Annotated in this window: 94 protein-coding genes, 1 tRNA gene, 1 pseudogene and 1 CRISPR repeat array (1 of these 97 running past the window's edge); of the genes and pseudogenes, 65 read left to right on the forward strand and 31 right to left on the reverse strand. The window is 59.0% G+C overall.

Translation table 11 applies throughout. The features are described 5' to 3' along the window. Nucleotides 1–63: 63 nt before the first annotated feature. On the reverse strand, nucleotides 64–1635 hold the full coding sequence (locus tag NE562_RS02810; protein ID WP_280960878.1) for a hypothetical protein: 1572 nt from the start codon (nucleotides 1633–1635) through the stop codon (nucleotides 64–66). Nucleotides 1636–1815: 180 nt separating this feature from the next. On the opposite strand from NE562_RS02810, the gene csaB reads away from it, so the two are divergent. The 15 genes from csaB to NE562_RS02885 all read left to right on the forward strand — a co-directional run bounded on the left by csaB (nucleotide 1816) and on the right by NE562_RS02885 (nucleotide 17332). Then, the gene (gene csaB / locus NE562_RS02815) at nucleotides 1816–4062 is read left to right on the forward strand and encodes a polysaccharide pyruvyl transferase CsaB (RefSeq protein WP_280961043.1); all 2247 of its coding nucleotides are present in this window, start codon (nucleotides 1816–1818) and stop codon (nucleotides 4060–4062) included. Between the two features lie 17 nt (nucleotides 4063–4079). Then, nucleotides 4080–5252, forward strand: coding sequence for a glycosyltransferase (locus NE562_RS02820; protein WP_280960879.1), 1173 nt, complete (start codon nucleotides 4080–4082; stop codon nucleotides 5250–5252). A gap of 310 nt (nucleotides 5253–5562) precedes the next feature. Further along, nucleotides 5563–6051: a 5-(carboxyamino)imidazole ribonucleotide mutase gene (gene purE, locus NE562_RS02825; protein WP_280960880.1), complete on the forward strand. Its 489-nt coding sequence runs from the start codon at nucleotides 5563–5565 to the stop codon at nucleotides 6049–6051. 64 nt (nucleotides 6052–6115) lie between these two features. Continuing rightward, nucleotides 6116–6826 carry a phosphoribosylaminoimidazolesuccinocarboxamide synthase gene (gene purC / locus NE562_RS02830; protein ID WP_280960881.1) on the forward strand — a complete coding sequence of 237 codons (711 nt, stop codon included), beginning with the start codon at nucleotides 6116–6118 and terminating at the stop codon, nucleotides 6824–6826. A gap of 8 nt (nucleotides 6827–6834) precedes the next feature. Beyond that, nucleotides 6835–8298, forward strand: coding sequence for an amidophosphoribosyltransferase (purF, locus tag NE562_RS02835; RefSeq protein WP_280960882.1), 1464 nt, complete (start codon nucleotides 6835–6837; stop codon nucleotides 8296–8298). Nucleotides 8299–8334: 36 nt separating this feature from the next. Next, nucleotides 8335–9756, forward strand: coding sequence for an amidophosphoribosyltransferase (locus NE562_RS02840; protein ID WP_280960883.1), 1422 nt, complete (start codon nucleotides 8335–8337; stop codon nucleotides 9754–9756). A gap of 58 nt (nucleotides 9757–9814) precedes the next feature. Further along, nucleotides 9815–10855, forward strand: coding sequence for a phosphoribosylformylglycinamidine cyclo-ligase (gene purM / locus NE562_RS02845; RefSeq protein WP_280960884.1), 1041 nt, complete (start codon nucleotides 9815–9817; stop codon nucleotides 10853–10855). Nucleotides 10856–10978: 123 nt separating this feature from the next. Next, a complete protein-coding gene (gene purN / locus NE562_RS02850; RefSeq protein ID WP_280960885.1) occupies nucleotides 10979–11599 on the forward strand; it encodes a phosphoribosylglycinamide formyltransferase in 621 nt (206 codons plus the stop codon). A gap of 13 nt (nucleotides 11600–11612) precedes the next feature. Then, on the forward strand, nucleotides 11613–12326 hold the full coding sequence (locus NE562_RS02855) for an IMP cyclohydrolase (RefSeq protein ID WP_280960886.1): 714 nt from the start codon (nucleotides 11613–11615) through the stop codon (nucleotides 12324–12326). A 22-nt stretch (nucleotides 12327–12348) separates the two neighbouring features. After that, the gene (locus tag NE562_RS02860) at nucleotides 12349–12711 is read left to right on the forward strand and encodes a four helix bundle protein (RefSeq protein WP_305147353.1); all 363 of its coding nucleotides are present in this window, start codon (nucleotides 12349–12351) and stop codon (nucleotides 12709–12711) included. Nucleotides 12712–12760: 49 nt separating this feature from the next. Continuing rightward, nucleotides 12761–13936 (forward strand): phosphoribosylaminoimidazolecarboxamide formyltransferase, encoded by a 1176-nt coding sequence (locus NE562_RS02865; protein WP_280960887.1) that lies wholly within the window; start codon nucleotides 12761–12763, stop codon nucleotides 13934–13936. A 38-nt stretch (nucleotides 13937–13974) separates the two neighbouring features. Next, on the forward strand, nucleotides 13975–14514 hold the full coding sequence (locus NE562_RS02870) for a hypothetical protein (protein ID WP_280960888.1): 540 nt from the start codon (nucleotides 13975–13977) through the stop codon (nucleotides 14512–14514). Nucleotides 14515–14531: 17 nt separating this feature from the next. Then, nucleotides 14532–15050 (forward strand): hypothetical protein, encoded by a 519-nt coding sequence (locus tag NE562_RS02875; RefSeq protein ID WP_280960889.1) that lies wholly within the window; start codon nucleotides 14532–14534, stop codon nucleotides 15048–15050. A gap of 509 nt (nucleotides 15051–15559) precedes the next feature. Continuing rightward, nucleotides 15560–16810 carry a phosphoribosylamine--glycine ligase gene (gene purD, locus NE562_RS02880; protein WP_280961045.1) on the forward strand — a complete coding sequence of 417 codons (1251 nt, stop codon included), beginning with the start codon at nucleotides 15560–15562 and terminating at the stop codon, nucleotides 16808–16810. Continuing rightward, nucleotides 16811–17332: a hypothetical protein gene (locus NE562_RS02885; protein WP_280960890.1), complete on the forward strand. Its 522-nt coding sequence runs from the start codon at nucleotides 16811–16813 to the stop codon at nucleotides 17330–17332. It abuts the gene before it with no gap. A 672-nt stretch (nucleotides 17333–18004) separates the two neighbouring features. Here NE562_RS02885 and NE562_RS02890 read toward each other — a convergent pair. From NE562_RS02890 to glgB, 9 genes are all read right to left on the reverse strand, one after another. Beyond that, nucleotides 18005–18814, reverse strand: coding sequence for a hypothetical protein (locus NE562_RS02890; RefSeq protein ID WP_280960891.1), 810 nt, complete (start codon nucleotides 18812–18814; stop codon nucleotides 18005–18007). A gap of 238 nt (nucleotides 18815–19052) precedes the next feature. Then, nucleotides 19053–19499: a hypothetical protein gene (locus NE562_RS02895; protein ID WP_280960892.1), complete on the reverse strand. Its 447-nt coding sequence runs from the start codon at nucleotides 19497–19499 to the stop codon at nucleotides 19053–19055. A gap of 540 nt (nucleotides 19500–20039) precedes the next feature. Beyond that, complete coding sequence (locus NE562_RS02900; RefSeq protein WP_280960893.1) at nucleotides 20040–20636, reverse strand: hypothetical protein; 597 nt, start codon at nucleotides 20634–20636, stop codon at nucleotides 20040–20042. Nucleotides 20637–20743: 107 nt separating this feature from the next. Next, entirely contained in the window at nucleotides 20744–20875 is a 132-nt protein-coding gene (locus NE562_RS02905; RefSeq protein WP_280960894.1) for a cyclic lactone autoinducer peptide, read from the reverse strand. After that, nucleotides 20872–21453 carry an accessory gene regulator ArgB-like protein gene (locus NE562_RS02910; RefSeq protein ID WP_280960895.1) on the reverse strand — a complete coding sequence of 194 codons (582 nt, stop codon included), beginning with the start codon at nucleotides 21451–21453 and terminating at the stop codon, nucleotides 20872–20874. The genes NE562_RS02905 and NE562_RS02910 overlap by 4 nt, the downstream gene beginning before the upstream one ends. A gap of 514 nt (nucleotides 21454–21967) precedes the next feature. Beyond that, entirely contained in the window at nucleotides 21968–23263 is a 1296-nt protein-coding gene (locus tag NE562_RS02915; RefSeq protein ID WP_280960896.1) for an ATP-binding protein, read from the reverse strand. Then, a complete protein-coding gene (locus tag NE562_RS02920; RefSeq protein ID WP_280960897.1) occupies nucleotides 23260–23982 on the reverse strand; it encodes a LytR/AlgR family response regulator transcription factor in 723 nt (240 codons plus the stop codon). The genes NE562_RS02915 and NE562_RS02920 overlap by 4 nt, the downstream gene beginning before the upstream one ends. Before the next feature lie 309 nt (nucleotides 23983–24291). Continuing rightward, nucleotides 24292–25182 carry a hypothetical protein gene (locus NE562_RS02925; protein ID WP_280960898.1) on the reverse strand — a complete coding sequence of 297 codons (891 nt, stop codon included), beginning with the start codon at nucleotides 25180–25182 and terminating at the stop codon, nucleotides 24292–24294. Between the two features lie 11 nt (nucleotides 25183–25193). Next, nucleotides 25194–26957 (reverse strand): 1,4-alpha-glucan branching protein GlgB, encoded by a 1764-nt coding sequence (gene glgB, locus NE562_RS02930; protein WP_280960899.1) that lies wholly within the window; start codon nucleotides 26955–26957, stop codon nucleotides 25194–25196. Nucleotides 26958–27146: 189 nt separating this feature from the next. Between glgB and NE562_RS02935 the strand changes: the two genes are divergently transcribed. The 7 genes from NE562_RS02935 to NE562_RS02965 all read left to right on the forward strand — a co-directional run bounded on the left by NE562_RS02935 (nucleotide 27147) and on the right by NE562_RS02965 (nucleotide 35310). Then, entirely contained in the window at nucleotides 27147–27704 is a 558-nt protein-coding gene (locus NE562_RS02935; protein ID WP_280960900.1) for an RNA polymerase sigma factor, read from the forward strand. Continuing rightward, nucleotides 27697–28485, forward strand: a complete 789-nt coding sequence (locus NE562_RS02940; RefSeq protein ID WP_280960901.1) for a hypothetical protein — start codon at nucleotides 27697–27699, stop codon at nucleotides 28483–28485. Before NE562_RS02935 ends, NE562_RS02940 begins: the two co-directional genes overlap by 8 nt. Nucleotides 28486–28558: 73 nt before the next feature. Continuing rightward, the gene (locus NE562_RS02945; protein WP_280960902.1) at nucleotides 28559–31858 is read left to right on the forward strand and encodes an S-layer homology domain-containing protein; all 3300 of its coding nucleotides are present in this window, start codon (nucleotides 28559–28561) and stop codon (nucleotides 31856–31858) included. A gap of 349 nt (nucleotides 31859–32207) precedes the next feature. Further along, nucleotides 32208–34133, forward strand: coding sequence for a methionine--tRNA ligase (gene metG / locus NE562_RS02950; RefSeq protein ID WP_280960903.1), 1926 nt, complete (start codon nucleotides 32208–32210; stop codon nucleotides 34131–34133). 51 nt (nucleotides 34134–34184) lie between these two features. Beyond that, a complete protein-coding gene (locus NE562_RS02955) occupies nucleotides 34185–34379 on the forward strand; it encodes a DUF4177 domain-containing protein (RefSeq protein WP_280960904.1) in 195 nt (64 codons plus the stop codon). Then, nucleotides 34379–35149 (forward strand): TatD family hydrolase, encoded by a 771-nt coding sequence (locus tag NE562_RS02960; RefSeq protein ID WP_280960905.1) that lies wholly within the window; start codon nucleotides 34379–34381, stop codon nucleotides 35147–35149. Before NE562_RS02955 ends, NE562_RS02960 begins: the two co-directional genes overlap by 1 nt. Before the next feature lie 85 nt (nucleotides 35150–35234). Beyond that, nucleotides 35235–35310, forward strand: a tRNA-Ala gene (locus NE562_RS02965). A gap of 160 nt (nucleotides 35311–35470) precedes the next feature. Here NE562_RS02965 and NE562_RS02970 read toward each other — a convergent pair. Together NE562_RS02970 and NE562_RS02975 are read right to left on the reverse strand one after the other, a co-directional pair. Further along, on the reverse strand, nucleotides 35471–36766 hold the full coding sequence (locus tag NE562_RS02970; RefSeq protein WP_280960906.1) for a sensor histidine kinase: 1296 nt from the start codon (nucleotides 36764–36766) through the stop codon (nucleotides 35471–35473). Further along, nucleotides 36763–37500, reverse strand: coding sequence for a LytR/AlgR family response regulator transcription factor (locus NE562_RS02975; RefSeq protein ID WP_280960907.1), 738 nt, complete (start codon nucleotides 37498–37500; stop codon nucleotides 36763–36765). Before NE562_RS02975 ends, NE562_RS02970 begins: the two co-directional genes overlap by 4 nt. Nucleotides 37501–37720: 220 nt before the next feature. On the opposite strand from NE562_RS02975, the gene NE562_RS02980 reads away from it, so the two are divergent. From NE562_RS02980 to NE562_RS02995, 4 genes are all read left to right on the forward strand, one after another. Then, entirely contained in the window at nucleotides 37721–38869 is a 1149-nt protein-coding gene (locus NE562_RS02980) for a GGDEF domain-containing protein (RefSeq protein ID WP_280961046.1), read from the forward strand. 38 nt (nucleotides 38870–38907) lie between these two features. Further along, complete coding sequence (locus NE562_RS02985; protein WP_280960908.1) at nucleotides 38908–40323, forward strand: carbon starvation protein A; 1416 nt, start codon at nucleotides 38908–38910, stop codon at nucleotides 40321–40323. Nucleotides 40324–40410: 87 nt separating this feature from the next. Continuing rightward, nucleotides 40411–47466: an S-layer homology domain-containing protein gene (locus tag NE562_RS02990; protein ID WP_280960909.1), complete on the forward strand. Its 7056-nt coding sequence runs from the start codon at nucleotides 40411–40413 to the stop codon at nucleotides 47464–47466. Between the two features lie 270 nt (nucleotides 47467–47736). After that, the gene (locus tag NE562_RS02995; protein ID WP_280961047.1) at nucleotides 47737–48618 is read left to right on the forward strand and encodes a helix-turn-helix domain-containing protein; all 882 of its coding nucleotides are present in this window, start codon (nucleotides 47737–47739) and stop codon (nucleotides 48616–48618) included. 65 nt (nucleotides 48619–48683) lie between these two features. On the opposite strand, the gene NE562_RS03000 is transcribed toward NE562_RS02995, so the two are convergent. Both NE562_RS03000 and NE562_RS03005 read right to left on the reverse strand, forming a co-directional pair. After that, complete coding sequence (locus NE562_RS03000; RefSeq protein ID WP_280960910.1) at nucleotides 48684–49655, reverse strand: ABC transporter permease subunit; 972 nt, start codon at nucleotides 49653–49655, stop codon at nucleotides 48684–48686. A gap of 53 nt (nucleotides 49656–49708) precedes the next feature. Continuing rightward, nucleotides 49709–51199, reverse strand: a complete 1491-nt coding sequence (locus NE562_RS03005) for a sugar ABC transporter ATP-binding protein (protein WP_280960911.1) — start codon at nucleotides 51197–51199, stop codon at nucleotides 49709–49711. Nucleotides 51200–51815: 616 nt separating this feature from the next. On the opposite strand from NE562_RS03005, the gene NE562_RS03010 reads away from it, so the two are divergent. The 7 genes from NE562_RS03010 to NE562_RS03040 all read left to right on the forward strand — a co-directional run bounded on the left by NE562_RS03010 (nucleotide 51816) and on the right by NE562_RS03040 (nucleotide 58935). Further along, nucleotides 51816–52826 carry a sugar ABC transporter substrate-binding protein gene (locus NE562_RS03010; protein ID WP_280960912.1) on the forward strand — a complete coding sequence of 337 codons (1011 nt, stop codon included), beginning with the start codon at nucleotides 51816–51818 and terminating at the stop codon, nucleotides 52824–52826. Nucleotides 52827–53174: 348 nt separating this feature from the next. Continuing rightward, nucleotides 53175–53939 carry an IclR family transcriptional regulator gene (locus NE562_RS03015; protein ID WP_280960913.1) on the forward strand — a complete coding sequence of 255 codons (765 nt, stop codon included), beginning with the start codon at nucleotides 53175–53177 and terminating at the stop codon, nucleotides 53937–53939. Between the two features lie 112 nt (nucleotides 53940–54051). Continuing rightward, nucleotides 54052–55878 carry a diguanylate cyclase gene (locus NE562_RS03020; protein WP_280960914.1) on the forward strand — a complete coding sequence of 609 codons (1827 nt, stop codon included), beginning with the start codon at nucleotides 54052–54054 and terminating at the stop codon, nucleotides 55876–55878. Between the two features lie 77 nt (nucleotides 55879–55955). Then, entirely contained in the window at nucleotides 55956–56978 is a 1023-nt protein-coding gene (locus NE562_RS03025; protein ID WP_280960915.1) for a LacI family DNA-binding transcriptional regulator, read from the forward strand. A 62-nt stretch (nucleotides 56979–57040) separates the two neighbouring features. Next, nucleotides 57041–57811, forward strand: a complete 771-nt coding sequence (locus NE562_RS03030; RefSeq protein WP_280960916.1) for an alpha/beta hydrolase — start codon at nucleotides 57041–57043, stop codon at nucleotides 57809–57811. Further along, the gene (locus NE562_RS03035; protein WP_280960917.1) at nucleotides 57811–58308 is read left to right on the forward strand and encodes a GNAT family N-acetyltransferase; all 498 of its coding nucleotides are present in this window, start codon (nucleotides 57811–57813) and stop codon (nucleotides 58306–58308) included. Before NE562_RS03030 ends, NE562_RS03035 begins: the two co-directional genes overlap by 1 nt. A 333-nt stretch (nucleotides 58309–58641) precedes the next feature. Further along, nucleotides 58642–58935, forward strand: a complete 294-nt coding sequence (locus NE562_RS03040) for a DUF6809 family protein (protein ID WP_280960918.1) — start codon at nucleotides 58642–58644, stop codon at nucleotides 58933–58935. 184 nt (nucleotides 58936–59119) lie between these two features. Here NE562_RS03040 and NE562_RS03045 read toward each other — a convergent pair whose 3' ends face one another. Genes NE562_RS03045 through NE562_RS03055 form a run of 3 tightly spaced genes read right to left on the reverse strand, consistent with a single transcriptional unit; the run spans nucleotide 59120 to nucleotide 62925 of the window. Further along, nucleotides 59120–60625 carry an ATP-binding protein gene (locus NE562_RS03045; protein ID WP_280960919.1) on the reverse strand — a complete coding sequence of 502 codons (1506 nt, stop codon included), beginning with the start codon at nucleotides 60623–60625 and terminating at the stop codon, nucleotides 59120–59122. Next, a complete protein-coding gene (locus tag NE562_RS03050; protein WP_280960920.1) occupies nucleotides 60622–61935 on the reverse strand; it encodes a DUF2201 family putative metallopeptidase in 1314 nt (437 codons plus the stop codon). Before NE562_RS03050 ends, NE562_RS03045 begins: the two co-directional genes overlap by 4 nt. 15 nt (nucleotides 61936–61950) lie before the next feature. After that, nucleotides 61951–62925 carry a leucine-rich repeat domain-containing protein gene (locus NE562_RS03055; RefSeq protein ID WP_280960921.1) on the reverse strand — a complete coding sequence of 325 codons (975 nt, stop codon included), beginning with the start codon at nucleotides 62923–62925 and terminating at the stop codon, nucleotides 61951–61953. A 277-nt stretch (nucleotides 62926–63202) separates the two neighbouring features. Here NE562_RS03055 and NE562_RS03060 point away from each other — a divergent pair, with 277 nt between their 5' ends. Next, nucleotides 63203–63583: a desulfoferrodoxin family protein gene (locus NE562_RS03060; RefSeq protein ID WP_280960922.1), complete on the forward strand. Its 381-nt coding sequence runs from the start codon at nucleotides 63203–63205 to the stop codon at nucleotides 63581–63583. A gap of 563 nt (nucleotides 63584–64146) precedes the next feature. Here NE562_RS03060 and NE562_RS03065 read toward each other — a convergent pair. After that, nucleotides 64147–66528 carry a phosphoketolase gene (locus NE562_RS03065; protein ID WP_280960923.1) on the reverse strand — a complete coding sequence of 794 codons (2382 nt, stop codon included), beginning with the start codon at nucleotides 66526–66528 and terminating at the stop codon, nucleotides 64147–64149. Nucleotides 66529–67065: 537 nt separating this feature from the next. Between NE562_RS03065 and NE562_RS03070 the strand changes: the two genes are divergently transcribed. The 8 genes from NE562_RS03070 (at nucleotide 67066) to iolG (ending at nucleotide 76949) form a co-directional block, all read left to right on the forward strand. Further along, the gene (locus NE562_RS03070) at nucleotides 67066–68196 is read left to right on the forward strand and encodes a sugar ABC transporter substrate-binding protein (protein WP_280960924.1); all 1131 of its coding nucleotides are present in this window, start codon (nucleotides 67066–67068) and stop codon (nucleotides 68194–68196) included. A 143-nt stretch (nucleotides 68197–68339) separates the two neighbouring features. Beyond that, complete coding sequence (locus tag NE562_RS03075) at nucleotides 68340–69857, forward strand: sugar ABC transporter ATP-binding protein (protein WP_280960925.1); 1518 nt, start codon at nucleotides 68340–68342, stop codon at nucleotides 69855–69857. Nucleotides 69858–69860: 3 nt separating this feature from the next. Continuing rightward, nucleotides 69861–71018, forward strand: coding sequence for a sugar ABC transporter permease (locus tag NE562_RS03080; RefSeq protein ID WP_280960926.1), 1158 nt, complete (start codon nucleotides 69861–69863; stop codon nucleotides 71016–71018). 118 nt (nucleotides 71019–71136) lie between these two features. Further along, nucleotides 71137–72660, forward strand: coding sequence for a xylulokinase (xylB, locus tag NE562_RS03085; protein ID WP_280960927.1), 1524 nt, complete (start codon nucleotides 71137–71139; stop codon nucleotides 72658–72660). Between the two features lie 11 nt (nucleotides 72661–72671). Further along, nucleotides 72672–73313, forward strand: a complete 642-nt coding sequence (locus NE562_RS03090; RefSeq protein WP_280960928.1) for a DUF4867 family protein — start codon at nucleotides 72672–72674, stop codon at nucleotides 73311–73313. Between the two features lie 17 nt (nucleotides 73314–73330). Next, on the forward strand, nucleotides 73331–74806 hold the full coding sequence (locus NE562_RS03095; protein WP_280960929.1) for an L-fucose/L-arabinose isomerase family protein: 1476 nt from the start codon (nucleotides 73331–73333) through the stop codon (nucleotides 74804–74806). A gap of 261 nt (nucleotides 74807–75067) precedes the next feature. Continuing rightward, nucleotides 75068–75904 (forward strand): sugar phosphate isomerase/epimerase family protein, encoded by an 837-nt coding sequence (locus NE562_RS03100; RefSeq protein WP_280960930.1) that lies wholly within the window; start codon nucleotides 75068–75070, stop codon nucleotides 75902–75904. 28 nt (nucleotides 75905–75932) lie between these two features. Then, nucleotides 75933–76949, forward strand: coding sequence for an inositol 2-dehydrogenase (iolG, locus tag NE562_RS03105; protein WP_280960931.1), 1017 nt, complete (start codon nucleotides 75933–75935; stop codon nucleotides 76947–76949). 148 nt (nucleotides 76950–77097) lie between these two features. Here the strand turns inward: iolG and NE562_RS03110 are convergent, their stop codons facing one another. The 5 genes from NE562_RS03110 to NE562_RS03130 form a co-directional block, all read right to left on the reverse strand. Beyond that, on the reverse strand, nucleotides 77098–78138 hold the full coding sequence (locus NE562_RS03110; RefSeq protein WP_280960932.1) for an alcohol dehydrogenase catalytic domain-containing protein: 1041 nt from the start codon (nucleotides 78136–78138) through the stop codon (nucleotides 77098–77100). A gap of 37 nt (nucleotides 78139–78175) precedes the next feature. After that, nucleotides 78176–79126 (reverse strand): ABC transporter permease, encoded by a 951-nt coding sequence (locus NE562_RS03115; RefSeq protein WP_280960933.1) that lies wholly within the window; start codon nucleotides 79124–79126, stop codon nucleotides 78176–78178. Continuing rightward, nucleotides 79127–80614, reverse strand: a complete 1488-nt coding sequence (locus NE562_RS03120; protein ID WP_280960934.1) for a sugar ABC transporter ATP-binding protein — start codon at nucleotides 80612–80614, stop codon at nucleotides 79127–79129. Nucleotides 80615–80701: 87 nt separating this feature from the next. Further along, a complete protein-coding gene (locus tag NE562_RS03125; RefSeq protein ID WP_280960935.1) occupies nucleotides 80702–81733 on the reverse strand; it encodes a sugar ABC transporter substrate-binding protein in 1032 nt (343 codons plus the stop codon). A gap of 41 nt (nucleotides 81734–81774) precedes the next feature. Beyond that, complete coding sequence (locus NE562_RS03130) at nucleotides 81775–82593, reverse strand: sugar phosphate isomerase/epimerase family protein (RefSeq protein ID WP_280960936.1); 819 nt, start codon at nucleotides 82591–82593, stop codon at nucleotides 81775–81777. A gap of 386 nt (nucleotides 82594–82979) precedes the next feature. Between NE562_RS03130 and NE562_RS03135 the strand changes: the two genes are divergently transcribed. The 21 genes from NE562_RS03135 to NE562_RS03235 all read left to right on the forward strand — a co-directional run bounded on the left by NE562_RS03135 (nucleotide 82980) and on the right by NE562_RS03235 (nucleotide 103860). Next, nucleotides 82980–84005 carry a LacI family DNA-binding transcriptional regulator gene (locus tag NE562_RS03135; protein ID WP_280960937.1) on the forward strand — a complete coding sequence of 342 codons (1026 nt, stop codon included), beginning with the start codon at nucleotides 82980–82982 and terminating at the stop codon, nucleotides 84003–84005. Nucleotides 84006–84085: 80 nt separating this feature from the next. Then, on the forward strand, nucleotides 84086–85234 hold the full coding sequence (locus tag NE562_RS03140; RefSeq protein ID WP_280960938.1) for a Gfo/Idh/MocA family protein: 1149 nt from the start codon (nucleotides 84086–84088) through the stop codon (nucleotides 85232–85234). A gap of 247 nt (nucleotides 85235–85481) precedes the next feature. Then, nucleotides 85482–87116 (forward strand): hypothetical protein, encoded by a 1635-nt coding sequence (locus NE562_RS03145; protein ID WP_280960939.1) that lies wholly within the window; start codon nucleotides 85482–85484, stop codon nucleotides 87114–87116. Beyond that, nucleotides 87113–87877 carry a hypothetical protein gene (locus NE562_RS03150; RefSeq protein ID WP_280960940.1) on the forward strand — a complete coding sequence of 255 codons (765 nt, stop codon included), beginning with the start codon at nucleotides 87113–87115 and terminating at the stop codon, nucleotides 87875–87877. The genes NE562_RS03145 and NE562_RS03150 overlap by 4 nt, the downstream gene beginning before the upstream one ends. Beyond that, nucleotides 87832–89175: a hypothetical protein gene (locus NE562_RS03155; protein ID WP_280960941.1), complete on the forward strand. Its 1344-nt coding sequence runs from the start codon at nucleotides 87832–87834 to the stop codon at nucleotides 89173–89175. Before NE562_RS03150 ends, NE562_RS03155 begins: the two co-directional genes overlap by 46 nt. A 10-nt stretch (nucleotides 89176–89185) precedes the next feature. Then, the gene (locus NE562_RS03160; protein WP_280960942.1) at nucleotides 89186–89752 is read left to right on the forward strand and encodes a DUF4255 domain-containing protein; all 567 of its coding nucleotides are present in this window, start codon (nucleotides 89186–89188) and stop codon (nucleotides 89750–89752) included. Next, nucleotides 89749–90135, forward strand: a complete 387-nt coding sequence (locus NE562_RS03165) for a DUF4280 domain-containing protein (protein ID WP_280960943.1) — start codon at nucleotides 89749–89751, stop codon at nucleotides 90133–90135. The genes NE562_RS03160 and NE562_RS03165 overlap by 4 nt, the downstream gene beginning before the upstream one ends. Before the next feature lie 56 nt (nucleotides 90136–90191). After that, complete coding sequence (locus NE562_RS03170; RefSeq protein WP_280960944.1) at nucleotides 90192–92036, forward strand: phage tail sheath family protein; 1845 nt, start codon at nucleotides 90192–90194, stop codon at nucleotides 92034–92036. A 15-nt stretch (nucleotides 92037–92051) separates the two neighbouring features. Then, entirely contained in the window at nucleotides 92052–92483 is a 432-nt protein-coding gene (locus NE562_RS03175) for a phage tail protein (RefSeq protein WP_280960945.1), read from the forward strand. A 12-nt stretch (nucleotides 92484–92495) separates the two neighbouring features. Continuing rightward, nucleotides 92496–92864 carry a hypothetical protein gene (locus NE562_RS03180; protein WP_280960946.1) on the forward strand — a complete coding sequence of 123 codons (369 nt, stop codon included), beginning with the start codon at nucleotides 92496–92498 and terminating at the stop codon, nucleotides 92862–92864. Nucleotides 92865–92866: 2 nt separating this feature from the next. Further along, nucleotides 92867–93040, forward strand: a complete 174-nt coding sequence (locus NE562_RS03185; protein WP_317865696.1) for a DUF6760 family protein — start codon at nucleotides 92867–92869, stop codon at nucleotides 93038–93040. Nucleotides 93041–93055: 15 nt separating this feature from the next. After that, nucleotides 93056–93463, forward strand: coding sequence for a phage tail protein (locus NE562_RS03190; protein ID WP_280960948.1), 408 nt, complete (start codon nucleotides 93056–93058; stop codon nucleotides 93461–93463). 5 nt (nucleotides 93464–93468) lie between these two features. Then, entirely contained in the window at nucleotides 93469–94317 is an 849-nt protein-coding gene (locus NE562_RS03195) for a hypothetical protein (RefSeq protein WP_280960949.1), read from the forward strand. Between the two features lie 3 nt (nucleotides 94318–94320). Further along, on the forward strand, nucleotides 94321–94983 hold the full coding sequence (locus NE562_RS03200) for a hypothetical protein (RefSeq protein ID WP_280960950.1): 663 nt from the start codon (nucleotides 94321–94323) through the stop codon (nucleotides 94981–94983). 21 nt (nucleotides 94984–95004) lie between these two features. After that, complete coding sequence (locus tag NE562_RS03205; RefSeq protein ID WP_280960951.1) at nucleotides 95005–96075, forward strand: phage late control D family protein; 1071 nt, start codon at nucleotides 95005–95007, stop codon at nucleotides 96073–96075. A 19-nt stretch (nucleotides 96076–96094) separates the two neighbouring features. Next, nucleotides 96095–96853: a phage baseplate assembly protein V gene (locus NE562_RS03210; RefSeq protein ID WP_280960952.1), complete on the forward strand. Its 759-nt coding sequence runs from the start codon at nucleotides 96095–96097 to the stop codon at nucleotides 96851–96853. A 13-nt stretch (nucleotides 96854–96866) separates the two neighbouring features. Next, on the forward strand, nucleotides 96867–97241 hold the full coding sequence (locus NE562_RS03215; protein WP_280960953.1) for a GPW/gp25 family protein: 375 nt from the start codon (nucleotides 96867–96869) through the stop codon (nucleotides 97239–97241). Between the two features lie 2 nt (nucleotides 97242–97243). Then, nucleotides 97244–99589 (forward strand): hypothetical protein, encoded by a 2346-nt coding sequence (locus NE562_RS03220; RefSeq protein WP_280960954.1) that lies wholly within the window; start codon nucleotides 97244–97246, stop codon nucleotides 99587–99589. After that, a complete protein-coding gene (locus NE562_RS03225; protein ID WP_280960955.1) occupies nucleotides 99590–100990 on the forward strand; it encodes a baseplate J/gp47 family protein in 1401 nt (466 codons plus the stop codon). It begins immediately after the preceding gene. Nucleotides 100991–100992: 2 nt separating this feature from the next. After that, a complete protein-coding gene (locus NE562_RS17770) occupies nucleotides 100993–101967 on the forward strand; it encodes a phage tail protein (RefSeq protein ID WP_280960956.1) in 975 nt (324 codons plus the stop codon). A gap of 12 nt (nucleotides 101968–101979) precedes the next feature. Further along, nucleotides 101980–103860 (forward strand): AAA family ATPase, encoded by a 1881-nt coding sequence (locus NE562_RS03235; protein WP_280960957.1) that lies wholly within the window; start codon nucleotides 101980–101982, stop codon nucleotides 103858–103860. A 190-nt stretch (nucleotides 103861–104050) separates the two neighbouring features. After that, nucleotides 104051–105885: a CRISPR direct-repeat array (repeat unit 33 nt; unit sequence ATTTCAATTCACGCCTCTCGCACGAGAGGCGAC). 586 nt (nucleotides 105886–106471) lie between these two features. On the opposite strand, the gene cas4 is transcribed toward NE562_RS03235, so the two are convergent. The 8 genes and pseudogenes from cas4 to NE562_RS03275 form a co-directional block, all read right to left on the reverse strand. Continuing rightward, on the reverse strand, nucleotides 106472–107146 hold the full coding sequence (gene cas4 / locus NE562_RS03240) for a CRISPR-associated protein Cas4 (protein WP_280960958.1): 675 nt from the start codon (nucleotides 107144–107146) through the stop codon (nucleotides 106472–106474). Then, nucleotides 107143–108033: a type I-C CRISPR-associated protein Cas7/Csd2 gene (gene cas7c, locus NE562_RS03245; RefSeq protein ID WP_280960959.1), complete on the reverse strand. Its 891-nt coding sequence runs from the start codon at nucleotides 108031–108033 to the stop codon at nucleotides 107143–107145. The genes cas4 and cas7c overlap by 4 nt, the downstream gene beginning before the upstream one ends. A gap of 1 nt (nucleotide 108034) precedes the next feature. Next, nucleotides 108035–109786, reverse strand: coding sequence for a type I-C CRISPR-associated protein Cas8c/Csd1 (cas8c, locus tag NE562_RS03250; protein WP_280960960.1), 1752 nt, complete (start codon nucleotides 109784–109786; stop codon nucleotides 108035–108037). Further along, nucleotides 109783–110436, reverse strand: coding sequence for a type I-C CRISPR-associated protein Cas5c (gene cas5c / locus NE562_RS03255; protein ID WP_280960961.1), 654 nt, complete (start codon nucleotides 110434–110436; stop codon nucleotides 109783–109785). The genes cas8c and cas5c overlap by 4 nt, the downstream gene beginning before the upstream one ends. A 15-nt stretch (nucleotides 110437–110451) precedes the next feature. Further along, on the reverse strand, nucleotides 110452–112593 hold the full coding sequence (cas3, locus tag NE562_RS03260) for a CRISPR-associated helicase Cas3' (RefSeq protein ID WP_280960962.1): 2142 nt from the start codon (nucleotides 112591–112593) through the stop codon (nucleotides 110452–110454). Between the two features lie 319 nt (nucleotides 112594–112912). Next, nucleotides 112913–113503 (reverse strand): annotated as a pseudogene (locus NE562_RS03265) (manganese catalase family protein); the annotation flags it as partial. Continuing rightward, complete coding sequence (locus NE562_RS03270) at nucleotides 113503–113760, reverse strand: spore coat protein CotJB (RefSeq protein WP_280960964.1); 258 nt, start codon at nucleotides 113758–113760, stop codon at nucleotides 113503–113505. The pseudogene NE562_RS03265 and the gene NE562_RS03270, both read right to left, overlap by 1 nt. Then, entirely contained in the window at nucleotides 113757–113954 is a 198-nt protein-coding gene (locus tag NE562_RS03275) for a spore coat associated protein CotJA (protein WP_280960965.1), read from the reverse strand. Before NE562_RS03275 ends, NE562_RS03270 begins: the two co-directional genes overlap by 4 nt. Nucleotides 113955–114094: 140 nt before the next feature. On the opposite strand from NE562_RS03275, the gene NE562_RS03280 reads away from it, so the two are divergent. Continuing rightward, on the forward strand, nucleotides 114095–114655 hold the full coding sequence (locus NE562_RS03280) for a TIGR01440 family protein (RefSeq protein WP_280960966.1): 561 nt from the start codon (nucleotides 114095–114097) through the stop codon (nucleotides 114653–114655). Between the two features lie 7 nt (nucleotides 114656–114662). After that, a protein-coding gene (locus NE562_RS03285) for an HAD family hydrolase (protein ID WP_280960967.1) crosses the window boundary here: on the forward strand, nucleotides 114663–115343 show its 5' portion. The gene runs 24 nt beyond the window's last position; the window shows 681 of its 705 coding nt (coding positions 1–681); its start codon is at nucleotides 114663–114665; its stop codon lies off the right edge, out of view.

The following is a 115343-nucleotide window of genomic DNA, read 5'->3' on the forward strand; positions in this document are numbered from 1 at the left end:
AAACGGATTTTACGTCGCTTCGCTCCATTTTCCTTTCTATGCGCGCTGCGGCGAGCGACCTTATTATTCGATGCGAAACGCGGGATGGCGGCGCAGCGCGTGTTCAAAACCGTTTTGCGCAAGATAGCGCTCCTTGCTTTGCAGCAGCGCTTGCAGGCCTGCGTACTGCGACCAAACGCCGGTCTCGTCCAAATAGCGGGCGGCGGAGATCAGATCGTTATAGGTGACGGTGACATAATCATCCTTTTCCATCTGTCCGTCCGGACGGATGGCGTACCACAGGTCGCCGTTTTCCCGTATCCATCGCGGAGCGGAACGGTCGATCGCGCGCAGGATGGCGTGACCGCGCGCGATAAAGGCTTGGTTTTCATAGACTTCGCCCGCCTGCAGCAGCGTCAGTCCCTCGGTGAGATAATGGTTTAGCGAGCAGGCCGCGCCCGTGCGCCGCGTCAGGTCGCTGTCGCCGTAGTCGGGTGTGAAGGGGATGCCGTCAACGGTAAATGCTGCGCTGTCCGCAAAACGCAGGTAGGTCCCAAGCATGCTTTGCACGGTCTCGCCGCACAGCGGCTCGCGCCAAAGCTCGCCCACGCGCATCAGCCGGCTGATCGTATCGAAGTTGAATCGCGTATCGTAAAAGCTCGGACCGATGCCGTAGTCGTCGCGCAGCCATATGGAGGCAGGCTCGGTCGGAATGAAGCCCGTATTTGCCGCCGCGTCAAGATAACTGTATAGAATGGAGCGGCCCAGCGCTGAGAACAGCGGGCCGTTGCTTTCATAAGAGCAGGGGCCAAGCAGCCACGCCGCGGTCGAACGGTACACATGCGGCCCGCCGCCCTTTCGCTGGGGCAGGTAGGTGTCGGGCAGGGGCTGGTAAACGCCGGAGGAAAGCAAGCGGTAATCGGTCTTGTCCGCATCGAGAAACGATACGTTTTGGCGGGCTTGCTCGTCCGCCCAGTTGATCGGATCGCCATCGGTCACAGCGCCGGCGGCCGCCGCTATGGAGCCGGGCACGGCGTGCAGCGGGATGGATACCGTTGCGCCGCACGCGCCGCGCGCGAGCACTGCGCCGCTCTCCGGCGTATCACGCGCGTATACCGTTTGCCCGAGCGGGGTCAGCAGCGCCAGACGGGAAAGATAAAGGTTGGTGCCGCCCGATAAATACAGCGCGGTATTCGCGCCATAACGAATCGCGCGCCGCCGCACGGGCGCGGGCGCGAACGCGGTATTGCTGCCGCCGTAGGGGCAGTACCGGACAAGCGTCGCCTTTCGCGGCCCGCCGCTGATGCGGCAGTCGATTGTGCCGGGCGCGTCGCTCTCCAGATAAAATACGGTACCGGCGCCGCTTTCGTCAAGGGTAAGCGTGACCGTGCCGCCGGGCGTTTCCGCGCCGCTGTAAACGGGCAAGGTGTATACGGTGCGCGTGCGGAGCCGGCGGATATCGGGCGCGCTTCTTTGGGGCGCGCCGACGGATTGCCCGGGAAGTCCGGGCGAAAAGGTAAAGGTATAGCAAGCTTCGCCGCAACGCAACGACACCGCCTGACGCGCGGCGGTTTGCCGCGAGGCGGCGCAGGTAAGCAGTGCGAGCGTGAGCAATATCAGCGCAAGCAGCGGCCGTGCGCGCCGGATGAAAAACATAGGAAAACACCTTCTTTGACAGCCAACAGAGAAAATACCGGTCTGCTGAGGCGAGCGAGACGGCGGTCTTTTAAAGCACGGCACTATTATATGTCATTTTCGCGGGCTTTGCAATCGCGCGCGGGGTGTGGTATACTGCATTCATATGTAAAACGATGGAGGTTTACGCTTTTGCGAGTCATGCATGTGATGGGCGGCGGCGACGTGGGCGGCGCCAAGACCCACATTATGAATATGGTGACCGGCCTTGCCGAGCGCAACGCGGTGATGCTCTTAAGCTTCCACGCCGGTCCGTTCGCGGATGAGGCGGCTGAACGCGGCATCGATGTGCGCGTGATCGAGCGGCACAATCCCTTTCGCGCCGCGCGCGCGATGCGCGGGCTGATCGACGAGTTTCAGCCCGATATCATCCACTGCCACGGCGGCCGCGCCAACCTGATGGGCGCGATGGTGCGCCGCAGCCGTTCGGTGCCCGTGATCACCACGGTGCATTCGGATTATAAGCTTGATTATTTGGGCAATCCGCTCAAACAGCATACCTTCGGCGCGGCCAACGCGGTCGCCCTGCGCTTTTTGGATTTTTATCAGCCCGTGGCCGACCGGATGGCCCGCACGCTGATCGAGCGCGGCTTTGACCCGGAGCGCATTGTGAAGATCTACAACGGCATGGATTTTCAAAAGCCGGAGGGTCCGTTCGACCGCGCGGCTTATTTAAAGGAAACGTTCGGCGCTTCGATCGAAGAGGGCGACGTGACCTGCGGCATCGCCGCGCGCCTGACCGCGGTAAAGGACATCGCCACGACCGTGCGCGGCTTTGCCGAGGCCTTAAAAGAAGCGCCCCGGCTGCGCCTGTTTATCGCGGGCGACGGCGAGGATTTGCCCATGCTGAAAAAGCTTTGCGCGGAGCTGCGCGTATCCGAGCGCGTCACCTTTTGCGGCTGGGTCTCGCCGGTGGAGCCGTTTTTCCGCGCCATGGATATCAATCTGCTATCCTCGGTATCGGAAACCTTTCCGTATTCGATCTTGGAAGGCGTTTGCGCCGGGTGCGCGACGATCTGCTCCGATGTGGGCGGCATGCCGGAATTGATCGACACCGGCGAAAACGGCTATATTTTCAGCGTCGGCGATCACGAGCAGCTGGCGCGCTATATGGCAAAGCTCGCAAACGATCCGGCGCTAAGGCAAAGCTTTGCCGACGCGCTGTATGAAAAGGCGGCGCGCGACTTTTCGCGCGCGCGTATGTGCGAGCGGCAGGAGGAAAACTACCGCCACGTGCTGCACCGCTTCCGCCGCCCGAAGGACGCGCGCGAGGGCATCGTAATCTGCGGCGCGTACGGACGCGGCAACGCGGGCGACGACGCGATCCTCAAGGCCATCGTTCAGGAAATGCGCGAGCTCGACCCCGACCGGGCGATCTGCGTCATGTCGCGCAGGCCGCGCGAAACGCGCCTTGTCTACCGGACAAGCTCGATCTATACGTTTCATGTGTTCAAGGTGCTGGCGCGCTTTCGGCGGGCCGCCCTGTATATCAACGGCGGCGGCAGCCTGATGCAGGACGTCACCTCCAACCGTTCGCTGTGGTATTACCTTTATACGCTGCGCGCGGCGAAAAAGCACGGCTGCAAGGTGATGATGTATGGCTGCGGCATCGGGCCGATCAACCGCCCGCACAACCGGCGCATGGCGGCCCGGACGATCGACGCGTATGTGGACCGCATCACGCTGCGCGATGAAAACTCGCGCAGGGAACTGGATACCATGGGCGTGACGCGGCCGAACATTTTGGTTTCGGCCGATCCGACCATCATCCTCGATCCCGCGCCGCGCGAGGTGGTCAATATCGCGCTGGAACAGTCCGGAATCGACCCGCAGGGCAAGTATATCGGCTTTGGCCTGCGTTCGTGGAAGGGGCTGGAGGCCGCGCTGCCCGAGATCGCCGCCGCGGCGAACTACGCCTATGAGAAGCATGGGCTGACCCCTGTGTTCGTGCCCATTGAATTTCCGAGCGACCTGATCCCCGCCGACCGGGTGGGCGCGCTGTTAAAGTGCCCGTTTTACGCCGTGCGGACCCGTTTGCCGATCGAAACGACCATTGGCATCCTCGCGCGGATGAAGGTGGTCGCGGGCATCCGCCTGCACGCGCTGATGTTTTCGGCGGGGCAGGGCGTGCCGGTCGTCGGCATGAGCTACGACGTGAAGGTGGACGGCTTTTTAAAGTATATCGGCAGCCGCACCTGCCTGCAGCTTTCCTCGGTGCGAGCGGACGCGCTCTGCGCGCTGATTGACGAATGCGTATCCGGCGAGCTTTCTGGACAGGTGCGTTCCTCCGCCGCCCTGCTGCGCGAACGCGAGCAGGAAAATTCGCGCGGCGCGGCGCTGCTGCTCGGCATTGACCGGGACGGCGGGAAAAATGTGCAATCTGAATAAAAGGATGTTGTAGCTCCATGAAAAACCATATCGTCTGTCTGTCCACCACCAATTATCACCCGCTGCCGACGCGCAAGCAGAACGTGATGAACCGCTTGCGGAACAGCGAAATCCTATATTTCGATCCGCCGGTGTCGGTCATCGCGCCCCTGAAGGATAAAAAGTGCCGCGAGCGCTTGTCCAAGCACAAGCAGGCGGGCGAAAAGGTACAGGAGAATATCACGGTGTACGCGCTGCCGCCCGTTTTGCCGTTTTTCAATAAGTTCCGTTGGGTAAACCGGCTCAATCAGAAGCGGCAGGCCAAGTTCGTGCGGGAAAAAATGCGCGCGCACGGCTTTGGCGGGGAAACGGTTTTGTGGTGCTACTCGCCCTCCTCGTGCGATATCGTGCCGCATGTGCCGCACAGCCGTCTGGTGTATGACTGCGTCGACCGGCACTCGGCCTATCAGGGCCATATCACGCCCGCCGTGGTCGATCGGATGGAGCGCGATCTGGCTTCGCCCGCCGATCAGGTGTTCGCCACAGCCGTCGGCCTGACGGAAACGCTGGAAAAGATCAACCCGACCACGAAAACGATACCGAACGGCGCGGCGTACGAGATCTTTTCCCGCGTGCAGACCGAAAAGGACGACCTGCCCTGCCCGGAGGAAATGAAAACGCTGGCGCATCCGGTATACGGCTTTGTCGGCATGCTGCAGGAGTGCATCGATTACGCGCTGATCGAAACGCTGGCGAAGCAACGGCCGGATGCGACGATCTTTATGATCGGCCGCACGCTGCCGGGCGTCGATCTGTCGCATTTGCAGCAGTATCCGAACATCGTGTTCCATGGTCTGGTGCCGCAGCCCGAGCTGCCAAAGTATCTGGCGCAAATGGACGTTTGCCTGAACGTGTTCCGCGCGGGCGCGCTTTCCAAGGACGTGTCGCCGCTCAAATTTTACGAGTATCTCGCCACCGGCAAGCCGGTCGTTTCCACGCGGGAGCCCTTGCAGGTGGAGGACTTCGCGGACGTCGTCTATATCGCGGACGGCGAAGCGGATTTCGTTAGCCTCTGCGAGAAAGCGGCGGCGGAACGCGACCCGGAAAAGACCGCAAAACGCCTTGCTTACGGCAAGGCCTGCTCCTGGACCGAGCGCGTGCGCCAGATTGAAGAAACACTGTATGCAAAGGGCGTTCTGCACGAAAGCTGACGCGCCCGGAACGTTTCTTTGGTCATTTGCACGAAACGCGAAAAAACCGCGTAAAATGCTTGCAATAAACGCTTTTTTTCGATAAAATATTAACGTATTGTCACCGATGGTTTGAAAGAGAACGAAAGAGGTGTTGGGCATGACCGGCTGCGTGTTTTTGGAGAAGGCATCCCAGTCTATCCATATGCAGTTTTGGGGCTGTTTCGCCGGGCATTGCTGCATGCTTTCGGGCATCGGTGCAGCTCATTTAAGCGCACGCTAGGACACGGGTATACCCGTGTCCTCATTTATTTTTGAGGAGGAAGCGTAAATGAAAAAAGTTCTCGTCGTCATGGGGTCGGACAGCGATCTCAAGGTCATGGAAAAGTGCATCGATCGCCTGAAATCGTTCGGTATCCCGGCGGAGGTTCGCATTTGCTCGGCCCACCGTACGCCCGCCGTGGCGGAGGATCTGGCGAAAAACGCGGTGCAGAACGGCTTTGGCGCGATCATTGCCGCCGCGGGCAAGGCCGCGCATCTGGGCGGCGTGCTGGCCGCTTACACCACGCTGCCGGTCATCGGCGTGCCGATGGGCACCTCGGTCATGGGCGGCATGGACAGCCTGCTTTCCATCGTACAGATGCCCAAGGGCATCCCGGTCGCTTCTGTCGCGATCGACGGGGCGGATAACGCCGCGATCCTCGCCGCGCAGATGCTCGCCATTTCGGACGAAGCGCTCGCGGAAAAGCTCGTTTCCTTTAAGGCCGATATGGCGAAGGAAGTCATGGCCAAGGACGAAGCGGTAAAGGCGCAGTATTAAACCGCGTATCCCGTTATTTTGCGTATGTATCAAAAATAAAGAAACATAAATGGAGGAACCCACCATGGAAAAGAAAGAACAGCTTTACGAAGGCAAGGCCAAGAAGGTATTCGCGACCGACGATGCAAACCTTGTCATCGTAGACTACAAGGACGACGCGACCGCTTTTAACGGCGAAAAGAAGGGAACCATCGCGGGCAAGGGCGTGATCAACAACGTGATGAGCAACCACATGTTCCAGATCCTTGAGAAGCAGGGCGTGCCGACGCACTTTGTCGAGCAGCTGTCCGAGCGCGAGACCGTGGTCAAGAAGGTCTCCATCGTGCCGCTCGAGGTCATCATCCGCAATATTTCCGCCGGTTCCTTCGCCAAGCGCTACGGCGTGGACGAGGGCATCGTGTTCGACCAGCCGACCGTTGAGTTTTCCTACAAGGACGATTCGCTGGGCGATCCGCTCATCAACGATTACCACGCGCTGGCGCTGAAGCTCGCCACCAAGGAAGAGCTGGAGCTGATCAAGGAGATGGCGTTCAAGGTAAACGAAGTGATGAAGGCCTACTTCGACACGCTCAACGTCATTCTGGTAGACTTCAAGCTTGAGTTCGGCAAGACCGCGGACGGCGCCATCGTGCTGGCCGACGAAATCAGCCCGGACACCTGCCGCCTGTGGGACAAAACCACCAAGGAAAAGCTGGACAAGGACCGTTTCCGCCGCGACCTCGGCGGTGTGGAAGAAGCCTATAACGAAATCATGAACCGCCTGATGGGCAAGTAAAGGAATCCATGAAATATCGCATAAGCAAAAAACAGCATACCCTACCCCTTGATAAGGTGCGTGAGGAATGCGGCGTGTTCGGCATCGCCGCACCGGACGGACAGGAGATCTCGGCGGCGCATGAAGCGTATGTCGCCCTGTTCGCCCTGCAGCACCGCGGTCAGGAGGCCGCCGGCATCGCGGTGAACAAAAACGGCGTCATCCGCTGCCATAAGGACGTCGGCCTCGTCAGCAAGGTGTTCAGCCAGCAAACGCTGGATTCCATGCCGGGCCAAATGGCGATCGGCCATGTGCGTTACTCGACGACGGGGGACACCCGCCGCGAGAACGCGCAGCCGATCTCTATCACCCATGTCAAGGGCAACCTTGCCGTTGCGCACAACGGCAATCTGGTGAACGCCGGTCAGCTCCGGCGGGAGATCGAACTGAACGGCGGCATTTTCCGTTCGTCGAGCGATACCGAGGTGCTGGTGTACACGATTGTGCGCGAGCGCCTGAAATGCGGCTCGATCGAAGAAGCCGTGCAGCGCACGATGAGCGTGATCGAGGGGGCTTACTGTCTGGTCGTCATGTCCCCGCGCAAGCTGATTGCCGCGCGGGACCCGCGCGGCTTCCGGCCCCTTTGCATCGGCATGTTGGAGGGAAGCTACGTCTTTGCCTCCGAGACCTGCGCGCTCGACGCGCTCGGCGCGGCGTTTATCCGCGACGTGGCGCCGGGCGAGATCTGCGTGGTCGAAAACGGCGTGCTGCGTTCGCTTTACAGCGAAAAGCAGTGTCCCACCTCGGCCTGTGTGTTTGAGTATATCTATTTTGCGCGCCCTGATTCCGTGATCGACGGCGCGTCCGTCGAACTGGCCCGGCAGGAAGCCGGCAAATATCTTTCGATCGAGCACCCGGTCGGCGCGGACGTCGTGATCGGCGTGCCGGATTCGGGTATTCCGGCGGCGATCGGCTACGCCAAGTATTCGGGCATCCCGTACGGCGTCGGCCTGATCAAAAACCGCTATATCGCGCGCACCTTCATCCAGCCCGGGCAGGACAAACGCGAGCGCTCCGTGCGTCTCAAGCTGAACGCCCTGCGCACCGCGGTGGAAGGCAAGCGCGTCATCATGGTGGACGATTCGATCGTCCGCGGCACGACCTGCGCGCGGCTGGTAAAGCTGCTGCGCGACGCGGGCGCGGCCGAGGTGCACATGCGTATCTCCGCGCCGCCGTTCCGCCACCCCTGCTTTTTCGGCACGGATATCCCGGAGCGCAGCCAGCTTTTGGCGCACGGCCGCACGGTGGAGGAAATGCGCGAGATCATCGGCGTGGACAGCCTCGGCTTTCTGTCGATCGAGGCGGCGCGCAAGATCGCGGCCGGCTGCAAGCTCGGCTTTTGCGACGCTTGCTTTTCGGGCGAATACCCGATGGCGGTGCCGGAGCAGGCCGAAAAGAATATGTTTGAAAGCGAACTGCCGGATCCCAAGTGACCGGCAAACTGACAATATAAAATGTAAGGAGAGCTTATGGGAGGATTCTTCGGCGCGATCTCGAAGCGGGATTGCGTGCTGGATATTTTCTTCGGTGTGGATTACCATTCCCATCTGGGCACACGCCGCGGCGGCATGCTCGTATACGGGGAGGAAAACGGCTTTCAGCGCCAGATCCACAACATTGAAAACACCCCGTTCCGCACCAAGTTTGAAAAGGATATACAGGAATTTGCCGGGTGCAGCGGCATTGGCTGCATCAGCGATACCGATCCGCAGCCGCTTCTGGTGCGTTCGCATCTGGGGCTGTACGCGCTGACCACGGTCGGCATTGTCAACAACGCGGAGGATCTGGTGACCCGCTATTTTTCCGACCATGGCCATCAGTTCATGGCCATGGGCTCGGGCAAGGTCAACCAGACCGAGCTTGTCGCGGCGCTGATCAACCAAAAGGACGATCTGGTATCCGGCATCCGGCACGCGCAGGAGATGATCGACGGGTCGATGACCCTGCTGGTGCTGACGAAGGACTGCATCCTCGCCGCGCGCGACCGTTTGGGCCGCCTGCCGGTGCTGATCGGCAAGAGCGAGGACGGCCACTGCGTTTCGTTCGAGTCCTTTGCCTACCATAAGCTTGGCTATGAGGACGCGTACGAGCTTGGCCCGCGCGAGATCGTCAAGGTCACGGCGGACGGATTTGAAACGCTGTCCGCCGCGGGCAAGGAAATGAAAATTTGCGCCTTCCTTTGGACGTATTACGGCTACCCGAACTCGAATTACGAGGGCGTCAACGTCGAGCTGATGCGTTACCGCAACGGCCAGATCATGGCGCGTTACGACAGGGAGCACGGCTTCGACGCCGGGCTGGATTATGTGGCGGGCGTGCCCGATTCGGGCGTGCCGCACGCGATCGGCTACGCCAACGCGGGCACCGCGCCCTTCGCGCGCCCGTTCATCAAATACACGCCCACTTGGCCGCGCTCGTTCATGCCCTCCAATCAGAAGATCCGCAATCAGGTCGCCAAGATGAAGCAGATCCCCGTGCCCGAGCTGATCGAGGGCAAAAAGCTGCTCTTCGTGGATGATTCTATCGTGCGCGGCACCCAGCTGCGCGAGACGATCGATTTTCTGTATGCGTCGGGCGCGAAGGAAGTGCACATGCGCTCGGCCTGCCCGCCGATCATGTACGCCTGCAAGTTTCTGAACTTCTCGTCGAGCAACTCGGATATGGAGCTGCTCGCGCGGCGCACCGTGCAGGAGATCGAGGGCGACGAAGGCCAGAAGCATCTCGAAGAGTACGCCGATGCGGATACCGAGCGCGGCCAGTGCATGCTGAAAACGATCTGCGACAAGTTCGGCTTCCACTCGCTGGGCTATCAGTCGCTCGACGGCCTGCTCGAAGCGATCGGCATCGACCGTGACAAGGTATGTACATACTGCTGGAACGGTAAGGGATAAACGCCGGCTGGCGTTCCGAATCCCCATCATCCTGTATTTATGAAAGTGAGAGAATAACATGAATAATGAAAGCCGTTCTGAAAGCTACAAGGCGGCGGGCGTAGACGTCGTCGCCGGCTATGAAGCCGTCAAGCTGATGAAGCCGATGGTGGAAAGCACCTTCACAAAGGGCGTTTTAGGAACGCTCGGCGGCTTCGGCGGTATGTTCCAGCCCGATTTCAAGGGCATGGCCGAGCCGATTTTGGTTTCCGGCACAGATGGCGTCGGCACCAAGCTCAAGCTGGCCTTTTTGATGGATAAGCACGATACGGTAGGTATCGACTGTGTCGCGATGTGCGTAAACGATATTGCGTGCTGCGGCGCGCAGCCGCTCTTCTTCCTAGACTACATCGCGGTCGGCAAAAACCACCCGGACAAGATCGCGGCCATGGTTTCCGGCATCGCGGAGGGCTGCCGTCAGGCGGGCTGCGCGCTGATCGGCGGCGAGACCGCCGAAATGCCCGGCTTCTATCCGGAGGACGAGTACGATATGGCGGGCTTCTCGGTCGGCATGGTCGACCGGCAGAAGATGATCGACGGCTCGGCCCTCAAGGCGGGCGACGCGCTGATCGGCGTGGCGTCCTCGGGCGTGCACTCCAACGGGTATTCGCTCGTGCGCAAAACGCTCGGCATCAATGAAAAGGCGGTTCGCCGTTATATTGACGAGTTCGGAAAGACCCTTGGCGAGGAGCTGCTCACGCCCACCAAGATCTACGTGAAAACGATCCATTCGCTGATGGGCACGGTGGATGTCAAGGCCATCAGCCATATCACCGGCGGCGGCTTTTACGAGAATATCCCGCGCATGCTGTCCGACGGCCTGTGCGCCAAGATCGAAAAAGCGGCCATGCCCGTGCCGCCCGTGTTCGAGCTGATCCAAAAGACCGGCAAGATCCCGGAGCGCGATATGTACAATACCTTCAACATGGGCGCGGGCCTTGTGCTGGCCGTCGCGCCGGAGGACGCCGACCGCGCGGTAGCCGCCATTTCGGCGGCCGGGGAAAAGGCGTACATCATCGGCGAGTGCGTCGCCGGGGACAAGGGCGTAGAGCTCGCTTAAAACAATTTAGAAAAAAAGGAGCCATCCCAAGCGGGAGTTGGACAAGGGGACGGTTCTTCCTGTCGGAAAGGACAGAAGAACCGTCCCCTTGTTCAGCGGCGCTCCGGTAAGGATAAAAGATCTATGATAAACATCGCAGTGCTCGTCTCCGGCGGCGGGACGAATCTTCAGGCGCTTCTGGACGCCGAAGCGCGGGGCGGGATCGAAAACGGGCGCATCACGCTCGTCGTTTCCTCGAACCCGAAGGCGTATGCGCTGGAGCGCGCTGAAAAAGCTGGCGTATCCACCGCCGTGCTGCGCCGCCGCGATTTTGCTTCGGCCGAGGACTATGGCGAGGCGCTGGACCGGCTGCTGCAAGAGCGGCGGATCGGCCTGATCGTGCTGGCGGGCTTTATGACCGTGCTGTCGCCTTCCTTTTGCCGGCAGTATGAAAACCGTATTTTGAATGTCCATCCGTCGCTCATCCCCTCGTTTTGCGGGGAAGGGTTTTACGGCCTGCGCGTGCACGAAGCCGCGCTCGCCAAAGGGGTGAAGGTGACCGGCGCTACCGTTCATTTCGTATCCGAAGTGGTGGATGGCGGCGCGATCGTATCCCAAAAAGCCGTTGAAGTGGAGCCGGGCGATACGCCGGAAACGTTGCAGCGGCGCGTGATGGAGCAGGCGGAATGGGTGCTGCTGCCGCAGGCGGTCTCCGATTTCTGCGCCGGGCGCCTTGGCGTAACAGACAGAGCCAAAAACGTGTAAGGAGTGTTTTTCCATGAGCAAGAATGTGTTCAATATCAGCACCGAGCTGATCTCTAACGCTTATCCGGGCCGCGGCATCGTGCTTGGCCGCACGCCGGATAATAAGAAGGACGTAATCGCTTATTTCATCATGGGCCGTTCGGAGAACAGCCGCAACCGTGTCTTTGTCGAGACCGAGGACGGCATCCGCACCGAAGCGTTCGATCCCTCCAAGATGACCGATCCTTCGCTCATCATCTACCATCCGGTCCGCGTGTGCGGCGGCAAGACCATCGTCACCAACGGCGACCAGACCGACACCATCTGCGAGTACCTGCGCGCGGGCAAGAGCTATATCGACGCGCTGCGCACCCGCCAGTTCGAGCCCGATCCGCCGAACTACACCTCGCGTATTTCGGGCGTGGTCAACGAGGATGGCTCGTACAGCCTTTCGATTCTGAAAAACTTTACGTCCGACCGTACCTCGAACAAGCGATTTTTCTATGAGTATGACAAGCCGGTGCCCGGACTGGGCCATTTTATCCACACCTACCTGTGCGACGGCGACCCGCTGCCGCCCTTCCGCGGCGAGCCCAAGTGCATCCGCATCGAGTGGCCGATCGGGGAAATGGCCGACCTGATGTGGGATTCCATGGACGCGCAAAACAAGGTGGCCCTTTTCGTCCGCTACATCGACCTAGAAACCGGCACGTATGAAACCGTTATAAAGAACAAAAACGCGAAATAAGGTAGGAATTAGGAGGTAGGAGTTGATCGGAAAAAACGGCGTGATGCATCAGAAGAGTTTATCGTTTGCTAAAAGCATCGTTAGTGCGTATCGATATTTGACAGATGAAAGAAAAGAATTTGTTTTGTCTAAACAAATATTACGCAGCGGAACAAGCATCGGAGCCAATATAGCGGAATCGCAATACGCTGTTAGCCGAAAGGATTTCTTAAACAAGCTGTATATCGCACTGAAAGAGTGTGCGGAAACTCTGTATTGGCTCGAGCTTTTAAGAGATTGCGCCTACATTACGCAAACGCAGTACAAGGAATTGCAAGAAAATTGTGAGGAACTGCGCAAAATATTATCTGCTGCCACAAAGACCCTTCGCGAAAATAACTCCTAATTCCTACTTCCTACTTCCTAACTCCTAACTTGATGAAAGGATTGATAAAATGAAGGACTTATCCTTAAAGTACGGCTGTAACCCGAACCAGAAGCCGGCGCGCATTTTTATGGGCGAGGGCGAACTGCCGATCGAGGTGCTGAACGGCCGCCCGGGTTATATCAATTTCTGCGATGCGTTCAATGCGTGGCAGCTGGTGAAGGCGCTGAAACAGGCTACCGGCCTGCCCGCGGCGGCATCCTTCAAGCATGTTTCGCCCGCGGGCGCGGCGCTCGGTACCGCGCTTTCGGATATTGAAAAGAAGATTTACTTTGTCGAGGACGATCACGAGCTTTCGCCCATCGCGTGCGCGTATGTCCGCGCGCGCGGCGCGGATCGCCTGTGCTCCTACGGCGATTGGGCCGCGTTAAGCGACGTGTGCGACGCGGACACGGCAAACTATTTGAAGGGCGAGGTTTCGGACGGCATCATCGCCCCCGGTTACACCGAGGAAGCGCTAGAAATCCTGCGTTCCAAGCGGAAGGGCGGCTATAACGTCGTTAAGATCGATCCTAATTATGTGCCCAAGCCGATCGAACAGCGCGATATTTTCGGCGTGACCTTTGAGCAGGGCTACAACGATCTGGCGATCACGAAGGATATGCTGCAAAACATCGTGACCGAAAATAAAAACCTGCCTGAAAGCGCGCAGCTTGATATGCTGGTCGCGCTGATCACGCTCAAATACACGCAGTCCAACTCGGTCTGCTACGTCAAGAACGGACAGGCCATCGGCGTGGGCGCGGGCCAGCAGAGCCGCATCCACTGCACGCGGCTGGCGGGCAATAAGGCGGATAACTGGTTCCTGCGTCAGCATCCCAAGGTGCTCGCGCTTGACTTTGTGGACGGCATCCGCCGCCCCGACCGCGACAACGCGATCGACGTTTACCTTTCCGACGAATACGAGGACGTGCTGGCCGACGGCGTTTGGCAGCAGACGTTCAAAACCCGCCCCGAGCCGCTCACGCTCGAAGAAAAGAAGGTCTGGTTACAGGGCAACACCGGCGTAACCGTCGGTTCGGACGCGTTCTTCCCCTTTGGCGATAATGTGGAGCGCGCGCATAAGTCCGGCGCGGCCTATATCGTGCAGCCCGGCGGCTCTATCCGGGATGACCACGTGATCGACACCTGCAATAAATACGGCATCGCCATGGCCTTTACGGGCATGCGGTTGTTCCACCATTGAAAACCGCGGGTACAAAAGCGCGGCAAGCGGCAAGCCTGTTGCTGATTGCGCTTGCCGTGCAGCTCGGCGGTTCGCTGCTTGCCGAGATGGCGAATTTGGATACGGCGTGGCTAATCGGCATTTTGTTTTATGTGCTGAGCGGCTGGGCGGCCGTGCTGCTCGGCAGTAGGTTGTCGCTCGCGGCGGCAATTTGCGGGGCGGGCGTCTGTCTGGCGCTGCCTTTTTCGCTGCTGCCGCAGGCGGCCAGCTTGATACTGACCAATGTGATCTATATCGCGCTGTATCTGCCGGTACAGCGCGTGTTCGACCAGCGGCTAAAAATAGCCGAGGTATCGCGCGCAACGCTTACCATCGGGCGCGGCTGGTCGCTGTTTACGCTGATCGGCCGTGCGCTGTCCATCGCCGACCGGCTGCCCTATTTCGCGGGACAGGATAAGCTTTCCGCGGCGCAGGGCCATTTTACCGCGCTGTTTCAGGCCCAGCTCGCGATCGAGGTCGCCGGGCTGCTGGCCGTTGTGATTTCCTATGTGTTTATGGTGCGCTATCTATGGCGCGCTAAAAATCTGCTGACCGATTAAAGAGGGGAGGTATCCGCTTGTTCGGGACGTATTACGCCTATTTAGCGATCGCGGGCGGCTACCTGCTGAACCTTGCGGGCGGTCAAATCGGCCATGCGGCGGTTTATATCGTCGCCTATGGGCTGATCGCGCTCGGCGGCATTGCGCTGCGCCGGTTTTCGCCGTGGTATTTCCGCGCCGCGGGCGCGGCCCTTGCTTGCAGCGTGCTGCGCCTTTTGCAGCTCGCTTTGCCGGTGGCGGCGCTGCCGTTTTTGCTGGCTTGCGGTGTGCTGCATGTGCTGGTCTGCCTCGGTCTGGCGGGGCAGCGGAAGCGGTGCGGCCTTAGCCCCGCCTTGGAATACGTGCTGCTGGCGCTGGCGGCCGCGCAGTCGCTTGGCGGCGCGGTGCTGCTGACCGGGCTGGCGGATGGCAACATATTTGTCTTTCAAAACCTGCTGCTGGCCGCCAATGCCGGCGGCGTCATATTCCTAATCGGCATGGTTTTCGACGTATTCCGCACCCAAAAGCTGGCGCTGAGAAGCGAGGCGGAGCAATGAAGGAGCTTCGCCAGTTGTTTCTGCCGTGCGCGCTGGGTATCGCCATGCTGATCGTCGCGCTGTGGGCGGGTTCGTTTGCTTGGCTCGCGCAGTTGCTGGGCTTTATGGGGGTGGCCAACGGCGCGCAGCTTTTGGCCGAATACCGGCCGAAGCTCCAGCGTACGGTGCGTTTCGCGGTCGGCGCGGTCGCGGCTGCCGTTTTGCTAAAGCTGCTTGGGATGGTGCCCGCCGCAAGCGCCTATCGGGGCTGGGAGACGCCGATCGTCCTAATGATGGACGCGGTGGTGCTCACTTGCCTGTGCGCGCAGTTGGCGGCGCTTCTCGGCGGCGGCTGGCGGTTTACTTGCTGGGTCGGCGCGCTGCCCGGCGCGGTGGGCGTTTTGGCCGCGCTTGTGCAGTGGCATGGCTACAAGCTCGCTTGTGAACCGGCCGTGTCCGTGCTGCTGCTCGCGGCGCTTATTTGGATTCTCGCGGCATACCGCCGCTTTCATCAACAAGGAGGACTGAAAATGAAGGTTCTGGTCATCGGCGGCGGCGGGCGGGAGCACGCCATCGTTCATACCTTAAAGAAAAGCCCGAAGGTGGATCATATTTGGTGCGCGCCGGGTAACGGCGGCATTGCGGAAGAGGCGGAATGCGTCGACCTGAAGGCTACCGATATCGACGGCGTGGTCGCCTTTGCCAAAGCAAACCAGCCCGATCTTGTCATGGTCGCGCCGGACGATCCGCTTGCCCTCGGCATGGTGGACGCGCTGGAAGCCGCCGGATTCCGCGCTTTTGGCCCGCGTAAAAACGCGGCCGTGATCGAAGGCTCCAAGTCCTTTGCCAAGGAGCTGATGGAGAAATACAACATCCCCACGGCGGGCTATGCTGTGTTTGAAAATTCGGCGGAGGCGATCGAATACATCCGCAAAAACGGCGCGCCGATCGTCATCAAGGCGGACGGCCTTGCGCTTGGCAAGGGCGTTACCGTTGCCATGACGGAGGAAGAAGCGATCGAAGCCGTGAAGGACGCGATCGACGGCGGCAGCTTTGGCGCGGCTGGCGCGCGCGTTGTGATCGAGGAATTTCTCACCGGGCCGGAGGTTTCGGTTCTGGCGTTTGTCGATGGCAAAACGCTCAAAACCATGCCCTCCGCGCAGGATCACAAGCGCGCTTATGACCACGACGAAGGGCCGAACACCGGCGGCATGGGCGCATTTTCGCCCTCCCGCTTCTATACGGACGAAATCGCGGCCACCTGCATGGAAACGATTTTTAAGCCCACCGTCGCCGCCATGGCGCAGGAGGGCCGCCCGTTCAAGGGCGTGCTGTACTTCGGACTGATGCTCACGCCGAAGGGCCCCAAGGTGATCGAGTACAACGCCCGCTTCGGCGATCCCGAAACGCAGGCCGTGCTCTCGCGCTTGGACAGCGACCTTTATGATATTTTTAACGCCGTGATCGATGAAAAGCTGGATCAGATCGACATCAAGTGGGCGGATAACGCCGCGTGCTGCGTCTGCATGGCTTCCGGCGGCTATCCGGGCGCTTATGAAAAGGGCAAGGAAATCGCCGGTCTGGATCAGGTAACGGATGCCATCGTGTTCCATGCGGGCACGGCGGTGAAGGACGGTAAGCTTGTTACCGCCGGCGGCCGCGTTCTGGGCGTAACCGCGGTAGCGGATACGCTGGACGAAGCCATCCGCAAGGCCTATGCGGATGTTGAAAAGATCCATTTTGATCAGGCACATTACCGCACGGATATTGGAGTGAAATAAATGAAAACCGAACAGCAGAACCGTATTTTGACCTGTATGGCCGATGTGCTGAACCAGAACGGCTTCCGCGCCGAGGTCATGCAGAGCGAGAACGCGCCCACGCTGCTGCGCTGCGAAGCCATGCGGCAGGGCAAGGTAGCCAAGGATGTGGTGATAGAGTGCTGCTTTATCCCCATGCAGCTGCCGGAAGAGGACATGGGCCTTTTGCAGTTTTTCGTTACCCTGTTCCAGAACGCGCCGGAAACAAACGCGGCGCAGACCCGCAAGGCCTGCGCCTACTGCAACGATTTCTGCGCGCTTGGCTCGTTTGGCTATTTTGAAGGAGCGGGGCAAATCTACCTGAAGCATAACACCCTGCTGGACGGCTCGCTGGAGCTGGAAAAGATCATCACTTTTGTGGCGGATAATATTTCCGTTTTGCTCGCCGCAGTTACTCGTTTTATCGACGGCCTAGCCGCGGTATCGTTCTCCGGCATGCCGCTGGATTCCGTGATCGATCAGGAAATGTTTCCTAAGCTGTAAAGCGGGATAATAGAAGAATGCAAAACGCTCCTCTAAAAAGAGGAGCGTTTTGCATAGATATAGAAATGAAAAAGTGATGTGGGCGGTAAGGAATAGGGGGACACAAGAGAACCGTCCCCCCCTGTGCACAGGAGAACCGTCCCCGTGTGCATTGACTTAATTGAAAATGTAGTAGCTTAGCAACCATCCGAGAACAAAAAATATTAAAACAATGAAAATACGTCGCGTCAACGATGCTTTTGCATGAAATTTTTTTTTAATCATTGGTTCCTTTTTCATGTTGCGGCCCCTTAACTCTGCACAATGGATTGAAGACGAGGGGACGGTTCTTCCGTCTCAATGCTGCTTCTTGGGAGAACAAAGGAACCACCGCCTTGTTTTTAACTCTTCTTATGTCATGTATGGTATTTTAATTATAACTCTAAATGATTAGTTTGAAAATGGTTTTGACGTAAAACACTCTTAAAATGACGTGAAAAGACACTTTGAGAGTAAGGGAAGACAAGCGGACAGAAGAACCGTCCTCTTGTCTTGAAGAATGCAAAACGCTCCTGAAAAGAGGAGCGTTTTGCATAGATATAGAAATGAAAAAGTGATGTGGACGGTAAGAAAAAGGGGGGACACAAAAGAACCGTCCCTGTGTGCATGTGTGCAAAAAAGTGATGTGCGCAGTTATTCAAGGTTGTTGCTATCTTCATTCTGCATGAGAGATTCCACTTCGTCAAGCATATTAAACGGATTGATAGAAGCTTCATCAATAGAATTTGCGGCAATCATAGCATCGTCAAAAGATACAAAAGATGTTGAACAAATTTCTTCAGCGGAATTAACATTTTGATTTAACGTGTCTTCTCCGATTGGAGCAACTGTGTTTAGCTGATTAATTTTTGCCATAGCATCATCAGCAAATTCTTTATTCATGCTTAAAGTTTCAAGTAGTTTCCAATTACCGCCTTCTTTAACCATAGTGGCGGTAACGGTATTACGCGCTACAGGAACTGCAACTTCAAAATTTCCAGCTTCATTGCTTTCAATACGCTTATCCCAGCTTATATATTGTGCTTCTACAGTGGCTGACTGTGCATCAGCAGCAAGGTGAACACCATTAAATTCACATTGCAAAACACCATTGCTCAGTGAATATAGAATTTCATCACTGTTTTCATTCATATAGAATTCGTGTAAGGATATATATTTTGCACGACAAGGATTATCAGATGCATAGTATTGTTCAATTAAAGAAGTATAGGCGTTAATATTATCGTTACGAGCTTGCTCGCTTAGAGCGGAGGGGGAACCGGTTTCTGAAACAAAGGTTCCCATGTTTAGCCGAGTTTCAATGGCGCCAACAAAAGCCTCTTTAATTAGTTCAACTTCTTCTGTTTGTTCAGTAGCCATATCTGCGTCAGAAAATGCTGTTAGACCAATACAAGAAACAGTAGCCACCATTAGCATAAAAATAGATACAAGTCGTTTTTTCATTTTATTCACCTATAAGACAAGGGGGCGACGCTTTCGTTTTGTTGGTATTGATGCTGGGGAGAAAAATAGCACCACCGACTTGCTTTCAATCTATGTCAGATAGGATTTTCATTATTATAATCCAATACGATCGGTTTGGAAATGTTTTTATCGTGAAACATGCCTGAAATGACGTAAAAAGGCAATGAGAGAATAAGAGGAAGACAATGGGACGGAAGAAACGTCCCCATGTGCAAAACTATATTGGACGATCAGGAATATGCGTTGCAGGATTCAAATTAGAAAGAAACTCATGTAACTGCTTATAGATATCTGAATAATTGTCGCTAGTTGAGAAGATTGAAGTACCCACTTGAAAATATGTGGGGTAAAATATCATAAATGGCACTTGCACGTTCTTCATTCGGATACAATATTGTGATGCTTTTGAGTCTGGCTTTTTTATGATATGCGGCTTCTCTATTTTTGCAATAATTGAATTCACTGTATTACTTTCATACTCTGAAAGTTTCAGTCTCACATCGGACTCAATTTGCAATGAGTGATTTATCCAATGCTCTAAAGCTACATAACTGTCTCCTTGCTGTATACTATTTGAATTGTTGCGATGCTCAATGATTAAAGTGTAATACTGGTAGTCCCTTACCCATGGTTGCCAATATGGCGTTGCCGCCAGTAGTAACACGATCGTGATTAAAAGACTAAATCTTACTTTTTTTCCATGAAGACGAGGGGTACGGTTCTTCCGTCTCAATGCTGCTTCTTGGGAGAACAAAGGAACCACCGCCTTGTTTTTAACTCTTCTTATGTCATGTATGGTATTTTAATTATAACTCTAAATGATTAGTTTGAAAATGGTTTTGACGTAAAACACTCTTAAAATGACGTGAAAAGACACTTTGAGAGTAAGGGAAGACAAGCGGACAGAAGAACCGTCCTCTTGTCTTGAAGAATGCAAAACGCTCCTGAAAAGAGGAGCGTTTTGCATAGATATAGAAATGAAAAAGTGATGCGTGCGGTAAGCAATAGGGGGACACAAGAGAACCGTCCCCGTGTGCACCCGTGTGCATGTACACTGTGCACTTCCATCATTTTGAAAGAACAATTATGCCTTTTATAATTAAAATGCCTAATCCTATTCGCAAAAAAAAGTCTAAAAAAACGGATAGGAGACTAATTAATGAAAGTACGTTTTCCAAAAGACTATCATCTCCATGCTTATACGTTAGTTGTTGTAGTCGTTAATGTGGATGTAAGCTTGTGAACTATTTGCAGGATCAGCCCAAAGTTCAAAGTCGTAATTAACAGTACCATTTAGATCGCCGGTTCCAAGATTATGACGTGTCAGTAAACCAGTTGCACGGACTTTGGCATAATTATTATTAGATGCAGATTTTACAGTAATATTTTCAGAATGCTCGGTGAGCTCGCACATCCAGGTACTAACTGAAAGCCCTTTATCTAAGATCGTTACTTGACGATTACCCCATGTGCAGTCTGCCCATAATACTAAATCAGCGTCCCAAGTAAGCCTGTTGATACTACGCGTTACGTTAATGCGATTCTTTCCTGCGCGAGTCATCACATTTTGATTCTCGTTCAAGGTAAAAGTTTCGCTGCTACCATCAGGATAAGTTATTGTAACCGGTTTATCCATTTTCAATAAAATAGTTTTGCTAGACTTTTCAAATTCCGACGAAGAAATATTGCTTGCTGTGAGGACTTTTTTAGAGTCGCTTTCAGATTGAACATCTACAGCACCTGCAGATACAAATGTAAACATCATCACACATGCGCAAAACATACTTATTAATTTTTTCATTTTAAACCTCCATATAAATCATTGCTACAAAACTTATAAACATACTTTAGGTATATAGATAATAATTAATGCATTGGAAGCACCTCTTTCATAAGAATCGTAAAAACTCATCTTTTTAATTGTTGTGGCACTTCTGGCTGATAGAGTCCGTTGCACGAAGCGGTACCTACAGATACCATGGCTGCAAGAAACGCGCACGCAGCAAGTTTGGTACAGAGTTGGAAAATGACGTTTTTCATGATGTTTTCCTCCCTTTTTGTGAGTAAATATATATCGCCGGGATCATGCACAGTGATATGATCCAGAGCGTCAGGGAAATGGCGGCGCCTTCCTGCCGGTTATGCAGGCAGAGGACGAAGGCCAGCAGCGTTAGGCAGAAATATAGCACAATGGAGCGTATGCGGTTTTTCTTCCGCACCGCCTCGGTGAGCGGCTTGTTCGCGTGGGGGATGGGGGCGAAGAGCACGACCGGCACGGAAGCGAGCAAATTTTCGCCAAGCAGCAAAAGCGCGTTTTGTGGGGATAGACACATATTACACACAATGAACACCAAATACGCGCCAATGGTGCAGATATGACAGCGCAAATGCGTTTTAGCATGATAACCGCCGCAGAAGCTGCGCAGGCCTACGAAAATAAGCAGGTACAGGATGCTATACCAAAGCTGACCCGCAAGGCCGCCAATCAGCAGAATAGCGGAAAAATTGATCAGATCAGCGATCAGCAATTCAAATCCATATTCGTATATTTCGCGGTCAGTCGAAGGGATGATAGAGCGGGCTATAAAAAAAGCAGTTATTTTAGCAGATATACTCATTCGGGAACCCTCCGTGAAAAAGTCTATCTGTAAAATAGCTGCTTTTATCAAAGTTTGCAAGGGGTTAGGCAAAATTTGTACGTATACTGGCAAAATTGGTAACGAGCATCATAAATTATGAAAGAATATGAAAGAAAATACAGTTAAAATTACAATGCGAACGCTAGTAGGAAATCGGATTTGTGGCCGGGTGAGTCAGCAATGCCAGTAAGTTAAAGATAACGCATACAAAAAAACATAGGAATTACCGAGGTAGTAGGGCGCGACGCCCTCGGCGCGCCATCTCGAAGGGACGTAAAACTTACTGGGAAACAATGTTACTTCGCTCGGCTGTACCCAGTCTGGTTGGTACTCCCGCATATTCCGGTGCTTCGCTCTCGGCGCGCCGAGGGCGTCGCGCCCTACTACCTCGGTGATTCACATGTAATTTGTATGCGTTACGTTTATCTTAATGGCATTGGGTGCGTCGCCCGGCGGCTACTACTGCGCATTTTTTGCGAGCGGGGCGAGCCTCCTATGATCGGGCAAGTAAAATCTCAGTGATGAAGCGGTCGTTTTCTTCGTAGTTGCGAAGGTGGCCGCTGTATTTTTGCACGACTTTTTTAATATTTTTTACGCCGTAGCCGTGCCCCTCTTTTACTGTCTTGGTGGTGCTTAGCAAGGGGTTATCGCTAAGGACGGATTGGGCAATGCTGTTGCGGATGGTAATCATAGCGTATTCGTCCGAGCTGGCAATGGTAAGGGAAATCTCTTTTACCGGCGCTTTGCTGGCCGCTTCGATCGCGTTATCCAGCAGGTTTCCGAAAAGAACGCAGATATCCTCTGCCGCCATAAAACGCAGCGTTTCGGTAATGACGGGGCTGAACGAGATACCGGCATGAAAAGCGGCGGATTGCTTGACGTTCAAAATAGCGTCCAAAGCGTCGTTCCCGGTAAAGACGAAGGTGCGGTTTAAATCCTCCTGCTGGCGCAGCAGGTTTTGGATATATTGCCTGACATCGGCTTGCTTACAGTCCGCTGCTTCCAGCATACGGGACAAGGAAAGAAGATGATTCTGCATATCGTGCCGAATAGAGCGAACCTCTTCATACAGGTTTTGAATATCCGCCGCGTTTTGCTGGTCGCTGGCATGCTTGAGCGCAAGCAGTTGGTAATCGCTCTTGAGCTGGCTGCTGCGTGCCAGACTGATGAACAGCCAATAAGTCAGAAGATATAATACCATTAGTAGACAAACTGCAAGGGAAATAAATGTTTGAACTTCGGGCGCATGCATGGCGGCATATGTTAAAATGACAATAATGATTATAGATATGATAGGACTAATCAGTAAAGGGAAAGCATCTTGTTTATCAATATGAGCTTTTTTTTTGAGACGCAGAATAATTCGCGAAATTTGAAAAAAAAGAATTTTGGCAGTCAAAATTGCAATTAATCGAATAGAGTCAAACTGTGTATATATTTCAGCTATATCAGAACCGGACAAGGTACCAATTAAAAAGGCGGTAAAACCGGCGATTAGAGCAATTCCACCCATAGTAAATGCCGATAAAAAGGCTTTTACTCCAATACTCCCCCGTAAAAGAAATAGACAAAATACAAAATTTATTGCAATTTGTGTTAAACTGGAGGTGGTTTCAAACGCGGCATTCCATGAAAAAAAAGTAATAGAGGCTGTTGAAATGATCCAAAACAGAGCACAGCCCCACCATCGTTTAGCACTTTTTACGCGAAAACCTAAATATGACCAGAGAAAATCCAGTATTAAAAAGGCTTCCAGCGCGTTGATCGCTGTTTCAAAAGCAAATCTCATTTTTTCAGGCTCCCTTTGCTGCGGAAAAAGGCGTCTTGGGTATCCTTCCACCTGCTGCGGCTGACGGGGATAATGATTTCTTTTTTTGCGCGCAGCGTTACATTTTGTTTATCCAGCCTTTTCATATAGTGGCAGTTGACATAGTAGCTGTTATGGCAGCGGACAAAGGCCGGGCTGTCAAGCTGCGCCGCAATTTCGTCCAGCTTGGCCCGGAAGCAGGGCGGCTCGCCTTCGTCGTTTACCGCCGTATGGATTAAAATATAGTGCCCCTTGCTTTCAAAATAAAGGATATCTTTCAGTAGAAAATGCCGTATGATACCGTCGATCGTGATTGCAAATTCTGGCGTTCGCTGTAAGGCGGCGATCAGCTTATCGATCACCACGGGCAGCTCCTCCAAATGGTTTTTCCGCAGAAACCAGAAGGGCTGGAATTGGAATGAATCAAAAACCAAATCCTCCATGCTGGTCGTAAAGATCAATAGCGGCTTTTGGGGGCGGCCTGATAATTGCGCCGCGATGGTGAACCCATTCGCTTCCGGCATATCGATATCCAGAAAGACCACATCCGCCGGACTTCGCTCGATCTCCTCGAGCAGCCGCGCCCCGCCATCGCAGCGCCGCAGGTCTACCGTTATCTCCCGCTGTGCAAATTCAGTCATAATTGCCCGGCCAAAGTGGTATAAGAAGGCTTCGTTATCGTCGCAAAGTAGAATACGCATAGACGCTCCTCTCTTCAATACCAAAATTATATATCATTCACCCAAATAATACAATAAAATCATGGAAATGTATTTTAGAAAAAGAAAAGGGGCTGTCAAAAAACTATTGCGAAATAAAAGAATGCCTAACTGTCATTCTGAACGAAGTGAAGAATCTCGCGCGAACGCGCGGAATTGACGTAAGAAGCGCGCGTTCGCGCGAGATTCTTCGTCGCTTCACTCCTCAGAATGACAAAGCTAGGCACTCTTTTTCTTTTGCAATGGTTTCGCCCTTCTAAGGCGGACTTTTTTGACAGCCTCTGGCTTTGATCAAACAGAATCACGCAGGTTTTGGTAAAACAATGCCGCCTGCTGGTTGCCGCTGGAAAAGGAAAAAGGCAATCGATTGTTTTCCAACTTTAGCGTGCAAGTGGTAACATCTTGGTATCGCTCATCGTCCTCTAAATAAACGCTTTGCAGCTTGTGCAGGGGAATATAGGTAAAATCATATCCATATTCGCTTTCCTGCGCGTCCTTTTCCGCGTTTTCCTGTACAATGAGCAGCAATTCGTCGTCATTGAACAGGTGCAGCGCGCTGGGCAAAAGCTGGGGCTTGAGCAGCCGAAACAGCCGCTGCGTCAAGCTGGGCTGCCGTGGCAAAAGATGCGCCGCGGGCTGAAACGCGCCGGTTTGAAAGCACTCGCCCGCGTCGCGCAGGTCGTTTTGCAGGTTGATAAACAGCGCGTCCGGAATTTCTTGCTCAAACGCCGGGCCGACGCGCACCTTCGATTTGGCGCGCGCCTGCTCCCGCGCCTGATAATTCGAGCGGATCAGCCGCACAAAACGCTGCATGAGCTGCATCGAGGTGGTGTTGAACGTAACGGTAAGCGCGCGGCCGCTCAAGTAAAGCGTGCACAGGCCGAGCAGGAATTTTCGGAACAGCCGTATCCCTTCGATCGCCTCATAAGCAACCGTAGTGGAGGAGACCGCCTTGCCCTCGCGCTTTAAAATAAGGATATGGTGTTCGTACGCGGCGATCACATAGTCGTACAGCTCCATGTCCGGCGTGGCCCGTCGGCGCTCGATATCCCGGGGAATTTTAAAGCTCATAATGGGTTCGGGCGACTGGGGATAATAGGGCGCGAACAAGGCGGGCAGCGGGTGTTCCTCGCTGATCTCGTATATCCAAGGGCCAAACGCGTCGTATTCGGATACAATCATCCCATCACTTCTCATTTCACATATTGCAGCAGTACGCCGCTGAATTTTGGCAAATGCAAGAATAATTTGTCCTCATCTGCCGAAAATGAACGATCGTTCTCTTTTGATGCGCCGCCGAAAGCCGTCCAATCCGTGTGCAGCAGCAGGGTGGCCGGTGCGTCGATCGGGAAGTCGCAAGGCTCGTCCGAAAAGTTCAGAACAGCAAGCAGGCGTTCGCCGTCTACACTTCGGGTAAAGGCAAAAACGCTTTCCGTTTGCTCGTCCTGAGGCAGCCAGACAAAGTTATCCGCGCGGTAGTCCGCGTGCAGCGCGGGGTGCGCGCGGTACACTTGGCACAGCGCCGCGAAAAATGTGTGGAACGGGCCGTGCTCATACGACCAATCCAGTTCGGCGGCTTCGTCCCATTCCGTGCGCAGGCCCAATTCGCCGCCCATAAAATTCAGCTTTTTGCCGGGGTGGGCAAACATATAAAGGTAAAAGGCGCGGGCTTCGGCGTATTTGTCCTCTAAATCGCTGCCATACATCTTCTGCACGATAGCGGCCTTGCCGTGCACCACCTCGTCGTGCGAAAGGGGAAGCAAATACCGCTCATTCGGGAAGTATTCCATGGAAAACAGCAGCTTGCCGCGGTCACGCGGCCGCTCTTCCGGCGGGGTTTGCATATATTCCAGTGTGTCGTGCATCCAACCGAGGTCCCATTTGTAGTCAAACCCAAGGCCGCCCTCCTGAATGGGCTTGGTAATGCCCGGATAGGCGGTCGAATCCTCGGCGATTAGAAGGGCGGTGGGGTGGCGCTGCTTCAATCCTTCGTTCATATTGCGCAAAAACTGTAGCGTATCGCCGTTCACGCCGCGCGCGGGGTCGCCCTGCCAGTAGATCAGGCGGGATACCGCGTCCATGCGCAGGCCGTCAAAATGGAACTCGGTCAGCCAATAATCGGCGGCGGATTGCAAAAAGCAGCGCACCTCGCGGCGGGAATGGATAAAGTTGTAGCTGCCCCATTCGCTTTCGCCCACGGCGGGGTGGGGGTATTCGTACAATGTCGTGCCGTCGTACCGGGCAAGGCCGTAGCCGTCCACCGCGAAATGTACGGGCACAAAGTCCATGATTGCGCCGATCCCGGCGTGATGCAGCTTGTCGATCAGCATTTTCAGCTGCGCCGGGGTACCGTAGCGCGAAGTCGGCGCGAAAAAGCCGGTGTTTTGATAGCCCCATGAGCCGTCAAACGGATGCTCGGATAGGGGCAGGAACTCCACGTGGGTGAAGCCGTGCTCGCGCAGGTAGGGGATCAGGAGATCCGCCAGCTCGTCGTAGGTGTACCAGCCGTTTTCATCCTTGGGGTTTCGTTTCCAGGAGCCGGGGTGCATTTCGTAAATGTTCACGGGGCCGTCATGGCTCGCGGTGCGCGCGGCCATCCATGCGTCGTCGGTAAAGGTATATTCCGAAAGGTCGGTCACGATGGAGCAGCAGCCGGGGCGAAGCTCCATGGCGAAGCCGTAGGGGTCGCAGTGGTCCTGCACCGTGCCGTCCCCAGCGTAAACGCGGTACTTGTAGAGCTGGCCCGGCTTGGCCTCGGCGCTTTTCAGCTCCCAAAAACCGCTTCTGCCGTCCGGGATCATCGCGTCCTCTTGCCAGTCGTTAAATGCGCCGGTTACGGTTATTTTGGCGGAATTTGGCGCAAAAGTGCGAAAAATGACCGACCGGTCGCTAACGTGAGCGCCGAACCAGCGGTAGGCGTTGAAGATTTTACCATCAAAAAAAGCCTGTTTATCCATGAGAGGGGGTTCCCTCCTTTACTATTCTTAGTTATAGTATAAGGGAAGGCGCGGACAAACACAAGGAACAAACCACCCATAATATGTAGATTAAGTTTTGGCGCTATATCGTAAAAAAATTTTTGAACCAAATGCACCCTTCGGTGCTCTTATATACAGGTGCACCAAATACATGGAAGGAGGGAGCACATGACCGACGAAGAACTTGTTCGCCGCTGGAAGCAAGGCGACATGCAGGCGTTCGACGAATTGTACACCCGCTATAAAGATGATGCGTATCGCGTCGCCTGCCTTGTCACCGGAAACTGTTCGGATGGTGAGGATTTAACGCAGGAAGCGTTCGTTACCTGCGCGCAGTCCATCTCATCGCTGCGGGACGGATCGAAATTCCGCCCGTGGCTGCTCAAGACGCTTACCCGGCTCGCGTGGAAATACTGCCGAAAAAAGCGCCGCGAGACCCCGGAAGCCGAATTGATAGGAACGGGGCAGGAAGAAAGCGCGCTGAACGCCGTATTGCGTACCGATGAGCAGAAGCGCCTATACAACGCGCTTTACACGCTGGATGAAAAACGTCGCACGGCAGTGATCCTCTATTACTACAATGAACTTTCTGTTCACGAGATCGCCGAGGCGACCGGCGTGATCGAGGGTACGGTCAAATCCCGTTTATTTTCCGCCCGCCGCCATCTGCGGCAGGCGCTGACAGACAATACGGAAGAGGCCAAGGAGGCTGTCAACCATGGATGAAATGAATTTGAACCGAGCGGTAAGCGAGACCCTGCATGCTTGCGGAGACGGGCTGAAAGCGCCCGATAAGCTAAAGACCCGCGTCGATTTTGCGATCAGAAGCGGCGCGCCCCTGCCCAAAAGCAGGATGAAAACTTGGAAAAGAAACGCGATCGCGCTTTGCGCGGTGCTGGCCGTGGCCGTTGGCGGCGCGTTTGCGGGCGGCAAGGTGGTCAGTTGGTCAACCCACAGCTATATTGCCAACGGCTGGACTGATTTTGACAAGACTGCGTCGGAAGCGGAAGCGATTTCGCCCGATCTGAAGGTCGTGGACAGCTTTTTAAGCGAGTTTACCTTTGTACGGGGCAATCGCGACTCGATCGATAAAGTTGACGAATCGGGCAACAAGGTAGAATCCTTCCCGCTGCTGACGCTGCGTTATAAAAATGATAAGGACGTTAGCCTCGATGTTTCCGTCGAGCCGGTCCAGCCGGAAGGCATATATGACGATCCGTTTGACGAGACCCGCCAGATCGGCGACGTGACCGTGGGTTACCGCGCAATCCCGCAGATTTTCCTGCCGGGCGACGAATCTGAAAAGCCGACCGCGGAAGAGCAGGCGAAAATGGACGCGGGCGAGATCAACATCGCCTACGGCACCGAGACGCGCGAAGAGCGAAATTATTATCGTGTCCACTGGGTGGAAAACGGCCTGACGTACAGCATCGCAACCTTTGACGAGAGCGATCTGACGGCGGACGACTTTTTCCAGATGGCGGAAGACTTGATCACGGCGAAGTAAAACAAAAGGCAGCGAAAAAGCCCTGTAATTTATGGTTACAGGGCTTTTTTGCCCATGACCGAAAGGGTTTTGCATGATGAAAAAAAGACTGCTCGCAGTGCTGCTCTGCGCTGTGATGATCGTATCGTTTTTGCCGGTCGGCGCGGGGGCGGCGGATCGCTTCGGCGCATACGGCTTTACCGAAGAAAAGGTACAAAAACGGGAGGAAGGCGCCTACCACCTGCTGCGGCACACGGCTTCGGGCGCGCAAGTCCTATGGCTGGAAAACGACGGGGAGGAACGCTCCTTTGCCGCCGGGTTCCGCACCCCGCCCAAAGATTCGATGGGCGAAAACCACGTTTTGGAACACGCGCTGCTTTGCGGCAGCGAGAAATATCCGGTGCGCGAACTCATGCACGTACTGGCGAATACCTCGGTCGCCGATGAGCTGAACGCCTACACCTCGGATGATTTCACCTGCTATGTGGTGCGTACCAAAAACGAAACGGATTTTTACAACCTGTCCGATGTGTATATGTCGTCCGTGCTGTTTCCGCTGCTGCGGACAGAGCCGAATATTTTCAAGCAGCAGGGCATCCGTCTGGAATATGTTGACGGCAAGGCGCAGTACAACGGCATCGTATTCAGCGAACTGAAGCTGCGCAGTCTGGATACGAACGAAAATTCAATCGATTTTGTCAGCGAGCAGATGTACCGTAACCTTTATGGCGACGGCACGCCCACGCTTGCGTCCGGCGGCGCCATTCCGGACATTTTAAACCTGACCTATGACGATGTGATGCGCGTTTATAACACCTATTATAAGCCTTCCAACATGCTGATCTATGTGGCGGGCGAGCAGGATATCAGCAAAACGCTTAAAATGCTGAACGGTTATTTGTCTAAAGCAGACAAAGGCAGCGCGCCGGAGATCGAATTTGACAGCGCGCCCATCGAACAGACCAAGAGCGTGCAGGAATACAACCTGACCGCATCGACCAAAACCGTGGATATCGGCTTTATGATGCACGGGCCGGACGTGCTGGACCTTAAAAATGTCGAGGCATGGAACGCGCTGGTTACTTACTTAGAGATGAAATTGCAGGAGCAGTTCCCGGATACGATGGATTATACGGTCGGCGGCATGGGCGGCGGCATCTATAATTTGGGTATCATCCTTGCGGGCGTGCCCATGGAACAGAAGGATCAAGCGGTGCAGGCCTTTCAAAAACTGCTGGACGAAGTGGCCCAAAACGGTATTCCGTCCGACCGCCTCAACAAGCTGCTCGATCAGCAGAAGGCATGGCAGCAATTTGGCCGCGAGGAGATCTTCAACGGCTTTGCCTACGGCGGCGATCCGCTGGCCTGCATTGACCGTGTGGATGTGATCGACAAGCTAAAAACCGATACGCAGATTTATAAGACCCTTGCCGCCGATTGGCGCGCAAGCAAGTACCAGACGACCGTCATTTCCGGTAACGGCGGCGCAAAGCCGGGCATTCCGGAGCCTAAGCTGACGGAAGCGGAGCTGCAGCAGGTAAAGCGGGATACCGAGGCGTTTAACGCATGGATTGGCACGCCGGATTCTCCGGAGAACATTGCCAAGCTGCCACAGCTCTCGCTCGCAGACTTTTCGGAAAACACCTTTGCGTTAGAACAAAAAAGTGAAACAACGCCCGAAGCGGCGTGGTACCACACCGTGGATACGGATGCGGAGCAGGCATCCTTCTCGCTCTATTTTCCGATCGAAGCCAAGGCGGACGATCTTGCCGCTTGGTGCCTGCTGGCCGAATTTTTGAACGATCAGATGGAAAAGGGAAATATTGGCGCTTATTTTGGGGTCGATGGAAATGCGCTGTACGGCGATGCGGAAACTTTGGCCCCGGCGCTTGTCGCCGGCGGTTCGGTCGCGCCGGCCGAGCTGAAAACGCAGGTCGATCGTCTGATTAAGCTGCTGGATGCGCCGCCCTTACAGGATACGGCCGCGCTGCGTGCCTTTTTGACCGAGCGGAAAAAGCAACTGAAAGCAAATTTCTCCAATCCATTCCAGACGGAGTACGGCCTCAGACTCTTGGCGAGCACGCAGAGCAACCGCTTTTTAAGCGGGGCGCCCGCCGGGTTCTACGGCTCGTCGCGCTCCTATCAGGCGTTTGTGGAAAAAGCGGTGGATGCGCCTGAAAAGGATGAAGCGCTGCTCGCACGGCTGCGCGGCCTGCTGGGCGATGCTTTAAAACGCGGCGGCGTAGTGACGAACTTTCAGGGGAGCGAAACGGATTACAGCACCTTCCAAGCGGCGGCTAAGTCCTTTTTGGCGGGACTGCCCGAAGGCGGCGGCGCTTCCTCCTGCGCGTTTTTGCCCGGCGGGTGGCCGTCCGCGCTCGTTGTTTCCAACGGTACGCAGGACGACAACCACGTGATGATAGACGGCGTTTACGATGGGCCCGTGGATGACGCGGCGCTGCGCGTGCTGGGCTCGGTGCTGGGGGCCAAATACCTGATGCCCGAGCTGCGCGACAAGCGCGGGGCCTACGGTACGAACATCAGCTTTGACGCGCACGGCATGACCATGGCGTGCGCGGGCGGCGTGCCCGTGGACGAGGTGATCGCGGTCTATAAAGGCGTGGGCGCGTATGTGCGGGGTCTGACGCTGTCGGACAGCGAGCTGAACGGCTACATTATCGGCGCGATCAAGGAATACGACGAGGAGGCGTCATGGTCGCGCGGCAACGCCGCGGCGCTCGCGCGTTCGGGCAAAACGCAGGCCGATTTTGAGCGCGAGCGTGCGGGGCTGATGAACGTAACATTGGACGATCTGAGAGCGTGCGCCGATCTGCTGGACCGCATGACCGCGCAAAACCGCGTGTTTGCGCGGGTAAACAACGCGGAAGCGAAGGGCGTTCAATTCCCGTTCGCCTGCCGCGCGGACGCGGATACCGGACGGGTGCGGCCGATGCTGCGCGCCGATCTGCCGCAGGAAGGCGCGAAAACGCCGCTGACGCGGGCGGAAGCCGCAGCGCTGATTGCGGAAAGCTTGATCGACCAGTCCGCTGTCGAGCGGCCCGAACTGCCGCGCTTTACCGACGCGTCGTCGGACGCGCTTTCGCGCTTGCACGACCGCGGCCTGCTGCGCGGCTATGAGGACGGTTCGTTCCACCCGGACGCGGCCATCACCCGCGCGGAGTTTTGCTCGCTCGTGGATGCGCTCGCTCCGGCGGGCACGGCCGCTGGCCCGTCGTTCAGCGATGTCGGCGGCGGGTACTGGGCGCATAAGGTCATCAGCCGCATGTCGGGATTGGGCTATTTGAAGGGCGACCCGGAAGGCACCTTCCGCCCGGAGGACACCATCACCGGCGCGGAGGCGCTGACCATCCTGCGGAGACTGTCAAAAAAATAATTTTGACAGTCTATCGATCGAAACAAAGCCCCATTTCGATCGAGTGTTCCGGCTCTGGCGCGCGCCTTTCAGGCAGAAGGTGAATTGCCCCTTCGGGGCAAGAGAGGCCGGCCTGGGCCGCACTTCGCCGCTGGTTTGTTCAAAAAGCGAGATACATGCTCCCGCTTTTTGGTCAAATTGAAGCTTAGCTTCAATTTTCAATTTTATTGCGCGCTGTGGCGCGAAGGCTTTTTGACAAGCTGTGCAGCCGGTCGAAACGATGTTTCGGCCGGCTGTGTTTTTCTCTTGTGTTTTATGTCCTTTTTGGCTATAATAAAGGGTAACGGGAAATAAAAGGAGCGGAAAAGCAATGGAGAAAAAACCGTATTATATATCGACGGCGATCGCCTATACCTCGGCCAAGCCGCATATCGGCAATACGTATGAAATCGTGTTGGCGGATGCGATCGCGCGTTATAAGCGCATGACGGGGTACGAAGTCTATTTCCAGACCGGCACCGATGAGCATGGCCAGAAAATTCAGGAAAGGGCCGAGGCCGCCGGTATTTCGCCCCAGCAGCATGTGGACAATGTGGCGGGGGAAGTGCGCCGCATCTGGGACCTCATGAACACCACCTACGATAAGTTTGTCCGCACGACCGATCCGATGCACGAAAAAAAGGTGCAGCGCATCTTCAAAAAGCTGTACGATCAGGGCGATATCTACAAGGGCAGCTATAAGGGCAAGTACTGCAAGCCCTGCGAATCCTTCTGGACGGACAGCCAGCTCAAGGACGGCTGCTGCCCGGATTGCGGACGCCCCGTGGTGGACGCGGAGGAAGAAGCCTACTTCTTTAAAATGAGCAAATACGCCGACCGGCTGATGAAGCATATCGAGGAGCATCCCGAGTTCATCCAGCCCGAGAGCCGCAAAAACGAGATGGTCAACAACTTCCTAAAGCCCGGCTTGCAGGATTTGTGCGTGTCGCGCACCTCGTTCTCATGGGGCATTCCGGTGGATTTTGACCCCGGCCACGTCGTTTACGTTTGGCTGGACGCGCTGACCAACTATATCACCTTCTGCGGCTACGACCCGGACGGCAACCACGATGAGCATTATAAAAAGTTCTGGCCGGCGGATGTGCACCTGATCGGTAAGGACATTATCCGGTTCCATACCATCTATTGGCCGATCTTCCTGATGGCGCTGGGCGAAGAGCTGCCGAAGCAGGTGTTCGGCCACCCGTGGCTGTTGGTGGGCGATGGGAAAATGTCCAAATCGCTCGGCAACGTGATCTACGCGGACGATCTGGTGCGCCTGTTCGGCGTGGATGCGGTGCGCTACTATGTGCTGCATGAAATGCCCTTTGGCAACGACGGCGTCATTTCGTACGAGCTGATCTGCGAGCGCATCAATTCCGAGCTGGCCAACGTGCTGGGCAATTTGGTGAACCGCACGATCGCCATGACGAAAAAGTATTTCGGCGGCGTTATCCCCGCGCCCGAAGCCGCCGAACCGGTGGATGAGGAACTGAAAAGCCTTGCGCTCGCCCTGCCCGCGGCTGTGGAAAAGCGCATGTCGGGCCTGCACGTGGCGGATGCGATCGACGAAATTTTCACCCTGCTGCGCCGTTCCAACAAATATATCGATGAGACCATGCCTTGGGCCCTTGCCAAGGATGAGGCAAAGAAGGCCCGTTTGGGCACGGTGCTTTACAACCTGCTGGAATCCATCCGCTTCGCGGCGGTTGAGCTTGCGCCCTACCTGCCCGAAACGGCGGATAAGATCTTCGCGCAGTTAAATGTGGAGAATAAGGGCGTGGAGAGCCTTAACTCGTTTAACGGCATGCCGGTAGGCGGCAGCGTGGGCGAAGCGTCCATTTTGTTTGAGCGCATCGATATCCCGAAAAAGCTGACGGAGATCGAGGAAGAAAACGCCGCGAAGAACCCGCCCGCGGTCACCTTCCTGCCCGATATTGCGTTTGACGATTTCTGTAAGGTCGATATGACGGTGTGCAAGGTGCTTGCGTGCGAAAATGTCAAGAAGAGCGAAAAGCTGTTGAAGTTCCAGCTGGACGACGGCTCCGGCAAGCCGCGGCAGATCCTTTCCGGCATTGCGAAGTACTATAAGGCCGAGGAACTCGTTGGCAAGACCGTGGTAGCCGTTACCAACCTGCCGCCCCGTAAGATGATGGGGCAGGAGAGCTGCGGCATGCTGCTTTCCGCTGAAAAGGATGAGAAGCTGAACCTGCTGATGCTGGACGACGGCATCCCGGCGGGCGCCAAGCTTTGCTAAACCAAAAGGCCGCCGTTCGGCGGCCTTTTTCGCTAGATAAGGAGAATGGATATGTACCAGTACGAATATGTGTCGCTGCATACGGGCGGCGGCTTTTGGGTCGATAATTCCGCCGGCGAGCATCGAGATCTGATCGCGCAATACGCGGCGCAGGGCTGGCGATACGCCGGCTTTGTGCCCACGCGCTTTTCCAGCTACGGCGGTATCAAAGAGCTTGATCTGGTGTTTGAGAAAGAGGTTCCGTAATGCTGTTTGACACCCATGCCCATTACGACGACGAGCGCTTTGACAGCGACCGCGACGAGCTGCTCCGGTCTATGCCGGCGCAAAATGTCGGCCTGATCCTCAATCCGGCGGTCGATTTGGCGTCCAGCCGCAAGGCGATTGGCTATGCACAAAAATACCCCCATATGTACGCTGCGGTTGGTATTCACCCAGAAGATATCAACGAAAACTGGGAAAATGACCTATCGGTCATTTTTGAATTGGCGCAAAACGAACCCAAGGTGCGCGCCGTCGGCGAGATCGGTCTGGATTATTATTGGGAAAAAGAGGAACGCGCCCGCGCCCGCCAGCAGGTCGTGTTTCGCCGCCAGATGGAGTTGGCGGAACGGCTGTCTCTTCCCGTGATCGTGCACGACCGGGACGCCCACGGCGACTGCATGGAGATCACGCGCGCATTTCCGGGTGTGCGCGGCGTGTACCACTGCTATGCGGGCAGCGTGGAGATGGCGCGCGAGCTGCTCCGGCTGGGCTATTACCTTTCATTCACCGGGGTGATCACCTTTAAGAACGCGCGCAAGGCGATCGAAGTGATCCGCGAAACGCCGATCGACCGCCTGATGATCGAGACCGACGCGCCCTATATGGCGCCCGAGCCGTACCGCGGCCGCCGCAATTCCTCCTTGTATGTGCACCGCATGGCGGAGACCATTGCCGAGGTAAAGGAAATGGACGTACAGGAGGTCGAGCGCATCACGACGGAAAACGGCAAGCGTCTGTTTGCGATCGACTGAAAAAATAGAAAAAAACTGCTTGACATTTCCCCTTGTTTTCCGTATAATATATTTTGTCGTCAGGACAAGTTCTGCGGCAAAACTTGGGGGCGTAGCTCAGCTGGGAGAGCGCCACACTGGCAGTGTGGAGGTCATGAGTTCGATCCTCACCGTCTCCACCAAGGGTACTAGAAAAAGGCTTGTTTTCGTATGAAAACAAGCCTTTTTACTGTTTTATGCGCGCTGCGGCGTTCCGAAAGGAACGCCCTTTTTTTATTTCCGCTTTTTTCCGAATGCCTAACCGGATGGTATGACTCACCGCGAGACTGTTTTTGAAAACCCCTATTCCGTTGGCTTTTTCGGCCAGTTGATCAAAAACTGAAAGCGGAACATCTCGTCCGCCAGCTGATAGCTGTACACCGCGTTGTATTTCTTCATAAAGGCGGCGATACTCCGGGTGCCCAAACCGTGGCCCGGCTCCTTGGTGACGGGAAAGCCCTCGCCGTCAAAGGCTACTTCGCCGGTATAGGTGTTGGCGATCTCGATACAGAAGTGGGGCGAGGACACCGCCGTCAGCTCGATGCGGCGCTTCACGTCCTCCGGCAGCTTGCCGCAGGCGTGAATGGCGTTTTCCATGGCGTTGGCGAACACCGTGGACAGCTCCAATTCGTCGGCGGGGAGTTCCACGCCCAAATCCATGTGGGCTGTGACCGTGATGTTCTGCTCCTGCGCTTTCTCCGCATAGTAGGCAATCAGCGCGTCCAGCACCGCGTTGTCACAGTAGTGGACCAGACTGGTGTCGTTTAATTTAGCGTCGGATTCGCCCAGATACTTCAAAGCGCCCGCCACATCTCCCCGTTCCAGCATGGAAGCGGTCACCTGCATGGTAAAGCGCATATCGTGCCGGTATACCCGGATCTTTTCGTCGTTGCGGCTCACGGCGTCCGCCTGCCGCTGAAGCGCCTCCACCTGACTTTTCAGCGCGTCGTTCTCACTGGTGGCTTTCAGCAGATTGTAAGTATTGTGGAACACCTGATAAATAACGAAATACACCACACAGAGGATGACGTAGAGAAACACCACCCCCATGAGATTGTCCTCCCGCTTGTGGGGATACAGTCCCAAAAACATCACCAAGGCGAAGAACAACAGCGGCAACACGGCCATGACGCGCCAGTCCCGCCGCATATTGGCGGCGATAAAGCGGTAGGCTTCCCGCAGCCAGCGCACGAACACAAAGACGATCAGCCCGAAGAACGCCAAGCGGAACAGTACGCCCGCCCAGATCGGCTCCTCGTCCGCGCCCAAAAGGAAATGGGAGAGAATGGCGGTCAGATAAAAGGCGTTGACAGCCGTAAAGAAATTGAACAGCACTTGGGAAGGGCGGTCCGTGGTGGCAAAGAGCAAAAACAGCAGACTGGGTACGAGCAGGACGATAAAGTAGACCCGCCACATCTGTTCCAAGCCCACGGTCAGAATCAGGGTGAAGCACACCGCCGTGCCGAGCAGCGCGATCACCCAGAAAGCTGCCCACGCCGTTTTCCGCGTGCATCGGAAGCCGGACATGGCAAACAGCAGCGCCAGCGGGCAGGCACAGGTCACCAGTGTGCGGAATAAAACCTGAATTGTCTCGCTCATACGCCTCGCCCCCTTTTAAGCATAAAATCAAGAAACGCCTGCCGTACCTCGCCGCGGCGCAGCCGGGGGATGGGAATTTTCAGTCCTCCGTGCATGAAAAATTGCTCCTTTGTCATGCTGTCCACATAGAGCATATTCACTACAAAGGAAGCCCCCACCCGCAGAAAACGCGGTTCGGCCAGCAGAGTCGCCGCCACCTCGTCAAAGGAGCGGACGGTCCCCGTGGTCAGCGTCCGCCCGCCCGATAGCGTGTAGCGGGCGGCATGGTCGCCGTTCTCCACCGTGACGATCTCCGCGAGGGGAACCACCACAACGCCGTCCCTTGTCCGCACCGTCACGGAGGGCATGTCGTCTAGCGACCGCTCCGCCGCCCGATCCAGCAGGGAAAAGAGGGCGTCCCGCTCCACGGGCTTTAAGAGATAATCCATCGCCCGCACCCGGTAGGAAGCCACGGCGTAGTCCGGGGAGCTGGTGAGATAGACAAGCATGGCGTCCTTATCCCGCTCCCGAATGGCCGCGCCCACGGCCAGACCGTCCGGCTCGGGCATCATCACATCCAGCAGATACAGGTCGAACCCGCCCCGGCTTTTGACGCACTCCAGCAGGTCGTAGCTGGACTGAAAGGGCCGCACCGTGCTGTCCAGCTCCGGGTGCAGCCGGATATACGCTTCCACCAGCCCCGTCACCCGCTCCAATTCCTCGACCCGGTCGTCGCACAAAGCGATTTGCAGCACGTCTGTCACCCCCTCCGCTATGACCAATTTCGTATTTTCAGGTACCAATTTCGTAAAACGCCGCCGCGCCGCCCATAAAAATTTTATAATTGGGGCAGTCAAAGCTTGGCGGCCGTAGTTCCATTTTAACCAGCTCGAACCGATTCGTCAAGGCTGGACGGGTATGCAAAAAGCAGAGACACGGAAACGCACAGCGGATGGAGGAGATTATTTGCCGGATATGTTTGCCGTCCTAACGGATGTGACGGTTATCTTTTTTGATCTGCTCATTTATTCTATGATCTTTAAGCTGAAAAGGGATACGCCGTTATACCGCGCCTTCATGTACGGCGGCTGTGGGATCATTCTGCTTTTCTACTTTGTTGGGGTTTATCTCTGGGACATCCCGGCCTCGCTGGCGGCGGCCGTTTTTATGACGGTGCCGAGCTTTCTGCTGTTTTGGGCATTGTCGAGGCACAAGGGAAGCCGCTTCCTGCTAACGTTCTGCTTTGTGGATACCGTATCGCTGATCGTTGCGTTCATCGGCCGCTATGCGGGCATCCTGTTTCGCGGCGGGGCGGTCGGGGCGTTTTTTGTGGTACTTACACTGTTTTCGATCCTTTTGGCCGCGGGCTATAGGCGTTTGCGGGCCTATCACGTTTTGCTGGACACAGTGGATTCTGGGTGGGGGACGATGGCGTTTTCCGCCGTGCTCATCTATTTTGCCCTTATCTTTTTCGCCGTCTATCCCAAGCCGATGATCCAGCGCCCCGAATACGCGCCCTGCTGGCTCACGTTTGCCGCCGTGGTGCTGGCCTGCTATGCGGTGTTTCTGCAATCCATCCGCAAGACCCTGCATATCCAGAAGCAGAACGAGCGACTGGAACGGGAAAAGCACCTGTACCAGCTCGTGTATCTGGACGCCTTGACCGGCCTGTATAACCGGGCAGCCTATGTGGAGCGCGTGAACATGCTGGAGCGGGAGCGCGGGACGGATGCGGTCTGCTGCGTCATGCTGGACTGTAACCACTTTAAGCAGATTAACGACCGTTTTGGACACCATGCCGGGGATATGGTGCTGCGCCGCTCCGCGGACGCGCTTCGCGCCGTCTTTTCCGAAACGACAGAGCATTTATTCCGCATCGGCGGGGACGAATTTTCCGTAATCCTGCCGGGGTGCCCGCCAGAGCGGGCGGAAGCCCTGCTGGCAGCCTTGGCGGCGGAACTGGAATGTGCGTCCGCGGAGCAGGGGATGCCGATCTCCATCGCCGCCGGCCATGCCTGTACCCGGCCGGGGGAAAGCATCGAGGACGCATTCATACGCGCCGACGCAAATATGTATCAAAATAAGGCGGCTTTGAACTGCCAGTCCGTGCGTGCACTTTCATAGGGGTACGTCACTTTGAAATTGGGGGGACTAAAAATATCATGCTTACTTTTTTTGCAGCGCTCGCCCTGCTGATTGCCGGCTATCTGACCTATGGCGGGCTGGTCGAGCGGGTGTTCGGCCCTGACGACCGCGAGACGCCTGCCGTCGTTCGCGCGGACGGGGTGGACTACGTCGCCATGCCGCTGTGGAAGGTGTTTCTCATCCAACTGCTCAATATCGCGGGCACCGGCCCCATCTTCGGCGCGCTCATGGGCGCGGTGTTCGGCCCCGTGGTATTCTTGTGGATCGTTTTCGGCAGCATTTTGGGCGGCGCCGTGCACGATTACTGCACCGGCATGATCTCCGTTCGCATGGGCGGCGCGTCGGCTTCCGAAATCGTGGGCAAGTATCTGGGCCGCGGCATGAAGCAGGTCGTGCGCGTATTCTCGGTGGTGCTGCTGGTTCTGGTGGGCGCGGTTTTCACAACCAGCCCCGCCGCCCTCATCGCGCGGCTCACACCGCCCGCGCTCGGCGCGCCCTTTTGGGTTTTCGTCATTCTTTTGTATTATCTTCTCGCTACCCTGCTGCCGATCGATAAACTCATCGGCAAAATTTATCCCGTGTTCGGCGTCGTCCTCATCGTCATGGTGCTGGGCATCGGCGGCGGCATCCTGCTTGGCGGCTACCATATTCCCGAGCTGACGCTGCAAAACCTCCATCCGGACGGCAGACCCGTCTGGCCCTATCTGTTCATCACCGTGGCTTGCGGCGCGGTAAGCGGCTTCCACGCCACCCAGTCGCCCATGATGGCGCGCTGTCTTGCCCGCGAGCGGGACGGCCGCCGCGTGTTCTACGGGGCCATGATAACCGAGGGCGTGATCGCCCTCTGCTGGGCTGCGGCGGGCGTCGCGTTTTACGGCGGCACCGGCGGCCTGCAAGCCGCCCTGTCCTCGCTCGGCCAGTCCGGCGTGGTGTATGATATTTCGACCGCCTTGCTCGGCGTTTTCGGCGGCGCGTTGGCCGTTGTCGGCGTGGTCGCCTGCCCCATCACTTCGGGGGATACGGCGTTTCGCTCCGCCCGTCTCACCCTATCGGACTGGTTCCGGCTCGATCAGTCGAAAATCCGCAACCGCCTGCTGCTCACCCTTCCGCTTTTGGCGGCGGGCGCGCTGCTCACCCAACTGAATTTCGATGTCGTCTGGCGTTACTTCTCTTGGGCCAATCAAACGCTCGCCATGATCGCCCTCTGGGCGGCGGCGGTCTATCTCCGCCGGCACTGCGGGCGCGTGCAAAGCCTTATGGCGGCGCTGCCCGCCGCGTTCATGTCGGCGGTCTGCTCCACCTACATCCTCATGGCGGAGGAAGGCCTGCGCCTTTCCGCCGGTATCGCCTGTCCCGCCGGCGTTCTGTTCGCCCTTGCCCTGTCCGCCCGTTTCGCTTACAGCGGCCGGACGGGTAACGCACTGAAAAAATAAAGAGAGGGGTATACCCCTCTTGGCGATAAATGTCCCATTTATCGCCAAGGCTTCTTTTACTTACAAAACACAAAGGGAGGAAGAAATATGAGAGAAATAAAGAAACTGCGGCGGCCGCTTGCATCCCTGCTGGCAGCGTGTATGCTAATGACCCTGCTGCCGGTCTCGGCGCAGGCCGGGGGGACGGAGAACGGTCGGGACGTGATAGTCGCGGCCTTTGAGCCGTTGGACGCGGCGGTGGCGGAGCAGACCGTCTCGGTTGGCACGGTGCGGGAGGCTTTAAACCTGCCCGACACCCTCCGGGCCACCGTGTACGCCACGGCCCCGGACACCGAGCCAGTTGTGATTGACGGCGTGAGCTGGGAAGCGGATTACCCCTTTGAAGGAGCGGCGGGCCGCTATACCTTTACCGCGTCCGCGTCAGGGTACGCCTGCGCCGAGGGCGTGGACTGGCCCGCGATCACCGTCACCGTGGCGGAACAGACCGCGCCGGAGCCGGACGAGGTGGACGCCCTCTGCGCCGCCATCGACGCCCTGCCCACGGTGGACGAACTCTATGAAAGCGCCCCCGGCGACGCCGACCCGGCATTCCCTGTTTGGGTTACCGAGACCCGCGCCAAGCTGGCGGCGGTCCCCGCCCTGCAAACGCAGCTTTCCGCGCTGTCCGGGGACGCGGCGGCTCTGGAGCGGATCACCGAGGCGCGCGCCGACAAGCTGGCGGAACTGAACGATTTTGCGAAGCAGCTGGGAGGGATGGCAACGCTGGACATTACCACCGTGGACGGGCTGAACAATGCCATTGCAAGCAGCAGCGGCACGGCGGCTACCCCCACACTGATTACCATTGACGCGTCGGGCATATCCGTTGGCGCGGCCATTACCGTCGACAATAAGCACGTCAAGATCACCGGCGGCACGCTGACCCGCGACGCAGCCTACAGGGGCAATCTCATTGAAGTAAAGAAAGGCGGCAGCCTGACGCTGGAAAGTATCACCATGGACGGAAATAAGGCTAATGCCAGTGGCGGCTGTCTCATCAATCTGAATAATGCCGCATTGGTTCTGGAGGACGGCGCGACGCTGACAAATAACAATGGCAGCGCCATTAACATAGGCTATCATTTTAATGGTTTCAGCAGCGTTACAATGAACGGGGGCGTCATCGGTAACAATGTCGCAGAAAACGGCGGCGCAATTAAGGATACTGATGGTAACACAGTTATCACCATAAAAGGCGGCAAAATCACAGACAATATCGCCAACGGTACGGACACGAACAGCACCTACGGTGGCGGCATTTACAGCAACGGCAAGCTGATTATCGAGGGCGGGGAGATCACCGGCAACTCCGTCCCCAACGGCCGGGGCGGCGGCATCTTCAAGACCGGCGGCAAGGAAAAGGTGTTCACCGTCACCGGCGGCACCATCAGCGGCAACACTGCCCGGACGGACGCCGAAAAGGGCGACGACGTCTACGTCAACCAGTGCGCCTTCACTCTGGGCGGCTCGGCCAATATCCCGGACGGGCTGTATTTGAAGCTGGGGGAAAACTATTCCACCTTCACCATCGCTTCCGCGTTGGAACACCCGGTGGAGATCGAGGCGATCTATAACCATCCCACTGCCGGGACAATGGTAGCCTCGGGCGCGTCAGACTATACGATCACGGCAGAGGACTTGGCCAAATTCTCCTACAAGGGCGGCGCGTTTGGCTTCGCGCTGGAGAATAACCAGATCAAGCTGGCGGAAAAGCCCGCCCCCGTCTGGGCGGCCAGCGGCAAGGGCACGGAGGCAAGCCCCTACATCATCGAAACCTACGACCAACTGGCGGGCTTCGCCGCTAACGTCAGCGGCACCGGCGATTATGTCAGCACGGCTAATACATTTGAGGGCCAATACATCAAGCTCTCCGACAGCTTCCCGGCCACCAGCGGCACGGCCACGGCGCTCACCGCCGCTATCGGCACGAGCAGCAGCAATTCGTTCAAGGGCCACTTCGACGGCAACGGCAAAACGGTGGCGCTGAATATCAATAGCGAAAACGACAATCAGGGCCTGTTCGGCTACGTGGCCACGGGCGGCGTGGTGGAGAACGTGACCGTCACCGGCACGGTTACCGGCCAAAACTATGCCGGCGGCATCGTAGGCGCGAACGCCGGTACGGTGCAAAACTGTGTCAACGGGGCCACGGTCTCCGGTGTGGGACGGCTCGGCGGCGTGACGGGCGGGAACAACGGCACGGTGCAAAACTGCGTTAATAAAGCAGCAGTCAGCGGCACAGGCGATCGAGTCGGCGGCGTGTCGGCCTCAAGCAGCGGCACGGTGCAAAGCTGCGTCAATGAGGCCGCAGTCTCCGGCAAGGACAAGGTCGGCGGCGTGGCGGGCCATAGCATCGGCATGGTGCAAAACTGTATCAACAAGGCGGCGGTCACCGGCACAGGTTCTTCCATCGGCGGCGTGGTGGGAGATAACTATAACAGCGTGCGGTTCTGTTATAACACCGGCGCGGTCACCGGCGGCAGCAAGGTCGGCGGCGTGGTAGGTGGGAACGATAAAAGCATCTCGACTGTTGTGACGGCCACAGTGCAAAACTGCCTCTCTCTGGGGCTGACCGTCATTACCACCGACAGCAGCAAAACAACCGTGGGCCGCGTGGTGGGTTTTAAAGACGACGCCCCCCTCTCGGACAATCTCGCTCGGGCGGATATGAAGGTCTACCAGAAATCCACCGAGGCGGTTACGCCTATCACCGGCGCGGCGGACGGAATCCACGGGCTTGACGTGGCGGTGGACAATACCATGCCGCTGACCGACGTGTTCAGCAGCTGGGATTCCAGCGTCTGGACCGTCCCCACCGGAAATCTGGTCCCCGGCTGCGACTTACCCACGCTGGTAAGCAATGCGCAAGCCCCCGCGCCCACTCTACCGAGAGAAGCGCCCGCCGTCACAAGCTACGGAATTTGGGTGGGCGGCACGCAAGTCAACCCGGAGAATTCGGCCAACGTGCTGGGCGACGGGAAGGTATCCTACGACGCCGCCAGCAATACGCTGTCCCTCAACAGCGCGGCCATCACAGGCACACACAAAGGCGCGGGAATCTACGTGGAGGGCAGCACGGACTTTACCATCGCGTTGACCGGCGATAATGTCGTCGGCAACGATGCGGACGCCGCGCTGAACTGCGGCGTCCGGTGCCTAAACAACCAGCTTCTCATAAAGGGCGCGGGCAAACTCACCGTCTATCTTCAGCGCGCCCAGGACGGAGGCGGCGTATCGGGCGTGAGCGCCAACAAGGGGCTAACCCTAAAAGGCGCGACGCTGAAGATCATCAACAAGGATACGACCTTAGAGCCCGAAGCCTCTTACGTCGGATTGCAGGCGGATGAAGGGATCACCCTCAGCGGCGCGAATCTTACCCTCACAAACCTCATGACGGGCATCAACGCGGCGGGCGGAGACATCGCGATTGACCAGTGTTCCACTCTAACCGCACGCACGGGGGACAGTGCCATCAACGGCAAAAATGTACTGATCTCCGACTCCAAGGTGGACGTTGAAAGCACCCTGACGGGCAAAAACGCCATCATCGCTCTGCTGCATATCACCGTTAACGGCGATGCGGACGTCAAGGCGGTGAGCGACTTCCCCGCGTTATATGCGGAGCATGCGGCGGATTTGCCCGACGTGCCCGATTATACGAAAAACTGCATCACCATCAGCGGCGGGACCGTCAGAGCCACCTCCAACAACGACGCCGCAATTTATACGCCCGGCACAATCTCCATCAGCGGCGACACGACAAAGGTGACGGCCAAGGGCTATTATGCCGGCTTGCAGGGCAACGGCGGGATTGCCATTTCCGGCGGCACCGTCAACGCCGCCTCCACCGACGACTGCGGCATCTTTACGCCCGCCGCCCTCGCCATCAGCGGCGACGATACCAAGGTGACCGCCAACGGCTATTATGCCGGCCTGCGGAGCAACGGCGGCATCACCATCTCCGGCGGCACCGTCGACGCCGTGAGCACGAACGACGTCGGGATTTTCTGCATGGGCCACATCGAAATCACCGGTGGCAGTATCCACGCAAAAGGCGGGCCCGGCTTTGCCGCCATCGCCGCTAGAACGATGAAAAGCGGTGAGACACAGCCGCCGGTAACCATTACGCTGACTGGCTTGGGGGAAGAAAACGGCTGCAAGCCCATGGCGTCGGACTGGTTTACCGTTACGCTGTCGGGCGGAGGAACGGAAACCAGAAGCTGGACCGCCTTCGTCCCGGAGAACGCGGACGCGCTTACCGTTTCCAACGGCGCCATGACCAACGCGGTCAATGAGGTTTGGTTGGGAACGCCCACCGTCACCGCCGTGAGCGTCACCCCACCGGCGGCCATTGTACAGAAGGGGCACACCCGGCAGTTTAACGCCACGGTGGCCGGCACGTATTCCCCGGCGCAGTCCGTGACGTGGACAATCGAAGGCAACTACGACACCGGCACCGTCATTTCCGAAGCGGGTCTGCTGACCGTGGCCGCCGGTGAGACGGCAACTTCAATAACCGTCAAGGCCACCTCCACCATAGCCAGCGGCAAGAGCGCCACGGTCACCGTGACCGTCACGGACAAGGCCGCGTTGACGGAGGCGCAGATGTCCCTCGCCATGGATGGCTGGACCTACGGCGAGGCGCCTAATGTGCCCTTGGGCTCCGTGACTGTCACGGACGACAACGGCGGCATCACTTATCAATACAGCGCCGACGGCGGAAATATCTGGGCGGACGATCTGCCCGTTTCCGGTGCGGGCGAGGCTAAGGCGGGAACCTATCAGGTGCGGATGAGCTACGAGGGCGACGCCTACACCGGCACCAAGGCGGCCAGCTTTACCGTGGCCCCCAAAGCCGTCATTCTGGGCGTGGGCACCCTCGCGGCCAGCAAGGTCTATGACGGCGACACAATAGCTACACTCACCGGCGCGCCTGCCCTTACCGGCGCACTGGAACATGACGCGGTGACCGCCGGGGGCGGCACTGGCGTGTACGCCACGGCGGACGCGGGGACGGGAATCGCCGTTACCGTCACCGGCGTCACACTCAACGGAAATGACGCGGGCAATTATTTCACCACCGGCACGGTACCCGGCCTGACCGGAACCATCACCCCGGCGGACGGCAAGACCTATTCCAGCTACGCCGACGCGCTGGACGCGCTGCACAAGGTGCACATCGTCACCAACGTGACGCCGACGCTGGGGGACGTGACGCTGCCCGCCGGCTGGGCGTTTACCGGCGACAAGACGGCGCGGATCGCCGCCGGCAACGACAACGGCGGCAAGCAGGCATTCCCGGTGCGGTACACGCCCGCCGATCCAAACTACGCTCCCGTAGACCTGACGGGCGAGGACGCCCTGTTCCCGGTATCCACGGTAGAACTGACCGCCAGCGAAGGACTGGGCATACAAACCGTCGCGGCCGGGCAGCAGTTGACGCTCTCCGGGGTAACGCTTCAAGTGACCGGCGCGGCCCTGCCCAATGAGGGCGACTACGCCATTGCCAACATGAAATGGAGCAGCAGCGCGGAGGCGGTCGCCGCCGTGACCGGCGCGGTCTCCGGCGGAAGCATGACCGCCACCGTTTCGGCAGTCGCCGGCGGCGTGACCATGGTGGGTGTGGCCTACCAGAATGGCGACATGCTGGGCTACGTGCTGGTAAAGGTCACGGGCGGTAGCGGCGGGACCGCCAATCAGGTAAGCGACATTACGGACATCGCCGATACGCTGGATAAGCTGATCGACCCGGAGCGACCCACCGAAACCGACAAGGCGGCGGTGGACGCCGTGGCCGCCGAGGTGACCAAGCTGTCCGGCGCGGCCAAGGAAAACCTTACCGCCGATGACGTGAAGACGCTGGATGAGCTGAAAAAGACCGTGGGCGAGAACATTTCCGACGCGGACAAGAAACTGACGATCACCATCGAAAACGAAGCCGAGGGACCGGTTCCCGCGCCGGAGAACATAAAGGTGGTGGGCGCGGCCATCGCCTGCGGCGTGGACAGCGGCAACGTGGTGGTCACCGTCAAGCCCGTTATGCCCAGCGGCTCCGACACCAAGCTGGAACTGAAAATGCAACTGACGGTGAACAACAACGAAGCGGAGCTGGCGGCACCGATGTTCTTCCAGATGGTCGTGCCGGAGGATATCGACCTGAACAACCTGAGGCTGTACCATGTGAAGGACGACGGCAGCAAAACGGAGCTTCCCTTTACGAAGGGAGAGGGGCGCGCCATTTCGTTCAAAATGCTGTCCTTCTCCAGCGTGCAGTTCGTGGTACCCACCGGCGGCGCGACGGGCGGCGGCTCCACCACCTATTACACCCTGACCGCCACGGCGGGCGGGGGCGGCAAGATCGCCCCCAGCGGCAAGGTGCGCGTCAGCCGGAACAGCGACAAGACGTTTACCGTGACGCCCGGCGATGGCTACGAGATCGCCGACGTGCTGGTGGACGGCAAGAGCGTGGGCGCGGTGGATTCCTATACGTTTGAAAAGGTCAGGGCAAACCACACCATCGCGGCCAGCTTTCAGGCCGAGGGCCAGCGGCCCGTCTGGAATCCCTTTGCCGATGTGAAGGAGGGCGCGTGGTATTACGACAGCGTGAAGGATATCTATGAGCGCGACCTGATGAACGGCACCAGCAAAACCACGTTTTCGCCGGAGCTTGCCACCACCCGCGGCATGATCGTCACGATTCTGTGGCGGTTGGAGCAGGAGCCGGAGAGCGGCGCGGCCATGTCATTTACTGATGTAACGGCGGGCAGCTACTGCTTTGACGCCGTTCGCTGGGCGGCGGAGCACGAGATCGTCAAGGGCTACACCGCCACGGCATTCGGCCCGGTGGACGCCATCACGCGGCAGGAGCTTGCGGCCATTCTGTACCGCTATGCCCGGTACAAGGGCGCGGACATAAGCGCGGCCGACGATTTGGCGGCCTTTACCGACCGGCCCGACGGCTGGGCGGAGGCCGCCGTGAAATGGGCCGTGGGCGCCGGCGTCCTCTCCGGCAAAGGCAGCGGCGTTCTGGACCCCAAGGGGCGGGCCACCCGCGCCGAGGTCGCGGCTATGCTTCACCGGTTTCTTTCCAACACAGCAAATTGAACGACCCCAGAACACATTTGCCATTACCTTGCTCTCCGGGCGGGGTGGTAGAGATACCGCCCCGCCCGGCCGATTCAAGAACCCGTTTTTACAAGGAAACGGGTTCTTTTTGCCTGTCTTCTACTTTTTTTCGCAACGGGAAAGCGTAGCGGGGCGGCGCTTGGCTGAACCGAGTACGCGGTGGAATTGACGCGCGCGGGCAAATTCGGTATAATGAACAAATGATAGCAGCGCAAATGCCGGAAAAGGGAGGAAGCCCACGTGAGCAGCATGTATGAAACAGATTATTTCGCGCGAGTGATGCAAAAATCCGGAATAGACAGAGTGGCGATGCCTTCGCTGCTCTATATCACCAAGCAGCAGGCGGGCGGCAAGAAGCGCGACCGGCCCATGCACGGGCATGATTCGCTGTGCGAGATCCTGCTGGTTTATCGGGGCGTTGGCTCCTATGCCATCCGCAACCATACCTATCCCATACAGGCGGGCGACATCCTGTATTATAATCAGGATGAAGCGCACGAGGTGCGCGCCATGTCGGATGAGGAGATCGGCACCTACTGCTTCGGTATCGGCAACCTGCATTTAAGAGATCTGCCGGTAAACCACATGATCCCGGCGGACAGCCCGCCCGTGCGGCCCTCCGGCGCGATGTTCGGTTTCTTCGAGGGCCTGTGCGAGCGCGCCTATCAAATGCTGGATGATAACCCGATGCACCGGGCCGTGGCGCAGTGTCTGGCCATCGCCTTTTTGCTCGCGGCGATCGGGGTGGAGGACGAAGCGCCGCGAGCCGTCGCTTCCGCGCAGGATACGCAAATGGGCGACCGCATCCGCGAGTATCTGGATATCCATTACACGGAGCCGATCGATCTGAAATCGATCGCGGCGGCGTTCCAGTGCAGCGAGCCGTATATCTCGCATGTGTTCAAAAAGGCGATGGGCTATTCGCCCATCCAATATGTGATCCGGCGGCGCGTCGGGCTGGCGCAGACCTATTTAATCAGCAGCGATTACACCGCCACGCAGATCGCCACCTTGGTCGGTTACGACAATACGAATTACTTTAACACCATCTTTACCAAGGTGGTCGGCGTGTCGCCGATCCGCTATAAAAAACAGTACATAGAAGCGCTGCACGGCAACGTGACGCAGTAGCACATAAAAACCGGAGCCGCGGCCCCTTACGAGGGGACCGCGGCTCCGGTTTTTATGTAAGCTTTTTACGCCTTCTTTGCGTTCTTGCGCATATCGAACACCACCGCGAGGATGATGATCGCGCCCTTGAAAACCTGCTGCACATAGGGCGAAATCTTGAGCAGCATCATGCCGTTTTTCAGCACGCCGAGGATGAGGATACCGGCGATAACGCCGGAGATCCGGCACACGCCGCCCGAGTGGGAGGTGCCGCCCACAGTGGCCGCCGCAATCGCGTCCAGCTCGTAGTTGACGCCGACCGAGGCGTTGCCCGCGCCCGAACGGGCCGCCAGCAGAACGCCGCCGACGGACGCGCAGAACGCGCACCAGGTGTATACCTTAATCAGATTCTTTTCCACGTTGATACCGGCCACGCGCGCGGCTTGATCGTTGCCGCCGATCGCATAGATCGATTTGCCGAACCGCGTCTGTGTGAGCATAAAGCCGGATATCACCGCAAAGATGACGAAAATGACGATGACGACCGTGACGGACGCGCCGCTGATGTTGAACAGCTCAAACTGCGCCACATTTTTCAGGCCGGGCTTTAGCTCCGGGATGGGGTAGGCGTTGGTGTAAAGCAAGGCGAGCGCGCGGGCGATCAGCTGGGTGCCCAGCGTGGCGATGAAAGCGGGGATTTTGGTGTAGGCAATCAGCCAGCCATTGAGCACGCCGAACAGCGTGCCGACAAGCAGACCGGCCACAATCGCGACGACGACCGGGATATCCGGCAGGTTCGGGAACAGGCGGGACGCGCCGTACTCAAACTTCTGTGCGAGCGAGGCGGTCACAACGCCGGTCAACGCGACCAGCGCGCCGGGCGAAAGGTCGATGCCCTTGGAAAGAATACACCACATAACGCCGACCGTTAGGATGCCGGTGATGGATTCGGTGGTCAGTACGGAAACAATATTTTTGGCCGTTAGAAACGTTGGCGATAAAAAGGCCATCAGGATGACCATAAAAACAAAGACGACCCAGATCGAGTTCTTGCTCATAAATTTTTTGGCTTTTGTCGCATTCACAGGAAGTACCCCTTTCTCTTTTTCCCTTATTCTTTTTGACCGTGGCATAGCGCCATGATGTGTTCGGAGCTCCATTTATCGCTGTCGCGCTCGACAACGCCGGTGACCTCGCCCTCGTACATGGCGACGATACGGTCGGCCATGCCCATGACCTCGGGCAGCTCGGAGGAGATCAGGATGATCGCCTTGCCTTGGCCCGCAAGCTGCGAGATCAGCGTGTGGATCTCGGCCTTGGCGCCAACGTCGATGCCGCGCGTCGGCTCGTCCACGATCAGCACGTCCGGATCGGTCAGCAGCCACCGGCCGATCAGCACCTTTTGCTGGTTGCCGCCGGATAGGTACATGATCAGCTGCTCGTTCGAGGGCGTTTTTGTGTTCATCGCCTTGACGTACTTGTCGGTATCCTCCCGGATTTTCTTGTGGTTGATCGGGAAGCCGTAGGCCGGCAGATTCGCCAAGATCGTGTTGTCCATCACGCTGCGGATGCCGACGATGCCGTTGCCGCGCCGGTCCTCCGTGAGCAGGGCGATGCGGTGGGCGATCGCGTCGTGCGGGCTGCGGATGGTCAGCTCCTGACCGTCCTTAAAGACCTTGCCGCTGTCCTTATGGCGCATGCCGAACACGGTCTCCACCGTTTCGGTGCGGCCCGCGCCGACCAGACCCGCGAAGCCCAGTATCTCGCCGCGCCGCACATCGAAGGAAACGTTTTTTACCTGCTTGCCGGAGTTGAGCCCCTGCACCTCGAATACGGTCTCGCCGATCTCGCAGGGGATTTTCGGGAACATTTCCGCGACTTCGCGGCCCACCATTTGGGTGATCAGCGCGTCCACCGTCGTGTCCTTTGCAAAATCATGGCCGACGAACTGGCCGTCGCGCAGCGTGGTCATTTCGTCGCAGATCTGGAAGATCTCGTCCATCTTGTGGGAAATGTAGATCAGGGCGCAGCCGCGCTCCTTCAGCTTTCGGATGATCTGGAATAGATGCACGACCTCGCCCTCCGTCAGCGAGGAGGTCGGTTCGTCCAAGATCATCACGTCGGGGTTATAGGAGACCGCCTTGCAGATCTCCACCATTTGCATCTGGGCGACCGTCAGGTTGCCCATTTTTTCGTCCGGATCAATGTTGAGATCCATTTCGCGGAACAGGTCTATGGTATCCGTCCGCATTTTTTTATGGTCGATATGAATGCCCTTGTACGGTTCGCGTCCCAGCCACACATTTTCGGACACCGGACGCTCGAGCACCGGACTCAGCTCCTGATGGATCATGGAAATGCCGCTTTGCAGCGCTTCCAGCGGTCCTTTAAAGTCGACCTCCTTGTCGCGGAACCGGATCGTGCCCTCGGTTTTGTGATAAATGCCGATCAGGCATTTCATCAGCGTGGATTTTCCCGCGCCGTTTTCGCCCATCAGTGCGTGTACCGTGCCGGGGCGAAGCTTTAACTCCACGCCGTTCAGCGCCCGTACGCCGGGGAAATCCTTGACGATCCCCGTCATCTCCAATATGTACTCGCTCACTTTGCCACCTCCACTTTTCTTCTCTCCTCTTCGTTGCTTGTCGGGGCGGAACTGACGGGGTCCCGCCTGCGATAATACTATTGTAGCGTATTCTATCCGGCCGCCCCTCCACTATCTTGTAGCGCGTCCGGCGAAAGCGCCCAAATTTTTCACAAAAAACAGGGCATTAAATTTGGTTGTTCCACAATCTTGTTATCTGCCCCGCAAACAGCAGAATCGAAAATATCAAAATGAATTTCCAGTGTGTTCCTGTGTAACGAAAAACGGTGCGCGCGGACGCACGTGCGAAAGAATAAAATATACTAAAACGGAATACAAAAGAGGCGAATGCGGCAATACGTATATATATAATAAGGTATCACTAAACGCGGGGAAAACAGGGCGTGATCTGGCCGGAAAGGCGGTATTTATGTGTTTTTAAGGGGCGTGCGAACAGGATAGTGGAGTTGCCAAAGTTGGCGGCGGTATATTTGTGCGAAATATCCGGGAAACAACGAAGGGTGAAAACAATATAGTGAAGGTTTTCTATCCGGGGGATGGTATAATGATTAGCATAGAAGCAAGACACTGCAAACAGTGCCGTGCACACAATCGAAAAAGAGAAGGAGAGAATGACATGAAGAAGAAATTAATTGCTTTATTGCTGACGGGGGCCCTGAGCATCGGCCTGTTGGCCGGCTGCGGCAGCACGCCCGCGGCAACGCCGGATACGGACGCGGACACGGGCGCGCAGGGCGGCGACGCGGGCGGCCCCTATCAGGTGGGCTTCTCGATCGCTATGCGCGACCAGTTCTGGACCTCGATGGAGAACGCGATGAAACCCTTCGCGGAGGCCAACAACATAGAGCTGAACACGCTGGACGCCAATCAGGACGTTGCAACGCAGCTGAGTCAGGTACAGACTTGGGCGGCGGACGGCTATGACGCCGCGATCATCGGCCTTGCCAACAACGATTCGGCGGAGGACGTGCTGAAGGCGGCGGGCGATATGAAGGTGGTATTCGTCAACCGCCAGCCCAGCCTTGACCTGTTACAGGACGGCAAGGTCGTTTACGTAGGCACCGATGAAACGCTGTACGGCAAGGAACAGGGCAATTTCCTATCCAAGATCTTTGAGGACGAAGGCAAGACCGAGGTCAACATCGCCATGTTCATGGGCACGCTGGGTCTGGATAACGTGACCAAGCGCACCGATTCCGCGAAGCAGGCGCTGGCGGACAACGGGATCAAGGCCAACTATGTATTTGAAAACACCGCTGAGTGGGACCGCATCAAGGCGATGGACCAGTTCAGCCAGTTCATGGGCACCGGCGAAACGGTGGACGCCGTGATCTGCAATAACGATGAAATGGCGCTGGGCGTTATTGAAGCGATGAAGACCAACGGCGATAAGACCGTGTTCTGCCCGGTCGTCGGTATCGACGCGACCGACGTTGGCTGCGCGGCCGTCAAGGAAGGCACGATGGCTTGCTCCGTGTTTCAGGACCCGGTCGCGCAGGGCGAAGGCACGCTCAAGTGCGCGCTCGGCCTGATCGAAGGCACCGCGGTGGACGGCCTGACCGATAACTACTACAACATTTTGCCCAAGCTGGTCACCAAGGACAATGTGGATGAGTTCATGAAGTAAATAGAGTACGGAATCTGTTCGCTTGATTGCGCTGGCAGGGGGACGGTGCACACGGATCGACCGGTTGCACCGTCCCCCTGCTATGTTGCGCGGCGCGTGGCGTTCGGGCGGATGATCCAATCGCTACCCCACTTTCTTCTTTTCATAGAGGCGTGCAGTTTTATCTCTTCTGTACGTCGCCAAGAGCCGCCGGAAAATTCCGGCGGCTCTTGGTTTTTTGTTGGTCAGCCGTCGATCTGCAACAGTTTTTGGCAGAGATTTTATACAATGTTCCGCTTGTTTTTTGGGGCATAATACTTTAAAATGAAACTTGGTTTCACAATATAAAACCGTTACAGGAGCGAAATTATGGCTGAACATTCCAACGTACAATCACTCGACCGGGCGTTCGATCTGCTGGAAGCGCTGTGCGGCAGCCGGAACGGCATGACGATCGCCGCGCTTTCGCAGCGGACCGGCTTGCATAAATCCACCGTGCACCGTCTGCTTGCCAGCATGTGCGCGCGCGGCTATGTGCTGCGCGATGAAGAAACCAGTATTTACCGCGCGGGCATGCGCCTGTGCGAGCTTGCGGGCTGTATTACGGATAATATGGATGTGATCGACCGCGCCCGCGCGCCGATGGAGCGTTTGGGGCGGGAAACGGACGAGACCATCCATCTGGTCATGCAGGATGATTGCGATATCGTGTATATCCATAAGGTGGAGAGCCTGAGCGGCGGCATTCGCATGTTCAGCCGCATCGGCATGCGCAGGCCGCTTTACTGCACGGCGGTCGGCAAAGCGATTTTGGCCACATGGCCGGAGGACGAAGCCTTCGCGCTGTGGCAGGGCAGCGAGGTGCGCGCCTGCACCGCGCACACGATCGTATCCGAACCGGAATTTTTGCGCGAGCTGATGCGCGTGCGGCGGCAGGGGTACGCGGTCGATAACGAGGAGACCGAGCTGGGCGTGTGCTGCATCGCGGCGGCCATACCGGATTACCGGGGACGCGCGTCCTACGCGCTTTCTATTTCCGCCCCTCTGGCCCGGATGAGCGACGACCGGATCGACGAGCTGCGCCGCCCGCTGCTTGCCGCGCGCAATGAGATATCCGTGGCGCTCGGCGGGTAAACGGCGCCTTTTGTGTGAAAAACACGCCGAAATATTCCTTGGCGGCAAGGATTGGTTGAACCTCCGGCGGCAGGGACGTATAATAGAAGCAGCATAGAAGGGTGGGAGCGGCATGGGCAAGACGGAAAAGATTGATAAACGCGCCCTAATCCTATTCGCCGTCTGCCTCGCGGTCATCCTCGTGCTGATCAACCTGCTGTTTATCCGTTACCGGCGCGGGTTGGATCAAAACTTTTACACGCTGGAAGAGCAGCTGCTCGATTCGTTTATCGGCGGGCAGCGGGACGCGGCGGAAGCCAAGCTGACCGACCTGCAAAATAACCTGAAAGCCACGGCTGCGCTGATCGAGCAGACCGGCGTAGACCCGGACAGTCCCGGTCTGATCGACTACTTAAAGGAAATGGGCGAGATACACAGCGGCTATCAGGTGCAGTACATACCGCTGGAAACGCTGGCCGCGGGGCTGGAAGAGCAGGGCATTCAGCCGAGCGACTATGAAATATATCAAAAGCTGGCCGCCGGTCAGTCCGTCGTATCCGAGCTGCGGCGCTCCAAAAGGCTGAATGGCACCTATTTCAGCATTGCCGAGCCGGTGCTGCAGGATGGAAAAACCATCGGCGTGCTGCGCAGTCTGCTCGACGCGGAACTGCTTTTAAAGGAAACGCAGTCGTCCACGCTGTACGCTATCAGCTTCCAGTGCGTGACCGATTCCTCCGGCACGGTGCTGTATACGCCCAACCGTCAGGACTGGGTGGGGGCCGATCTGGTATCCGGCTTGTCAGAACGCGGCATGAAGGACGCGGTATCGAAACGCCTGCGCGCCGCGCTGGGAAGCGCGGACGCGACGACCATCCTGATCGGCGAGGGCGATGGGGAAACGCACTTTGTTTCGTCGGTCGGGCTGAAGTATAACAACTGGCATTTGGTCAAAATTGAAACGACCACCGTGCTGGACGAGGCTTCGCGCGAGATCATGCATCGCATGATCTGGATCAGCGGCTCGCTGATGCTGCTCACCTTCCTCGTCGGTCTGTTGTTACTTGCCGGTGTGCTGCGCCAGCAGCGCAAGCAAAAGATCGAGCATGCGCGCTATGCCGCTATCGCCAATTTTACCGATACGGTCTTGTTTGAATACAATTATAAAGAAGACATTTTGGAAATGACGGACAACGGACACGGGCTGTTTTCCTCTGTGGGCGACCGCATACGCAACCTGCGCGCGCACCGCTTTGATCTGCTGGGGGAAAAGGACCGCGCGCGGTTTCTCGCCATGCTCGACGAGGCGGCGAAGAGCGACGCGCCGCGCTCGATCGAGCTATGCTTTGCCGATTCTTCAAGCGTGCGCTGGTACGAATGCAAGGCGCAGGCGCTGGGCGGCAAGCCGGGCAGCCCGGAGATCCTCATCGGCAAGATGACCGATATCACCGCCCGCAAGAGCAAGGAATTGCTGCTGATCGAGCGCGCCGAACGCGATCAGCTGACCGGCTTGCTCAACAAAGTATCGACGGAGCAGGCCATCCGCGCGCTGTTGCAGCAGGATGGACGGGGCCTGTTGTTCATGATTGATCTGAACCGCTTCAAAAAGATCAACGACACCTATGGGCACGACGCGGGCGACCGCGCGCTGCGCGCCATGAGCGAAGCGCTGAGAGCGGTATTCCGCGCCTGCGACCCCGTGGGCCGCATCGGCGGCGACGAGTTTTTGGCGCTTATGGCGGATGCGGACGACGAAACGGTCGCCGCGCGTAAGGCGGAGCAGATCGAAAAGCAATTGGAACGGATTTCCGCGGCGCAGGGGCTGGAGATCACGGCCAGCATCGGCGTGGCGTGCTGCCCGAAAAACGGGAGCAATTATGACGCGCTGTTCAAGGCGGCGGATAACGCGATGTATCAGGCCAAAAAGCAGGACAGCGGCGTTGTCCTGTCCGATGAAAAATAAAAAAAGCGCCCCTTGCACCGGCCTCCCGGACGTGATATCATGGGAAACAGAATGCTGAAAAATAAGGGGGTGCGGGCATGGCGGTGACCATAGCGAAAATCGCGGAGATCGCGGGCGTTTCACGCGGCACGGTGGACCGTGCGCTCAACAACCGCGGCCGGGTCGATCCCAAGGTCGCCGCCCGCATCCGCTTGCTCGCCAAGGAACTGGGCTACCAACCCAACCGCGTGGGCAAGCTGCTCGCGCTGGCGAAAAACCCGATTCGGATCGGCGTGATCGTGCAATCGGTCGAAACCGCGTTCATGGGCACCGTGCTGCAAGCGGCCGAGCGCACGCGCGACCGCCTTGCGGCCGAAGGGGTGGAGGTGCTGGTGCGTTCCACCGGCACGGTCGACGTCGAGCGTCAGCTTGCCGCGATCGACGAACTGGTGCGCGCGGGCGTGGGCGGCTTGGCGCTTTCCCCGGCGGAGGATGGCCGCATCCGTCAGCGGGTGCGCGAGCTGGCGCCGCATATGCCGATCATCACCTTTAATACCGATCTGCCGGATTCGGGGCGGCTGTGCTACGTCGGTTTGGACAATTACGCGAGCGGCCGCACCTGCGCGGGCCTGATGGCGCTGCTGCTCGGCGGGCAGGGCAAGGTGCTTGTCGTTTCCGGCGTGATGCAGAACCGTTCGCACCGGCAGCGGGTCGAAGGCTTCTGCGAGGAAGCGGCAAGCGAATTTCCGGGCCTGTCCATTCTGCCGCTTGAAACCTGCGGGGACGACCAGCAGCTTTCGCACGATATCGTCTGCCGCGCGGTGCGGCAGCATCCCGATCTGCGGGGTGTGTACATTTCGGTAAACGGCCAGCTTGGCGCGTGCGACGCGCTCAGAGAACTGGGGCTGCGGGGGCGGGTACATCTGATCTGCCATGATTTGTTTCAACAAAATGTGGACAATGTACGCGCGGGGCTGATCGATTTTCTGATCGATCAGGATGCGGAAACGCAGGGCTCCCGCCCGATCGAATTGCTGTTCGACCGGCTGCTGGTCGGCGCGGAACCGCCGGGGGATAAGCTGCTCACCCGCATCGACATCCGCAACCGCTACAATTTATAATGGGCCTGCCGGGGCTGCGCGTTCCGGCAGACTTTTGCTATTTTAAGGAGGGCAACCAAGCCATGGAACACTTTGCAATGCCGTTTGGCGGCAGGCTGACGCGGTATCCGGCGGCGGGCGCGGCGGTAAAGCCCGCGCTCATCCTGTGCCCCGGCGGCGGGTACGAGCACTGCTCGATCCGCGAGGGCGCGCCGGTCGCCCGCGCGTTCGCCCGATTAGGGATCGAATCGTTTGTGCTGGAATACGACTGTGAAAAGCCGCCGCTTGGCCTGCGGCCCCTTGCCGCGTTATCCGGCGCGGTGGCGCTGGTGCGGCGAAACGCGGGCCGGTTTGGGGTAAACGAAGCGCGCATCGCGGTGGGCGGCTTTTCCGCGGGCGCGCATCTGGCGGCGCTGCACGGCGCGGTATGGGAACGGGCGGACCGCTACCCGGCGGATACCGACCTTACTCTACACAAGCCGAACGCGCTGGTGCTGGGTTATCCGGTCGTTACGGCGGGCGACGCCGGGCACCGGGGCTGCTTTGACCGTCTGGCCCCGCGTGAACGGCAGGCGGATTTTTCCGTGGAGACACTGGTCACGCCCGCCATGCCGCGCGCCTTTCTCTGGCATACGCTGGACGACGCCACGGTGCCGGTGGAAAATACGCTGCTGCTTGAAGCGGCGCTGCGCGCCGCGGGCATTTCGCACGAAGTGCATTTGTTCCCGCACGGAACGCACGGGCTTGCGCTGGCCGATCTGGAAACCGCTGATCCGCAAAAGGGCCGCCTGCCCGACCGGCATGTGGGCCGCTGGCTTGCGCTGGCCGCCGAATGGCTGAAGGAGCAGGGCTGATGCGGGTACGCAAAGCGACGTTTTCAGATCTCGCCGCCCTGCAACCGCTGTACGCCGCCGCGCGGCGGTTCATGCGTGAAAACGGAAACCCCGGCCAGTGGGGCAGCGCGCGCCCATCCACCATGCAGCTGTTCCGCGATATAGCGGAGGGGCGCGGGCATGTGTTATTGGAAAACGGCCGGATCGAGGCGGCCTTTAGCTTTACCTGCGCGCCCGACCCGGATTACGCGGAGATAGACGGCGCGTGGCTGAATGACGCGCCGTACGGCGTGGTGCACCGGCTGGCTTCCTCGGGCCGTGTACGCGGCGCGGGCGCGGCCTGCCTAGCGTGGTGTATGGAGCGGTGCGGCAATATTCGTATCGACACGCACCAGGATAACCGGCCCATGCGCGCGATGCTCGCCAGACAGGGCTTCACGCCTTGCGGCACGGTGTACCTGCGCGGGGTGGGCGAGCGGCTGGCGTTTCAGAAATCGGACGAGCGCGGCCGCCCTTAAACGCCGCAGTTGCAATCGCCCGCTGTGGCCGGCGTGGTGAGGTCACCACGCCCTACCAATACGGCGCTTTGCGCTGCTGGTGGCTCGCGATGCTCGCAATAAAAGCGCGGCGGTAGCCGCGAGGACGAATGCGGCGCCCGCCGCGGGGGCAAAGGGGAAAGGAACACCGGCTGGGTTTGGCGCGCCCGCATATCCCGGCGCTTCGTTTAGCAGGCGAACGCGCGGAGGATTACGCTATGATAGATTGATTCGGGATAGGTCAAAATACCCCTAGCACTACTTCTGTTTTTTGTTATGATTAGCAAGAAGGAGTGAAATGATTTGAGAACGAATATGCTGGAATTATTGGCGGAGGGAAACCTTGATGCAAGAGCCGCCTCTTTTGATAAGGGCTCTCGCTATGCGAAGGCGCTTCATGAAGTGGTTCTGACGAAAGATCTTGTACTAAAACTTTTGGATCATGAAGGGAAAGCACGGTTCGACGCATTTTGTAATGCTAGCAGTGAAGAGGAGACCTTGTTCGGTATCAGCCGGTTCATTACTGGATACCGCCTAGGCACGTTGCTCATGGCAGAGGTTTTTCTTTCAGAGGATGCTATTATGTACGGGTCTGCAAGCTCGGAATAGTAGAGTTGGAGTGGTTCGGAACGCCCGATGGGGTCGGCGTGGTGAGGTCACCACGCCCTACAAAATAGTGCAGCAGATGCCGTAGGGCGGCGTGACTCACGCCGCCGCGCGTTTAATTGTTCGCGTCAGCGAACTTCCGAAAATAGGGCCGCGTTGCAACCGATTGTGCAACGCGGCCCTAGTCTTATATTTCGCTTTGCCGCGCGGCGGCGATGTTCTCCATGATCTTTTGGCGGGTATCGTCGAACAGCAGGCGGTCGTTATGCCGGTAGTAGGCTTCGCAGCCAAAGGTTTGAATCAACCAAGAGGTGAAGAAGTTCGCGGTCAGCTCGGTCGCGAAAAGGATGAGCTCCTGACTGTCGGGCAGGGCGTCGTCCAGAAAGGCAAACGCGGCTTCGATCTGGCGGCCCGCCTCGTGGGCAAGCTGCAAACGCTTTTCCGGTTCCGCGGCAAACAGCGCGCGCAGGCGGTCAAAGGCCGCGTCCGTGGGCACGCCTTCGGTGAGCAAGGTCTTTTGCGCGTTTTCCAGCCACGCGGCTTCGGCCAGCAGCGTGCGCTGTGCGTCCCGGTCGGCGGAGCCGGATTCGCGGCGGCGCTCGATGTGCGCCTGCTTTTCGGCAAGGTTCAGTTGAAGCGCGGCGGGCGCGGCCTGTTCCGCGTCGCGGATGCGCTGCAGCGTTTTGTGCAGCGCGTCGGTCAGCGCGTCCTGCCGGTAGGCTTCGCGCGCGGTTTCGGACAGGCGGGCGAGCAGCAGACCCAAAACGCCCAGCCGCTCGTCGAACGGGGCGGCGGCAAGCTCGGCGCCGCGCAACGGCTCGTAGGCGCCCGCTAGGATATCCTCCACCTTGTACACGCGGCGGTACTTTTCGTACAGCGCAAGGTAGTTGGCAAAATCGCCCGCGATGCGCGGCAGCTGGATATACTGCCCGATCACCTCGCGGTCGACCGGCAGGCCGAGCGATTCATAGGCGTAAAGCAGCTCGGAAAGGTCCTCCCAGCCGCGCGCGGTGGCAAATTGCAAGCCGTCCGCCGTGGTTTCGATGCGGTAAAAATGCTCCTTCCGAATTTCCAAATAGGAGATGACCGCCCCGTGCAGCCCGCGCCGGTAGGCGTATTCCTTCCAAACCCCGAAATCCTCGTTTACATCGATGCGCTTGACGCGGTCGAGCGTGACCACGTCGAACTCGCGCACGGATTTATTGTATTCCGGCGGGTTACCCGCCGCGACGACGACCCAGCCCTCGGGCAGCCGCTGGTTGCCGAAGGTCTTGCACTGTAAAAATTGCAGCATCATGGGCGTGAGCGTTTCCGAAATACAGTTGATCTCATCCAGAAACAAAATGCCCTCGCGGACGCCCGACCGCTCGATCGAGCGGTAGACCGACGCGATGATCTCGCTCATCGTGTATTCGGTCACGGCGTATTCCCGCCCGCCGTACGCGCGGTGCTCGATATAGGGCAGGCCGAGCGCGGACTGGCGCGTGTGGTGCGTGATCGTGTAGCACACAAGGCCGATGCCGGTCTCCTCCGCGATCTGCTCCATGATCTGCGTTTTGCCCACGCCGGGCGGCCCCATCAGCAAAATGGGGCGCTGGCGCACCGGAGGGATGCGGTACTGCCCGAACGAATCGCGCGACAGATAGGCGCGGATGGCGTTTTTAATCTCTTCCTTGGCTCGTTTGATATTCATATGGTTTCTTCCTCTGCGGGTAATATTTCATCTTCCGATAGCGTCACGCGGATGGCCCACGGCGGCAAATGCTCGGGGTAGCAGCGGTCCCGCAGCATGACGAAGGCCGCGTCGTACGGCGGGCGTTTAGCGGGGTAAACACCCAGCCCGTCGGTAAAGTACAAAAGGCCGCGCAGGTGGCGGAACGCGCCTTCGGCCTGTAGCTTCGCCACGTGGTCGAACACGGGGCGGAAATCGGTGGCGCTGCCGCCGGCCAGTTCAAAATTTGCCATATAGTCCGCCAGTTCGTCCGCGCTCGTGACGCGCTTGTCCGCGCGCACCCGGTCGTCGCACTGCAAAATGCGCAGATTGACGCGGCGGAAAAAGCTTTCGCTGTCGCGCAGCATGGCGTAGGTGTAGGATAGAAACGCGCGCACCAACTCGCCGGAGGTGGACATCGAGGTATCGATCGCAACGACAAAATCCTCGATCCGGTGCGCTTCGCGCGTTTCCAGCGGCTCGATCAGCGGCATGTTGCCGTAGTGACGCAGGCCGTAGGCATAATAGCCGTAATCGAACGCGTCCGGGTCGATCGAAACCTCCTCGCCCAGCACGGCGAAGCGGTGCAGGAACGCGCGGTAATCGGTCTTTTCGCGGGTCTCTACCCGCAGCTGGTCAAGCACGGCTTCGCCGCCCGCGCCGGATGCGCTGAACACGGTTTCCATGCCGGTTTGCGTGCGCGCGGTGATCTGCTGCCAGCGCTCGTCCTGCCGGCGCTGCTCCTCGTCCTCGTTTTCGGCGTACCAAAGCGTGTGGTCGTCCTCATAAAATTCGCGGGCAAGGGTGGCGCGGTCGTATTCGGATAACGGGGCGCGGCGAAAGCGGCGGTAAATCGCTTCCGCGGTCAGCACCGGCATATCGCTTTGCAGGCTTTCATATAGGTTGCGCCGCCGCACGCTGTGCGTCAGCGGGGTTAGGCAGCGGTAACCCAGCCCGTCGATGATGCTTTCCACCGCGATATCGCAGCACAGGTCCCAAAGCGCCTCGTCGCGCCCCCGGCTTTTTCCGGGATGGCGCAGCAGGCAGTGCAGCGTTAGGTGCAGGTAGGCGCGGCAGACGAGCGAGCGGGCGCGCTCATATCGCCCAGCCAAATGCGCGCCGTTCCAAAACAGGCGCGCGCCGTCGGTCGCCAGCGTGGCGGTATTGTATTCCTCGCCGTGGCGCAGCGCGCCGAGCGCCGCGTCCAGAAATGGCATGTTCAGGTACAGCTCGGCACGCGCCGTGGATAATATCTCGCGGCCGACCGCATGCCAATTCGTTTGTTGCGCCATGCCTGCCGCACCTCCTTACAGCTCGAATGATTTGGTTTGCTCCGGCGCGCCCAGCCTGCCAAGCGCATCGAGCAGCAGGCCGAGCGCCTCGGTCTGCCCGCGCTGCCGCGCGCGGTCGCACGCGGCGGAAACCGCGTTAGGCCCCAGCGCGCCGCATTGCAGCAAAAAGGCGAGCGGTTCCGTGTCTCCGTTTTCGGCATAGGCAAGCGCGAGCGCGCCGCCGTGCGCGGCAAGGCAGGCGAAATAGCGTTCGCGCGCCCCTTCGCCCAGCGCGTAGGGAAAGCGCAGGCGGGTGAGCGCGACCCGCGCGGCCGCGTCGAACGCGTGCATGCGCAAAAGCCGTTCCAGCGCCGCGTCGTACTGGTGAAACTGGATCGCGCCGCGCGTGAAGCACTGCCGGTAGGCATGGCCCGCGCCGCCGATGCGGTAGCGGAACACGTGGGGCGCGGACAGTTCCTCCAAATCCTCCACATACTCGGGGAAGATCAGACGCGCTTTGCCGCCGTTTGCAAAATCCAAAGCGGCGGTGATTTCGCCCGCGTGTTCGCTGAGCAGCTTTTGCAGCAGGCTGGTTTCGCCGGAAAGAAAACGTAGGCGGATCAGCCGCAGCGCCGCGCAGTTCATCAGCGCGCCGCCGCCCAGCGTATCCGCCGCGTCGGTGAGCGAAAGCTCGGCAAGGCTCCGGCAATTAAAAAACGCATACGCGCCGATGCGGCGCAGGCCTTGCGGCAGCGTAATGCTATGGATGGCGGCGGCGTTGTGCACCGGCGCGGGCCCGCCGCAGGTAACGCGAACGGAAAACGCGTCCGCCGGGATCGCGGGCGCGCGCTCGGCCAGCGCGTAGTCGCCAAGCGCGACGACCGGCTTGCCGAACAGCGCGTCCGGCAGCGTTACATGCTCGTCGCGCGTTTCACAGCGCAGCAGGCAAAGCCCGTCCGCTTGCTCGCGGCAGGTAAGCAGCAGATCGTTTTCTCCCGCAAGCTCCCGCATGGCGCAGCCCTCCTTCATTTAAAAAATGAATTTCATGCAGCTATAATAGCCGCTTTACGGTTATTATAGCACGTCCCGCGGCGGCGTAAAAGCGAATCGCCGTATTTCCGGGGCGCGCCAACACCGAATCAGCATAGTAGACAAGAAAGAGGAGAAAATATTATTAATATTTATTATCAATAAATAAAGAAAATCACTAGACAAAGCAGTAAAACGATGGTATACTTTAGGCATAAAGGAAATACCATGAACGAAACATATTTGGGAGGAAAAAACCATGTGCGAAGTTAAGTTTTATAAATGCAGCCACTGCGGCAATCTGGTAGGGATGATCCATGACGCGGGCGTACCGATCGTCTGCTGTGGCGAGAAAATGACCGAGCTTGTTCCGGGCTCGGTGGACGCCGCCGCTGAAAAGCATGTGCCGGTCATCCGTGTGGAAGGCGATACGGTAACGGTATCCGTTGGTTCCGTGGCGCATCCGATGGCGGAGGAGCACTTCATTGAGTGGATCTATTTACAGACCGAGCGCGGCGGCCAGCGCAAGTGCCTTGCGCCCGGCGAAGCGCCCGAAGCAACGTTTGCGCTTGCCGGAGAAAAGCCGGTTGCGGCGTATGCCTACTGCAACCTGCACGGCCTGTGGAAAGCGGACGTATAACCGGAACATAAACAAAAGAGCTTGTTTCGCAACAGGCTCAAGACAGACAAAAAGACCGGCGAAAGCCGGTCTTTTTGCGTTTTCAGGCGCTCGCCGTATTCCATGTAAATGACAAGCTCTGACCACGCCTCGGTAAAATCTGATGTCATCATTATTCTGGATCGGACCAATATTAGGAATCCGTAGCCAATGTCATTTGGTGAAGCATAGCTGGCTCCTAAACGACGTAGCACCACCCATTGGCCTCCCCCCAACGAGGGCATATGCGTAAACTTAAGCAATGCGCGGGGGGTCAAAGACCGTTTTCTGGCCTTCCCCCCACGAGGGGAAGGTGGCGCGCGCCGCAGGCGCGTGACGAAAGGGGGGCGTAACGAATAGCGCATTGGAAGGTTACTGCGCACATCAATGCCAATGGTTCTTACGCCCCCCTTCAGACCCGCGCTTCGCGCGGCCCAACTCCCCCTCGTCGGGGGGAGCCTATGGGACGTTTGCCACGTATTTACCATTAGTTTGCCCTGAACGAAATGGCATTGAATCCATCCCTTTGGTTTTTGGGTTATGGCTTACTGCCATTTCCAGTCGCGGACCTCGGGCAGGTCAAGGCCGTACTCGTGGATATACTGCTTGTGCTCCACAAGCTTGTCGCTCATCCGTTGGTACAGATACGCGCCCCGGTTGCCAAGCTGCGGCAGGCGGAGCAGAGCGTCCTGCACCAGATGGAAGCGATCCAGATCGTTCTGCACGCGCATGTCGAAGGGCGTGGTGATCGTGCCCTCTTCTTTATAACCGCGCACGTGCAGGTGCCGGTTGTGGCGGCGGTAGGTCAGCTCGTGCACCAGCGTCGCGTAGCCGTGGAAGGCAAAGATAATGGGCTTGTCGCGCGTGAACAGCATGTCGTATTCCGCGTCGGACAGGCCGTGCGGGTGCTCGGCCTTGGGCTGCAATTTCATCAGGTCTACCACGTTGACCACGCGCACCTTGATATCAGGCAGGCTTTCCCGCAGGATGGAGACCGCCGCGAGCGTTTCCAGCGTCGGCGTTTCGCCGCAGCAGGCCATGACCACGTCGGGCTCGCCGCCCTGATCGTTCGAGGCCCATTCCCAAATGCCGATGCCCTGCGTGCAGTGCTTGACGGCCTGCTCCATGGTCAGCCATTGCGGGCGCGGGTGCTTGGAGGCAACGATTACGTTGACATAGTTGCGGCTGCGGATGCAGTGGTCGAAGCAGGAAAGCAGGCAGTTGCCGTCCGGCGGCAGGTATAGGCGCACCACATCGGCCTTTTTGTTGGCGATATGATCGAGGAAGCCGGGGTCCTGATGGGTAAAGCCGTTGTGATCCTGCTGCCATACGTTGGAGGCGAGGATCAGGTTCAGCGAAGCGATCTTCTGCCGCCAAGGCAGTTCGCTGCACACCTTGAGCCACTTGGCGTGCTGGGCGGCCATCGAATCGATGATGCGGATGAAAGCCTCGTAGCTGGCGAAAAAGCCGTGGCGGCCGGTCAGCAGATACCCCTCCAGCCAGCCCTCGCACAAATGCTCGGACAGCATGGAATCCATGATGCGGCCGTCCCGCGCGAGAAATTCGTCCGAGGGCAGGGTTTCCGCGTTCCACACGCGGTTTGATACCTCGAACGCGGCGGTCAGCCGGTTGGAAGCGGTCTCATCCGGGCCGAACACGCGGAAGTTGCGGCTCTCCTCGTTCAGTTTGAGGATATCCCGCACGAACTTGCCCATTTCGAGCATATCCTGTCCTTCGACCGCGCCGGGCGCGGGCACCGAAATTTCATAATCGCGGAAATCGGGCAGGCGAAGCTGACGCAGCAGCAGGCCGCCGTTCGCGTGCGGGTTGGAGCCGATGCGCTTGAGCCCGGTAGGAGCGAGGGCGCGCAGCGCGGGGATCAAACGGCCCGCTTCGTCGAACAGCTCTTCCGGCCGGTAGCTGTGCAGCCAAGCGTTCAGCATTTCCAAATGCTCGGGGCGATCCATCATGATCGGCACCTGATGGGCGCGGAAGCTGTTTTCGATCATTTTGCCGTCCACTTCCTTGGGGCCGGTCCAGCCCTTGGGCGTGCGCAGCACGATCATCGGCCAGACCGGGCGCGAAGCGTCGCCGGTTTCGCGGGCGTGCTTCTGGATGGCGAGGATCTCCTCGATTACCTGATCCATGGTCTCGGCCATTTTCCGGTGCATGATCATCGGGTCGTCGCCCTCGACGAAGTACGGCTTCCAGCCGCAGCCCTCGAAGAATTTCCGCACCTCGTCATGCGAAATGCGTGAAAACACCGTGGGGTTGGCGATCTTGTAGCCGTTTAAATGCAAAATGGGCAGCACGGCGCCGTCCGTGATGGGGTTTAAGAACTTGTTGGAGTGCCACGAGGTCGCGAGCGGGCCGGTCTCGGCCTCGCCGTCGCCCACGGTCACGGCCGCGATCAAATCCGGGTTGTCGAACACCGCGCCGAAGGCGTGCGCCACGCCGTAGCCGAGCTCGCCGCCCTCGTTGATCGAACCGGGCGTTTCGGGCGCGACATGGCTCGCGATGCCGCCGGGGAAGGAGAACTGCTTGAACAGGCGGCGCATGCCCTCCGTATCCTCGCTGATGTTGGGGTAAACCTCGCTGTAGGTGCCCTCCAAATAGGTGTTGGCAACGAAGAAGTTGCCGCCGTGGCCCGGGCCGGACAAAAGGATCATATCAAGGTCGTAGCGCTTGATCTCGCGGTTCAAGTGCACGTACACAAAGTTTTGCCCGGGCACGGTGCCCCAGTGGCCCACGATCTTCTTTTTGATATGCGTGGGCTTTAACGGCTCGCGCAAAAGCGGATTGTCCAGCAGATAAAGCTGGCCCGCGGCAAGGTAGTTGGCGGCGCGCCAATAGGCGTCCATCTTTTGTAAAAGCGAATCGGTCAGCGCGCCCTTTTCCTCGCATGGGGTAGGGTCGGTCAGCGTCATAGTATTGCTCCTTTCAGCGGTAGGTCCTGTTGGGTTTTTCTCTTCTGCGTTTATTGTACGCCGTCGTGTCGCGCACTACAAGGGATGAATTGTTAAATTTTTAGCAAATCATGTGATTGGGTCAAAAAAGGCCCATGCAAGGCAAAAACGCCTTTTTTAAGGCAAAATTAACCCCTATTTCGTTATTCGTACAAAAAATAAAGTCGTTTTTGTGCGAAATGACTAATAAAAGTTGATGCGTTTTGAGCATGTTTGGTTAAATCGCAAGAATCGTAATAAAACGTTTAAAAAATGCCGCGCGGGTGAGCAAAACGGTACCGAACACCGCAAGAAAAGTATAGCGAAATCGAAGGAAAGTGAGATATAATTAGCTCACAAAATGAATCGCTGAAACGCAGAAATATACAAAATGAGGCAATAATATGAATATTTTTGGGTTTTAAAAAGCGATGAGCATCCCCTCGGGCAAGTGCGCCCTTTTCTAGGTGTAGACCGTAATGAGGCGGTTTATGATACACATTTTAAGGAGGATGAAAAATGAAGAAGAGGTTACTGGCCATGTTGATGGCGGGCGCTATGGCGCTTTCCCTAACTGCGTGTGCAGGCACCACCACCGGTAGCGATGCGGGCGGCGGCGACGAACCCTCGGACAGCTCGGCGTCAGGCGGCGAGACCAAGGATATCAAGGATATCGTCGTCGGTCTTTCCGTAGGCAACACCACGGAGGAACGCTGGAACCGCGAAATCCAGATGTTCGAGAATTACGCGAGCGACAAGGGCTTTACCCTGAACACCCAAATCGCCAACAACGACGCTAACAAGCAGGTTTCCCAGTGCGAAAACCTGATCAATCAGGGCGTTGACGTGCTGATCGTACAATCGCTGGACGCGGAAGCCGCGGGCCCGATCGTTGACGCCGCGCACGACGCGGGCATCAAGGTCATCGCGTACGACCGGTTTATCATGAACTCCGATCTGGATTACTACATCACCTTCGACTCCTACAAGGTCGGTAAGGTAGAGGCTGAATTCGTCGTCAAGGAAGCGCCGAAGGGCAACTACATCTGGCTGAAGGGCGCGCCGGAAGACAACAACGCGCACCTTGTCGCACAGGGTCAGGAAGACGTTCTCAAGCCGTACATCGATTCCGGCGACATTAAGATCGTTCTGGACCAGTGGTGCAAGGGCTGGGATCCGAACGAAGCACTCAAGCATGCGGAAAACGGCCTGACCATGGCCAACAACGACGTACAGGGCGTTATCGCCTCGAACGACGGCACCTGCGGCGGCGCGGTACAGGCGCTTGCGGCGCAGGGCCTTGCGGGCAAGGTTCCGATTTGCGGACAGGACGCCGACCTCGCGGCTTGCCAGAGAATCGTGGAAGGCACCCAGACAGGCACCGTTTATAAGCCGCTGGCTCCGCTGAATCAGGCTGCTTGCGAACTGGCTGTCGCCATCGCCACCGGCGCGGACCCGATGAGCGGCGTCGATTCGAGCCTTGGCACTTGGACCAAGCTGAACAACAACCAGAAGGACGTCGATTCCTTCACGGTAGACGTAGAAGCGGTTAACAAGGACAACATCTACGACATTATCGTAAAGCGCGACGGTTTCCATACGCTTGAGGAAGTTTACGCGAACATCCCCAAGGATCAGTGGCCGGCGTAATCTCTACGTAAGGGCGACTAAAACAAAGTAGAGTGCGGGGTGCACGGCTGCGACGCGCAACCATGTGCCCCGCTCTTTTTCCCAAAAGAACTCCGCGCCCTTCGCGGAGACAGGACGTATTTTGTGAATTTGGGGGTGTTACTATGCCAGATTATATTTTGCAGCTGCAAAATATTACAAAGATATTCCCCGGCGTGAAAGCGCTGGACAACGTTACCTTTGATGTGCAGCGCGGCCATGTGCACGCGCTGGTCGGTGAGAACGGCGCGGGTAAATCCACGCTGATCAAGATCATCAGCGGCGTTTACCCGAACGGCACGTACGACGGCAAGGTGCTGTTCGACGGTCAGGAATGCAAATTCCGCAGCATCAAGGACGTGGAACGGACCGGTATCGCCTGTATCCATCAGGAACTGAATCTGGTGCCGGATATGAGCGTGTCCGAGAATATCTTTATCAACAACCAGCCGAGCAAGATGGGCGTGATCGATTTTGATAAGCTTTATTATCAAACGGTCGAGCTTTTGAAGCGCGTCGGTCTGGATACGAATCCGAACGAGCTGGTCCGCAACCTCGGCACGGGCAAGCAGCAGCTGGTCGAGATCGCCAAGGCGCTTTCGCGCGACGTCAAGCTTTTGCTGCTCGACGAGCCGACCGCCTCGCTGACCGAAGCGGAGGTAGACATCCTGCTCGACATGGTGGATAAGCTGCGCCGGCAGGGCGTTACCTGTATCTATATCTCCCACCGTCTGGACGAGATCATGCGCCTGTGCGACGATATCACCGTCCTGCGCGACGGCCAGACCATCGAGACCCGCGCCCGCAAGGACATGGACAAGGATACGATGATCTCCCTCATGGTAGGCCGCGAAATGACCAACCTGTTCCCGCGCGTCCCGCATACCCGGGGCGAGGTCGGCTTTGAGATCAAGAACTTCACGGTGCCGCATCCCGAGATCCCGGGCCGCGATTTGATCCAGAACGTCAGCCTCAAAGCGTATAAGGGCGAGATCCTCGGCATTTCGGGCCTGATGGGCGCCGGACGAACCGAGCTGTTCACCGCCGTTTACGGCGCGTTCCGCACCAAGGGCAGGGGCGAGGTCTATATCGACGGCAAAAAGGTCGAAATCAAAAACCCGATCGACGCGCTGAACGCAGGCTATTTTCTGGTCACGGAGGACCGCAAAAAGCTGGGTCTGAACCTGATCATGAGCATTAAGGAAAACACCACGCTGGCTTCGCTCGATAAGGTGTCGAAATTCGGCATCCTCAACGAGGACGCCGAGGTGGCGTATACCACCAAGTATGTCGAAGAAATCCGCACCAAGACGCCTTCGATCGAGGTGGCGGTCAACACGCTTTCGGGCGGCAACCAGCAAAAGGTCGTTTTGGCCAAGGCGCTGATGAGCGAGCCCAAGGTCATGATCCTTGACGAGCCGACGCGCGGTATCGACGTCGGCGCAAAATATGAAATCTACAAAATCATGAACGAGCTGGTCGAAAAGGGCGTTGTGATCATCATGATCTCGTCCGAAATGGAAGAGATCCTCGGCATGAGCGACCGCATTATCACGGTCGCAGGCGGCGAGGTCACCGGCGAGTTTGAGATCGCGGAAGCGACACAGGAAGTACTGATGCGCGCAGCAGTAGGGAGGGGCTAAACTATGTCTAGTACAGATACAAAAAAGAAATCGCTTAGCGGCAAGCTTGATATCCGCACCCTGACGATGGTCATTGTGCTGATCGTTTTGTGGGTTGGCTTTACCGCGGCAACGGGCGGCAACTTCATCACCACCCGTAACCTGTCCAACCTGATCCGTCAGGCGGCGTTTACCGGCATTATGGGCGTCGGCATGACGCTCGTCATCGTCACCGGCGGTATCGACCTGTCGGCCGGTATGGTCATGGGCTTTGTCGGCTGTATCATGGCGGCCTGCCAAGTATGGTTCGGCCTGCCCACGATCGCGACGATCGCCATCGGTCTGGTGCTGGGCGCGGTCATCGGCCTGATCGAAGGCGGCCTGATCGCCTACACCGGCATCGCCCCCTTTATCGTCACCTTGGGCGCGCAGCTGATCTTCCGCGGCGGCATGCTGGCCGTCACGGGCGGCCAGACGGTCGCGCCGTTCCAAGAATCCTACAAGTTCTGGGGCACCGCGTATGTGCTGCCGCTGTGGGGCTGGGTCATCGCGGTCATCGCCTGCGTGGCCATGCTGGGTATTGAGCTGAACAAGCGCCGCGCCAAGAAAAAGTACAACAGCCTGCAGGAAACCATGGGCGAAATGATCGTCCGCTGGCTCATCTTCTGCGCGCTGGTTCTGGTCGCGGTGTACATCTTAAACTCCTTCAAGGGCATTCCGATCCCGGTGCTCGTCATGGCGATCGTGGTCGTCATCTTCACCTTCGTTTCGCAGAAGACCACCTTTGGCCGCAGCGTATACGCGATCGGCGGCAATATCTCCGCGGCGCGCTACGCCGGCATCAATGTAAAAAAGAACCTGACCGTGGTCTACTGCCTGAACGGCTTCCTGTGCGCGGTCGCGGGCGTGATCTACACCGCCCGTCTGAACGGCGGCACGGCGCAGGCGGCAAACGGCAACTATGAGCTGGACGCGATCGCGGCGGCCGTTATCGGCGGTACCTCGATGACCGGCGGCGCGGGCAAGGTCGCGGGCGCGATTCTCGGCGCCGTGATCATGATGTCGATCGACAACGGCATGTCGATGATGAACCTAGACGCTTACTGGCAGTTCATCGTCAAGGGCCTGATTCTGGTGGCCGCTGTTTGGTTCGATACGCAGACGCAGAAGAAGGGCAAATAAAAATACGATTTGGAACATACCGTTCCAGGCGGGGGACGCTGTTTCAGGAATACTGTGACAGCGTCCTTATGCCATAACGGGCGTATCCGATCGGTTGTTTAACGAAAGGGGTGTAGGAATGGAGTATCTTCTTGGCATCGATATCGGCACCTCGGGGACAAAGACGGCGCTGTTCGATACGGCGGGCAAGCTGGTCGCGTCTAAAACCTATGAATACCCGATGGCGCAGCCGAAAAACGGCTGGGCCGAGCAGGACCCGCGCGATTGGTGGCGGGCCGCCGTGCAGGGCATCCGCGGCGTGCTGCGCGAATCCGGCGCCAAACCGGAGAGCATTCGCGGCGTCGGCCTTTCCGGGCAGATGCACTCGCTCGTCCTCTTGGACGAGCACGACGAGGTGCTGCGCCCGGCCATTCTCTGGTGCGACCAGCGAACGGCGGCGGAGTGCGACGAGATTCACGAGACCATCGGCAAAAGCCGCCTGATCGAGCTGACCGCCAACCCGGCGCTCACAGGCTTTACCTCGGGCAAAATTCTGTGGGTGCGGAGGCACGAACCCGAGCTGTTCAAGAAATGCCGCCGCATCCTGCTGCCCAAGGATTATATCCGCTTAAAGCTCACGGGCGAGTACGCGACCGAGGTGTCGGACGCTTCCGGCATGGGGCTTTTGGACGTGCCGCACCGCCGCTGGTCGGACGAGGTGCTGCAAAAGCTGGGGATTGATCAGGAGCTGCTTTGCCGCGTCTACGAAAGCCCGGAGGTCACCGGCACGGTGACGAAGCGGGCGGCGGAGGAGACCGGCCTTGCGGCGGGTACCATCGTCGTCGGCGGCGCGGGCGATAACGCAGCCGCCGCCGTGGGAACCGGCGTCGTCACGGACGGCAAAGCCTTTGCGACCATCGGCACCTCGGGCGTGGTGTTCGCCCATACGGATCAGCTCTCCATCGATCCGGCGGGCCGGGTGCACACCTTCTGCTGCGCGGTTCCCGGCGCGTGGCACGTGATGGGCGTCACGCTGGCCGCCGGGGCTTCGCTGCAATGGTTCCGCAACCAGCTCTGCGGGGACATCATTGAAAAGGCAAAGGCGCTAAAGATCGACCCCTATGTGCTCATGGACCAAATGGCGGAAGCCGTGCCCATCGGCGCGGAACGCCTGCTGTTCCTGCCCTACCTGATGGGCGAGCGCACGCCGCATCTCGACCCGGACTGCCGGGGCGCGTTTGTCGGCCTTTCGGCCATCCACACGCGGGCGGAGATGATTCGCGCCGTGATGGAGGGCGTGACCTATTCGCTGCGCGACTGCGCGGAGATTCTGCGCGAAATGGGCGTGGCGAGCGAGCGCATCGTCGCCTGCGGCGGCGGCAGCCTGTCGCCCCTGTGGCGCGGCATGCTGGCCAACGTGCTGCGGTGCGAGGTATCGACCGCGGCGAGCCGCGAGGGCCCGGCGCTCGGCGTGGCGCTGCTCGCGGGCGTGGGCGCGGGGCTGTATGAAAGCGTGCCCGCCGCGTGCGAAGCGGTCATTCGCACCGAATCGCCGCTCCGGCCCGAAGCGGAAGCCGCGGGGCGCTACGAGGCGTATTATCAAGTATACCGTTCGCTTTATCCCGCGCTGCGCGATAGCTACGCGGCGCTGGCAAAGCTTTAAGGAGGCGAGACATGGAACTGCAAAGCGTATTCAGCGAAGCCTTCGCGCCCTATGGGCGCGTGGTAAGCGGCGTCAATGTGAGCGAGCTGCGCGAGACCCTGCGCCGCGAGACCGAAAAACCGGAGGCGGGCACCCTGTATGAGCCCTCGGTCGCGGCGCTGGAAAAGCTGCCGGTGTTTGGAATTCTGCAAAACAGCGTGTACGGCGGCCAGCCGATCCAGATTGGCTGCTGCAACGGCACGAATACCAAGCTGAACTGTCTGGAATACCACCGATCGAGCGAGATTAACATCCCGGACGACGACATGGTCTTTCTGCTCGCGCGCCAGCAGGAGATAAAGGGCGGCAAGCTTTCCACCGGCAGGGTGGAAGCGTTCCGCGCGCCGGCGGGCGCGGTGGTGGAGCTGTATGCGACCACGCTGCACTACGCGCCGTGCGACGGTGCGCGCGGTAAGGGTTTCCGCGTGGCGGTCGTGCTGCCGCGCGGCACCAATACGGAAAAGCCCGCGCAGATGGCCGGGGGCGGGGAAGAGGACCGTCGACTTTGGGCGAACAATAAATGGCTGCTCGCCCACCCGGACAGCGCGGAAGCCGGGCAGGGCGCGTATGTAGGCCTGACCGGTGAGAATTTGGATATTGCATCCGATCTTTAGAACGGAGGAAATAAAAAATGAACAATATCCCGGTAATAAAAATGGGCATTATCTCGGTCAGCCGCGGCTGCTTCCCGATCGCGCTTTCGGAAAAACGGCGCGCGAACGTGGTCAAAGCCTACGGCGATGGGCTGTATGAATGCCCGGTGTGCGTGGAGACCGAAGCGGACGCGAAACGGGCGGTGGACGATGTGAAGGCCGCGGGCGTTAACGCGCTGGTGGTTTTCCTCGGCAACTTCGGGCCGGAAACGCCGGAGACCCTGATCGCGGACTGGTTCGACGGGCCGATCATGTACACCTCGGCCGCCGAGGGCGACGGCGACCTGCACGATGGCCGGGGCGACGCCTACTGCGGCATGCTGAACGCCTCGTACAACCTTGGCCTGCGCGGCAAGCGCGTGTACATACCGGATTACCCCTGCGCGACCGCCGGGGAAGCGGCGGCGCAGATTCGGGAATTCCTGCCGGTCGCGACCGCGCTGGTCGGTCTGGCGGGCCTGAAGATCTTTGCCTTCGGCCCGCGGCCGAACGACTTCCTCGCGTGCAACGCGCCGATCAAGGCGCTGTACGATCTGGGCGTGGCGGTGGAGGAACATTCGGAGCTCGACCTGCTGGTGGCCTACAACAAGCACAAGGACGATCCGCGCATCCCGGCCAAGATGGCCGAAATGGCGGCGGAGGCCGGCAACGGGGAAAGCAAGTTCAGCGGCATCCTGCCGCGTCTGGCGCAGTACGAGCTGACGCTGGAGGACTGGATGGCCGAGCATCTGGGCGCGAGCCAATACGCGGCCTTTGCCAACAAGTGCTGGCCCGCGTTTCAGACGGAGTTTGGGTTTGTGCCCTGCTATGTCAACGCAAGGCTGACCGGACGGGGCATCCCGGTGTCGTGCGAGGTGGATATTTACGGCGCTCTGTCCGAGTATATCGGCGTTTGCGTTTCGGGCAAGGAAGTCACGCTGCTGGATATCAACAACTCGGTGCCCGCGTCCATGTATGAGGAAAGCATCGCGGGCAAGTCGCCTTACCGCCACCGCGAGACCTTCATGGGCTTCCACTGCGGCAACACCTGCCCGAGCCTGCTGCGCGACCCGCATATGGGCTACCAGCTGATCATGAAGCGCGATCTGGAGCCCGATTTGGCGGAGCCGGACATCACGCGCGGCACGATGGAGGGCGACCTCAAGGCGGGCGATATCACGTTTTACCGCCTGCAATCCACGGCCTCGACCGAACTGCGCGCCTATGTGGCCGAGGGCGAGGTGCTGGATGTGCCGACGCAGTCCTTTGGCTCGATCGGCGTGTTCGCCATCCCGGAAATGGACCGCTTCTACCGCCACGTGCTGATAGAAAAGCAATATCCGCATCATGGCGCGGTGGCCTTCGGGCATTACGGCAAGGCACTGTTTGAGGTGTTCAAATACCTCGGCGTGCAGGATATCGCCTATAACCGCCCCGCAAGCCTGCCCTATCCGACGGAAAATCCGTTTCGCTAAAGGCCGCTGAAAACCGTGCCGCGCTCCCAAAGCGCGCAAGAAAGGCATGGAAATAAAACGGTAAAGCGATATAATAATGGTATCCTGATGCGTTTCGTTGCCGTACGGCATTCCGGTTCGGTTTCGATTCTTTCTCTCTTTTCTTTTTTTCTTTTTCTTGTGCGCGGCCGCGGCTGCAAGCGCAGCCGCGGCCGGCATGGGAAGCATCAATTCAGGCGCGCGCGCATCTTGGACAATACTGAAAAAGAAGGGTTGTAAGCTATGCTGAAACTTGGATTTAACGAGGCCACCTGTAAAGAAAATTCTACGGTTGAGCGTGACCTCGCGCTGTGCGAAAAGTACGGCTACGATTATATTGAACTGCGCCTAGACATGCTCAAGGCATATTTTGAAAACCATACGATGGATGACCTTAAGGCGTTTTTCGCGGGCAGCCATTTAAAGCCGTTCGCCTTCAACTCCATCGAGGATATCAACTTCAACACGCCGGAGCAGTGGGAAAAGCTCGTCGACCTGTTCACCTTCGGCTGCAAGACCGCCGAGGCCATCGGCAATCCGTACATGATCGTCGTGCCCACCATGGGCCCCGACATGGACCGCAAGACCGAGGCCGAGGTGTTCGAGGATTCGGTCAAGGTTTTGAACCGGCTGGCCGATATCGCCGAGCCTTACGGCGTGAAGCTGTCGTTTGAGCCCATCGGCGACCGCCGCTGGTGCTGCAATTCGATGCGTCAGGCGTGGGAGATCGTGCAGGCGGTGGGTCGCGACAGCGTGGGTCTCACGGTCGACTGCATCAATTTCTACATGCATGACAAGTGCGCGGACCTTGAATATCTGCGCAAGATCCCGACCGAAAAGATCTTTGTGTATCACATCAACGACTGCGAAGACCTGCCGCTGCGCGTGCTGGATCACTGCCACCGCATCATGCCCGGCAAGGGCTGCATCCCGGTCGCGGATATCTCGCGCGTGATGAGTGAAATCGGCTACGACGGCCCCGCGTGTCTGGAACTGTTCCGCCCGGAATACTGGGCCATGGATGCGGAAGAAGTCATCAAAATGGGCGCGGCATGCTGCGCGCCGTTTTTGAAAGCATAAGCTTGTTTGACAATAGGAGGAAAATGAAATGGAAAAAGTGAAAATCGGCGTGCTGGGCGCGGGCCGTATCGGCCGCCTGCACATCACGAATCTGGTACAGGCCGTGCCGAACGCGGAGGTCGTCGCCATTGCCGACCCGTTCCTGAACGACGACACGGTGGCGTTTGCCAACGCGCTGGGCATCACCAAGTGCTCTAAGGACCCGCAGGATATCTTTGCCGATCCCGCGATCGACGCGGTATTCGTCTGCACCTCGACCGACGCGCACGCGGAGATGATCTCGCGCGCCGCCGCCGCGGGCAAGCACGTGTTCTGCGAAAAGCCGATCCATACCGATCTGGGCAAGATCCGCGAAGCGATCGACGCGGTGGAAAAGGCGGGCGTCAAGCTGCAGGTCGGCTTTGTGCGCCGCTTTGACCATAACCATAAGAAGGTGCACGACGTCGTCGCGTCCGGCCGTCTGGGCAAGCCGCACATCGTCAAGGTATCCTCGCGCGATCCCGATCATCAGCCGATGTCCTACATCGCCACCTCGGGCGGCATCTTTATGGATATGACCATTCATGATTTCGATATGGCGCGCTATCTGGCGGGCAGCGAGGTCACCGAGGTCTGCGCGTACGGCGCGGCGCTTTCGGGCGAGGGCTATGAAAAGTATGACGATGTGGATACCACTATCATCATGCTCAAGTTTGAAAACGGCGCCATCGGCGTGATCGACAACAGCCGCGCCTCGCACTACGGCTACGATCAGCGCACCGAGGTGCACTGCGACAAGGGCTGCGTGCAGGTCTCGAACGATCTGGACGATCAGGCCATGATCTCCACCGCCGAGGGCGTGGAAATCGCCAAGCCCACCTGGTTCTTCCTAGAGCGCTACAACAACGCGTTCATTCAGGAGGCCAAGGACTTTGTAGAAGCCATCCAGAACGACACGGAAACGCTTGTCGGCGCGAAGGACGGGCTGATGCCGGTCGCCATTGCCATGGCCGCCGCGAAGTCCTTCCACGAAGGCCGCTCGGTCAAGCTGAGCGAAGTTCTGTAAGACAATCTAATCAAAAGCCGCCGCTCCCCGGTCGCAGAGGGGAGCGGCGGCTTTCTAAATCGTGGTGTGTGGGTAGCACATTACAAGACCAAAGCCCTCTCAAACGGAGGGCTTTGGTCTTATGTAGGAGAAAAAGAAGAAGAGATGGTCAATCGTTAATGCCGTTCGGGTAGATGATGACCCGGCTGGCCTGCTGGGTGTTCAGCAGCTCGATGCCGCGCGCGATGTCTTTCAGTTCCAGCTTGTGGCTGATGATGCGGTCAAGCTCCAGCGCGGGATTTTCTAGCAGCTTGATCGCGAGGGGAAAGGTGTTGTGCGCGCAGTAGGAGCCCATCACGGTCAGCTCGTTGCGGACGATCACGGCGGGCGGCACCTGACTGACCGCGTTGGCGTTCTGGCCGAAGATTAGCAGCCTGCCGCCGCATTTCAGCAGCCCGACCGCCTGCCCGAACACCGGGCCGACGCCGACCGCGTCCACCACGATATCGCAGGTCTCGCCCCACTCGCGCAGCAGAATGGCCTGCACGTCCTCGCGGGCCGGGTCGATCGCCAGATCGGCGCCGCATTCCAGCGCTTTTTGCCTGCGCACGGCGGACATTTCGCATACCGCCAAACGGCGCACGCCGTACAGCTTCATCGCGCGGATAAAGGTCAGGCCGATCGGCCCCATGCCGAAAATGGCCACGGTGTCCGCCGGGGTGGGGTTCAGCTTGCGCATGGCGTTCATCACGCAGGCAAGCGGTTCGGTCATCGCGGCGAGATAGGAGGGGATGGCCTCCGGCATATCCATCAGCTGCGCTTCGGGAACGACGCAGTACTGGGCAAAGCCGCCGTTTCGCTGCTGGCCGAAGATAACCGCGTTCGGGCACAGGTTGTCCATGCCGGTGGTGCAGTAGGCGCAGGTATGGCATTTCATAATGTTGTCGACCACGACCTTGCCGCCGGGGTGAAAGCGCGTGACCGCGCTCCCGGTCTCTTCCACGAAGCCGAAAAATTCATGGCCCAGTATCACGCCGGGATCGGCGTGCTGTCCGGGCGGCACGTGCAGTACATGCAGGTCGGACCCGCAAATACTGGCCGCGCCCACGCGGATGAGTACGTCGTCCGGCTTTGTCACCCGTGGTTTTTCCACGGTTTTCACGTTCAGTACGCCGTTGCCTTCAAATACGGCGGCAAGCATGGTGGACATAGAAAAGACACCTCCCAAACGGTATGCACGGGTAAGATTACCCCTTTTTCTTATTTTTCATGGTATCCAGAAACACGGCGAGAATGATGATGCCGCCGGTCACGAGCTTTTGATAATAGGGGGAAACGTTGTTGATCGTCAGCCCGTTTTTCAGCACGTACAGCAAAACCGCGCCGATGCTGGTTTTCAGCACGCTGCCCGAGCCGCCCGTCATCATCGTACCGCCGATCACGACCGCCGCGATGGTCTCCATTTCATAGTTTTCACCGGCGGAGGGCGAAGCGAAGTTCAGGCGCGAGGTCATCAGCAGACCGCCGACGCCGGCGAGCAGGCCGCAGAGCACGTAGGCGATCATTTCGTATTTCGAGGTGCTGATGCCGGATAGGCGCACGGCTTCCCGGTTGCCGCCGATCGAATAAATATAGCGGCCGGTTTTGGTCTTGACGGAGAAAATCCAGAACAGGATGTAAAGGGCGACGGTCAGCAGCAGCAGAAACGAGACGCCGCCCAGCTTCGCGGTGCCCATCCAGTCGAACCCGGTGGGGAATTCGGAAAAGGGCATGCCCTGCGAGATGATCAGGGATATGCCGTAGCAGATGCCCTGCGTGCCCAGCGTGGTGATAAAGGCCGGGATACGGATGTAGCCGATCAAGTAGCCGTTCACCACGCCGACCAACACGCCGCACGCAATGCCGATCAGCGCCAGCCCGGGAATGCCGACGCCGCGCGTGGCGAACACGCCGATCAGGATGCCCGCCGTGCCCATCAGACGGCCGACGGAAATATCGATGCCGCCGGTCAGAATGACGAGCGTCTGGCCGATCGCCACGATGCCGATGACCGAGGCTTGAATCAGAATGTTTTGAATATTGCCAAGGGAAAAGAAATCCGGATTGAGAAAGGCGAACACAATACAGATGATGACAAACGCAATGTAAATGCCGTAGCTGAGCACCATGTTGGAAAGGGAAACCTTGCTTTTAGCCATTTAATTCACCCCAAACGAATAGTTCAAAATCGTATCCTTGGTCAGCTTGCGCACATCGGTCAGTTCGGCGCATTTCTTGCCGTCCTTCAAAACGATCACGCGGTCGGCCGCGCGGAGGATCTCGTCAATATCGGAGGAGATCATGATGATCGCCTTGCCGGACGCCGCGAGATCGAACATGATGCGGTAGATTTCTTCCTTCGCGCCCACGTCGATGCCGCGCGTCGGCTCGTCGAAAATCAGGATCTCGGCGTCGCGCAGCAGCCACTTGGCAATGACGACCTTTTGCTGGTTGCCGCCCGACAGATTCATGGCGAGCGCGTTTTCGCCCGGCGTGCGGATGCGCAGCTTTTCGATATACTCACGGGCGATCCGGCTTTCCTTTTGCTGATCGATCAGGCAGCCCGAACGCACCTTGTCCATGGTTGGCAGAGAAATGTTGTCCGCGATCGAGCGGATCAGAACGAGCCCTTCGCCGCGCCGGTCTTCGCTGAGGTAGGCGATCCCGTTTTTTACGGTTTCTGTGTAATTTTTGACCGGAAGCGGTTTTCCGTGCAGGGTGATCTGGCGCGGGCCAAGGTTATCGATGCCGCAGAGCGAGCGGGCCAGTTCGGTTTTGCCCGCGCCTACCAGACCGGTCACTCCTAATATTTCGCCCCGGTACAGGCTGAAGCTGATGCCCTCTTGTTTGTTCAGTACGGTAGGCATGCGCTGCACGTCCAGCACGATCTCATCGGTCGAGAAGCTTTGCTTCACCCGCTCCTCAACCTTGTGGCCGGACACCATGGTGACGAGCTGTTCGGGCGTGACGTCCGAAATGCTGTGCGTTTCGATCTTTTTGCCGTCACGCAGCACGGTTACGCGGTCGCCGATCTCGTAAAGCTCGGGCATGCGGTGCGAAATATAAACGATGCCGATGCCCTTGCTTTTTAAATTGCGGATAATGCCGAACAGCGTTTCGATCTCCTTGGGGGATAGGGATGCGGTCGGTTCGTCAAATACAATGATCTTACACTGGCTGGAAACCGCTTTGACGATCTCAACGATCTGCTTTTTCGCAATGCCAAGCGTTTGCACCAGCGCGCGGGGGTCCAGATCGTAATCAAGGTCGCTTAGGAACGCGCCCGCCTGCCGGTGCATTTCCTTCCAATCGATCAGACCGTGCTTTTTCAGCTCGCGGCCTTGAAATATGTTTTCCGTCACGGTAATGTACTCGTTCACCATCAGTTCCTGATAGATGATGCGCACGCCCAGACGGAGCGCGTCCTTGGGCCGCTCGATGGCGACGGGGCGGCCCTCCAGCTGGATTGTGCCTTCGGTGGGCGTATACGCGCCCGCGAGAATTTTGATCAGTGTGGATTTGCCCGCGCCGTTTTCGCCAAGCAACACATGGACCTCGCCCGGCCGAAGATCAAAATCCACATGATCGAGCGCGACCACGCCCGGGAATATTTTTGTAATGCCGCGCATTTCCAGAATGTTGTCCATATCCGCACTCCTTGCCGGTATCAGAATGGTAGAGCGCGGGCCGGGCCTTGCGCCGCGCAGCCCGGCCCGCGCTTTCCGTTTCGGTTTTTATTTACCGCTGTATTTGGCGGCATAGGCCATCCATTCTTCCACGTTGGAAGCGTCCGCGACTTCAAGGTTGGTGTTTACCTTTTCCTCTACCGTTTCACCTTTGAGAAAGCGGTCTGCCAGTGTAACGCCCTCTATGCCCATATCGGCGGGCTTCTGTGCGACCGAGCCGCATAGGCCGCCTTCCTCGATGGATTTGAACGCGTCGGTGATGCCGTCAAAGCCCAAAATGTCGATGGTGAGACCTGCTTCCTTGGTCGCGCGCAGCGCGCCCAGCGCCATCATATCGTTGCAGCAATAGATGAAGTCCACATCCTTGTTGGAGGTGAGCAGGTTGGTGATTACATCGTAGCCCTTGTTAAAATCGGAATCGGCATTTTGCGAGGCGACGATATTCACCGAATCGCCCGCCGCGTCGATAAAGCCTTGCTTGCGCAGTTCCATGTTTTCCTGTCCGGGCACGCCGGTGAGGATGATGACGTTGAGCGTCTTGCCCTTTTCATCGGCTACCTTTTTGGCGTATTCTCCCGCGACTTTGCCGCCGTTATAGTTGTCCGACCCGATGTAGGTCAGTGTGTGCGCGCCCTGCTTGTCGAGCGCTTCGCGGTCCACCTCGGTATCGAGAATGACAACGGGGATGTTTGCCTCGTTCGCCTTTTTAATGCCCGAAATGATGCCGGTGGTCGAGCACGGCGTAATCATGATCGCCTTCACCTTTTTTTGAATCATCGTTTCCATCAGTTGGAGCTGCTCGGCCGCGTCGCCGTGGCTGGTGCCGGATTGCGCGATCAGCGTGTAGCCGAGCTCCTTGCACTTTTCCTCGGCGCCGTTTTTCATGGCCACGTAAAATTCGTTGTCCAGCGTCATAGGGAGCAGCGCGATCTCGCCCGAACCGGCGGCGGTGCCGGTATCCTCCGCGCCGTTATCGGCGCCGTCCGAAGCGGGGGGCGTTGAGCCGCAGCCGGTGCAAAAACCGGCCAAAAGGAGTGCTGCGAGAATGGCGGAGAGCATTTTCTTGTTGGTGCGTTTCATTTTTCTTCCTCCTTGCGTTTCAGTTGTTTCCGGGTTTCTGATTATTCAAAAGTCCCGCGCGCAATGGCGAGGTCTCTTTTGACGATCTGGAAGGGATCGGCGCACAAATGGCAAAGGGGCTCGGTATGGTAGTAGTTTTCCAGCAACAGCCATTCGGCGCACCGCGTTTCGCGAATCACGGCGGCGGTTTCAAAAAAGCCGCTTTCGCCGGCGCCGAGCAACGAGCCGCTCAACTTGCCGTTATAGCCGTCCTTTAAGTGGATTTGCGCCACGTGAGGGTGCAACGCGCGGAGGATGGCGGCGGCGTTCTGCCGCCCGTGCAGAAAATAATTTTGCGTATCGAACATGATTTTGAAGTTTTCACAGCCGACCTGACGCACCATACGCAGCGTTTCGGCGGCGGACAAGGCGTTTTCGCTGGCGATGGTGATACCGCAGGGCGCCGCGATCTCGCAAAACAGCTTGAGCTTTTCGCAGGTGTTGTAAAAATCGCGCTCCGTGCGGATCGCGCCGTCGTTGAAGCTGGGCAGCTGAACCACGGGGATTTGCATTGCGGCGGCGGCCTCGATGCCGCGCTTGACGCCGTCCGTGCAGATCATACCGGCGCGGGAATCCATGGGCCGCGTTAAGCCGAAGCGGTTCAGGTGGTCTACCGTCATGCTGGGCAGTGATATACCAGTCTCGGCGGCCATATCCAGATAAGCGCGCTGGATCGTGCGGCTGGAAAGCGGATACGATCGTTCATAAGGGCCGAAATCCAGTTCCATGCCCGCAAAGCCGAGCGCGGCGGCCGTACGCAGGGCGTAGGGACCGGGCATGGGAAAGGCCCACTGACAAATGCCGAATTTAAAAGCGCTCATAAATTTCGTCCTTTTTGAATACGGTCATCGAAATTCTAATTAAATTCTTATAAACTTAGCTTGGGTTTATTAAATCATTTTAAAGACGACGTGTCAATAAGAATTGTGCAAAAATTATAGAATCTGCTGATAATTGGCGATTATATGCAAATATAACCGAAAAAATCTGTGCGCATTGCGAAAAGCAAAAGATATTTTATTAAAATTTAATAGAAAAATTAAAATACATCTTGATTTTTGCGGCGACCATGTTATGATGAAAAGAGAAAACAATCTCGCTTCCATGGTCATGACAGCGCACGTATTTCACGCCTGCGCCTTTATGGAAATATCGACTTTGAAAGGTAAGTCATGTATAATGGAAGCATATAGACTGGAGGTCGGCTATGAATATCAAAGAAATAGCGCGTACAGCCAATGTTTCCATTTCAACCGTATCCTTGGTTTTGAATAACAAACCGGGTGTAAAAAGCGAAACGCGGGAACGGGTCGTACATCTGCTCCATCAAAACGGGTATGAATTGAAGGCTCCGGCGGCGAGGCAAGGGGTGATTGGCAACCTGCTGTTTGTCCGCTATCGCGGTTCGGGACGTTTGATGGAGGTAAAGGACGATTTTTTTATTCAGATACTCGACGGGGTGGAAAATCAGGCGCGCCGGATGAGCTTTAACCTGTCCATTGCCAACGCGGGACGCGATAATTTGGCGGAGGTGCTCGCGGGGGCGGAAAATACCGCCGCCGGCGTGATCCTGTTCGCCACCGAGTTTGAGCCGGAAGGCGCCGCGCTGCTGGAAAGCTGCCCGGTGCCGCTCGTTGTGCTAGACGAGGATTTTCCCAACGAGCCGATCAACACCATTGGCGTAGACAATATGGGGGCGATCTTTACCGGTGTTTCCTACCTGCACGCGCTGGGCCATACGGATATCGGCTACCTGCACAGCACCGAGCATACGGGCGCGATCCCCGAGCGCGAACGCGGCTACCGCGCGGCCATGGCCCAGCTTGGCCTGCCGGTCGCGGAAGAGCATATTTTTATGCTCGACCTGTTTATGAGCAAGGTGTACCAGCAGATGAACGAAATATTGGAGCGCAAACCCTCTTTGCCGACCGCGCTGATCGCGGATAACGACATTTTGGCGGTGGGCGCGATGCGCGCGTTGCAGGATCACGGCTACCGGATTCCGGGCGACCTGTCCATTCTGGGCTTTGACGACAGCTATGTCTGCTCGGTCGCAAACCCGGCGTTGTCCACCCTGCGCAGCCCGAAGGCGGCGATCGGCCAGCAGGCGGTCAAGCGTATCAAGGACATGATCGACGATCCGGGCGGCAGCGCGATGAAATCCCGCCTGTGCGCCCGGCTGATGAAGCGCGGCACGACCGCGCCCCCGCCGGACCGGGCAAACAAAGCGTGAACGGCCTCGCCGGGCGGCATTACCGGCAAAGGCCGCCCGGCGGACCATCAATCAAAACAACAGGATAGGAGCGATACGACATGAAACTGAAATTCGGCATGGTAGGCGGAGGCGGGGGCTTCATCGGGGATGTGCACCGCCACGGGGCGCTGATGGACGATCTGGCGGTGCTGACGGCGGGCTGCTTTACCCGCAACGCGGAGAAAAACCGCGCGGTGGCGGAAAAGTGGAACGTTAGCGATCCGGCCCGTGTGTACGGCAGCTATACGGAAATGGCAAAGGCCGAGGCGGCGCGGGAGGACGGCATCGATTTTGTCTCCATCACCACCCCGAACGACACGCATTTCCCCATTGCAAAGTGCTTTTTAGAGCACGGCATCCACGTCATGTGCGACAAGCCCCTTGCCCTAAACGCGAAAGAGGGGCGCGAGCTGCAACGGCTTGCCAAGGAACGCGGCCTGCTGTTCGGCGTGACCTATACCTACACCGGCTACGCCATGGTCCGGCAAGCGCGCGAGATGATCGACGCGGGCGAGATCGGCAAGATCACCTGCATTCAGGGCGAATACCCGCAGGAATGGCTGGCCGTATCGCTGGTGGCCGAGCACTCCGAGCAGGCCACTTGGCGGCAGGACCCCGCGCGCTCGGGCGCGTCGGGCTGCTGCGCGGATATCGGCACGCACGTTGAGTGCCTGATCGCGCAGATGACCGGCCTGCACCCGAAGCGCGTCATCGCGCGGTTCGACCGCATCCCGCCCGAGATGCCGCTTGAATCCAACGCGCAGATGATGGTGGACTTTGACGGCGGCGTGCCCGGCCTGCTATGGACTTCGCAGGTCGCCATGGGGCACGAAACCGAGCTGAACGTGCGCATTTTCGGGGAAAAGGGCTCGATCGAGTGGAGCCACCTGCGCCCGTGGGAGCTGCGCGTCACCCGCATCAACCAGCCGCCGCAGACCTACACCGCGAACCGCGATTATCTGTACCCGGCGGCGAAGGAGCTGTGCCGCCTGCCCTCCGGCCATATCGAGGGCTTCTACGAAGCCTTCGGCAACCTGTACCGCGGCTTTTGCGTCCACCTGCTCGCCAGAAAGACCGGCGGCGACCCGGGCGCGTTCCGCTATCCCACCATCGACGACGGCGTGCGCGGCATCGAATTTGTCGACGCTTGCCTCGAATCCAACGCCAAGGGCAACGTTTGGGTCCCGGTAGGTCAAACGGAAGCTTAAAATAAGATGAAAAAACAGTCTCTGCACACCTGTGCGCAGAGACTGTTTTTGTGTGTATATGAGAAAATATTTTCTTCCTATTTTATGAATAATGCACAATAAAAACGAAAATTCGACAAAATATTGCAAAATCATTGACAAGGAAGTTTGGGGTTGATATCCTTAAGAAGTAAAAACTGGTTTGCAATGTGGGCGTTCACGCGCGGAAGAACAGAGGGAGCCAATGATACGAAATTTGTATTATCCGATGAAACCGCTGAAAGCGGAGGATTTTACGCTGGAGCAGCAATACGGCTGCGACGCGCGCGCCGATCTGGCCAAGGACGCGCTGGGCGCGGGCGTGCTGCGGGGCTTGCAGGTGACCGAGCGGCATGGAGCGCTGTGGGTCGGCGCGGGCCGCGCGGTCGATGGGGAGGGGCGGCAGATTCGGGTGCCGCAGGACACGCTTTTGACCGTGCCGGAGGACCTGCTCTCGAGCGGCTATGTGACGCTGCGCTACCGGGAACAGCCGGTCGGCCCGGCGGCGGATACCGGTGGGGCGGAGGACGCCGCCCCGGCGGGCCCCCGATACGGCCGGGTAGAGGAGACCTTTTCGCTGGCGGTGCGCAAAACGCCGCCGTATGATCCGCTGCCGCGCAGCATGGAAGCGCTGCTGCAGGAGCAGGTGCTGATAGAAAACGAATCGGTGCGCGCCGTGCTTTGTGCGCCGCGCTTTTTGTGGGCCGGACGCGGCTGTACCGTCACGCTGCGGCTCACGGCAAGGGAAACCGTGCGGGAACAGGCGCTGTGGGCGGTATCGCTTCGGCTTGCCGCGCCCGGCTTTCTCTGCGGCGGCGCGCTGGATGGGGCCGAGCTGCGCGGACAATGGCGGCTGGTACCCGGCCAAACGGAGGAGCTGCGCCTTTGTCTGGCCCCGCGCCGGGCGGACCGGCAGCCGGAAAAGCCCGTGCTGCTTTGCGCCGCGGGCGCGCTGCAGCTCGTTCGCGGGGAAATGCTCGTTTACAACAAACGGGACGCGTTGTTTCAACCGGCTTGGCGCGGCGGTTCGCCCGAGGAGCTTTACCGGCGCGCGCTGGGAGAAGCGATGGCGGACAGCGGGGAATTGCTGCTGGCGCATATCAGGCCCGGCGGCCAGCCCGGGGCAACGGACGCCTTGTGGCAAATCCGCGATCTGCGGCGCTTTGCGCCCGGCGGCGCGCTCGCGCTCACGGCGGCCAGACTCGCTTCGGCTTGCCCGCCGGTGTGCCCGCCCGCGCCGGAACCTGCGCCCGCGCCGCAGCCGCGGCAGGCGAGCGGCGTGGTGGAGCTGACGCCGCCGCACGGCTGCTTTCAGCGGGGGCAGACCTATTATTCGGACTGGGTTGAGCATGGCCTTGGCGCGGTGCCCGTGCTGGCGGAAGCGCGGTGCCTGCTGCCCACGGAGCGGGGCGGCGAGCAAAGCGTTTGCCGGCCCCAGCTATTCGCCGGATGCACGGGCCGGATGCTGCCCGATGTGGATACCGGGATAAGGGCGGATGAAGCGCAGGGAAGGGTACAGCTCGCCGTTTATTTCCATAAGCGGTGGCAGGCGGATTGCTTCCGCCTGCGCTGGTATGTGATTTTGGCGGAAAACGATACGGAAACCGGGGACGGCGCGCGCCTGACCGGCGTGCGCCCGGCGCAGGTCAGGCTGCCACCGGGCGGTAAAACGGTGTTTTGCCCGGTGTTTGCCGGTAAGGGCGCGTGGTCGCCCTGCCTGTTCCGCGCCAAGGGCGGGCGAATCGAACAGGACGGCCGCTTTACCGCCCCGCTCGAGCCGGGCGCCTACGAAATTACCGTGCAGCGCGAAGGCCACCCGGAGGAGCGCTCATATGCCATGGCGGTCGTGGAGGAGCAGACGTGACGGGCGCGGCGTGGCGGCGCGAGCGGCTGCTGAGCGAGAGCGGCGCGGCCAAGCGGTGGCTGTACAGCGAAGGAGAAGAACGCTGGGATGTGCTGATCACAACGCAGCGCGGTTTACAGCGCGTGCTGCTGGCGGAAGGCGAGTCCGCGCGCACCATGACGCGGGACGGCGCGCTGTATTACGCGCTGCCCTATCGGGAGGGCGCGCCGCTGCGCGCATGGTGCGAGGGGCGGCCGCTGGAGGCGCGCCGCGCGCTGTGCTTGGCGCTGCTGGCGCTGACCCGGCAGAACGCGCTGGTGTGGCGGCTGTTTCCGCTGTTTGCCAAGGGGCGGCGCCTTGCGGCGGACGCGGCGGGCGGGGTGTTTGCCGCATACGATATCGAGCTGCGGCCCGGCCCGCCCCTGACCGACCGCGAACGGATGGCCGCGCTGCGCGCGGAGGTGCAAGACCTTTTGGGCTGCGCGCTGCCGCCTTGCGCGGATCGGGAAGCGCTGGACGCGGCGGTGCGGTCCGCCGCGGAGCCCGCGCCCAGAACAAAGCCGCCGCCGGTTTGGCCGCGCGTGGCGGCGGGGGCGCTGGCGCTCGGGGTCGTTTTGGCGCTTTTGTGCGCGGTGGGCGCGCTGCTGCGCTGGCACGACGGCTGGCGCGGCCCGCCGGTCAAACGGATCGGCACGGAAACGCTGGCCGCCGCGACGGAGAGAGGGGGCGATGCGCCGTGCGCCGATGGGGCCCGCAGGGGAAAAACGATTACTTTCATATAGGCCCGGTGTTTCTTTACCGCCCGCTCGCGGTCTTGCTGGCGGCGCTGTGCGCGGCGCTCGTCTGCCTGTGCGGCGGCTCGGCGGTCCGGTATGCGAAGGCGCGTTTATCGCCCCAACCCTACCCGGTATTCGCGTATGACGCGAAGGCGCTGGGCGGCTTTACCGGCACGGGACGCATCCGCGACGCGCGCGGCGTGATCCGGTACGAGGGCGCGATCGCGGACGGCCTGTGCACGGGCGAGGGCGTCGTGTACGACGGGGCGGGGCAAATGGTATTCAGCGGCACGCTTGCGCAAAATGAATACCAATACGGCGCGGCCTATCAAAACGGCGTGCTGCGCTATCGCGGCGCTTTTCAAAACAGCGTTTACGAGGGCGAGGGCACCTTGTACCGCGCCGATGGCGGGACCGAATACGAGGGCGGCTTTTACGCGGGCCGGCGGCAGGGACACGGCGTGGCCTACCGGCAGTCCGGCGGCGTTTTATACGAAGGCGCGTTCGAGGCCGGGCTATACCACGGCGTAGGCACGCTGTATGAGGAAAACGGCCGCCCGGCCTACGCGGGCGAGTTCCGGCGGGGCGCGCCTGAAGGCGAGGGCGTTTTTTACGGCGCGGAGGGCCAGCCCCTCTATGAGGGCCGGGTGCGCGCGGGCCGGCCGGACTATCTCTCTTTTCTGGGCGGAAGCGTCGCGGACGCGCTCGCGGCGCTGCAAACGCCGTGCGAAATCTATACGGCAAAGGATAAGACCGCTTTTTGCAGCCGCGCGCTGAACGTTCTGTTCCTAACAGAGGACGCGCCGGTATTCCAGCGCAAGGCGGCCCAGTGGCCCGGCACGGCTTCGGGCGAAAGCGTGGAGCTGGACCCGGAAACGCAGACAGACCAAATGACGGTGACCGAGGTGCTCTTGCTTTCGGACAGCCTGCCCGAGCTTTGTCAGGGACTGACCACGCGCGGCGATATCGAAGCCGCTTTGCGCGAGGCTGGCTGCGAGAGCGCGTGGGAAAAGAACACGCTGCCGGACGATCGGGACTTTTTCGCGGGCTACGCGCTCCCCTATGAGCGGCAGCATGTGCTGCGCGAACTAAACGATAAGACCGAGCGGGCGGGCGACCATGTGGTAAAATTCACCGACGTCCCGCCCACGAAAACCGCCGCGCGCGCGGCGCGGCTCAACTTTGAGCAGGGCGGGATCCGCTACGTATATTCGTTTCTCGGCGACAGCGCCGAGTATTTGTACAGCGGCGCGCGCCTTGTGATCAAGCAGGCCGAGCCGCCTCATCCGGGCAAATCGAAGTAGGAGGCGCGGCATGAAGGAAGAATTCGCAAGGGTGAGCGGCGCGCTGCTTTCGCTGCTGCGCGACGGACTGAGCCCATGGCCGCTCGCCGCGCGGGAGGATATCGCGCTCGCCTCGCCCGCCGGGATCGGCGGCGATTGCCGCATGGGCGTGTTCCTGTATGATTTGCAGGATCATACCGAGGTATCGCCCGCGCAGCTCCGTTATACGGAAGCGGGGCGGCGCGTGCCGCCGCCCGTGCCCTTCGCGCTTTCCTACATGCTCTTTTGCAGCGAGGGGCAGGCCTTTGGCGGGCGCGACCCCGCGGAGGCGCACGCGCTGCTCAGCGCGGCGGTGGCCGCGGTGAACGGGAACCGTTCGCTTTGCCTTGCGGAGCAGGAGGAGCCGGTCGCCTTGTCCTTTGCGCGGCTGCCGCTTGCCACCAAGGTGCAGCTGTGGAGTTCGTTTCAAAAACCGATGCAGCCGGCGGTGTTTTTGGTCGCCGCGCCGGTATACGCCGATTTGCGCCAGCCCGAACCGCTGCCCCCGGTGCGGCAGGTGCGGGTGCATGGCAAACGGAGAGAGGAGGCGGGCCGATGAGCCAAGCCGTGGTCACAGGGGCTATGCTGCGCTGCTCCTTCGGTTTGGCGCCGGCGCCGTTCAACGTGCTGCCCACGGCGCGGGTGTTCGTCTGCGGCCGCCCCGTCGCGGCGATGATGGACAACGTGCCGCTCGCCGGCATTCCGCCGTTCGGCATGTGCTCTTGCCCGGCGAACCCGGCGGTCGCGGCGGCGACGGCGGCGGCGCTCGGCGTGCTCACGCCGATGCCCTGCATGCCGGTCTGCCCCGCGCCGTGGGCGCCGCCCAAGCCAAACGTGCTGATCGGCGGCAAACCGGCGATCGACGCGGGCGCCAAGCTGATGTGCGCGTACGGCGGCGTGATACAGATCGTCAGCCCCGGGCAGGTGCAGGTTACTTTGTGAGGACCAAACCGTAAATAGCCAGTAAAACTGGATCGACAGGAAAGGAAGGCATAAAAATGGCGGAATACTTATCCCCCGGCGTGTATGTGGAAGAGTTCGATTCCGGCGTCAAGGCGATGGAGGGTGTGGGCACCTCGACCGGCGGCTTTATCGGCATGGCGGAGCGCGGACCGGTGGACGGCAAGCCCGTGCTGGTGACGAGCTTTGCCGATTACCAGCGCGTATTCGGCGGCTATCTGCCCGAGGAATCCTATGGCGAGCGGCGCTTCCTGCCCTACGCGGTGGACCGCTTTTTTGCAAACGGCGGCTCAAGCTGCTATGTGATGCGCGTAAAGCCCGACGGCGCGGCGGCAGCTTCCGGCACGGCCACGATCTGTCTGGGGGAGGAGCCGCAGGCGGACGACGACCCCGTGCAAACGATACAACTGACCTTTGCCGCGCGCGACATCGGCGCCGCGGGGAACAGCCTTTCGGTAACGCTCGAAACCGCGCCCAAGTCCCGCAGCGCGGTGCTGGAACAGCAGGATAACGGCGCAAAGCTGCGCCTGAAAAACGCATCCCAGTTCGCGGAGGGCGACGCGGTGACCTTCGGCTGCACCATTGTGGGCAGCGACCAAAAAGAGACGCCCGTGGTGGCGGACGCGATCGTCGCCGCCAAAAGCGGCGACTGGATCACGCTGAAAGAGCCGCTGACCTATCAGGTGATGAACGGCGCGGAGCAGGTCGATACGCCGCTGCCGGCCGGTAAGCTGGTGGATACGGCGGCGGTGCCCAAGCTGGCGCTGAACGCGCTGGGCTATCGGGCGACGGTGCAGGCGGACGGCGAGCAGGAAGTATACGAAAACGTTTCCCTTTCCGCTTCGTCGGATAGGTGGCTGCCCGAGGTGCTCAAGGCTTCCAAATGGATCGCGGCCTCGGCGGCGAACAAGACCATCAAAAAGAAGGAATTGCCGCAAGGCGCCGTATGGCTGACAGCCGTCGTTGGCGGCAGCCCGCTCGTGCAGTTCCTTTCCGGCGGCAGCGACGGAACGCCCGCGACTACCGCGGTATCCGCCTATACGGGAACGGACGGCGGCCCGGGCAAGCGCACCGGCCTGCGCGCCTTTTTGGAAATAAACGATGTGAACATCATGGCCATGCCGGGCATCACCGATCAGGGGACGCTGCTGGAAATGGTGAGCCAGTGCGAAAACAGCGGCGGCTGCTTTACGGTGCTGGATTGCCCCTCTGGCGCTGTTTCAGTGGATGATCTGGCCACCTACCGCGAAGCGTTCGACAGCAGCTATGCGGCGCTGTACCATCCTTGGCTGCAATTTTTCGATCCGCTGCTCAAGGCGAACCGGTATTTTCCGCCCTCCGGCGCGCTCGCCGGGGTCTACGCGCGGGTGGATCATACGCGCGGCGTGCACAAGGCGCCCGCAAACGAGACCGTAACGGGCTGCACCGGCCTGCAAGTGACCTATAACGAGGCCGAGCAGGCCAAGCTCAATCCCAAGGGCGTCAACCTCATCCGCGCGCTGCCCGGGCAGGGCATTCGGGTGTGGGGCGCGCGCACCCTGTCGAGCGACGGCAACTGGAAGTATATCAACGTGCGCCGCCTGTTTATCTTCTTGGAAAGCTCGATCAAGGCGAACACCAGCTGGGTGGTGTTCGAGCCGAACGACCAAACGCTGTGGTCGCGCGTGGAAAGCACGATCCGCGCGTTTTTGACCACGCAGTGGCGAAACGGCGCTTTGACGGGCGGCAGCCCGGACGAGGCGTTCTACGTCAACGTGGGTACGAGCACGATGACGCAGGACGATATCCTGAACGGCAGGCTGATCTGCGAGATCGGCGTGGCGCCGGTGCGTCCGGCTGAATTTGTCATCTTCCGCATCACGCAGAAGATGGAAGAAGCGTAAAGGGAGGGCGAGGACATGGCAAGCATTTATCCGTTTAAAAAATATAATTACGATGTTTCGATCGACGGCAAGTCGGTCGGCGGTTTTTCCGAGGTGAGCGCGCCCGACGTGACGATTGACCCGATCGAATACCGCGAGGGCAATTTTAAGGCGAACACCGCGGGCAAGCAGCCCGGTCTGGTCAAATACGGCAACGTAACGCTCAAGTGGGGCACAACGGCGGTGACCGATTTGTACAACTGGGCCAAAGAGGTGGAGCACGGCACGATCAACCGCAAAACGGTGACCATTTCTCTGCTGAGCGACACCGGCGATGAGCTGGCCAAGTGGAGCCTGACGGACGCGTGGCCGACCAAGTACACCGCGCCGGATTTCAACGCGACCAACAACGAGGTGGCGATCGAAAGCTTGGAGCTGGTGCACGAAGGACTGACACGGGAAAAGTAAGGAGAATAAAAAATGGAATTACAGACCGTTTATCCCTTCCGCCTGCCGCGCGGCTATGTGGATGAAAAGGGCGAAATTCACCGCGACGGCGAGATGCGCCTTGCCACCATGGCGGATGAGATCATGCCGATGAACGATCCCCGCGTGCGCCAAAACCCCGAATTTCTGACCGTGATACTGCTCAGCCGGGTGGTCACGCGTCTGGGCACGCTGCCCGTAGTCACGCCCGAGGTGATCGGGGCGCTTTACACGGCGGACGCAAATTTTTTGCAGAACATGTACCAGACGATTAACGACGTGGAGGAACCGGTCATCCACGTCACCTGCCCGCACTGCGGGAAGGAGTTTACCGATACCGTAAATTTTACCGAAATGGGCTGAGGCTGTACGGAAAGAACGAGCTGTACCGCCAAATGTCCTTCATCTGCTATTACTTCCATTGGTCGATGGAGCAGGTGATGGCCCTGTCCCATCTGGACCGCCGCCGCATCTGCGATGAGATCGGCCGGATCAACCGCGAGATCAGCGGCGAGAGCAAAAACATATTTGAACTGTAAGGGGAGGAACGTAAAATGGCGGAGCTGCTGACCGGCTGCCGGTTTCGGGTGTTCGCGGGCGGGATCGAAATGGGCTTTCAGCGCGTTTCCGGCGTTCGCCGCGAGATCGAGATGGAGACCTACCGCGAGGGCGGCGTGAACGACCGGCTGCACGTGTTCCCCAAAGGGCCCGGCGGGGAAAAGACGCTCACCATGGAAAAGGGCGTGGCGGCGGGCGCGGCGCATCCGTTCCATCAGGTCGGTCTGGCGCTGGTGACGCCGCTCATCGTGCAGATACTCGACGGCGCGGGGCAGACCGCCAAGACCTATACGTTTCTCGATCCGGTCGTCAAAAGCTGGCAGCCGGGCGAACTGCACGCCGCGGAAAGCCGGTTGCTGATCGACCAGTTTGAGATCAGCTATTCCAGCTTTTTGGAGGTGTGAGCGGTATGCGCCTTGTATGCGCGGGGCGGCGGCTGCGCACCTGCGTCCGGCCGCTTGCGGGTCTGCTGCGCGCGGCCGGGCAGATGCGGCGGCTGACGCTGCGCCACGCCCGCCGCCCGCCCGCCGTGACCCATACCCATGTGCTGCACGTGTCCCAAACCGTGCTGACGCGGCAGGTGCGGCAGCTCAGCGTGGTGTACGCGCCCGTTTCGGCGCGGCGCGGCGCGCAGATCTCGCTTTGGCATTCCACGCTTCTCGTGCCCGTGGTGCTGCGCGCGGCGCAGCGGCAGGCGCGCGGCGAATGGCGCGCCCTGTTTCGGCCCGCGGCGGCGCGCACCGTACGGGTGCTCGCCCCCGCGTTCAGCCAGCTGTTCCGCCGCATGATCGAGGAGGAACAGCGCTATTACCACACCCGGCCCACGCAAACGCGTCAGCTTTTGTGGCGGCTGCTCGGCGCGCGCAGCACGCTGCATCTGCTCACGCAGTTTTACGCGGGCGAGGTGCCGTATCACACGCTGGGCGGCATGGGCGGTACGGCGGCCGCGCGGCTGCTGCCCGCGGTGCTGGGCGGCGGGAGGCTTCCGGACGCGGGGGAAAGGCGGGCCGACCCCGCCCTTCGCCTGCTGCAGGGTCAGAAGGAAACGCTCAAGCTTTCCTATCACCGGCAGACGCGCGAGACGATCCGGGCGGATGCCGGCGCGAGAACGCGGGACGAAGCGGCTTCGTCCGCGCCCCGCGCCTATGCGCCCGAAGCGCCGCGCCTGAGCGAGCAGGAGATGCGGCATATCGTTCAGCGGGTCTTTCGCGAGCTGGCCCGCGGCCACGCGCGCGACCGGCTGCGCGGAAAGGAGTAAGCGATGGACCCCACGATTCTGGCGTTTGAAAAGGCGCAGGTGTTTTCCTGCGACGAGCAGGGCAGGCCCGATTGGAAGCAGCATTTTTCGGTGCAGTTCAACCCATCCTCCATTTCGATCACCGAGCCGATCGGGGACGACGCGGCCGCCCCTGCCACGGCGGATAAGGCGCCGCGCCGCCGCCTGTTCGGCAACAAGCCCTCGCTGCACTTTTCGGCGAAGCTGTTTTTCAATACCATTTTGGGGCTTGACCTGCCGACCGGCGACGTGCGCGACCAGCTGCGCAAGTTCTACTATTTCTTTAACGACCAAGCGCACGCGGCCGCCGGAACCGGCGACCGCAAGCTGATCTGCTTTGCGTGGTCGACGATTCAGGTGTACGGCTTTTTGGCCGGTATGCAGGTGAGCTATACGATGTTCGCGCCGAACGGCACGCCCGTGCGGGCGGAGGCCGATATCGCGATAGACGGGCGCTACTGCGGCAATAACGGCGATTATCTGCGCGAAGGGCCGGGCGACGAGGCCGCGCGCGCGGCGCAAACGGCGCGCGATGTGCTGGAACGCGCCCAGCGGACGGCAAACGGCGCGGCCGGGTGGCGCGATGTGGCGTTGGAGCTGGATTTGGCCAACCCGCGGCTGATGACAACGTGCGGAACAAAAGGCTGACGCGAAGGGGGCCCGGCAGATATGCAGACCTTTGAAGAACTGAAAAAGCATTATGGCGGGTTCGACCTGCCCATGGCCTCGGTGAAGATCGGCGGGACGGAGCTGTGGAACAGCGGCCTTTTCACGGTGACCGAGATACGGATCGAAATGAGCTGCGGCGAAGCGGCGGGATACGCCGGGATCCGGCTGGACGAGCTCGCGCACGAAAGCGATCTGACCGGGCGGCTTGACAAGCTGTTGCAGCTGGGCGAAACGGTAAGCGTCGCCCTCGGCTACGCGGGGCGGGTAAAGCAGGTGTTTTTGGGCTACCTCAGCGGCGTTGACTACGAGATGGGGCCGCGCTGGGAGCAAGCGCCCCTTCGGATACAGCTGGATTGTCTGGACGCCAAGGGACTGATGCGCCCGGTGCGCTGCTTTGCCAGCGGCGGCAAGCAGAGCAAGCTGGTGAGCGAGATACTGGGCCGCGCGGCCTACCGGGCCGCGCTGGGAAAAAAGAAGACCGCTTCCATCCCGGCTTCGCGCGATACCGAGATGTTATGGGATGGCTGGAGCGACTGCGAGATGCTGTGCCGGATCGCGCGGCGGCAGCATTTTTTGTTTTACTGCGCGGGCGGCGAAACGCATTTCCGGGAGGATGAACCGGCGGGCGCGCCCGTCGCCGCGCTGGAATGGGGCGACGCGGCCGATACGCTTTCGCTGCATTATTCCATGGACAAGCTGGTGGGGCGCGTGCAGGTCGCGGGCGCGAACCAAAAGGGCGAGCGGGTCAAGGCCGAGGTAAAGCGCGGCTCCAAGACCCCGCACGCGGGCCGGAGCCTATCCGGCCGCCTGCCGCCGGAGGGCGAGTGCCTGCCCCTTGCCGGGGCGAGCACGCCGGAGACCCTGCGCGCCGAAGCCGAGGCCCGCATGCGGGAGCATGAAAAGGAATATGCCACCGGCTCTTCCGAGGGCGTGGGCCTGCCCGAATTATTGCCCGGCGCGGCGGTGACCGTGCGCGGCGCCGGGCTGGGCGGCAGCGCGATGCTGCTGGAGACCGTGCACACGCTGGAAGCGGGCGGCTATCGCACGGCGTGCCGGTTCCGGCTGCTTTAAGCGGAAGGAGTTGGAAATCTTGAGCGAATGGGATACGCCGTTTGGGGCCGCCGCGTTTGAGATCGGCGTGATCGAAGCCTCGGGCGAGGAAAAGGACAAGGGGCTGGTGCGCGTGCGCCTGCCCTTCATGCCGGAGGGCAAGGACGTGCTGGAGGGCGTGGAGGTCTTGCAGCTGCCGGGCGGCCCGAAGGACGGCAGCTTTCTGCTGCCGGAAAAGGGCGCGCGCGTGCTGGTCGGCTGGATGGGGGCCGAGCGGCGGCCGGTGGTGCTCGGCAGCCTGAACGACCCCGCCGGTACCTTGGCGCAGCAGTGCGGCAAAAAGGGAAACGCGGTAAAGCGGCTGCATACGAACAGCGGCGCGGGCCTTGCGTGGGACGAGGACGCCGGACAAAAGTCCCTTTCAGTGGAAACGCCGGGCGGTTTGCGCCTGACGCTGTCCGACAAGGCGAACACGGTGCGCGTGACGGGAAAAGGCGGCAAGAACGTGATCGAGATCAGCGAAAAGGATCAAAAGATATCGGTTTGCGCGGAAAAGGGGATCGAGCTGGCGGTCGGCAGAAACAAGCTGACGATCCATACCGACGGCATCGAGCTTTCCGGCGGCAAATTCACCGTGAAAACCGATTCAATCGCGCTCAACGGTAAGCAGAAGGCCGCGATAGAGGGCGCTAACGTGACGCTCAGCGGCAGCCAGACCAAGGTGGAGGCAAAGGTCAATCTTTCGCTCAAGGCAAACGGCATCGCGTCGCTGGACGGCAATCTGGTCAAGATCAAGTGAGGAGGATGGCGGCATGGCGCAGGAGATCAAATTTCCGCCGCGGCTCGACGCGGCAGCCGGCTTCGCGGAAACGGACGAGGCCGAGCAAATCCGCCAGTCGGTGCGGCTGATCCTGCTGACAAACGTGGGCGAACGGCCGATGCGGCCGGAATTCGGCAGCCGTATAAGGCAGTACCTGTTTGAGCCGATGAACGAAACGACGCGCCAGCTTTTGAAGCAGGAGGTCGTCGGCGCGCTGACGCGGTGGGAGCCGCGCATCCGCGAGCTGGAAGTCGAAACCGACACGGGCGGCCTTCGCGCGGGCCTGCTGCGGCTGGATATCCGCTATGTCGTCCGCGCCACGGGCGCGCCCGACCGGCTGGACGTGGCGCTAAGCGGGGAGGCGTGACCATGAACGGAGAACAGGATCTGCACGCGCTCCTCCGCTCGTATTTGCCGGACTGGCCGGTTGACGCGGGGGAGAGCGACCCCGCGCGGGCGCTGCTGGAAGCTTCCGCGCCGCTTTTCGAGCGCACGGACGCGCTCATAGGGCGCATGATGGAAAAGCACCGCGCCGTTTTTCTGGATATGCTCGCGGGCGAAAACCAACCGGGACGGCCCGCGTGCGGCTGGGTGCGGCTTTTGCCCGCGCCGGACGCGCCGCCGCGCGTGCTTCCCGCCGGCACGCGTTTTGTTGCCGAAACGGGCGGCACGGTGGAGACCGCCCGTGCGGTGTGCCTATCGGCCAACCGGATCGAACGGATCGAGCTGGTCGATCCCGCGAAAAGCCTGCGTCTTACGGTACCGGCCATGGAGGACGGCTCTTTTCCGTCCCTTTGCCCCGGAGACCGCGCGGCGGGGCAGTATCGGCAGACGGTGTGGCGCGCTGTGTTTGCGGACGGCTTTTTCGCGGGCGCGCCCTTTCTGTTGCGCCCCGCGCCGGTCTGCGGCGAACCATGCGAATGGACGCTGCAAAGCGCGGACGGCACGGAAACGCTTTTGGCCAAACCGCAAGAGGGGGGCGTTTGCCTGTCGCCGGTCGATCAAAACGCGGGCCATGCCGGGGAAACGATCGTGGAGGGAAAAATACCGGCCGGCTTTCGCGTGTCCGCCGAAGCGTGCGCGGCCGTGCTTCCGGCTTGCGAGCGCCCGCCGGACGCGGTGCTGGTGGAAGAGAACCCGGCGGACGGGGATGATTTCATGCCGTTCGGCGACCGGCTCCAGCTGGAAAGCTGCTGCTATCTGGCGTGCGATGCGCTGTTTGGGCGCGTATCGTCGGTGATCGAAGCGGGCTTTGCCCTTACGCTGTCGGAACGGGCGTTCGGCATGGAGCTGCTCGATCAAACGGAGCCGGAATACCGGCTGGTCATGCGCCGCATGCCCGAGCCGTACAAGCCGCCCGTGTACCATGCCGTACCGCAGCAAGTGGTGTGGGAGTATTGGAACGGGCAGGTCTGGACGGCCCTGCCCGGCTGCGAGCGGCAAACGGGCCTGTTTGCGCAGGCCGGCGTGGAGCGGGCGCGCCTAAAGTTTGCGGCGCCCAAGGATTGGGAACGGATCGAATGGCAGGGGCGAAACGCGTTTTGGCTGCGTCTGCGCCTGAAACGAGCGGACGATTGCTATGGGTTGCCCTGCCGGCAAATGGTGCCGCGCGTGCGGGGGCTGACCTTCCGCGCGGGGGAAGCGCCGCTTGAGCCAAGAGAAACACGCCTTGACGGCGACGGCGCGCTGGACGGCTTGACCGCGACCCGGCCGCCGGTCATGTATTGGAAGCTTGCGTGCGCCGACCCCATACAGCTTTTGTGGTGTGTGGAGGACGCGGCCGAGGAAGCGTGCTCCACACCGCAATGGGAGTATGGCTTGGCGGACGGCGGCTTTCGTCCCCTTGCCATGGAGGACGGGACCGGCGGCCTGCGGCGCACCGGCACGATCACGCCGTCCTTTCCGGCGGCGTTTGCACGGTCGCGGCACTTTGGCGAAAGCGGCTTTTGGCTGCGCGTGTGGAATCCGCCGCAAACGCGGGGCGCGCTGTACAGCCACGCGGTATGGGCTAGAGCGGAGCAGATGGGCGACGTACCGGCGGGCGCGCTGCAACCGTGGGAGCAGGTGGAAAGTCTCGCGGGTGCCGTTATACTGGGCGCGTTTGGCGGCAATACGCCGCCTGAAACGGATGAACAGGCGCGGCGGCGGGCCGGGCATGGGCTGCACCACCAATTTCGCGCCGTTACGGCGGAGGACGTGTCCATCCTGCTGTGCGATGCGTTTCGAGAGGTTGCTTTTGTAGCCTGCGGCCATACGGATTTGGGCGCGCTGCGCGTTGCCGTGCTGCTGCGCGATAACAGGCAGACGGCGTTTGAGCAGGTCCGGGAACGGATGGAGCGGTTTTTAAAGGATCGCCTGCCGCTTGGCGTGGGGCGGGCGGAGATCACCGAACCGGATCAAGCGAAGGTTTGCGCGGCGGTCTCGGTCGCGGGCATCGCGCCGCAGGACTGGCCCATGGCGGAAGCCGGGCTGCAACAAGCGTTTGAGGCTTACCTCGATCCGTTGACGGGCGGCGGGGGCGGCGGCTGGCCGCTTGGCGTTCGTCCCACGGAAAGACAGGTGGCCGACCGGCTCGATCAAGCGCTGCGCAAGGCGGGCGGCTGGGTCGAGACCTGCCGCCTGTTTGCGGAGGAGCCCGTGGCCGGGCAAACGTGGTGCGCGGTCGCGGCGGGCGAGCTGTACGCGCGGCGCTGCGAAGAGAAAGGGGCGGAGTAAATGCCGGAGCCGATCGGTCTGGACGAAGGGGGATATGACGCGCTTTATCAGGCGCTGGTACAGGGCGTATCCGCACGTACGCCCGGGTGGACGGACGCATATGCCGCGTCGCCCACGGTTACGTTTGCCGAAACCATGGCGTGGCTGATCGACATGCAGCGCTTTTACATCGACCGGATCACGGAGGAGCACCGGCTTTGCCTGCTGCGGCTGCTTGGCGGGCGGCTTACCGCCGCGCGCGCCGCACACGGCGTTATGCGGCTGGACAGCGCCGGGCGGTACGGCGTTTTGCCGCGCGGCACGCTGTTTTATGCCGGAGAAATCCCCTTTGAAACCGAGGCGGCGCTGACCTTGCGCGGCGAAGCCGCGCTGGTGCCGGTCACCCAGTGCCGCACCGAAGCGACCTGCGAAGCGGACTATGGCGGCATGGATTGGGAAGCGCTTTCGTGGCAGGGCGGCGTATGCCGCGTGCGGCGGTGCGCGGAACCGACGGTCTGGCAAACGGACGGCGCGGCGGGGCAAATCATACAGCTTGAAAAGGACGTTTTACCGGCCGGACTGCGTCTGCTCGTGGCGGAAGGCGAAACCGGCTGGCGCGAACTGCCGGTCGACCCGCCCGGTCGGCCGGATCAGCCGACCGGGCCGGGCTGCCGGTATGATCCGCTGCGCCATGCGCTGGTGCTGGGCGACGGGCGCGATTTTTTGATCCCGCCGGCCAGACGGCTCGGACTGCGCCCGCTTGTCCTGCGGCGCAGCTTGGGCGCGGCGGGCAATCTGCCCGCGGGCGCCGCGCTGATCGGCGCGGACGGCGCGCGGGGCACGCTGGTCAAGGACGCTTGCGGCGGCCGAAACGCCGGAAACGTGCGGGAGGCGCTGCAAGCGCGGCTGAAAGCGCTGGAGCAGCCGCTCCGCGCGGTCACGGCTGCGGATATCGAGCGGCTGCTTCTGCGCGCGCCGGGGGCTGCGGTGCGGCGGGCGCGCGCCTATGAAGCGGCGGATCATACGGTGTGCGCCGTGGTGGAAGCCGTAAACGGCGCGGTGGACGTCGAGCGCGTGCGGCGGTATCTCGCGCCGCGCATGGTGCTTGGTACGCGGGTGCAAATCAGCGCGCCGCGTGTATTAACGGTCGATCTGCGCATGTGCGTGGCGGCGGGGACGTCCGCGCAAAAGCAAGCGCTGCGGCAGGCGGCGGGCGACTGGATTGCGCGCACGCCCATTGGCGGCACGCTGGAACAGGCGGCGCTGGTTCACGCCTTGGAAGCGGCCGGCGGGGTGGAGCGGATCGACGCGGTCGCGATCACGCCGCGTGACGGCGCTTTGGGCCGCGCATATGGCGGCAGGGTGGAGACCGCGCCCGATGTGGTTTGCAGGTTGGGCGCTTGCGAGATCGAGGAGGGATGAACGTGCAGGCCAAACGGGAACAGCGCTCCGACCGGGCGGCGGGGCGTTCCGGCAAAATCGAGGGCTTTACGGATCGGGGCGTGCACGGCCTCCTTTGCGAAGCGGAACAGGCGTATTACCTGACCGGGGTGCTGGACAGCGGCGCGGCGGGAATGGAGTGGAGCCGGTTCGTTTGGGAAGCCGAAGGGTTCGCGCAAATGGATATGTACGCCCTTGTCAGCGACCGGCGGTCCGCTTGCCTTGCGCTGGATACGGCGCCGCTGCGCGAGGTGCCCGCGCAGATCATGCAACAGGGCGGGGTGCGGCGCACCGGTGCGCGCGTGCTTTTATTCGCGCCGGAAAATACCGTGCCGCCGATGCGCGGGCGTTACTGCCGGATCTGCGGCGTGTTCCGGCGCGCGGCAAAATCCGGCGGCATGCTGTACGGCTGGCGCGCGTCCTATCCCAAACAAAGCTTTGCCGGCTATTTGCCCGCGGTATATCAAGGGTACGATTTGCTGGAACGCTATTTCGCGGTGTTTGAGGATTTATATTTGGAACGGGAGGAACAGATCGGCCGTTTCGCCGAGCGGCTCGATCCTGCCCGGTGCGGCAGGGAGGATCTCGACCGCTTGGCCGATTGGCTGTTAGTGCCGCACGGCGCCGTTCTGCCCGATCAAACGCTGCGGCGGCTGGTGCGGTCGGCGGCGGAGCTGAACCGGCGCAAAGGCACGGCGCGGTATTATCGCACGCTGCTGTGGCTCGTCACGGGCGAACTGCCGGAGCTGCGGCCCGAGCCCACGCGGGACCGGCCGGGCGAGCGGCGGTTTCAAATCATTTTTAAACGGCCGGTTGATTTGCCGCGCGCGTGGCTCGTGGGGTTGCTCCGGCGGGTGCAGCCGCTCGGCGTCGCGTTTTCGCTGGTTGTGCCGGAGCAAAAAACGCCGCCGGCCGCGCTGGATCAGGATGCGCTGGGCGGTACGGCGCGCATGGGATAGGAGGAAAGCGTCATGCAGGGCTATCGGCGGCAAAACGAGCTGCTCGCGGATTATTTGGCGCTATTCCAGGCGCTGGATGAAGCGCCCGAAGCGGGGCGGGAGCTCCAAGCGGCGTACGAGCAGATTTGTGCGTACCAGCAGGCGGCGGACCCGTCGCTTCCGCTGATCCGGCTGCGTGAAGCGGCGGGGCTTTCGGAGGAGCTGTTTTTCACCGTGGTTTGCGCGCTGTGTATGGAGCTGGACGGCGGTCTGCGGCTTTCCCACCGGCTGCGGTATGGGTGCGATCCGGATATAAACGGCGCGCTGACGCTGTATTCGCGCCTGCGTACGGTCGATTTCGGCGCGGCGCGCCAATTCGCGCCCGATATGCGGGCGTATCGTCTGCTGTTCGCCCAGCCGGAACGGCAGGGCTGGTGGCTGGATGCGCCGCTTCGGCTGAAAAGCGCGGTCGCGGCGCTGCTGATAAGCGGCGCGGTCCCGGTGATAGATGGCTGCGCGCCGCAGCCGCTTGAAGCGCCGCCTTGCGCCGCGGTACAGCGGGCGGCGCTGGAAGAAGTGCGGGCAAAGCTGGACGCGCCGGTTGTGTATATCTCCGGCCCGCCCGGCTCCGGCAAACGCACGCTGCTGCACCGCGCGTGCGCCGCGCGCGGCGAACCGCTTATCTTGGCGGACCTCAATCAAATCGCGCCGGAGGGGGAGGACGAAAGCGGCAGCCTGCTTGTACTGAGCGGCGTGATGAAAAACGCGGTGCTCGGAATATCGGCGGGGGCGGAACGCGCATCGTTTCAGGATCGTTTGCGGCGGCTTGCGCGGCGTTGGCGGGTGCGCTGCGCGGTGCTGTGCGAGGAAGGCGAAGCGCTGCCGCTGGACATGGAAGCGCCGGTGGTCGCGGTGCCCTCCTGCCTGACCGCGGAAGAGAGCGCCGAGGCTTGGGCATGGTGTTTCCCGTCCTGGCCCGGCGAGACCGCGCGTGCGTTCGGCATGCGCCACCGCTACTCGATCGGACGGCTGACCGCACAGGCGCGGCGCGCGCAGCGTGCGGCAGCGGGGCGGGATGTCGGTCCGTCTTTGGTGCAGCGGCACATGAGCATGCGCAGCGGAGCGGGCTTTACGGTACAGCGCCCGCCCGAGGGCGCGAAAACCACGGACTGGATCGGGGAACAATCCGTTTGCAGCCAACTGCGGCTGCTGGCGTTTGAAGCCGCCGGGTGGCAAAGCCTGCGCGCGCAATGGGGCGTGGAGCAGTCCGGCAGCACGGTCTTTCTGTTTCATGGGCCGTCGGGCACGGGCAAGACCTATGCGGCTTCGCTGCTGGCAGCGGAAGCGGGCCTGCCGATGATGACCGTGGAGCTTTCACAGGTAGAGGATAAGTATGTCGGTGAAACGGAAAAGCATTTAAACGTAATTTTTCAAACGGCGGAGGCCGATCACTGTCTGCTGTTCATCGACGAAGCGGACGCGCTTTTTGCTAAACGGACGGAGGTTGCGTCCTCAAACGACCGCTTCGCCAATCTGTCCACCGCCTATTTACTGCAGCGATTGGAGCAGTATCAAGGGGTCGCCGTGCTTGCGACCAATCTGCTGCAAAATTTTGACGATGCGTTCGCGCGCCGTTTGCAGGCGGTCGTCCGTTTCTCCATGCCGGACGAAGCGCACCGCGCGCTGCTTTGGCGGCGGTATCTGCCCGCGGGAAGGCAGGCTGCGGATGTAGATTGCCAAAAGCTCGCGTCTTTAGCCTCGCTCAGCCCCGCCCGCATCCGCTCCGCGGCCGGTCTGGCGGCAATTCTCGCCGCGCAGGAGGGGGCGGGACAAATCAGCTGGGCGCACGCCGCGGCCGCGCTCGATCTGGAGCTCCGCAAAACCGGCGGTGGGCTGCCGCCGCAGAATAGGTAAAAAGCAAAGCCAGTACAGCGCCGTGGCGGGCGCTGTACTGGCTTTCGCTGTTGCGTTCATAACTTACAAAATTCCCACCGTGTGGGGGCGCTGAAAACCGCCGCAGTAGTCGGCAAGGGCAGCGAAGCAACGCGCGCCTCGCGTGCGAGAGGCGACGCGTGCCGCATAACACCTACACAGTGGACAGGTGATTTCAATTCACGCCTCTCGCACGAGAGGCGACGGACGGCGATACGGAAAGACGTTGATGCGTCAATATTTCAATTCACGCCTCTCGCACGAGAGGCGACCGATCGATGAGACCGCGATTGACTGGGATGATCATTTCAATTCACGCCTCTCGCACGAGAGGCGACCGGCATACGAACGCAACCTTGCTGATTGCCGCCGATTTCAATTCACGCCTCTCGCACGAGAGGCGACGCTGGGATGGGACAAGGTTCCGTGTGTTTTGCTGATTTCAATTCACGCCTCTCGCACGAGAGGCGACGTGGCATTCCACGTCCGGGCGCTGACCTATAACATTTCAATTCACGCCTCTCGCACGAGAGGCGACCACCGGCGCCGTTGCGCGCTGCATACTTCAGACAATTTCAATTCACGCCTCTCGCACGAGAGGCGACCCGGATGCGGAACAAGCGGCGCAACAGGTAACAATTTCAATTCACGCCTCTCGCACGAGAGGCGACGCTTTTTCAGTGTAAGCACTGTAAGGCAAAAGTATTTCAATTCACGCCTCTCGCACGAGAGGCGACCCGCGACGACTGAAAGCGGCGTGGCCGAGATCACATTTCAATTCACGCCTCTCGCACGAGAGGCGACGTCAGTGAAGAATGGCTTCGCACCGGCAATGGTATTTCAATTCACGCCTCTCGCACGAGAGGCGACCGCCGTGGTTTTGCCGCTACCCTGCCGACCACAATTTCAATTCACGCCTCTCGCACGAGAGGCGACGGCAACCCGACTACCTCCCAACCAATTACTACGACATTTCAATTCACGCCTCTCGCACGAGAGGCGACACGGTTCACCCCTCCAACAAGGCAATTAGGGAATATTTCAATTCACGCCTCTCGCACGAGAGGCGACCCTATACTCTGGTGGAGCACCGCACGGGTCTTATTTCAATTCACGCCTCTCGCACGAGAGGCGACGTTGAGATGGTATCCTTCCTGCATCAGCAAAATTATTTCAATTCACGCCTCTCGCACGAGAGGCGACGATAACCCTGACCCAGAGAAGCGCTTTAAGCTTCCATTTCAATTCACGCCTCTCGCACGAGAGGCGACAGACCATGGCCCTAAACATCATCACCCGAATGATGATTTCAATTCACGCCTCTCGCACGAGAGGCGACCTGGCCCCCGCCGTGGGCGAGGAGCGCGGCCCATTTCAATTCACGCCTCTCGCACGAGAGGCGACATGCCGGGAGCAGGTTCATCATCTTTATAACCCATTTCAATTCACGCCTCTCGCACGAGAGGCGACATCGTAGGTAACGTGCGTAACTGCACCGGGAGCGATTTCAATTCACGCCTCTCGCACGAGAGGCGACGGCATCGGGTGAAGTGAAAACGACCAGTTTGTTATTTCAATTCACGCCTCTCGCACGAGAGGCGACGTTCAGACGGCCGCTATACAATAGCCGGCCTGAAATTTCAATTCACGCCTCTCGCACGAGAGGCGACGCGACCGCCGGACTGGCCGCATCGCCGGAGATTTTATTTCAATTCACGCCTCTCGCACGAGAGGCGACGGCGCCGGCAGCCATAACCATAGCAACCAGTTGGATTTCAATTCACGCCTCTCGCACGAGAGGCGACTCCGCCTGCGCGGGCTTGATGCCAAGCGCGTTCAATTTCAATTCACGCCTCTCGCACGAGAGGCGACTTCACCATTCCTTTCATGCACTCCATTTCTTCCGTATTTCAATTCACGCCTCTCGCACGAGAGGCGACTGATATCCTCGGCGAGGTGCAGCCTCGCGTGGTGATTTCAATTCACGCCTCTCGCACGAGAGGCGACGGCAATTTTGCTTAAAAATTAACGATTATATTGGTTGTTTTCAATAGATATTATAGTGAAAGGGAAGTGAATGGAAGTCGTGGCCTTGGAAACGTAAATAAAACGCCGGAGAATCAGGTGCGAACCTACGGGCTTAAGGATGATCGATAACGGTTCGCACCTAAAATATCAGTGCGCGTTGCTGCACATAAATCTCATTTGCGTTAAAGTGATTGGGTCTTGCTTCATCATGCGCCCTACGGTGATAAACTTGTGGACTTTTTTCATTTTATCAAAGATGACACAAGACCTCAAGTGGCAAATAAGCTGTTTAACGACAAAATAGACAGTGTATTCAGCCATGTCATTCTGTTAAGGGTTTTCATGTGTATGTCATCCCGAGCGAGACGAAGAAATTCCGACTCGCCAATAGCCGCCGCAGCGGTTGCTCGCTGGATTTCCGCTGCGGCGGACGTCGCGCGAATGCGCGCTCCCTATTAAAAAACGCGCGTTCGTGCGTAATCTGCTCTCACTTGGATATCCGCTCGGCAACGTAAGGAGGTTAGAGGACTACGTTCCCCATGGCATGGGTGTGTTCCGTTGCTTTTTATGTTGTATCCGCTTCTTCCAGAAGGTGCTGCCGCAGATAATCGGATACGGCAGGTGCGCGTACAAGGCCGGGCAGGCAAAGATCCTTGATCGAACAGGCGTTACAGGATTTACTAGGCTTGGCTTTGGGCGTATGACCTCGTGCAAAAAGCGCCAGCATTTCTGAAAGTATGGCGGTCACTTGCTGGCGTAGTGCGGCGTCAAACGAAATGCCGACACGGCGATGCGGCTCCGCATAAAACAGCGCGCCGTCTGGAATTTTGCAAAGCAACATTTCTTCCAAGCATAGCGCCTGTGTGCAAAGCTGTAATTCATCCGCGCCATATGAATTAGGCTTTCCCTTTTTGTATTCAATAGGATAAGGCTGCCACAGACCATCGCGCCCAGATAAAGAAATGCCATTGCTGCTACGATGAAATTCTACAACATCGCATACGCCTTGCACGCCCAGTTGGTGCGAAACCACCCGTAAGCCGCGCACGATCAGTGTATCACCGCGGCTTTCGGTCTTTGTTTCATCGTGCGCGCGCCGGTGCAGCAGGTGTCCGTCAACCGTGCGTAAGTTTTCCGCCCATTGCTGCTCCAAATGAATCAGTGCCCACTGCCGCTGACAAAAGGCATAATGCTGAATGCCAGAAATAGCCAAATATTCCTCTTCCCGCGAATCCGTCACACCATCTGCGTGCAGGTTACGCCCTCCGGCAGGTCTTCCGTTTTGACCGATACCGTATAATCCGCGTATGCGCGCGGACTAATCACGCCTTGGTTGCGTTCGACCTTCACGGTTTCAAACAGCTTGTAAGCGGGAGCGTTGCCAAGCTCGCTGTCGTGCTTGAACACGATCAACTGACGGACCGCCATCTTGCCGCGCGCGGCAGAGCGGTCTATTTCAAACATGTTTAAAATGGCGTTCCAAAGCAGTGCGAGGTCTTCTTCGGAAAAACCCGTCGTCTTGCGGGCCAGATTTGCGGAAATGTATCCCTCACAGCGATAAAGCGCATAAGGGACGATATGCTTGCGGCCCATTTCCGTGCCCTTTTTCTCTGCGTCGGCTTCAGTCGTGATAGCGACGCGGGTAATGGTGACCTCTTGTGGAACGATTGGGTCGATGGAACGGGCAAAACCCAGTTGTACCGGGCCGCGAACTTGTCCACAGTTCAAGTTGTTCTTAACAAAAGTCGTCATAACTGCGCCAAAGGTGCGAATATCAAAAAATTCACTGCACATCCAGTCGCGAATTTTACGATCGATCTGATCATCCTTCTTTTTTACCTCTTTGATCGTTTTGGGATCGATCTCAAAATGCGTAAAGGCTTCGGCGTCTGAACGGTTAAGAGGAACGCCGTCTTTGATATAAATACGGTAGCCGGGTGCATCCTCCTGCACGGTCTCTACATAGTTGCGTATCTTGCGTTTCAAGCACACATCGGTGACTAATCCGTAGCCGGTTTCAGGGTCAAGGCGGGGCATGTTGCCGGCATCGGGATCACCGTTGGGATTTCCGTTTTCTACGTCGAACAGAATAACGAATTCGTAGCGGTTTGTAATGGCATTACTCATTTTAAATGTCCTCCTTTATATTGCTTTTATGAAACCTTTGATGATAATAGCCTAAATGAAACGCGCCTTGCTCGGGTAGGGATAGCCGGGAGGGCAAGCTTTCATGGATAAGGTTTTCAAGTTTCCCGATCTGCTTTTCAAAATCTCCGCGCAAATTGCCGCTCAGTTTCCGCAGATGGCTCTGTGATAACTTGGTCAGCAGCGGAAAAATCGTTGCAGGTGTAGCGGATGCGCTGTTAAAATATTTATCCTTAATGGTCGTGTTGATATCGGGATTTGCGGCGGCCTGCACCCGTTCCAGCACGGCGAATAAGCGGCCGAGCACATAGGGCAGGTAGGTGCTTTGATCATTGAGTTCCACAGTCAAGACCTCCTCTGGTATGTAGAAGTATGTGTTTTGGGTGAAAAAGGCTTTTAATATCGCCGCGCGGCCATAAGTTACATTTTGCTCGGCGCGAATGCGCACCATGGCCTGTTCCAATAAAGAAACCGGATAGGGACCGCCGGTCAGGATCGCCCGGACAACAGCGCCCGTCATCGGCGGGGAAGCTTTCTTGTCGCGGCTCTTTTGGTTGACGGTCTCGTTCAGCAATTTCCATAACGGCAACGCGCCATGTTCCAGATATGATGGTTTTACGATTTGCAGGCGGTCGTAGTGCGCCTGTACATGGCGCAGCATACCGCCAAGCGTATCCTGCAAAAAGAACCGCACGCTCAAACGTGCCGCGCTGGGTGCGAGCCCGAGCACATAAAAGTGATTGCTCGGCTGAATGGGAATGTGCTGAACACTGACCGGATTGCCGCGAGCGAGCGATTCCACAGCGCTCCAAAGATCCTCCGAGGTGATGCGGTCGGACGCGCCGCCATACAGCGTGCCGCAAAACAAATCCTGACAAAGCGGCTCGCCATCCTCCGCCCAGCAAACGATTGTTGTATCGCCGATAAATTGGGTGTGCTCGCGATCAGCCAGCAGCTGATTGAGCGCGGTGGCGTAAGCAAAGGCGGAAGCCTCGGACACGGGGGCGTTAAAGCCTTGGCCTGTGTTATCTGCCATTTCATGGCCATACGATTCAAACGCATTCGCGTTAAAGGAAACGAGCGAAGCGCCGGAGGACTGCGCATCCCGCACGCCTTTGATCAAAGGATGCAGGCGGGCGATCGGTCCGGTTTCGCCCGTAACCAAACAGCGGCTGACGGCGGAACCCGTTGTTCTCTCAGTGCAGTGCGATTGCCACGCCGCGCGAATAGCCGGGTCCTTCTGCGCATAAACTCCGCCAACCGAAAAAATTAAATTAGCGCCTGCTTTGATTTCTTCTAAATATTCAAGAAGCGCGGGATGCGCTGCCGCGCTTTCGGGCTGCCAGTGGGCGAAAAAAGCAAGTATAGCCCGCGCGGCGGGACTGTCGGCTGTCGCAAGTATCTCTTCGTGCTTGGCGCGCGCTGCTGAAAAGCACTGGATCGTGCGATCGGGTTTACCCTTGTTGTCCACACCAAGAAAATAGGAGCTGTTGTCGCAAAGAAAGTTGGCGCAAACGCCGGAGGCCTTTTTCTCCTGCATCGGTACGGATAGAATCTGCGGCGCCTCTTTCTTGGCGCCTGCAGGAATGTATTTCAGAGGAATCGTACCGTTTAACGCGCCGTCTGCTCCGATGACCAGCGCGAAAGAGACTTTCGCGTCGCACCAGCCGCGCGGAGAGATTTTGCCCCGCTCTGCCAATGCGTCGTAATACCGGCATAAGGCCTGCAAGATCATCGCAGTACCTCCTGTCCCGCTACTTCAAGCACGCCGTGGGTTAGTGCAGCGTGAAAAAACATGGGCTGAATGTCGCATGGATCAGAATAATCCATGCCGTACAGCATCAGACCCAGACTGCGCGTTTCATCCACAGTAGGGATGGGCCCACCGGACCAAGCGCGAAAGCCGGCGGGAAATTCACGGCAGCCGAAGCAGGGCTGATGATAGCACTGGCCGCGCGCCAGCCTGCGCCGTGCGATATCAATGAATTTGCCCTCGTTATCAGATGGGGTCGTCTGATCGGTCATGGTAAAATGCGCATCTATCACATAGCGCACATCGGTCAGCACCATGGAAGCGCGCTGCAGAATACTCTCGCCGGTGTAGAGCGCAAGGGGCTTATCCGCGCCCGACATAACGGAGCGGACGTTGCTCGCAAGGATTTTATGCTTCACCTCGTTGCGTCGAATATTTGTAAAAGCAATAGGGTTCAATACATGGATGCGGTCAATGTACCATTCCATGCCGGGATGCCAATAAATTGCTTTGATCAGACCGCGCGCCGCCGACGGCGTCATGACATCGTAACTGACGCGTTCCACTTTGAGCTCCGGCCGGGAGAAAAGGGCGTAAGGCCCCCATACTTCAACTTGGATACCCTGACTCATATTTCGACCACCTCGTTATAAAAATATTCCGACGCCGCCGTCGGTCAGCAGAACAAGACCCGTTTGCTCATTATAGAGCGTTAAATCGGTTAGGATCGCGACGCTTTCGTCCTGCACGTCCAGTGCGCCGCGCGCAAGCAGCGCTTCAAAGTGATTTTCGTAAATATTGACCGACTCTTGCCCAGCCTGTCGGAGGAGCGAGCGCGTCCGTTCGCCCGCTTGGAGACGCGCGGCCAGCGCTTTAGCACTTTCCATGCGGGGAATGAGTACGGCACGGGTGTTATCATCGATCAAGCGAAACGCACTCGCAACTGAAGCGAACGGAAAGCTGCCCGTTCGCGCGCCCGCTTCCATGCGGGACACAATGCGGTTGCTGTCCAGCGCATCGCCGCTATATTGATAAAGTGCGGTAAAGTACCGCTCAATCGTTTCAGGCGCGTCGAGTGCCGAACCGTCATGGGTGATTTGCTTTGCCACGTTGAGCGGACGGCGCAGCGTGTGCGGCAGTTGGGCGGTATAGGTTTGATCCGGCTGAAAGATATAGACCGTGCTTTCCTCCACTGTTCGCTTTCCTTCGCGGTTGCAGCGTCCGGCTGCCTGAATTTCAGAATCCAGTCCTGCTTCGGCACGGTATACGACAGGAAAATCCACGTCCACACCCGCTTCAATCAGGCTGGTTGAAACGACGCGGCAGGACCGGCCGTTTTTCAGGCGCTTCCGTACCTCGGCCAATACTGCGCGACGGTGGGCGGGCGTCATCAATGTGGAAAGGTGAAAGTTTTCGTTTCCATCCAATAGGGTAAATACGGCCTGCGCCTGTTTGCGTGTGCCGACAACGCATAGCGCTTGCTCATGACCGTTTAACCGTGCGGCCAACGCGTCATCGGACAGCCGTTCTAGATGGATAAATTGTACGCGGCGAAAAATTTCGTAGTCGATGCGCGGCGCGATCTCGCGTAAGGATAGATCCGGCGCCACAGCATGAAATAAAGGACCGAGCGCGGGCTGGGTCGCGGTGCAGAGCACACAGGAAGCGCCGTAATTAACGGACAGCTCGGCAATGGCTTGCACGCAGGGCTGTAAATAGGGCAAGGGAATGGTTTGCGCTTCGTCAAAGATGACGACGCTGTTGGCCAAATTGTGTAGCTTTCGGCAACGCGAAGGTTTGTTTGAAAATAGAGATTCAAAGAATTGGACCGCTGTGGTGACGATAACCGGCATTTCCCAGTTTTCGGTTGCCAACTTTTTGCGAAACAGATCGGGATCGTTTTCATTGTCAAAATCAACGTTTATGTGGTGCTCCAACACGTTTTCACTGCCGAGGATATCACGGAATTTATCTGCCGTCTGTTCTATGATTGAGGTGAATGGAATGATATAGAGGATTCGTCTTTTGCCGTGCGTTAGCGCGTGCCGCAATGCAAAGGCGAGAGAAGCGACCGTTTTGCCTCCGCCCGTTGGCACGGTCAACGTAAACAGGCCCGGAAACTGTGTGGAGCCGGCATCTAGGCAGGCGCGTAGGATATCACAACGCGCTTGGTTGAGCGGCGTTTGTGGCTTCATCCAATGCTGAATATAGGATTCCAAACGGTCAAGCAGTGTGCGCATCTCGGTTGACTGGCCGCGCGGTGGTTTATCCTGCCGCATAAATGCTTCGGTATCCAGAAAATCCGCATCCACCAAACAGGAAAACAGCATGCGTGTCCAAAAGGCGGCTGTAAAACCGCCCTGTCCTATGACGCGCGGCGGCTGGAAGGAGGGACGCGATAAGGAGACCGCTGTGGAAAAAGCCTGATACGGCGCCACGGCACGCTTTAGCCGCGCTGATAATGTGGGTCCGTCGGCGGCATCGGTACGCGCGCCGCCGTCCGGTAAGCCGCCATGGTGTCCGGCGACACAGTAGGCGACTCCGATGCCGCAGACTTTGTAAATCTCCTGTGCGCCTGCGGTGGAGTGATCGGTTTGCAGACTGTAGCCGCGGATACGTTTTTGAAACGCGTCCGAGTATTTGCCGAGATCGTGCGCCAGACCAATTTGATATGCAAGCTGCTGTGCGCCGAACGGCGCTGCAAAGCTTGCGCTATTTTGTGCAGTCGCCGTCAGGTGTGCGATGAGCGGCTGCTCGCGGCCGTCTTCAGTGCGGTGCGCAAGATACATAGAAAAATCTCCTTTTGTTCATACAGAATAACCCACAATATGAAATCTTATGGTTATTGTACAACACGGATTTGGATAAATCAACAAAATTATACAAAATAATTGGGAAATAAAATGTTGAATTGCACAAAAATATGCGACGTATTTGAAAAACACCCCGTCCTTGCGCGAACGGCGCAAGGACGGGGCGAAAACAGTATCAATTAGGGCTGCAACCCTATTTCTTCATATTAGAGGGCGGCTGCATTTCGGGCGGGACTAGGTCGCTGCCGTCCATGCGGGGCTGCGGCGGCGTCCACGGTTTTTCAGGGGGACGAACGTCGAAAGCCGGATTGAACGCATAATAGTTTTTCGCGTCCAAATTATCTTGAACGACTCTGAGAGCGTCGCCAAACCGCTGGAAATGCACGACTTCACGCGCGCGCAGGAACTTGAGCGGCTCGCGCACATCGGGGTCGTCGATCAGGCGCAGCAGGTTGTCGTACGTCGTTCTGGCTTTGGATTCCGCCGCCAGATCTTCAAACAAATCGGTCAGCGGATCGCCCTTGGACTGGAACGTCATGGCGCTCCACGGCGTGCCCGATGCGAACTGCGGGTAAATGCCGGTGGTATGGTCGACAAAGTAGGCGTCGAAGCCGCCTTCCTTGATCTGCTCAGGCGTCAGGTTGCGCGTCAGCTGGTAAACGATCGCCGCAATCATTTCGAGATGCGCCAGCTCTTCGGTGCCGACATCGGTCAAGATACCCTTGCATTCCTTATAGGGCATGGCGTAACGCTGGTTGAGGTAGCGCATGGATGCGCCCAGTTCGCCGTCCGGTCCGCCAAGCTGCGTAATAACTATTTTAGCGGCTTGCGGGTCCGGATTTTTGATTTTGACGGGGAATTGTAATCTTTTATCGTATGACCACATCAGTTATCCTCTCCTTCCCAAGGCCACGGGTCGTCGATCCAGCGCCAAGTGCCGGTGCGGGTGTCGACCTCGCGCGCGGTCAGCGGGCCGAATTGATCTTCGTATTCGGCGGCAGCCTTGTCAAAGGCTGTGCGCATTTTACTATAGTAGGCGAGCGCGGCGCTGTTTTTCGGGTGGCCGTCGAGATACTCGATCACATCGACCAGCGCGAAATCATACATGCGCACACGGTTTAAAAGCTTCTCACGTTCAGTCATCGCGGCACAGCCTCCTCACCCAGAAAAGGTTTATCCAGCGCCGGAAATATCGTGCCGCGGGAAAGCGCGAGCGCCGGTTCGTACGGCGTATCAAAGCTCTGCGCGGGGACAAAGCCCATTGCCAGAGATAGCAGACGCGGATCGATGCTGTCTGCCGGCAGCGCCTGATCCGGGCCTGTGTATTGCATATTCATAACGAGTTGCTCCTTCAGCTTAGACGGTATTGAGGGGTAACCTCACTGTCAGTGTATGCCGGATAAAAAAATGGCGTGAAAGCGTGCGCCCATGTTCATTCTGTGGTATACTGTTTCTATCAAAAGGAGGCGAAAATACCATGGAGCTGAATGAAATACAGGCGCAGTGCGCGCAGGCGGCCGCCGAGGTATGCGATCAGGCAAAGCTGCGCGCGGGCGATCTGCTTGTAGTCGGCTGTTCGTCAAGCGAAATATCGGGTGAGAAGATCGGCACCCATTCCAGCGTAGAAGTGGCCGAGGCCGCGTTTGAAGGCATATACGGCGTTTTGCGCGAGCGCGATATTTATTTGGCCGCGCAGTGCTGCGAGCATTTGAACCGCGCGCTCGTCGTCGAGCGCGCCGCGTACGAACGCTTTGCGCTCGATGAAGTAAACGTTGTGCCGCAGCCCAAGGCGGGCGGTTCGTTCGCAACGACGGCGTACCGGCGCTTTGCGGATCCGGTCGCGGTGGAAAGCGTGCGGCAGAACGCCAAAGCGGGTCTGGATATCGGCGGTACGCTTATCGGCATGCATATCAAGCCGGTGGTCGTTCCGCTGCGGATCAGCCTAAAGCGCATCGGCGAAGCGACGCTGATCTGCGCGCGCCGCAGGCCGAAATTCGTCGGCGGCAGCCGCGCGGTATACAACGAAAATTTGCTGTGAGGAAAAAATGGGATTAAAAGCGGTATTTTTTGATTTAGACGATACGCTGTACGCCAGCTTTATGGCGGGCGACGCTTACGCGTACGAACAGCTGGCCCGCTTTGCGGAGGAAACGCTCGGCGTAAACGGACAGGAATTTGTCGCGGCCTTTGCCGCCGCGCGTAAAAAGCTGGCGCGTATGCAGCCGGGCATGCCGCCGCTGCACGACCGCGTGCTGGCCGCGCAGGGCGCGCTCGAAAGCATGGGCTTGAACGCGGTGCGCTATGCGCGCGCGGTATTTTCGGTTTATTGGAACGCGGTGTTTGATAAAATGGAGCGCCGCCCGGGCGTGCCCGAGCTGCTGCGCGACCTGCGCGCCGCCGGAGTAAAAACCGCCGTGTGCACCGATATGCTGGCCGATATTCAGCTTGATAAGCTGGACCGGCTGGGCCTTGCCGATCTGATTGATTTCCTTGTTTCGAGCGAGGAGGCGGGGCGCGACAAGCCCGCGCCGCCCATCTTTCAGCTGGCGCTGCAAAAATGCGGCTGCCTGCCGGAGGAGGCGGTCATGGTGGGCGACAACTTCCTGCACGATGTGCAGGGCGCGTACGACTGCGGCATACCGGGCGTTTGGCTCAACTGGACCGGGCTGGACCGCCCGGAAAACGCCTGCCCCCACACGGAGGCGGCGGATTTTATCGAGGCCGCG

It is taken from the genome of Butyricicoccus faecihominis (genome assembly GCF_024462775.1).
Taxonomy (GTDB): domain Bacteria; phylum Bacillota; class Clostridia; order Oscillospirales; family Butyricicoccaceae; genus Agathobaculum; species Agathobaculum faecihominis_A.

Excerpts from the sequence above, each read along its gene's own strand:
- NE562_RS02810 (WP_280960878.1), bottom strand. The coding sequence starts at position 1,635 with ATGTTTTTCATCCGGCGCGCACGGCCGCTGCTTGCGCTGATATTGCTC.
- csaB (WP_280961043.1), top strand. The coding sequence starts at position 1,816 with ATGCATGTGATGGGCGGCGGCGACGTGGGCGGCGCCAAGACCCACATT.
- NE562_RS02820 (WP_280960879.1), top strand. The coding sequence starts at position 4,080 with ATGAAAAACCATATCGTCTGTCTGTCCACCACCAATTATCACCCGCTG.
- purE (WP_280960880.1), top strand. The coding sequence starts at position 5,563 with ATGAAAAAAGTTCTCGTCGTCATGGGGTCGGACAGCGATCTCAAGGTC.
- purC (WP_280960881.1), top strand. The coding sequence starts at position 6,116 with ATGGAAAAGAAAGAACAGCTTTACGAAGGCAAGGCCAAGAAGGTATTC.
- purF (WP_280960882.1), top strand. The coding sequence starts at position 6,835 with ATGAAATATCGCATAAGCAAAAAACAGCATACCCTACCCCTTGATAAG.
- NE562_RS02840 (WP_280960883.1), top strand. The coding sequence starts at position 8,335 with ATGGGAGGATTCTTCGGCGCGATCTCGAAGCGGGATTGCGTGCTGGAT.
- purM (WP_280960884.1), top strand. The coding sequence starts at position 9,815 with ATGAATAATGAAAGCCGTTCTGAAAGCTACAAGGCGGCGGGCGTAGAC.
- purN (WP_280960885.1), top strand. The coding sequence starts at position 10,979 with ATGATAAACATCGCAGTGCTCGTCTCCGGCGGCGGGACGAATCTTCAG.
- NE562_RS02855 (WP_280960886.1), top strand. The coding sequence starts at position 11,613 with ATGAGCAAGAATGTGTTCAATATCAGCACCGAGCTGATCTCTAACGCT.
- NE562_RS02865 (WP_280960887.1), top strand. The coding sequence starts at position 12,761 with ATGAAGGACTTATCCTTAAAGTACGGCTGTAACCCGAACCAGAAGCCG.
- purD (WP_280961045.1), top strand. The coding sequence starts at position 15,560 with ATGAAGGTTCTGGTCATCGGCGGCGGCGGGCGGGAGCACGCCATCGTT.
- NE562_RS02885 (WP_280960890.1), top strand. The coding sequence starts at position 16,811 with ATGAAAACCGAACAGCAGAACCGTATTTTGACCTGTATGGCCGATGTG.
- NE562_RS02890 (WP_280960891.1), bottom strand. The coding sequence starts at position 18,814 with ATGAAAAAACGACTTGTATCTATTTTTATGCTAATGGTGGCTACTGTT.
- NE562_RS02900 (WP_280960893.1), bottom strand. The coding sequence starts at position 20,636 with ATGAAAAAATTAATAAGTATGTTTTGCGCATGTGTGATGATGTTTACA.
- NE562_RS02905 (WP_280960894.1), bottom strand. The coding sequence starts at position 20,875 with ATGAAAAACGTCATTTTCCAACTCTGTACCAAACTTGCTGCGTGCGCG.
- NE562_RS02910 (WP_280960895.1), bottom strand. The coding sequence starts at position 21,453 with ATGAGTATATCTGCTAAAATAACTGCTTTTTTTATAGCCCGCTCTATC.
- NE562_RS02915 (WP_280960896.1), bottom strand. The coding sequence starts at position 23,263 with ATGAGATTTGCTTTTGAAACAGCGATCAACGCGCTGGAAGCCTTTTTA.
- NE562_RS02920 (WP_280960897.1), bottom strand. The coding sequence starts at position 23,982 with ATGCGTATTCTACTTTGCGACGATAACGAAGCCTTCTTATACCACTTT.
- NE562_RS02925 (WP_280960898.1), bottom strand. The coding sequence starts at position 25,182 with ATGATTGTATCCGAATACGACGCGTTTGGCCCTTGGATATACGAGATC.
- glgB (WP_280960899.1), bottom strand. The coding sequence starts at position 26,957 with ATGGATAAACAGGCTTTTTTTGATGGTAAAATCTTCAACGCCTACCGC.
- NE562_RS02935 (WP_280960900.1), top strand. The coding sequence starts at position 27,147 with ATGACCGACGAAGAACTTGTTCGCCGCTGGAAGCAAGGCGACATGCAG.
- NE562_RS02940 (WP_280960901.1), top strand. The coding sequence starts at position 27,697 with ATGGATGAAATGAATTTGAACCGAGCGGTAAGCGAGACCCTGCATGCT.
- NE562_RS02945 (WP_280960902.1), top strand. The coding sequence starts at position 28,559 with ATGATGAAAAAAAGACTGCTCGCAGTGCTGCTCTGCGCTGTGATGATC.
- metG (WP_280960903.1), top strand. The coding sequence starts at position 32,208 with ATGGAGAAAAAACCGTATTATATATCGACGGCGATCGCCTATACCTCG.
- NE562_RS02955 (WP_280960904.1), top strand. The coding sequence starts at position 34,185 with ATGTACCAGTACGAATATGTGTCGCTGCATACGGGCGGCGGCTTTTGG.
- NE562_RS02960 (WP_280960905.1), top strand. The coding sequence starts at position 34,379 with ATGCTGTTTGACACCCATGCCCATTACGACGACGAGCGCTTTGACAGC.
- NE562_RS02970 (WP_280960906.1), bottom strand. The coding sequence starts at position 36,766 with ATGAGCGAGACAATTCAGGTTTTATTCCGCACACTGGTGACCTGTGCC.
- NE562_RS02980 (WP_280961046.1), top strand. The coding sequence starts at position 37,721 with ATGTTTGCCGTCCTAACGGATGTGACGGTTATCTTTTTTGATCTGCTC.
- NE562_RS02985 (WP_280960908.1), top strand. The coding sequence starts at position 38,908 with ATGCTTACTTTTTTTGCAGCGCTCGCCCTGCTGATTGCCGGCTATCTG.
- NE562_RS02990 (WP_280960909.1), top strand. The coding sequence starts at position 40,411 with ATGAGAGAAATAAAGAAACTGCGGCGGCCGCTTGCATCCCTGCTGGCA.
- NE562_RS02995 (WP_280961047.1), top strand. The coding sequence starts at position 47,737 with ATGTATGAAACAGATTATTTCGCGCGAGTGATGCAAAAATCCGGAATA.
- NE562_RS03000 (WP_280960910.1), bottom strand. The coding sequence starts at position 49,655 with ATGAGCAAGAACTCGATCTGGGTCGTCTTTGTTTTTATGGTCATCCTG.
- NE562_RS03010 (WP_280960912.1), top strand. The coding sequence starts at position 51,816 with ATGAAGAAGAAATTAATTGCTTTATTGCTGACGGGGGCCCTGAGCATC.
- NE562_RS03015 (WP_280960913.1), top strand. The coding sequence starts at position 53,175 with ATGGCTGAACATTCCAACGTACAATCACTCGACCGGGCGTTCGATCTG.
- NE562_RS03020 (WP_280960914.1), top strand. The coding sequence starts at position 54,052 with ATGGGCAAGACGGAAAAGATTGATAAACGCGCCCTAATCCTATTCGCC.
- NE562_RS03025 (WP_280960915.1), top strand. The coding sequence starts at position 55,956 with ATGGCGGTGACCATAGCGAAAATCGCGGAGATCGCGGGCGTTTCACGC.
- NE562_RS03030 (WP_280960916.1), top strand. The coding sequence starts at position 57,041 with ATGGAACACTTTGCAATGCCGTTTGGCGGCAGGCTGACGCGGTATCCG.
- NE562_RS03035 (WP_280960917.1), top strand. The coding sequence starts at position 57,811 with ATGCGGGTACGCAAAGCGACGTTTTCAGATCTCGCCGCCCTGCAACCG.
- NE562_RS03040 (WP_280960918.1), top strand. The coding sequence starts at position 58,642 with ATGCTGGAATTATTGGCGGAGGGAAACCTTGATGCAAGAGCCGCCTCT.
- NE562_RS03045 (WP_280960919.1), bottom strand. The coding sequence starts at position 60,625 with ATGAATATCAAACGAGCCAAGGAAGAGATTAAAAACGCCATCCGCGCC.
- NE562_RS03050 (WP_280960920.1), bottom strand. The coding sequence starts at position 61,935 with ATGGCGCAACAAACGAATTGGCATGCGGTCGGCCGCGAGATATTATCC.
- NE562_RS03055 (WP_280960921.1), bottom strand. The coding sequence starts at position 62,925 with ATGCGGGAGCTTGCGGGAGAAAACGATCTGCTGCTTACCTGCCGCGAG.
- NE562_RS03060 (WP_280960922.1), top strand. The coding sequence starts at position 63,203 with ATGTGCGAAGTTAAGTTTTATAAATGCAGCCACTGCGGCAATCTGGTA.
- NE562_RS03065 (WP_280960923.1), bottom strand. The coding sequence starts at position 66,528 with ATGACGCTGACCGACCCTACCCCATGCGAGGAAAAGGGCGCGCTGACC.
- NE562_RS03070 (WP_280960924.1), top strand. The coding sequence starts at position 67,066 with ATGAAGAAGAGGTTACTGGCCATGTTGATGGCGGGCGCTATGGCGCTT.
- NE562_RS03075 (WP_280960925.1), top strand. The coding sequence starts at position 68,340 with ATGCCAGATTATATTTTGCAGCTGCAAAATATTACAAAGATATTCCCC.
- NE562_RS03080 (WP_280960926.1), top strand. The coding sequence starts at position 69,861 with ATGTCTAGTACAGATACAAAAAAGAAATCGCTTAGCGGCAAGCTTGAT.
- xylB (WP_280960927.1), top strand. The coding sequence starts at position 71,137 with ATGGAGTATCTTCTTGGCATCGATATCGGCACCTCGGGGACAAAGACG.
- NE562_RS03090 (WP_280960928.1), top strand. The coding sequence starts at position 72,672 with ATGGAACTGCAAAGCGTATTCAGCGAAGCCTTCGCGCCCTATGGGCGC.
- NE562_RS03095 (WP_280960929.1), top strand. The coding sequence starts at position 73,331 with ATGAACAATATCCCGGTAATAAAAATGGGCATTATCTCGGTCAGCCGC.
- NE562_RS03100 (WP_280960930.1), top strand. The coding sequence starts at position 75,068 with ATGCTGAAACTTGGATTTAACGAGGCCACCTGTAAAGAAAATTCTACG.
- iolG (WP_280960931.1), top strand. The coding sequence starts at position 75,933 with ATGGAAAAAGTGAAAATCGGCGTGCTGGGCGCGGGCCGTATCGGCCGC.
- NE562_RS03110 (WP_280960932.1), bottom strand. The coding sequence starts at position 78,138 with ATGTCCACCATGCTTGCCGCCGTATTTGAAGGCAACGGCGTACTGAAC.
- NE562_RS03115 (WP_280960933.1), bottom strand. The coding sequence starts at position 79,126 with ATGGCTAAAAGCAAGGTTTCCCTTTCCAACATGGTGCTCAGCTACGGC.
- NE562_RS03120 (WP_280960934.1), bottom strand. The coding sequence starts at position 80,614 with ATGGACAACATTCTGGAAATGCGCGGCATTACAAAAATATTCCCGGGC.
- NE562_RS03125 (WP_280960935.1), bottom strand. The coding sequence starts at position 81,733 with ATGAAACGCACCAACAAGAAAATGCTCTCCGCCATTCTCGCAGCACTC.
- NE562_RS03130 (WP_280960936.1), bottom strand. The coding sequence starts at position 82,593 with ATGAGCGCTTTTAAATTCGGCATTTGTCAGTGGGCCTTTCCCATGCCC.
- NE562_RS03135 (WP_280960937.1), top strand. The coding sequence starts at position 82,980 with ATGAATATCAAAGAAATAGCGCGTACAGCCAATGTTTCCATTTCAACC.
- NE562_RS03140 (WP_280960938.1), top strand. The coding sequence starts at position 84,086 with ATGAAACTGAAATTCGGCATGGTAGGCGGAGGCGGGGGCTTCATCGGG.
- NE562_RS03145 (WP_280960939.1), top strand. The coding sequence starts at position 85,482 with ATGAAACCGCTGAAAGCGGAGGATTTTACGCTGGAGCAGCAATACGGC.
- NE562_RS03160 (WP_280960942.1), top strand. The coding sequence starts at position 89,186 with ATGAAGGAAGAATTCGCAAGGGTGAGCGGCGCGCTGCTTTCGCTGCTG.
- NE562_RS03165 (WP_280960943.1), top strand. The coding sequence starts at position 89,749 with ATGAGCCAAGCCGTGGTCACAGGGGCTATGCTGCGCTGCTCCTTCGGT.
- NE562_RS03170 (WP_280960944.1), top strand. The coding sequence starts at position 90,192 with ATGGCGGAATACTTATCCCCCGGCGTGTATGTGGAAGAGTTCGATTCC.
- NE562_RS03175 (WP_280960945.1), top strand. The coding sequence starts at position 92,052 with ATGGCAAGCATTTATCCGTTTAAAAAATATAATTACGATGTTTCGATC.
- NE562_RS03180 (WP_280960946.1), top strand. The coding sequence starts at position 92,496 with ATGGAATTACAGACCGTTTATCCCTTCCGCCTGCCGCGCGGCTATGTG.
- NE562_RS03190 (WP_280960948.1), top strand. The coding sequence starts at position 93,056 with ATGGCGGAGCTGCTGACCGGCTGCCGGTTTCGGGTGTTCGCGGGCGGG.
- NE562_RS03195 (WP_280960949.1), top strand. The coding sequence starts at position 93,469 with ATGCGCCTTGTATGCGCGGGGCGGCGGCTGCGCACCTGCGTCCGGCCG.
- NE562_RS03200 (WP_280960950.1), top strand. The coding sequence starts at position 94,321 with ATGGACCCCACGATTCTGGCGTTTGAAAAGGCGCAGGTGTTTTCCTGC.
- NE562_RS03205 (WP_280960951.1), top strand. The coding sequence starts at position 95,005 with ATGCAGACCTTTGAAGAACTGAAAAAGCATTATGGCGGGTTCGACCTG.
- NE562_RS03215 (WP_280960953.1), top strand. The coding sequence starts at position 96,867 with ATGGCGCAGGAGATCAAATTTCCGCCGCGGCTCGACGCGGCAGCCGGC.
- NE562_RS03220 (WP_280960954.1), top strand. The coding sequence starts at position 97,244 with ATGAACGGAGAACAGGATCTGCACGCGCTCCTCCGCTCGTATTTGCCG.
- NE562_RS03225 (WP_280960955.1), top strand. The coding sequence starts at position 99,590 with ATGCCGGAGCCGATCGGTCTGGACGAAGGGGGATATGACGCGCTTTAT.
- NE562_RS03235 (WP_280960957.1), top strand. The coding sequence starts at position 101,980 with ATGCAGGGCTATCGGCGGCAAAACGAGCTGCTCGCGGATTATTTGGCG.
- cas7c (WP_280960959.1), bottom strand. The coding sequence starts at position 108,033 with ATGAGTAATGCCATTACAAACCGCTACGAATTCGTTATTCTGTTCGAC.
- cas8c (WP_280960960.1), bottom strand. The coding sequence starts at position 109,786 with ATGATCTTGCAGGCCTTATGCCGGTATTACGACGCATTGGCAGAGCGG.
- cas5c (WP_280960961.1), bottom strand. The coding sequence starts at position 110,436 with ATGAGTCAGGGTATCCAAGTTGAAGTATGGGGGCCTTACGCCCTTTTC.
- cas3 (WP_280960962.1), bottom strand. The coding sequence starts at position 112,593 with ATGTATCTTGCGCACCGCACTGAAGACGGCCGCGAGCAGCCGCTCATC.
- NE562_RS03270 (WP_280960964.1), bottom strand. The coding sequence starts at position 113,760 with ATGACTGAACGTGAGAAGCTTTTAAACCGTGTGCGCATGTATGATTTC.
- NE562_RS03275 (WP_280960965.1), bottom strand. The coding sequence starts at position 113,954 with ATGAATATGCAATACACAGGCCCGGATCAGGCGCTGCCGGCAGACAGC.
- NE562_RS03280 (WP_280960966.1), top strand. The coding sequence starts at position 114,095 with ATGGAGCTGAATGAAATACAGGCGCAGTGCGCGCAGGCGGCCGCCGAG.